This is a genomic window from Fibrella aquatilis (assembly GCF_017353255.1).
Lineage (GTDB): Bacteria > Bacteroidota > Bacteroidia > Cytophagales > Spirosomataceae > Fibrella > Fibrella aquatilis.
The window spans coordinates 230686-344529 of the sequence record NZ_JAFMYU010000001.1; the positions used below are offsets into that span (position 1 = coordinate 230686).

Annotated in this window: 111 protein-coding genes and 3 tRNA genes (2 of these 114 cut by a window edge); 62 read left to right on the forward strand and 52 right to left on the reverse strand. The window is 54.5% G+C overall.

The window, feature by feature from the left end; genetic code table 11:
- From kduI to J2I48_RS00915, 3 genes are all read right to left on the reverse strand, one after another.
- Window positions 1-431, reverse strand: the 5' portion of a protein-coding gene (kduI, locus tag J2I48_RS00905) for a 5-dehydro-4-deoxy-D-glucuronate isomerase (protein ID WP_207333495.1). It extends 400 nt beyond the left edge of the window; the window shows 431 of its 831 coding nt (coding positions 1-431); the start codon lies at window positions 429-431; its stop codon lies off the left edge, out of view.
- A gap of 156 nt (window positions 432-587) precedes the next feature.
- Window positions 588-1454 (reverse strand): alpha/beta fold hydrolase, encoded by an 867-nt coding sequence (locus J2I48_RS00910; RefSeq protein ID WP_229375700.1) that lies wholly within the window; start codon window positions 1452-1454, stop codon window positions 588-590.
- 75 nt (window positions 1455-1529) lie between these two features.
- Window positions 1530-3140, reverse strand: a complete 1611-nt coding sequence (locus J2I48_RS00915; protein ID WP_207333496.1) for an NAD(P)/FAD-dependent oxidoreductase — start codon at window positions 3138-3140, stop codon at window positions 1530-1532.
- A 79-nt stretch (window positions 3141-3219) separates the two neighbouring features.
- Between J2I48_RS00915 and J2I48_RS00920 the strand changes: the two genes are divergently transcribed.
- A complete protein-coding gene (locus J2I48_RS00920; protein WP_207333497.1) occupies window positions 3220-3789 on the forward strand; it encodes a D-sedoheptulose-7-phosphate isomerase in 570 nt (189 codons plus the stop codon).
- Between the two features lie 74 nt (window positions 3790-3863).
- Here the strand turns inward: J2I48_RS00920 and J2I48_RS00925 are convergent, their stop codons facing one another.
- From J2I48_RS00925 to yiaA, 3 genes are read right to left on the reverse strand one after another with little or no spacing between them, the layout of a single operon-like run.
- On the reverse strand, window positions 3864-4796 hold the full coding sequence (locus J2I48_RS00925) for an ROK family protein (protein ID WP_207333498.1): 933 nt from the start codon (window positions 4794-4796) through the stop codon (window positions 3864-3866).
- Between the two features lie 22 nt (window positions 4797-4818).
- Window positions 4819-5622, reverse strand: a complete 804-nt coding sequence (locus tag J2I48_RS00930; RefSeq protein WP_207333499.1) for a carboxylesterase family protein — start codon at window positions 5620-5622, stop codon at window positions 4819-4821.
- Complete coding sequence (yiaA, locus tag J2I48_RS00935) at window positions 5619-6026, reverse strand: inner membrane protein YiaA (RefSeq protein WP_207333500.1); 408 nt, start codon at window positions 6024-6026, stop codon at window positions 5619-5621. The genes J2I48_RS00930 and yiaA overlap by 4 nt, the downstream gene beginning before the upstream one ends.
- An 86-nt stretch (window positions 6027-6112) precedes the next feature.
- Between yiaA and J2I48_RS00940 the strand changes: the two genes are divergently transcribed.
- Window positions 6113-7324: an acyl-CoA dehydrogenase family protein gene (locus J2I48_RS00940; RefSeq protein ID WP_207333501.1), complete on the forward strand. Its 1212-nt coding sequence runs from the start codon at window positions 6113-6115 to the stop codon at window positions 7322-7324.
- Between the two features lie 135 nt (window positions 7325-7459).
- On the opposite strand, the gene J2I48_RS00945 is transcribed toward J2I48_RS00940, so the two are convergent.
- Both J2I48_RS00945 and J2I48_RS00950 read right to left on the reverse strand, forming a co-directional pair.
- Window positions 7460-8506: an SDR family NAD(P)-dependent oxidoreductase gene (locus tag J2I48_RS00945; protein ID WP_207333502.1), complete on the reverse strand. Its 1047-nt coding sequence runs from the start codon at window positions 8504-8506 to the stop codon at window positions 7460-7462.
- 171 nt (window positions 8507-8677) lie between these two features.
- Window positions 8678-9838, reverse strand: coding sequence for a zinc-dependent alcohol dehydrogenase (locus tag J2I48_RS00950; RefSeq protein WP_207333503.1), 1161 nt, complete (start codon window positions 9836-9838; stop codon window positions 8678-8680).
- Between the two features lie 1043 nt (window positions 9839-10881).
- Here J2I48_RS00950 and J2I48_RS00955 point away from each other — a divergent pair.
- The 3 genes from J2I48_RS00955 to J2I48_RS00965 all read left to right on the forward strand — a co-directional run bounded on the left by J2I48_RS00955 (window position 10882) and on the right by J2I48_RS00965 (window position 12658).
- A complete protein-coding gene (locus J2I48_RS00955) occupies window positions 10882-11064 on the forward strand; it encodes a type II toxin-antitoxin system HicA family toxin (RefSeq protein WP_207333504.1) in 183 nt (60 codons plus the stop codon).
- Window positions 11065-11074: 10 nt separating this feature from the next.
- Window positions 11075-11464 carry a hypothetical protein gene (locus tag J2I48_RS00960; RefSeq protein ID WP_207333505.1) on the forward strand — a complete coding sequence of 130 codons (390 nt, stop codon included), beginning with the start codon at window positions 11075-11077 and terminating at the stop codon, window positions 11462-11464.
- A gap of 303 nt (window positions 11465-11767) precedes the next feature.
- On the forward strand, window positions 11768-12658 hold the full coding sequence (locus J2I48_RS00965; RefSeq protein WP_207333506.1) for a hypothetical protein: 891 nt from the start codon (window positions 11768-11770) through the stop codon (window positions 12656-12658).
- 172 nt (window positions 12659-12830) lie between these two features.
- On the opposite strand, the gene J2I48_RS00970 is transcribed toward J2I48_RS00965, so the two are convergent.
- The 7 genes from J2I48_RS00970 to J2I48_RS01000 all read right to left on the reverse strand — a co-directional run bounded on the left by J2I48_RS00970 (window position 12831) and on the right by J2I48_RS01000 (window position 20488).
- Entirely contained in the window at window positions 12831-14663 is a 1833-nt protein-coding gene (locus tag J2I48_RS00970) for an OmpA family protein (protein WP_207333507.1), read from the reverse strand.
- Window positions 14664-14821: 158 nt separating this feature from the next.
- Entirely contained in the window at window positions 14822-15457 is a 636-nt protein-coding gene (locus tag J2I48_RS00975) for a 7-carboxy-7-deazaguanine synthase QueE (RefSeq protein ID WP_207333508.1), read from the reverse strand.
- Window positions 15458-15765: 308 nt separating this feature from the next.
- Window positions 15766-16629 (reverse strand): Rpn family recombination-promoting nuclease/putative transposase, encoded by an 864-nt coding sequence (locus tag J2I48_RS00980; protein WP_207333509.1) that lies wholly within the window; start codon window positions 16627-16629, stop codon window positions 15766-15768.
- Between the two features lie 153 nt (window positions 16630-16782).
- Complete coding sequence (locus J2I48_RS00985) at window positions 16783-17394, reverse strand: hypothetical protein (protein WP_207333510.1); 612 nt, start codon at window positions 17392-17394, stop codon at window positions 16783-16785.
- Window positions 17395-18043: 649 nt separating this feature from the next.
- Window positions 18044-18859 (reverse strand): TIGR02757 family protein, encoded by an 816-nt coding sequence (locus J2I48_RS00990; RefSeq protein ID WP_207333511.1) that lies wholly within the window; start codon window positions 18857-18859, stop codon window positions 18044-18046.
- A gap of 91 nt (window positions 18860-18950) precedes the next feature.
- Window positions 18951-19163, reverse strand: a complete 213-nt coding sequence (locus J2I48_RS00995; RefSeq protein WP_207333512.1) for a hypothetical protein — start codon at window positions 19161-19163, stop codon at window positions 18951-18953.
- Between the two features lie 110 nt (window positions 19164-19273).
- On the reverse strand, window positions 19274-20488 hold the full coding sequence (locus J2I48_RS01000) for a LysM peptidoglycan-binding domain-containing protein (RefSeq protein ID WP_207333513.1): 1215 nt from the start codon (window positions 20486-20488) through the stop codon (window positions 19274-19276).
- Window positions 20489-20580: 92 nt separating this feature from the next.
- On the opposite strand from J2I48_RS01000, the gene kdsB reads away from it, so the two are divergent.
- Window positions 20581-21324 (forward strand): 3-deoxy-manno-octulosonate cytidylyltransferase, encoded by a 744-nt coding sequence (gene kdsB, locus J2I48_RS01005; protein ID WP_207333514.1) that lies wholly within the window; start codon window positions 20581-20583, stop codon window positions 21322-21324.
- On the opposite strand, the gene J2I48_RS01010 is transcribed toward kdsB, so the two are convergent.
- Both J2I48_RS01010 and J2I48_RS01015 read right to left on the reverse strand, forming a co-directional pair.
- A complete protein-coding gene (locus J2I48_RS01010) occupies window positions 21306-22484 on the reverse strand; it encodes a methionine aminotransferase (protein ID WP_207333515.1) in 1179 nt (392 codons plus the stop codon). The two genes, kdsB and J2I48_RS01010, sit on opposite strands and share 19 nt — an antisense overlap.
- A 106-nt stretch (window positions 22485-22590) precedes the next feature.
- Window positions 22591-23253: a thiamine diphosphokinase gene (locus J2I48_RS01015; protein WP_207333516.1), complete on the reverse strand. Its 663-nt coding sequence runs from the start codon at window positions 23251-23253 to the stop codon at window positions 22591-22593.
- 118 nt (window positions 23254-23371) lie between these two features.
- On the opposite strand from J2I48_RS01015, the gene J2I48_RS01020 reads away from it, so the two are divergent.
- The 11 genes from J2I48_RS01020 (at window position 23372) to J2I48_RS01070 (ending at window position 32040) form a co-directional block, all read left to right on the forward strand.
- Window positions 23372-23839 carry an FKBP-type peptidyl-prolyl cis-trans isomerase gene (locus J2I48_RS01020; protein WP_207333517.1) on the forward strand — a complete coding sequence of 156 codons (468 nt, stop codon included), beginning with the start codon at window positions 23372-23374 and terminating at the stop codon, window positions 23837-23839.
- A gap of 218 nt (window positions 23840-24057) precedes the next feature.
- Entirely contained in the window at window positions 24058-24372 is a 315-nt protein-coding gene (locus J2I48_RS01025) for a hypothetical protein (RefSeq protein ID WP_207333518.1), read from the forward strand.
- A gap of 50 nt (window positions 24373-24422) precedes the next feature.
- The gene (locus J2I48_RS01030; RefSeq protein WP_207333519.1) at window positions 24423-24749 is read left to right on the forward strand and encodes a hypothetical protein; all 327 of its coding nucleotides are present in this window, start codon (window positions 24423-24425) and stop codon (window positions 24747-24749) included.
- 142 nt (window positions 24750-24891) lie between these two features.
- Window positions 24892-25335 (forward strand): HYC_CC_PP family protein, encoded by a 444-nt coding sequence (locus J2I48_RS01035; RefSeq protein ID WP_207333520.1) that lies wholly within the window; start codon window positions 24892-24894, stop codon window positions 25333-25335.
- Window positions 25336-25409: 74 nt separating this feature from the next.
- Window positions 25410-27632 carry a TonB-dependent receptor gene (locus J2I48_RS01040; RefSeq protein WP_207333521.1) on the forward strand — a complete coding sequence of 741 codons (2223 nt, stop codon included), beginning with the start codon at window positions 25410-25412 and terminating at the stop codon, window positions 27630-27632.
- A 5-nt stretch (window positions 27633-27637) separates the two neighbouring features.
- Window positions 27638-28201 carry a helix-turn-helix domain-containing protein gene (locus J2I48_RS01045; RefSeq protein WP_207333522.1) on the forward strand — a complete coding sequence of 188 codons (564 nt, stop codon included), beginning with the start codon at window positions 27638-27640 and terminating at the stop codon, window positions 28199-28201.
- A 71-nt stretch (window positions 28202-28272) separates the two neighbouring features.
- Window positions 28273-28902, forward strand: coding sequence for a 3-keto-disaccharide hydrolase (locus J2I48_RS01050; RefSeq protein WP_207333523.1), 630 nt, complete (start codon window positions 28273-28275; stop codon window positions 28900-28902).
- A gap of 69 nt (window positions 28903-28971) precedes the next feature.
- Complete coding sequence (locus J2I48_RS01055) at window positions 28972-29802, forward strand: heavy-metal-associated domain-containing protein (RefSeq protein WP_229375702.1); 831 nt, start codon at window positions 28972-28974, stop codon at window positions 29800-29802.
- 24 nt (window positions 29803-29826) lie between these two features.
- Window positions 29827-31230, forward strand: coding sequence for a hypothetical protein (locus J2I48_RS01060; protein WP_207333524.1), 1404 nt, complete (start codon window positions 29827-29829; stop codon window positions 31228-31230).
- A gap of 46 nt (window positions 31231-31276) precedes the next feature.
- Entirely contained in the window at window positions 31277-31633 is a 357-nt protein-coding gene (locus J2I48_RS01065; protein ID WP_207333525.1) for a four-helix bundle copper-binding protein, read from the forward strand.
- 59 nt (window positions 31634-31692) lie between these two features.
- Window positions 31693-32040 carry a heavy-metal-associated domain-containing protein gene (locus J2I48_RS01070; protein WP_207333526.1) on the forward strand — a complete coding sequence of 116 codons (348 nt, stop codon included), beginning with the start codon at window positions 31693-31695 and terminating at the stop codon, window positions 32038-32040.
- An 88-nt stretch (window positions 32041-32128) separates the two neighbouring features.
- On the opposite strand, the gene J2I48_RS01075 is transcribed toward J2I48_RS01070, so the two are convergent.
- The 6 genes from J2I48_RS01075 to J2I48_RS01100 form a co-directional block, all read right to left on the reverse strand.
- Entirely contained in the window at window positions 32129-33190 is a 1062-nt protein-coding gene (locus J2I48_RS01075) for a peptidoglycan DD-metalloendopeptidase family protein (protein WP_207333527.1), read from the reverse strand.
- Between the two features lie 102 nt (window positions 33191-33292).
- Window positions 33293-34261 (reverse strand): thioredoxin-disulfide reductase, encoded by a 969-nt coding sequence (trxB, locus tag J2I48_RS01080; RefSeq protein WP_207333528.1) that lies wholly within the window; start codon window positions 34259-34261, stop codon window positions 33293-33295.
- 173 nt (window positions 34262-34434) lie between these two features.
- On the reverse strand, window positions 34435-35106 hold the full coding sequence (locus J2I48_RS01085) for a hypothetical protein (RefSeq protein ID WP_207333529.1): 672 nt from the start codon (window positions 35104-35106) through the stop codon (window positions 34435-34437).
- 176 nt (window positions 35107-35282) lie between these two features.
- A tRNA-Arg gene (locus J2I48_RS01090) sits at window positions 35283-35356 on the reverse strand.
- A gap of 88 nt (window positions 35357-35444) precedes the next feature.
- Window positions 35445-35521, reverse strand: a tRNA-Pro gene (locus J2I48_RS01095).
- 41 nt (window positions 35522-35562) lie between these two features.
- Window positions 35563-35652, reverse strand: a tRNA-Ser gene (locus tag J2I48_RS01100).
- A 204-nt stretch (window positions 35653-35856) separates the two neighbouring features.
- Between J2I48_RS01100 and J2I48_RS01105 the strand changes: the two genes are divergently transcribed.
- From J2I48_RS01105 to cdaA, 7 genes are all read left to right on the forward strand, one after another.
- Window positions 35857-36807 (forward strand): VWA domain-containing protein, encoded by a 951-nt coding sequence (locus J2I48_RS01105; RefSeq protein ID WP_207333530.1) that lies wholly within the window; start codon window positions 35857-35859, stop codon window positions 36805-36807.
- A 44-nt stretch (window positions 36808-36851) separates the two neighbouring features.
- On the forward strand, window positions 36852-37577 hold the full coding sequence (locus J2I48_RS01110; RefSeq protein ID WP_207333531.1) for a tetratricopeptide repeat protein: 726 nt from the start codon (window positions 36852-36854) through the stop codon (window positions 37575-37577).
- Window positions 37578-37609: 32 nt separating this feature from the next.
- Window positions 37610-38800, forward strand: coding sequence for an acetyl-CoA C-acyltransferase (locus J2I48_RS01115; RefSeq protein ID WP_207333532.1), 1191 nt, complete (start codon window positions 37610-37612; stop codon window positions 38798-38800).
- Between the two features lie 110 nt (window positions 38801-38910).
- Window positions 38911-39861, forward strand: a complete 951-nt coding sequence (locus tag J2I48_RS01120) for a phosphoribosylaminoimidazolesuccinocarboxamide synthase (protein WP_207333533.1) — start codon at window positions 38911-38913, stop codon at window positions 39859-39861.
- Between the two features lie 100 nt (window positions 39862-39961).
- Window positions 39962-40381: an STAS domain-containing protein gene (locus J2I48_RS01125; protein WP_207333534.1), complete on the forward strand. Its 420-nt coding sequence runs from the start codon at window positions 39962-39964 to the stop codon at window positions 40379-40381.
- Complete coding sequence (locus J2I48_RS01130; RefSeq protein WP_229375743.1) at window positions 40356-41321, forward strand: ribonuclease Z; 966 nt, start codon at window positions 40356-40358, stop codon at window positions 41319-41321. The genes J2I48_RS01125 and J2I48_RS01130 overlap by 26 nt, the downstream gene beginning before the upstream one ends.
- Before the next feature lie 102 nt (window positions 41322-41423).
- Entirely contained in the window at window positions 41424-42227 is an 804-nt protein-coding gene (gene cdaA / locus J2I48_RS01135) for a diadenylate cyclase CdaA (protein ID WP_207333535.1), read from the forward strand.
- Window positions 42228-42334: 107 nt separating this feature from the next.
- Here the strand turns inward: cdaA and J2I48_RS01140 are convergent, their stop codons facing one another.
- The gene (locus tag J2I48_RS01140) at window positions 42335-42742 is read right to left on the reverse strand and encodes a DUF4332 domain-containing protein (RefSeq protein ID WP_207333536.1); all 408 of its coding nucleotides are present in this window, start codon (window positions 42740-42742) and stop codon (window positions 42335-42337) included.
- A gap of 341 nt (window positions 42743-43083) precedes the next feature.
- Between J2I48_RS01140 and J2I48_RS01145 the strand changes: the two genes are divergently transcribed.
- The 5 genes from J2I48_RS01145 to J2I48_RS01165 all read left to right on the forward strand — a co-directional run bounded on the left by J2I48_RS01145 (window position 43084) and on the right by J2I48_RS01165 (window position 47191).
- Window positions 43084-44103: a S1C family serine protease gene (locus J2I48_RS01145; protein ID WP_207333537.1), complete on the forward strand. Its 1020-nt coding sequence runs from the start codon at window positions 43084-43086 to the stop codon at window positions 44101-44103.
- A gap of 118 nt (window positions 44104-44221) precedes the next feature.
- Window positions 44222-45100: a glycerophosphodiester phosphodiesterase family protein gene (locus tag J2I48_RS01150; RefSeq protein ID WP_207333538.1), complete on the forward strand. Its 879-nt coding sequence runs from the start codon at window positions 44222-44224 to the stop codon at window positions 45098-45100.
- 3 nt (window positions 45101-45103) lie between these two features.
- Window positions 45104-45649, forward strand: a complete 546-nt coding sequence (locus J2I48_RS01155) for a carboxymuconolactone decarboxylase family protein (RefSeq protein WP_207333539.1) — start codon at window positions 45104-45106, stop codon at window positions 45647-45649.
- A gap of 2 nt (window positions 45650-45651) precedes the next feature.
- Window positions 45652-46455, forward strand: coding sequence for a mycofactocin-coupled SDR family oxidoreductase (locus J2I48_RS01160; protein WP_207333540.1), 804 nt, complete (start codon window positions 45652-45654; stop codon window positions 46453-46455).
- 115 nt (window positions 46456-46570) lie between these two features.
- Entirely contained in the window at window positions 46571-47191 is a 621-nt protein-coding gene (locus J2I48_RS01165; protein WP_207333541.1) for a DJ-1/PfpI family protein, read from the forward strand.
- 91 nt (window positions 47192-47282) lie between these two features.
- On the opposite strand, the gene J2I48_RS01170 is transcribed toward J2I48_RS01165, so the two are convergent.
- From J2I48_RS01170 to J2I48_RS01195, 6 genes are all read right to left on the reverse strand, one after another.
- Window positions 47283-47876, reverse strand: coding sequence for an HD domain-containing protein (locus J2I48_RS01170; RefSeq protein WP_207333542.1), 594 nt, complete (start codon window positions 47874-47876; stop codon window positions 47283-47285).
- Window positions 47833-48762, reverse strand: coding sequence for a metallophosphoesterase family protein (locus J2I48_RS01175; RefSeq protein ID WP_207333543.1), 930 nt, complete (start codon window positions 48760-48762; stop codon window positions 47833-47835). Before J2I48_RS01175 ends, J2I48_RS01170 begins: the two co-directional genes overlap by 44 nt.
- Window positions 48763-48840: 78 nt before the next feature.
- On the reverse strand, window positions 48841-50421 hold the full coding sequence (locus J2I48_RS01180; RefSeq protein ID WP_207333544.1) for a SusD/RagB family nutrient-binding outer membrane lipoprotein: 1581 nt from the start codon (window positions 50419-50421) through the stop codon (window positions 48841-48843).
- 106 nt (window positions 50422-50527) lie between these two features.
- Window positions 50528-53755, reverse strand: a complete 3228-nt coding sequence (locus J2I48_RS01185) for a SusC/RagA family TonB-linked outer membrane protein (RefSeq protein WP_207333545.1) — start codon at window positions 53753-53755, stop codon at window positions 50528-50530.
- A 126-nt stretch (window positions 53756-53881) separates the two neighbouring features.
- Window positions 53882-55201, reverse strand: a complete 1320-nt coding sequence (locus J2I48_RS01190; RefSeq protein ID WP_207333546.1) for an anthranilate synthase component I family protein — start codon at window positions 55199-55201, stop codon at window positions 53882-53884.
- Entirely contained in the window at window positions 55198-56229 is a 1032-nt protein-coding gene (locus J2I48_RS01195; RefSeq protein ID WP_207333547.1) for an NYN domain-containing protein, read from the reverse strand. Before J2I48_RS01195 ends, J2I48_RS01190 begins: the two co-directional genes overlap by 4 nt.
- 295 nt (window positions 56230-56524) lie before the next feature.
- On the opposite strand from J2I48_RS01195, the gene hisB reads away from it, so the two are divergent.
- On the forward strand, window positions 56525-57673 hold the full coding sequence (gene hisB / locus J2I48_RS01200; RefSeq protein WP_207333548.1) for a bifunctional histidinol-phosphatase/imidazoleglycerol-phosphate dehydratase HisB: 1149 nt from the start codon (window positions 56525-56527) through the stop codon (window positions 57671-57673).
- A 44-nt stretch (window positions 57674-57717) separates the two neighbouring features.
- Window positions 57718-58314 (forward strand): GrpB family protein, encoded by a 597-nt coding sequence (locus J2I48_RS01205; protein WP_207333549.1) that lies wholly within the window; start codon window positions 57718-57720, stop codon window positions 58312-58314.
- Window positions 58315-58573: 259 nt separating this feature from the next.
- On the opposite strand, the gene J2I48_RS01210 is transcribed toward J2I48_RS01205, so the two are convergent.
- Complete coding sequence (locus J2I48_RS01210; protein ID WP_207333550.1) at window positions 58574-59053, reverse strand: CHRD domain-containing protein; 480 nt, start codon at window positions 59051-59053, stop codon at window positions 58574-58576.
- A 248-nt stretch (window positions 59054-59301) separates the two neighbouring features.
- On the opposite strand from J2I48_RS01210, the gene J2I48_RS01215 reads away from it, so the two are divergent.
- The 6 genes from J2I48_RS01215 (at window position 59302) to J2I48_RS01240 (ending at window position 64685) form a co-directional block, all read left to right on the forward strand.
- Window positions 59302-60696 (forward strand): PQQ-dependent sugar dehydrogenase, encoded by a 1395-nt coding sequence (locus tag J2I48_RS01215; RefSeq protein ID WP_207333551.1) that lies wholly within the window; start codon window positions 59302-59304, stop codon window positions 60694-60696.
- Between the two features lie 245 nt (window positions 60697-60941).
- Complete coding sequence (locus J2I48_RS01220) at window positions 60942-63206, forward strand: aconitate hydratase (protein WP_207333552.1); 2265 nt, start codon at window positions 60942-60944, stop codon at window positions 63204-63206.
- A 131-nt stretch (window positions 63207-63337) separates the two neighbouring features.
- The gene (locus tag J2I48_RS01225; protein WP_207333553.1) at window positions 63338-63541 is read left to right on the forward strand and encodes a hypothetical protein; all 204 of its coding nucleotides are present in this window, start codon (window positions 63338-63340) and stop codon (window positions 63539-63541) included.
- 1 nt (window position 63542) lies between these two features.
- On the forward strand, window positions 63543-64007 hold the full coding sequence (locus J2I48_RS01230; RefSeq protein ID WP_207333554.1) for a PIN domain-containing protein: 465 nt from the start codon (window positions 63543-63545) through the stop codon (window positions 64005-64007).
- 223 nt (window positions 64008-64230) lie between these two features.
- Window positions 64231-64410, forward strand: a complete 180-nt coding sequence (locus tag J2I48_RS01235; protein ID WP_207333555.1) for a hypothetical protein — start codon at window positions 64231-64233, stop codon at window positions 64408-64410.
- Window positions 64398-64685, forward strand: a complete 288-nt coding sequence (locus tag J2I48_RS01240; RefSeq protein ID WP_207333556.1) for a type II toxin-antitoxin system RelE/ParE family toxin — start codon at window positions 64398-64400, stop codon at window positions 64683-64685. The genes J2I48_RS01235 and J2I48_RS01240 overlap by 13 nt, the downstream gene beginning before the upstream one ends.
- Before the next feature lie 69 nt (window positions 64686-64754).
- Here the strand turns inward: J2I48_RS01240 and J2I48_RS01245 are convergent, their stop codons facing one another.
- On the reverse strand, window positions 64755-65540 hold the full coding sequence (locus J2I48_RS01245) for an NIPSNAP family protein (protein WP_207333557.1): 786 nt from the start codon (window positions 65538-65540) through the stop codon (window positions 64755-64757).
- A gap of 67 nt (window positions 65541-65607) precedes the next feature.
- Here J2I48_RS01245 and J2I48_RS01250 point away from each other — a divergent pair, with 67 nt between their 5' ends.
- Complete coding sequence (locus J2I48_RS01250; protein WP_207333558.1) at window positions 65608-66312, forward strand: glucosamine-6-phosphate deaminase; 705 nt, start codon at window positions 65608-65610, stop codon at window positions 66310-66312.
- 85 nt (window positions 66313-66397) lie between these two features.
- On the opposite strand, the gene J2I48_RS01255 is transcribed toward J2I48_RS01250, so the two are convergent.
- The 3 genes from J2I48_RS01255 to J2I48_RS01265 all read right to left on the reverse strand — a co-directional run bounded on the left by J2I48_RS01255 (window position 66398) and on the right by J2I48_RS01265 (window position 69976).
- Window positions 66398-67579 carry a glycoside hydrolase family 5 protein gene (locus tag J2I48_RS01255; RefSeq protein WP_207333559.1) on the reverse strand — a complete coding sequence of 394 codons (1182 nt, stop codon included), beginning with the start codon at window positions 67577-67579 and terminating at the stop codon, window positions 66398-66400.
- Between the two features lie 84 nt (window positions 67580-67663).
- Window positions 67664-68230: a PEGA domain-containing protein gene (locus tag J2I48_RS01260; RefSeq protein WP_207333560.1), complete on the reverse strand. Its 567-nt coding sequence runs from the start codon at window positions 68228-68230 to the stop codon at window positions 67664-67666.
- Window positions 68231-68386: 156 nt separating this feature from the next.
- Complete coding sequence (locus tag J2I48_RS01265; RefSeq protein ID WP_207333561.1) at window positions 68387-69976, reverse strand: bifunctional GNAT family N-acetyltransferase/carbon-nitrogen hydrolase family protein; 1590 nt, start codon at window positions 69974-69976, stop codon at window positions 68387-68389.
- A 249-nt stretch (window positions 69977-70225) separates the two neighbouring features.
- Between J2I48_RS01265 and J2I48_RS01270 the strand changes: the two genes are divergently transcribed.
- From J2I48_RS01270 to J2I48_RS01300, 7 genes are all read left to right on the forward strand, one after another.
- Window positions 70226-70666, forward strand: a complete 441-nt coding sequence (locus J2I48_RS01270) for an OsmC family peroxiredoxin (RefSeq protein WP_207333562.1) — start codon at window positions 70226-70228, stop codon at window positions 70664-70666.
- 182 nt (window positions 70667-70848) lie between these two features.
- Window positions 70849-73614, forward strand: a complete 2766-nt coding sequence (locus tag J2I48_RS01275; protein WP_207333563.1) for a bifunctional YncE family protein/alkaline phosphatase family protein — start codon at window positions 70849-70851, stop codon at window positions 73612-73614.
- A gap of 70 nt (window positions 73615-73684) precedes the next feature.
- Window positions 73685-74968 (forward strand): DUF5690 family protein, encoded by a 1284-nt coding sequence (locus tag J2I48_RS01280; RefSeq protein ID WP_207333564.1) that lies wholly within the window; start codon window positions 73685-73687, stop codon window positions 74966-74968.
- Window positions 74943-75662, forward strand: coding sequence for an HAD family hydrolase (locus J2I48_RS01285; protein ID WP_207333565.1), 720 nt, complete (start codon window positions 74943-74945; stop codon window positions 75660-75662). Before J2I48_RS01280 ends, J2I48_RS01285 begins: the two co-directional genes overlap by 26 nt.
- 245 nt (window positions 75663-75907) lie before the next feature.
- Window positions 75908-77062, forward strand: coding sequence for a TIGR03364 family FAD-dependent oxidoreductase (locus J2I48_RS01290; RefSeq protein WP_207333566.1), 1155 nt, complete (start codon window positions 75908-75910; stop codon window positions 77060-77062).
- Between the two features lie 523 nt (window positions 77063-77585).
- A complete protein-coding gene (locus tag J2I48_RS01295; RefSeq protein ID WP_229375704.1) occupies window positions 77586-79751 on the forward strand; it encodes a DEAD/DEAH box helicase in 2166 nt (721 codons plus the stop codon).
- Window positions 79752-79872: 121 nt separating this feature from the next.
- Window positions 79873-81231, forward strand: coding sequence for an SGNH/GDSL hydrolase family protein (locus J2I48_RS01300; RefSeq protein WP_207333567.1), 1359 nt, complete (start codon window positions 79873-79875; stop codon window positions 81229-81231).
- A 98-nt stretch (window positions 81232-81329) separates the two neighbouring features.
- On the opposite strand, the gene J2I48_RS01305 is transcribed toward J2I48_RS01300, so the two are convergent.
- From J2I48_RS01305 to J2I48_RS01315, 3 genes are all read right to left on the reverse strand, one after another.
- A complete protein-coding gene (locus J2I48_RS01305) occupies window positions 81330-81716 on the reverse strand; it encodes a hypothetical protein (protein ID WP_207333568.1) in 387 nt (128 codons plus the stop codon).
- A 5-nt stretch (window positions 81717-81721) separates the two neighbouring features.
- On the reverse strand, window positions 81722-81871 hold the full coding sequence (locus J2I48_RS01310) for a DUF5989 family protein (protein WP_207333569.1): 150 nt from the start codon (window positions 81869-81871) through the stop codon (window positions 81722-81724).
- 107 nt (window positions 81872-81978) lie between these two features.
- Window positions 81979-83838: a carbamoyltransferase family protein gene (locus J2I48_RS01315; protein WP_207333570.1), complete on the reverse strand. Its 1860-nt coding sequence runs from the start codon at window positions 83836-83838 to the stop codon at window positions 81979-81981.
- Between the two features lie 419 nt (window positions 83839-84257).
- Between J2I48_RS01315 and J2I48_RS28605 the strand changes: the two genes are divergently transcribed.
- Window positions 84258-84419 carry a helix-turn-helix transcriptional regulator gene (locus J2I48_RS28605; RefSeq protein WP_207333571.1) on the forward strand — a complete coding sequence of 54 codons (162 nt, stop codon included), beginning with the start codon at window positions 84258-84260 and terminating at the stop codon, window positions 84417-84419.
- A 342-nt stretch (window positions 84420-84761) separates the two neighbouring features.
- On the opposite strand, the gene J2I48_RS01325 is transcribed toward J2I48_RS28605, so the two are convergent.
- The 5 genes from J2I48_RS01325 to J2I48_RS01345 form a co-directional block, all read right to left on the reverse strand.
- Window positions 84762-85913, reverse strand: a complete 1152-nt coding sequence (locus J2I48_RS01325; protein WP_207333572.1) for a WG repeat-containing protein — start codon at window positions 85911-85913, stop codon at window positions 84762-84764.
- A gap of 523 nt (window positions 85914-86436) precedes the next feature.
- Entirely contained in the window at window positions 86437-87597 is a 1161-nt protein-coding gene (gene dnaJ / locus J2I48_RS01330) for a molecular chaperone DnaJ (protein WP_207333573.1), read from the reverse strand.
- Window positions 87598-87706: 109 nt separating this feature from the next.
- Entirely contained in the window at window positions 87707-88303 is a 597-nt protein-coding gene (locus tag J2I48_RS01335) for a nucleotide exchange factor GrpE (protein ID WP_207333574.1), read from the reverse strand.
- A gap of 264 nt (window positions 88304-88567) precedes the next feature.
- Window positions 88568-91021, reverse strand: a complete 2454-nt coding sequence (locus J2I48_RS01340; RefSeq protein WP_207333575.1) for an outer membrane beta-barrel protein — start codon at window positions 91019-91021, stop codon at window positions 88568-88570.
- 231 nt (window positions 91022-91252) lie between these two features.
- Window positions 91253-92122, reverse strand: coding sequence for an SMP-30/gluconolactonase/LRE family protein (locus J2I48_RS01345; RefSeq protein ID WP_207333576.1), 870 nt, complete (start codon window positions 92120-92122; stop codon window positions 91253-91255).
- 248 nt (window positions 92123-92370) lie between these two features.
- On the opposite strand from J2I48_RS01345, the gene J2I48_RS01350 reads away from it, so the two are divergent.
- The 7 genes from J2I48_RS01350 to J2I48_RS01380 all read left to right on the forward strand — a co-directional run bounded on the left by J2I48_RS01350 (window position 92371) and on the right by J2I48_RS01380 (window position 98831).
- A complete protein-coding gene (locus J2I48_RS01350; RefSeq protein WP_207333577.1) occupies window positions 92371-92574 on the forward strand; it encodes a hypothetical protein in 204 nt (67 codons plus the stop codon).
- Between the two features lie 129 nt (window positions 92575-92703).
- The gene (locus J2I48_RS01355; RefSeq protein WP_207333578.1) at window positions 92704-94080 is read left to right on the forward strand and encodes an OmpA family protein; all 1377 of its coding nucleotides are present in this window, start codon (window positions 92704-92706) and stop codon (window positions 94078-94080) included.
- A 79-nt stretch (window positions 94081-94159) separates the two neighbouring features.
- A complete protein-coding gene (locus tag J2I48_RS01360; RefSeq protein ID WP_207333579.1) occupies window positions 94160-95047 on the forward strand; it encodes a S1 family peptidase in 888 nt (295 codons plus the stop codon).
- 112 nt (window positions 95048-95159) lie between these two features.
- Window positions 95160-95861 (forward strand): hypothetical protein, encoded by a 702-nt coding sequence (locus J2I48_RS01365; protein ID WP_207333580.1) that lies wholly within the window; start codon window positions 95160-95162, stop codon window positions 95859-95861.
- 46 nt (window positions 95862-95907) lie between these two features.
- The gene (locus J2I48_RS01370; RefSeq protein WP_207333581.1) at window positions 95908-96474 is read left to right on the forward strand and encodes a 1-acyl-sn-glycerol-3-phosphate acyltransferase; all 567 of its coding nucleotides are present in this window, start codon (window positions 95908-95910) and stop codon (window positions 96472-96474) included.
- 61 nt (window positions 96475-96535) lie between these two features.
- On the forward strand, window positions 96536-97219 hold the full coding sequence (locus tag J2I48_RS01375) for a hypothetical protein (protein WP_207333582.1): 684 nt from the start codon (window positions 96536-96538) through the stop codon (window positions 97217-97219).
- 19 nt (window positions 97220-97238) lie between these two features.
- On the forward strand, window positions 97239-98831 hold the full coding sequence (locus tag J2I48_RS01380) for a Na+/H+ antiporter (RefSeq protein ID WP_207333583.1): 1593 nt from the start codon (window positions 97239-97241) through the stop codon (window positions 98829-98831).
- 23 nt (window positions 98832-98854) lie between these two features.
- On the opposite strand, the gene J2I48_RS01385 is transcribed toward J2I48_RS01380, so the two are convergent.
- Together J2I48_RS01385 and J2I48_RS01390 are read right to left on the reverse strand one after the other, a co-directional pair.
- Window positions 98855-100186, reverse strand: a complete 1332-nt coding sequence (locus tag J2I48_RS01385; protein ID WP_207333759.1) for an MFS transporter — start codon at window positions 100184-100186, stop codon at window positions 98855-98857.
- Between the two features lie 150 nt (window positions 100187-100336).
- Window positions 100337-101173 carry a M12 family metallopeptidase gene (locus tag J2I48_RS01390; RefSeq protein ID WP_207333584.1) on the reverse strand — a complete coding sequence of 279 codons (837 nt, stop codon included), beginning with the start codon at window positions 101171-101173 and terminating at the stop codon, window positions 100337-100339.
- 317 nt (window positions 101174-101490) lie between these two features.
- Here J2I48_RS01390 and J2I48_RS01395 point away from each other — a divergent pair, with 317 nt between their 5' ends.
- The gene (locus tag J2I48_RS01395; protein ID WP_207333585.1) at window positions 101491-103176 is read left to right on the forward strand and encodes a fatty acid--CoA ligase; all 1686 of its coding nucleotides are present in this window, start codon (window positions 101491-101493) and stop codon (window positions 103174-103176) included.
- Window positions 103177-103282: 106 nt separating this feature from the next.
- Window positions 103283-103768: a metallophosphoesterase family protein gene (locus J2I48_RS01400; protein ID WP_207333586.1), complete on the forward strand. Its 486-nt coding sequence runs from the start codon at window positions 103283-103285 to the stop codon at window positions 103766-103768.
- A 15-nt stretch (window positions 103769-103783) separates the two neighbouring features.
- Here J2I48_RS01400 and J2I48_RS01405 read toward each other — a convergent pair whose 3' ends face one another.
- Window positions 103784-103951, reverse strand: coding sequence for a hypothetical protein (locus tag J2I48_RS01405; RefSeq protein ID WP_207333587.1), 168 nt, complete (start codon window positions 103949-103951; stop codon window positions 103784-103786).
- A 188-nt stretch (window positions 103952-104139) separates the two neighbouring features.
- Window positions 104140-104544, reverse strand: a complete 405-nt coding sequence (locus J2I48_RS01410) for a response regulator (protein WP_207333588.1) — start codon at window positions 104542-104544, stop codon at window positions 104140-104142.
- A gap of 228 nt (window positions 104545-104772) precedes the next feature.
- Between J2I48_RS01410 and J2I48_RS01415 the strand changes: the two genes are divergently transcribed.
- From J2I48_RS01415 to J2I48_RS01445, 7 genes are all read left to right on the forward strand, one after another.
- Complete coding sequence (locus J2I48_RS01415) at window positions 104773-105345, forward strand: PAS domain-containing protein (protein WP_207333589.1); 573 nt, start codon at window positions 104773-104775, stop codon at window positions 105343-105345.
- A 123-nt stretch (window positions 105346-105468) separates the two neighbouring features.
- Window positions 105469-106656, forward strand: coding sequence for a PAS domain-containing sensor histidine kinase (locus J2I48_RS01420; protein WP_207333590.1), 1188 nt, complete (start codon window positions 105469-105471; stop codon window positions 106654-106656).
- Window positions 106653-107708 carry a response regulator gene (locus J2I48_RS01425; protein ID WP_207333591.1) on the forward strand — a complete coding sequence of 352 codons (1056 nt, stop codon included), beginning with the start codon at window positions 106653-106655 and terminating at the stop codon, window positions 107706-107708. The genes J2I48_RS01420 and J2I48_RS01425 overlap by 4 nt, the downstream gene beginning before the upstream one ends.
- Window positions 107709-107827: 119 nt before the next feature.
- The gene (locus tag J2I48_RS01430; RefSeq protein WP_229375706.1) at window positions 107828-108928 is read left to right on the forward strand and encodes a fatty acid desaturase family protein; all 1101 of its coding nucleotides are present in this window, start codon (window positions 107828-107830) and stop codon (window positions 108926-108928) included.
- A 23-nt stretch (window positions 108929-108951) separates the two neighbouring features.
- Entirely contained in the window at window positions 108952-109209 is a 258-nt protein-coding gene (locus J2I48_RS01435) for a sigma-70 family RNA polymerase sigma factor (protein WP_207333592.1), read from the forward strand.
- Window positions 109210-109240: 31 nt separating this feature from the next.
- Complete coding sequence (locus J2I48_RS01440) at window positions 109241-110146, forward strand: SAM-dependent methyltransferase (RefSeq protein WP_207333593.1); 906 nt, start codon at window positions 109241-109243, stop codon at window positions 110144-110146.
- 65 nt (window positions 110147-110211) lie between these two features.
- Window positions 110212-110826, forward strand: coding sequence for a class I SAM-dependent methyltransferase (locus tag J2I48_RS01445; protein WP_207333594.1), 615 nt, complete (start codon window positions 110212-110214; stop codon window positions 110824-110826).
- A gap of 13 nt (window positions 110827-110839) precedes the next feature.
- On the opposite strand, the gene J2I48_RS01450 is transcribed toward J2I48_RS01445, so the two are convergent.
- From J2I48_RS01450 to J2I48_RS01470, 5 genes are all read right to left on the reverse strand, one after another.
- Entirely contained in the window at window positions 110840-111409 is a 570-nt protein-coding gene (locus J2I48_RS01450; RefSeq protein ID WP_207333595.1) for a hypothetical protein, read from the reverse strand.
- A gap of 222 nt (window positions 111410-111631) precedes the next feature.
- Window positions 111632-111937, reverse strand: coding sequence for a hypothetical protein (locus tag J2I48_RS01455; RefSeq protein ID WP_207333596.1), 306 nt, complete (start codon window positions 111935-111937; stop codon window positions 111632-111634).
- A gap of 142 nt (window positions 111938-112079) precedes the next feature.
- Window positions 112080-112484 (reverse strand): hypothetical protein, encoded by a 405-nt coding sequence (locus J2I48_RS01460; protein WP_207333597.1) that lies wholly within the window; start codon window positions 112482-112484, stop codon window positions 112080-112082.
- Window positions 112485-112747: 263 nt separating this feature from the next.
- On the reverse strand, window positions 112748-113185 hold the full coding sequence (locus J2I48_RS01465; RefSeq protein ID WP_207333598.1) for a peptidase associated/transthyretin-like domain-containing protein: 438 nt from the start codon (window positions 113183-113185) through the stop codon (window positions 112748-112750).
- A 461-nt stretch (window positions 113186-113646) separates the two neighbouring features.
- Window positions 113647-113844 carry the end of a hypothetical protein gene (locus tag J2I48_RS01470; protein ID WP_207333599.1) on the reverse strand. 540 nt of this gene lie beyond the right edge of the window, so 198 of the gene's 738 nt are visible here — the last part of the coding sequence; its start codon lies beyond the right edge, outside the window — the gene reads right to left on this strand; its stop codon occupies window positions 113647-113649.

Consider the following 113844-nt stretch of genomic DNA (forward strand, 5'->3'; position numbering starts at 1 on the left):
TCGCTGCTGCCTGCTTTCCGGGTAGGATAATCGGCATGGGCGGGTGCCGAGAGCAAATAAAACTGGGCGGGTTGGTCTGCATTATCGCTGCTGAAGGTGACGGTTTGACTACCACGCCCAACGTACACGCAGTCTAGCCTGTCGAGACTAACTGCCCGACCATCAACAGTTAAGGTACCCAATCCACCGATGTTGATCACACCTAGTTCGCGGCGTTCGAGGAAGAACGTGCTTTTCAGTTCGTCGTAGGTAGGTAGCTGAACGGGTTGGTTGCCGGGCATAACGCCGCCAATGATAACGCGGTCGAAGTGGCTGTAAACCAGTTGAATTGTGCCCGTCTCAAAGAGCGATTCGATCAGGAAATTGTCGCGCAGTTGGGTGGTGGTAAACTGCTTTGTTTCAGCGGGACTAACCGCATAACGTACCTGCATGTAGCCGTGATTAATGTGCGCAGGCCGGTAGCCAGTGCGTCGTGAATGGGTAGAAGAAGGTCAGCATCACCACCACAAATGATGATAGCCAACATTACGTTCAAATGCGTAACTGGCTGTTTTCTACCAGCCACCGCCTGCACAGTTTGGCGAAACCTAGCCCTTTAAAAACTGGATTAACAGGTCATTCACAGCAGCGGCTTCTTCGTGTTGCACCCAGTGGGTAGCCTTTTCGAAGAATACTAGCTGTCCGTTGTCGCAGAGGTCGATGCTGGGCTGGGCCTGCTCGCGGAGGAGAAACGCGTCCTGCGCACCCCAGATGAGCAGCGTGGGTACCGTGATGCGGTCGGAGGGGGGCAGGGGCGGGCGGTGCTGGGCAAAGGCGCGGTACCAGTGAATCATGGTGCGCAGAGCAGGTGCGCCCGATGGTCCCGGCTGCGACCAGGCCGTGCGGTAAGCGGTCAGGTCGGCTTCGGAAAAAGTGCTGGGGCGGCTGCTCTGCTTCAGGCTGCGCACCATGCTCCAGTAGTTAACCCGTTGCGCCAGCCATTCGGGCAACCACGGGATCTGGAAGAACGCCGTATACCAGCTTCTGAGCAGCTGACGAGGGCTCTTTCGCAAAAAGCGGAGCATTACAGCGTAGTGCGGCACGTTCATGCACACCAACCGACTAATGCGGTTTGGGTGGGTTGCGGCCAGCCACCAGGCCACCACCGCACCCCAGTCGTGCCCAACAACAATGGCCTTGTCGACCCCCGCCGCGTCAATCAGCCCCAGCACGTCGGCTGCGAGTTTATCAATGCTATAGTGCTGACTGCCAACGGGTTTATCACTGAGGTTATACCCCCGTTGGTCGGGTGTCCACACGCGATAACCGGCGTCGGCCAGGCCTGTTAGCTGTGCCCGCCAGCCGTACCAAAATTCTGGAAAACCGTGCAGCAAAATCACCAGCGGCCCGGTAGTCGGCCCCGCCTCCATCACATGAAGCGTGATGCCGTTTGTTTGTATGTAGGTGGAAGTCAATGGACGTTTTCGGTTAGCTGTTATAGGCGGTCCGGCGTTCCGGCCTGAAGCGCGAAGCCACCTAGTGACCCAAAATTACCCATATAGTGCCACCAGTTCATTGGCGCAGCGTTCGCCGTCCATGGCGGCGGAGACAATACCTCCGGCGTAGCCCGCGCCTTCGCCGCAGGGGAATAGCCGCCGCGTGGTGAGGTGTTCGCAGGTGTCGCGGTGGCGGGGAATGCGGACGGGCGAGGACGTACGGCTTTCGATGCCGATCAGCTGCCCGTCGTTGCTGAGGTAGCCCCGCATTTTTTGACCAAAATCGCGCAGGCCCTGCCGTAGGGGCTGGGCAATATGGTCGGGCAACACGTCCCGCATATCAACCGACAGTAGGCCCGGCTGGTAGGATGTGTCGAGCAGCGACGACGACACGCGCCCATCCACAAAATCGCTGATGCGCTGCGCCGGGGCCGTTTGCGACGGGCTACCGGCCGGGCTGGCCACGTGGCAGGCCCGTTGTTCAATGGCCTGTTGCAGCATCAGTCCGGCCAGGGGACCATGCCCGCCGTAGGGCTTCAGGTCGGCGTCGGTAATGGCCACGACCAGGCCCGAATTGGCCCATTTCGAGTCGCGCCGCGAGGGCGACATGCCGTTTACGACCAGTTCGCCGGGGGCCGTGGCCGAGGGGACAATGAACCCGCCGGGGCACATGCAAAACGAAAACACGCCCCGCTCTACGCCGCCGAATTTGGTTTGTGTCACCAGGCTGTACGAAGCTGCGGGCAGGTACTCCCCCCGGCCCAAATTGGGCGTTTGGGTGCTGTGGTGGGGGTTCAGGTGGTATTGTAGCGTGTCGATGAGCGATTGCTGGTGCTCAATCCGAACGCCCATGGCAAAGGCTTTGGCCTCGATGAGTACGTCGCGTTGGTGGAGCAACTGGAAGATGTCCCGCGCCGAGTGACCCGTGGCCAGGATCACGCCTAGGCCCGTATGTTCCTGCCCGTCGGCGGTGACCACGCCCCGGATCTGGTCGGCTTCGAGGAGGAGGTCAACCACTTTGGTGTTGAAATGCACCTCTCCGCCTGCGTTCAGGATACTGGTGCGGAGGGCTGCCACCACGGCGGGGAGTTTGTTGGTGCCGATGTGCGGGTGGGCATCCACCAGAATCTGCTCGGTAGCGCCGTGGGCCACGAAGATTTCCAAAATCCGCCGAATGTCACCGCGCTTGCTGGAGCGGGTGTAAAGCTTGCCGTCGGAGTAGGTACCTGCGCCACCTTCGCCGAAACAGTAGTTCGATTCGGGATTGACGACGTGGTCTTTGTTGATGGCCGCCAGGTCGCGCCGCCGCGCCCGCACGTCGGGGCCGCGTTCCAGCACGATAGGTTTCAGACCCAGCTCAATCAGCCGCAGCGCCGCAAACAACCCCGCCGGACCAGCGCCCACAATCACCACCGTCCGGGCGTTGGCCACGTTAGGATAGGTGAGTCCGTGCTGAATGAGTGGGGGCGGTGTTTCGCCCGCAAACACGTCGGCGTCTACGTGGACTTTGGTTTGCCGTCCCCGCGAGTCGATGGACTGGCGGCGTTTGCGCACCACTACGTCGGGGGTGTCGGGCAGGTGGAGGTGGTTGAGAACGTGGGCGCGAAAGGCCGCTTCGTCCAGGCCCTGTTCGGGCAGCAGGGTCAGCGATAGTGACTGAATCATACGGAAAAAGGGCCGGTGTTTATCCGGCAACGCAAGCGCAAATTTACCAATTTTACGCCTGAACTTCCCCTGAACGTGTATGACAAACGCCTATTTCTCCGACTACCTAACCAAACAGCAGGCCCTCTACCAGGCCATTCCCATCGACACCGTGATCCGTTGGGCGGCTATGTTGCAGCAAGCCTGGACCGACGACCGGCAGTTATTCGTCTTTGGCAACGGCGGCAGCGCTATGAACGCCTCGCACTTTGTGACGGACCTGGGCAAAAGCGCCTCAGATCGCATGGGGAAGCGGTTTCGGTGCCTGTGTTTGAATGAAAGCATCTCGTGGATAACAGCCCTGGGCAACGACTACGCCTACGAAGACGTGTATGCCGGGCAGCTTCAGAACTACGCCCGCCCCGGTGATCTGGTGCTGGCCCTAAGCGTGAGCGGGTCGTCGCCCAATGTGGTGAAAGCCGTGGCCTGGGCCAATGCACACGAGCTAACCACGCTGGCCCTGGTGGGTGGCAACGGTGGCACACTAGCCGACATCGCCACCGAGCACATTCGCCTGCCCGACACCCATTTTGGCCGTGTTGAGGATGCCCAAATGACCATCTGCCACCTGCTGTGTTATTGCTTTATTGAAATGAACGGTAAGTGGTGAGTGGTCAGTGATGAGTTTGCTGCCGCAAGCGCACTATTCTAGCGGCAGCAAACTCACCACTTACCACTCACCACTTACCGTTCATTTGCCCCCAGCATCGCCAATGCGCCTACGGGTACGGCGTCGGTGCCGAGTTGGGCCAGGCGAACGGGGGGTGGAGGCTGAAAAGCGGCCATTACGTAATGTGGAAGCACTTTCTCAACGGCCTGCCGCAAGGGTTCGCCCACCAGCGACAGGCCGCCGCCCAGCACCAGCACCTGCGGATGAAACAGGTGGACAGCGTAGGATAAGCCGAGGGCAATCACGCGGCCAACTTGGTCTATTGCCTGTTGTGCGGCGGGGTCATGGTCGGCCAGGGCGGGGGCCAGCCAACGGGCTTCACCGCCTGGTTTGGCGGCTTCGACGTATTGTCGCAGGGACGAATGTGGCGGAAGTTGCGGGATTAATTCGCGAATCTGCCGGTCAATGGCCCAGCCCGACGCGGCCTGCTCGAGCGTTTGGCCGGGCGAGTGTGCGGTGGGTGGTGTGACCCAAATATGCCCAATTTCGGCTTCTCCAGGCAAATTGCCCCGATACAGTCGCCCATCGACCACCATGCCGCCGCCTACGCCGCTGCCCAGCGTTACATAGAAAACGTGCCGAAAACCCTGTCCGGCACCGCACAGTGCCTCGCCCAACGCGGCTACGTTGGCATCATTTTCTACACATACCCGCGCAGTGCCCGTGCGTTCGCGTAGCCAACTGGCCAGGTTGACACCCGACCAGCCCGACACTTGGTGCGAGGTGATAATCTGCCCTGTTTCAGCATTAACGGGTCCACCAAAGCCAACACCAATGGCTGTTGGTGGGTTGGTCAGCTGACGTATAGTTTGGTCTATCCAGGCGAGAATGGCCGTGGCATGTGTACCTCGCTCAATGGTTTGCCCGTATCGTTGCGTAACAGCGCCTCTCGGTTCGGCCACAACGAGTTGTAGTTTGGTACCCCCAATTTCTATACCTACTTGCATGGTGGTCAGGAGCGCAAAAGTACTACTTCCGTTTTTTCTTGTTTTGGGCGAAAAACCACGGCAAAAACTGGGCTTCGGCGAAGGCATTGTCCCAGCTGTTGTGGTTCACGCCGGGGTATTCGGTATAGGTGACGTTGGCACCCAGGGCCTTTAGTTTGGCCACCATCTGGCGCGACAATTCGGGGGGTACCACGGCATCTACGGCCCCGTGAAACACCCAGAGTGGCACGCGTTGGGCGTATGTGGCGCAGGATGTGGTGTCGCCACCGCCACAGATAGGGGCCGCCGCCGCAAAGAGTTTGGGCTTACGCGCAATGGCCTCAAACGTGCCGATGCCACCCATAGACAGCCCCGTGATATAGATACGGTTCTTGTCGACGCGCTCGTCTTTTTGCAGTTGCGCAATGAGGTCGTAACAGGCCTGCATGGTCCAGGTCAGCGTGTCGGCATAGCCCGATTCAAATTCGATGGGCATCTTGGTCCGGTTAAGCCGAATGCTCGACCAGGCCATATCTTCGGGGCACTGCGGAAACACCACGAGCGCCGGAAAATTGGTGCGGTTGGCTTCGTCCAAAAATAGCTTCGACCCGTGGGTTAACTGCTTTTCATTATCGGTACCCCGTTCGCCCGAGCCGTGTAGTACCAGCACAAGCGGGTATTTGGGGGCTTTGCCCGTAACAGGCTGGTCGTAGTTTTTCGGGAATAAAATGCGGTAGGGGAGCGTATGGCCGTTTTTGGTAGCATAATCACGCTTTTCAAAGTCACCCTGCGCAGCGGCCGCAAAGCTGCTCAGGAGAAAGGCGGCAAGAACTAGGAGTCTGTTCATGGCTGGTTGGCTGCTTTCGTGACCGTCTGTGCGTCGCGGGTATTTTTTTGTACGGCAATAGCAGCAAACAGGCTGAGCATGAATGACATGCCGTAGAAACCTTTTTCGCTGGCGGTGAGGGTGGCGTTCCATAGCCCTACAATCAGCAGCAGAATGGCCAGCAGCGTAGACACCCAACTGAGACCGTAGTAGAGGTTGGTAACGGGAATGCCTTCCTGCCGGTCGCGGACGCTTTTTTGCACCGAAATAGCCGAGAACAAACCGTACATCAGGATCGTGAAATAGTAGCCTTTCTCGTTCAGGGCCATCGTAGCGTTCCAGAGACCCACGTTGTAGGCAATGGCACCAATAAGCAACGCGGCCCAGGAGGCGGCAATAAAAGCGGAAGAAGGTTGTTGGTTCATTAGAAGAGGAACAGGATTGAGGCGGTAAGGTAGGAAAAAAGTGCCCCCACTGGCAACAAGCCCCGCTAATGGACTGTTACCCCCGTATGCAAGCACAATCCACTGTCACCTCGCCCCGGATAAAGCCCGACCAGTTTGAATCGCCGGATTTTTACCAGCTAGACGATTTGCTCACCCCCGAACAGAAGCTCGTGCGGTCGGCGATGCGCGACTTTGTAAAGCGCGAAATCACGCCTATCATCGACGACCACGCCCAGCGGGCCGAGTTTCCGGAAGGCATTTTGGCCAAATTCGGGCAGATTGGGGCGTTTGGTACCACACTGCCGGTTGAGTACGGCGGCGGCGGACTGGACCAGATCAGCTACGGGCTGATGATGCAGGAGATTGAACGCGGCGACTCAGCCATGCGCTCAACGGTGTCGGTGCAAAGTTCGCTGGTGATGTACCCGATCTACGCCTTCGGCTCCGACGAGCAGAAAGCCAAATACCTGCCCAAACTGGCAAAGGGGGAGTTGGTGGGCTGTTTTGGCCTCACCGAAGCTAACCACGGGTCGAACCCCGGCGGCATGGAAACAGCCTTTATTGAACGTTCTGACTACTTTTTGCTCAACGGGTCGAAGCTCTGGATCACCAACGCCCCCATTGCCGACGTAGCCGTGGTCTGGGCCAAAAATGAGCAGGGTAAGATTCGCGGCCTCATTGTAGAGCGGGGTATGGAGGGCTTTTCAACCAACGAGATCGAGCGGAAATGGTCACTCCGTGCCAGCCGCACCGGCGAACTGACGTTTACCGACGTGAAGGTGCCGAAAGGAAACCTGTTGCCCGAAGCTGCCGGACTAAAAGCGCCGCTGCAATGCCTCGACCAGGCCCGCTACGGCATTGCCTGGGGGGCTGTAGGAGCCGCCATGGACTGTTACGAAGCCGCCCGGAAATACACCCTCGAACGCATCCAGTTCGACAAGCCGATTGCGTCGTTTCAACTGGTACAGAAGAAGTTAGCCGAAATGCTGACTGACATTACCAAGGCGCAGTTGCTCTGCTGGCGGCTGGGGATGCTAAAGAACGCAGGCACCGCCACCACCGCCCAAATCTCACTCGCCAAGCGCGACAATGTAGACATGGCCCTGCGCGTGGCCCGCACCTGCCGTCAACTCCTGGGGGGCATGGGCATCACCGGCGACTACCCCATCATGCGCCACATGATGAACCTCGAATCGGTAGTCACCTACGAAGGCACCCACGACATTCACCTGCTCATCCTGGGCGCTGAAATCACGGGTATATCGGCGTTTAAATAGAAAGGCGTTTAACGTCTAAGGTTCAAGCGGTCCGCCGCTGCGGGTCTAAAGTTGGCTTACGCAAGCATATTCTCGCGTAAGCCAACTTTAAGACCCGCAGCGGCGGACCGCTTGAACCTTAGACGTTAAATCCCGTTACCCTACCACTTCCTCCACTTTGCCTTTGGCACCGTTGTAGGCACTTTTGACGGTGTCGGCTACGGTGTCGACAAGGTCAGAATAGATGCTCTTGGCTTTGTACTGGGCCTTTTTGCCTTTGTAGTAGTACTTGGCCTTGTCGTAGTTGCTGATACCAAAATTGTTGCGCTGGCGCGACAGCAGCCACAGCCCGCCCACAACACCGATGCCCACGGCCAGGGCCACGGCGATGGTCTGCTTCTGGTTTTCTTCGGCTTCCTCCTTCGGTGTCATGTCACTACGAACGCCTGCCGCCAGCAGCGGGTCGGGCAGGATGTGGGCCATGGCTACGCGGGCCTTGTTCATCCAGCCAGCCACCACATGGTCTTTGCCACTCATCATGGCCTCATAGCCTTCCTTGGCCACGGCGGCGGGATCAGCGGTTTTGTTGGGGTCGGCACCCTTCACGTTTTCGGCACCCGCCGTTTTAAAGAAATTAGTGTTGGTTGCGCCGGGCATCAGCACCGTCACGGTCACGTCGGTGTCTTTCAATTCGTTGCGGATCGCCTCCGAAAACGACTTGATAAACGCCTTGGTAGCCCCGTAAACGGCCATTAGGGGGTTGGGGAACACCGACACCTCCGAGCCGAGCATCAGGATTTTACCCTCGTTGCGGGCTACCATGTCTTTCAAATACAGCTTGGTCAGGTGCACCAGCGCCACGGCGTTTACCTGCACCATGTCCAGTTCCCGCTGCAGGTCGGTTTCGGTGGCAAACATGCCGTACTCACCAAAGCCGGCGTCGTTCACCAGCACGTTGATCTGCTTACCGGCCGTTTCGGCATAGATCTCGTCGGGCGCTTTGGGGTCCGACAGGTCTTTGCTGATGATCGTGGTGTCGGTGCCGTACTGATTATGAAAGCTCTCGGCCAACTGCTTGAGGCCGTCTTCGTCGCGCCCTACGAGCACTAGGTTGTAGCCATCTTTGGCAAATAAACGAGTGAGTTCGCGGCCAATGCCGCTCGATGCGCCCGTGATCAGGGCCGTTTTTCCGTTGTTTTCCATAGGAGGAGAAATGGATTTTGGATTTGGGATTGGGGATCTTTTGATTTGGGATTGGGGATTGCGGATTTCGGATTGGGCTGACGCCGAGCCGCATGTGCGGTCAGTTTACGCCAAAGCAAACCCGCGCGTCAGCCCAATCCGAAATCCGCAATCCCCAATCCCAAATCAGTTTTAAAATGGTTTCAAAATCACCTTCGTGCAGTCGTCTTCTTTTTTCTTGAAAATGTCGTAGGCCCTTGAGATTTCGGTCAGGGGCAATACGTGCGAAACAATATCGTCGAGGACAACTTTACCCTGCACAACCAGGTCGAGCAGGTGGTCGATGTTCTTATGCACAAACGACTGTCCCTGCTTGATGGTGATGCCTTTGTCGAAAATTCGACCTACCGGGAAATTGTCGAACATGGCCCCGTAGACACCTACCACCGTTACGGTACCACCCCGGCGCACAGCCTGAAAACACTGTTCCAGTACGCTGACGGTGCCTTTTTCAAGGTTGATGACGGCTTTGGCTTTGTCGAGAATAGAGCGTTCGGCTTCCATGCCAACGGCATCTACGCAGAGGTCGGCCCCGCGACCGTCGGTCATGTTGCGGATGGCCTCGATCACGTCTACCTCGTGTGGGTTCAGCGTCTCTACTTTGTTCACGCGGCGCGCGCGTTCCAGCCGGTAATTGACCGGGTCGATGGCAATGACGCGACCGGCACCCTGCAACCAGGCCGATTTCTGGGCCATCAGCCCCACCGGTCCCGACCCGAAAATAGCTACCGTTTCGCCGCCCTTCAGTTCGCCCCACTCAATGGCGCTCCAGCCCGTAGGGAAAATGTCGGATAGAAACAGCACCTGCTCATCTTTCAGTTGTTCGGGCACGTGGCGCAGCCCGTAATCAGCGTAGGGCACCCGGACGTATTGCGCCTGACCGCCGTTGTAGCCGCCGTAGAGGTCGGAATAGCCGAACAGGCCGCCACCTTTTTCGGTCACTACCCCACCGTCGGGACCGTAGAACTCGGGGTTCGAGTTCTCGCAGTGCATTTCGTGGTGGTTCTGGCAAAAGAAGCACTTGCCGCAGGCAATGGTGAAGGGCACCACCACGCGGTCGCCTTTTTTCAGGTTGGTCACGTCGTGGCCCACCTCTTCCACGATGCCCATAAACTCGTGGCCGAGCACTTCATTGCGAAGCTGGGGCAGAAAACCGTCGTAGATGTGGAGGTCGGAGCCGCAAATGGCCGTTGACGTGACGCGTAGCACCACATCGCGTGACTGCTCGATTTTGGGATCATCCATCGTTTCGTACCGGATGTCGCCGACTTTGTGAAATACTGCTGCTTTCATAGATCGTTTGCGTGAGGGACTGCACCGCCGAGGCAGATACAGCCTTTAACGCCCGAAAGCAGGCATGGTTTGAAGAAACCAACTTATTCGGCTAATTTAGTAGGGTGTGGTTATGGTCAACTAACCTCATACTATATAAGGGGGGGCGAGGTCGGGACAGGCTAGATTGACTCTTACCAGTTAATCGCCGGTTCGCGTTTGGGGAAGGGCGGCGCTATCGGCGCGTCAGCCTGAACGCCATGCTTTAGCTTGGCGATAAGCCAAGGCGAAAAAATCTACGTTAATTCACTCAACTGGGGCATTACAGATGACTATCAACGTAGCTGCATTTCTGCCAACAGAGACAAACTTACCAGCAGAGACGACACCAATGGATCAGTCAAAGGGCTAAACCCTTTCCTTTACAGCTTTGCCCATGACACTCTGAAACTCTACTTTATGCACGAGGTTAGTTATCAAGTAACCGAACAATTCAACTCGATTCATGTGATCTGCATAGTACCTGATAGGAAGCAGTATGATGTGTTAGCTCGAAAAGCCGAGGTGGGCGAAGGCGTCTATCCCGTTCCCTTTGTCCGGTAAGTGGCGCAACAGGTGCTCTGCTACTCAGCAATTGTGTACGACAGGCATCACCTGAGGACACCACCATCCTGTGCCCAACACGGTTGAGGAGGAAAGTTAGCTGACCTTCTGCTTCGCTTGCGCGAGTCGTGGCAAAACCATTCAGCCCTCAGGGGGAGTTAGGGTCAAGTTAAACATTAAACCCTTGTACTTCAGTAAGTTGAAGGGATTTTTCTTGAGTGCATACGTCCCAGCAACAGACCCAACTACGGTAGACAGAACGTACCTGTGCGGCCATTTTACCTTCAGCCGACAGGACCAACTTACCTCGGACAGCGCGAATTTGCGGTGGTTCTAAGCTCCGTTTGACATGCCCAACGCACCAGCGACATAACGTGCCTGGCAAGCTCAACCGCCCGCCGACAAACCCAATTTGCCTGTTTGGCACAAAAATGCGACTTTAGCGGTTCAATCACTAAACCATGACCGTCCGAGAGGTTCTTCGCATCCTGCATGAGGATGGCTGGATGGACAAAACTCAGAAGGGAAGCCATTTGCAATTAGTCCACTCAACCAAACTTGGTAAAGTGACAGTACCGATGCACAAAGGCGATATCCCACCCGGTACACTCCATTCCATCCTTCGCCAAGCCGGTTTAAAATAACATTTGACTTATGCACCGTCTACAACTTATCATTGAAGCCGCCACCGAGAACGGCCAGCCAACGGGATTTTGGGGTCGCGTCACCTTCGAGGACAATCTGCTCATCGAACAGGCCGACACGGTGGAAGTCTTACAAGCCAACATGCGTCAGTTACTTTTCGACTTCCATGATCTGGAAGCAGTTGAGTTTGAGTTGGCTTACGATTTACACGCCTTTTTCGAGCAGTACGACTACTTGAAGATTTCCAAGATAGCCCACTTTGCGGGCATGAACCCCTCGTTGTTGCGCCACTATAAATCTCAGACCAAGTACCCATCGGCTGAGCAGGTGCAACGTATCGAAACGGCGGTGCATCAACTCGCTAGCGAGTTAAGTCAAGTCCACTTAGTAGCGGCGTAGCGACTCTGCTACTTGGCGGTTTTGGTCGACAGGAATCACCCTGCACGCACCAACTCCCTGCGTCACTTGCGGCAAAGCCATCAGCCCTCAGGTGGTACTGTGTTTAAATGCAAGAAAAAAGAAGTAATTTTTAGCCCGTCCGTAAATGTAATGACGGTTTAGCCAGAATCGGATTGAACCATAAATACAGCGCCGTATCCCTTTATCAAGATTCAAAGCCATTTGTAAAAAAGGTGTTATAAAAGCTTGATTATGTAGGCACTTTTGTGAAGCAATTAAGTAAAAACTTCTACACAGCGCAACATGAAAGAGTTTATTGACAGTGTATTAAATCGGGAGATGGCCCTACTGATTTGGATAGTCATTTTACCACTTTGGATACTTTCGTTAAACTCAGTCCGAAAATCGTTTTCAGATGTGTTGAAGGCATTTTTTGTTTGGAAGATTGTAAGCCTGTATGCCATCTTCTTCCTGTATGCTTCCTTGTTAACTTGGCTCTCATACAAAGCTGGCTTCTGGGATTTAAGTCTGCTTAAAGACACGATAGTATGGACTTTGGGGACTGCTGCAATCATGGTAGCTCGGTCAACAAAAGTAACAAATTGGGACTATTTTAGAGAGATTATAAAAGATACACTGAAGTGGACAGTTATTCTTGAATTTATTAACAGCTTTTACACATTTAGCCTGTCAGTTGAACTTGCCGTGCTGCCGGTCTTAACCTTAATAGGTTTGCTGATTGCGTATTCAGAAACTTTTAAGGACAAGCTAACCGGTGACCAACAAAAGGTAGCTCCACTGCTCAGAAATGTAACGTCGTTTATTGGTATTATGATACTAGGCTTTGTAGTTTACAAAACTGTAACGCAGACAGGTGACCTTTTAACCATTATTAATTTGAAGAGTTTCCTGCTCCCAATATTCTTTACATTGTTGTTCGTACGTTTTGTCTATTTAATAGCTTTACTTGTAAGCTATGAAAATCTTTGGGTTCGATTAAATTTCTTGATCAATCACCGCCAAGACTTAACAAACCAGTTAAAGAGAACCATTTTAAAAGAGGCTAATGTCAACATTATCAAATTGGCAAACATTTCAAAAAACATAGCAAAACCCACGCAGATTTATAACGACTTCTCTCCGGTGATGATTAATGAAATTAGCAAGGGAAAGTACAAGGGCTCCGATGAGTAGCTGATTTGCGGACTCTCGTGCGACAGGGAGCACGTCCCGTGGGAAAGCGGAACAGCCCAACCTAATGAGGGTGTAAAGGTTGACGTTCCGTTTGTTGTCTTGAGTAGTGTTATTATCCATCAATCCTCATGGGCGTTAGGTGAAGAGGGAGTTCATCACTATTGGCAGTTCCCTACAACACGCGCCACTCGATGCGGCGGTTGCGCTGGCGGGCTTCCTCGGAGGTGTTGGGCACGGCGGGGCGGGTTTTGCCGTAGCCAACGGCCTTCATGCGGGCGGGGGGCACGCCCAGTCCAGACAGGTAGGTGGCCACGGCCTGCGCCCGCCGCTTCGACAGTTCGAGGTTGGCGGCGGGGTCGCCCCGGTCGTCGGTATGGCCCGCAATCTCGATCTGGGTGGTGGGGTTCACTTTTAAAAATTCGGCCAGGCGTTCCAATTCCGTGCGCGACTTACCCGTGAGTTCATACCGGCCCGACTCGAAAAAGAGGTTGTTCAGGGTTTCTTTGCCCGCGTTGCCAAGTGGCTCCAATACCGCGTCGAGAGCCACGCCTTTGCCCATACCCGTTTCGGCCGATGTCTTGTCGGTGTAGTTGAACGAGAGACTTTTGAAGAGGTAGCCCGGCGCACTCACGTACAGGGCATAATCGCCCCCGGCGGGCAGCACGGCTACATAATTGCCCGTTTCGGCATCGGTGGCCACCCGCGAAACGGACTGGTTCGTGCGCAGGTCGATGAGGTCGATGGTGGCGGTGATGGGCTTTTTGGTGCGGGCATCGGCAATGGTGCCCTTGAGGTAATTGACCGGCTTCACCTGCTGCCGCAGCACGTCGGGCAGGTCGAAGGTGTAGATGCGCGATTTCTGCGAGAGGCCCTCTTTTTGTTCTTCAAACGAATAATAAGCCCGGTTGCCGTTGGCCGCCACAAACAGCGACGCCTGGTCTTCCGACGTGTTGATCGGATACCCCAGATTCCCCGGCTCACCCCAGCGCATGGCAGCTCCATCGACACTTAACCGGCTCATAAACAGGTCGTAACCCCCCAGGCCGAGGTGTCCTTCCGACGCGAAGAACAGCACCTGCCCATTGGCGTGTAGAAACGGCGAGGCTTCGTCAAACGCCGTATTCACGGGTGCGCCCACGTTGACGGGGTCGTTCCAATCGCCGTTCGGGGAGCGGGTGCTGCGCCAGAGGTCGCGCTTGCCGAGGCCACCGGGGCGGTCGGAAATAAAATACAGTTGCCGCCCGTCGGCCGAGAGGCTGGGCTGCGATTCGTAGTAGCGGGTATTGACCGCCGGGCCGAGGTTTTCGGGTTTCGACCAGGTGTCGCCGGTTTTTTGGCTGCTGAACAAATCGCACCCGCCGAAGCCGCCGCGCTTGCTCTGGCAGGCCGTAAACACCACCAGCCGCCCATCGGCCGAAAGGCTGGCCGTGCCTTCATTTTCCGGCGTGTTGATGTTGGTCGACAAGGGCACCGGCGTTTGCCAGCCACCTTCTGCGGTCTGGGTGGCGGTCATCAGATCTTCGTCACCGTCGGGCTTCAGCATGGTGAAGACAATGGTCTGCTCGTCGGCAGTGAGGACCGGAAAGTACTGAGAATCACCAATCTTAAGGCTCTCGGACAGGGGCTTTGGCTTTACCGACAGCGGGTGCAAGACGGCCTCCTGCCCGTAGCGAGCCGTAGCCAGCAGCCGCTGCACCTGTTTGGCTTTCGACGACTGCGGCGCGAAGTTTTTAGCAAACGTTTCCAGCAACGGAATGGCATCGGCATACCGACCCAGCTTAAGCAGAATCTGCGACGCACCCTGGTAGGCGAGGGCCAGCGCGGCGGGGTCGGCGGGGATTTTCAGGGCTGCCTGATAAGTGCTCAGGGCCAGTTCGGGCTTGCGGACAAACTCATACAACTGCCCCAGCCGGATGTTTGCCTCTACGTAGTTCGGCGCTTCTTTCACGGCCTGCTGCAAAAACGGAATCGCCTCCGCCGCCTTCCGCTCGGCAAACAACTGCATCCCCTTCGTATACAGATCAACGGCCTGTTTGGATTGGCCCCAAGAGGGAGTTAAGAATGAAGAATTAAGAATTAAGAATGCAGAAAAAAGCCGCCAAACCGAACTCCGTGACCAGCGTACATTCTTAATTCTTAATTCTTCATTCTTAATTCCAACCCCTACGGTATCTGCATGAACTTGTGTGTTTGTAACGAGACTTGCCACTGCGGATGTGCTTTTACATAGTCAACGATGCGGGGGAGCATTTCGTCTGACCGGCTCCATTCGGGTTGCAGTAACAACCGGCAGTTGGGCCGGAGGTGGGGCACAAAAGACTCGGCAAAGGCGAAGTCGGAGGCGTTGTAGATGATGACCTTAAGCTCGTCGGCTTTGGCGTAGATGGCGGGGTTAGGCTGCTTGAATTTCTTCGGCGAAAAACAGATCCAGTCCCACGACCCGGTTACGGCCTGGCACACACCTGACGTTTCTATATTGGTTTGAAAGCCAGCTGTTTGCAGAGCGTTGGTAAGCGTGGTAAGGTCGTGCATGAGTGGCTCGCCACCCGTAATTACCACCATCCGGCCGGGGTATTGCAGCGCACCCGCCACCAGTTCATCGATGGTCTGGCGGGGGTGGGCGTTCACGTCCCACGATTCTTTTACGTCGCACCAATGGCAGCCCACGTCGCAGCCGCCGAGCCGAATAAAATAGGCCGCCCGCCCCGAAAAAGCCCCTTCGCCCTGAAGCGTATAAAACGCCTCCATCACGGGCAATGATGTTGTTTCTGTTTGTTGTTGAATCTGTTCACGAAGCATACTACAAAGATACGACGAGGCTGGTGAACCGTAGAATGGCGGGGGGCTGTCTATGGCCCAGCGATTGCCGGGCAGACCAACTGATGAATGAGCAAATTCAGTGTAGAGCCAGGGTACCCAGCCTAGCCGCCACCCGGCCCACACCCTGTTAGCCCAAACGTTGGCAAACAAGCACTTTATGGACTGAGCGCCCAACGCCAAAGGGTTGATGGGGAGCGAAGAGAGCCTTTAGAGCCTTTACATACGTGGGGGCGTTGGGCTGTCAGGCGTAACCTCTCAAGCGTGCTGCCTGTCGGCGGAAACCTGACTTACAAATCGTTGGTAAGGCTTCTCTGAATTTCGAGAACGAAATCAACGGAAACGCCACTATCTTCTGCTATTTCCTCAATCGTAAGTTTTCCTCGATTCAGTGCTTTTCTCACGACTTCAGTTCTAACGTCCTCAATCTTTTTCTGCTCATTGTCAACCGCCACCGCATTGGCCGCGAGGGTCATTTCATAGACCATACGCTTTTCTGGCGACATGGCCCGTGTGTCCAACTCCCGGATAGCCGTTTCCAACCATTCCTCTGTCCAGAAAGGCGGGAACTGCGTTGGTTCTATTACCGTGTCTATGGTCTTCATCGTATAAATCAGTTTGTCCAAATCGCTCTGAACATCAGCTAACTCTTTTTGAAACTTGTCCAACTCTACCGTGATAAACGTTAACTGCTCGTCTATCAGTTCGCCGCTTTCGTTTTTCAGCGTCGCAACGTTGTGATAATCAGCGATATGTGGGAAGATACTGATTGCCAAAATACCGATGCAATAAATCTTGGGCAAGCCTTTAAACTTGTACTTGCCCTTGCGAATCAGCGTGTTAAGCCGATACAGGGCATAGAACTTCATTCTCTGAATGAACTCCGGGTACTCACCCAACTGCATTTCTACGATGAACTGAGTGCCTTTCTCATCGGTGCAAAACAGGTCGTAGATGCCGCTTCGGCTATCTTTGGTCAAGCCCTGAATCTCATTCTGTACAAACTCAACTTTCCGAATGGCTACCGGGGAATTGATAAGGGCTTGCAGAGCCTTTCGTAAAAACCGGGTGTCGGATTCATTACCGAACGTGGCTTTGAAGCCGTAATCAGAGACAAGCGGAATAAATCGTTGGTTATCATTGTACAAGTCCATACGACGAAGTTACTCAAAACATGGGCACTGTCGGCAGGGGCTACTTGCTACATGCAACAATGTCTGTTGTCACCTTGTAGGAGTTGTAAACTTATCTCAGGACGAGACAAGCCGCCCTTGCAGACATCGGGTTATATGTAATAACATATTATTCTAATAGTAAGTGATCTTACGGATTGTCGTTCCTCCATTTTTCAACTCTTCAATATGCTGAAATTTAATTAACCTCTTTGATTCGTACCAGTTACCGTACTTGTCAAATTTATAGCTATGGTATTCTCCATAGGTCTTCTTGAGACTTCCATCAGGCAGTTTACTATAGGTTTCATATAGCAATCTATTGCCTTTATGATCGTTTTTGATTTTTTTTTGCTCTCCATTACTATCTTGAGTAATTATCTCAGTCAAATTATTTTCAGATTGTTCACTATTTGAATCTACATGTCTTCTTAAATATAATTTCCCATTTTTATACACCACCACCTCAGACCTTAACCCACTTGGGGCAAATTTGTATTCAGTTCTATAATTATCTCCGTCATATTCTGATGTTTGGAGTATTAAGTAGCCTTTTGGAGAAAAATGAAGTGTGCTTGTATCCGGATCTGGCACAGTGGAATCTAAACCACTTGATATAATCAATTTTGGCCTTCCTCCTAATCTCATTTTTTGCCAATCGTTTTTTTGTTGTGCAAAACTGCTATGCCCAAAAGAGAATAAAAAAAACATGCAAAGCATATTTGATGAAAATTTTACCAAATTCATGATTATAAAATAGTTGAGGGTAAAAAATATTTAATATGCACCATGTGGTTTAACAGTATTCGTAGACGTTGATTTGCTCAACTATGTATTTGCAATACTCGCCAAAACTGAACTACAGACAACCGCTTATCTTTTCGTAACGCGCGAATTACTAGACGAGCCACATCATAAACAGCCGCTTGCCTTACGCCGGGTTACCCGTTGTCAGCCGATGTCTTTTTCTCTTTTTGAAAGCCTACCGAACGCCCGGTTGCTCAATGTCGCCCGTGACCTTTTGCAAGCTTGACTAACTCCAAAGTGCTGACTGTCAGTCGGAACGCGCTAGACTCGTTTGCCGCTTCACTAACTCCCAAGTACCTCGTGTCGGCCGAAAGCTGACCTATAAAAAAGCACTTGCTGTCGCCCGGATGCCCGATTGTCGGCAACTACTTGTTGGAAACACCCAACAAGTTAAAGTACGTCAAGTCACGGAACTACATTCTGTTAATTATCAGCTTCTTGTAGTTCTACGCTGTTCTCTAGCTACAGCCAACCATGAAAGGCAGTGGCAGGTAAGATAACGCCAGTTATATCTACAAGTGATCGTCACAGAAAGATAAAGACAATTTATAAAGTCTCATACTTGCTTGAAAATTGCTGCTTACTTTACTCACATTTCCCCCTCTACGCCCAACCCAAACAGGGCGAAGTCATAGCGGACGGGGTCGGTGGGGTCGAATTGGCGGAGGACGTTGGTGAGGGCTACGGCGGCTTTCCAGTCGGTTTTCGGGGTTTCGTCGGCTTTTAGGGGCAGGATACCCAGCTTGGCGGCTACCCGGCCTACGTGTACGTCGATGGGGATCACGAGCTGATCGGGGCGGATGCGCTGCCAAAGGCCGAAATCAACGCCCGCCTCGTCGCGTCGGACCATCCAGCGGAGAAACATGTTTAGCCGTTTGCAGCCCGAATTGCGGGCGGGCGTGGCGATGTGCTTGCGGGTGCGTTCGGGGAAAAACAGGCCTTTTTCGCCCGTGGTGTCACAAAATCGGTCGTGAAACGCTATCAGGTGGGGTTCGGTGGTGGGGCTGTCAGTGCCGCCATCGTCGGGGATGAAGGCGTCTTCCAGCGAGTGGTGGTGCGCGTAATACTGCTTCAGATAATGCAGGAAGTAGAGCGTATCGGTGGTATTGAAGGTGCGGTGCTTAAAAGCCAGAAACCGCCGTAGGTCGCTGTCTTCGTGGTAGCGGATGAAATCATAGGGTCGGCCTTCCATGAGCTGCACCAGTTCGTTGGCCTTCTGCAAAATCACCGGTCGCTGCCCCCACGCCAGCACCGCCGCCCAGAACCCCATGATTTCGATGTCCTGCAACTGCGTAAACTGATGCGGTATGCTGATAGGGTCACGCGCAATAAACGAAGGCCGATTATAGAAATCGGCCTTTTCATTAAGCAGTGTTTTTACTTGTTCCAGTTGAATGGGGGGCATTTTTTGGGAGTTTGTGGTTTTTAAGTTTGTAGTTGGTGGTTGCTATGCGTCAGCCCACTTAAACGCGAAGCAACTACAAGCCACCAACTCCTCACTTACTCCGCCCGCCGCTGGCTAGCCAGGCACCTGCCCGCGACACGCCCGACATGAGGGCCAGGATGGAGGAGATCACAAACGTGAAGACGGCAATAAACGGGTAGGCCAGTACAAACATGACGTTGAAGGCCTTGAACCCCGGCGTCGCCCGCATTTTCTCGTCCCGCTCCCGATGCCGCCGGGCCACTCGTTCTTCTTTGGATTCCATAGCAGGTTGGTCATTGGTCATTCGCTACGCTGTCATTAGGCCTATGGCCGTCATTCGGTGGTCATTCGTAGCTGGACACGACCAATGACAGCGTAGCGAATGACCAATGACTATTTTGTATAACTCACTTCGGCTCGGAAACGCTGTCCGTTGGGTGAAAGTTTCTCGAAAGCCCGCGCCGAGAGTCGAATGATGACCTGGTCGTTGATGCCCGTGTCGGGGAGTTTGCCGATTACTTTTACGTAGAGGCTTTGGTTGTTGATGTCGTTGCGCACCTGCACCAATGTACCCGTTGGGGCTGTCCTGTGGAGGGCTAAGTACTTGGTATTCGGCTCGTTACCCTCAATTACATCGGCAAAGCCGACATCGGAATGAACCCGGCCAGAACGGGTTGTGGCAGGCTCAGGGTCGGTGGTGGGTTTGGCGGGCCGGGGCGTTTCGCGCCGGGGAACGTCTGTGGCTGCTGGGGCGGGTTCTTCTTTTTTAGGCTCGGCAGCAGGCTTGGCGGGTTTGGCTTTTGGCTTGGAACCAGGAGCCAACGGAGGCTCCGGCGTCACAATGGGCTTGGCTTCCAGGCGGCTGGGCACAGGCTCGTCGGTAGGGACGGTGTTGCGGGCCGAAGCCGACTCACCACCCGATCTGCTTTTGGTGGTCACGGGTTTGGCATCAATCGGCTTGGCAGCGGCTGCTGGTGCGGCGGGTGCGACTTTGGCAGCGTTAGCATTGACGATCAGTGTCTGTCCCACCTGGATACCGTCGGCACCGAGGTGGTTCCACTCGCGGAGCTGCGCCATCGTGACACCATAACGAACGGCCAGGCTGTAGAGCGTCTGACCGGTTTGTACTACGTGGACGCCGTCGTTTTCTTTCGTGATCTTTTCTTCCCGACGTTCGTCTTTGCGTTGCCCTCTGGCGGCGGCCTTGTCGGCGGCTTCGGCTTCGGCAATGGCTTTTTCGGCCTCTTTAGCGGCTTTCGCCTTCTCTTTTTCTTCCTTCCGGATGGCCTTTTCTACGTCTTTCTGCTCCCGTTTAGACAGCGACACCTCAGGCACCGGCACGCGCAGCAATTGGTCGTAGCGTACGCCGCCGTCGCTGAGGTCGGGGTTAGCCCCTTTGATGTCTTTCACGTTGACCCCATAGCGGCGGGCCACGCCATAGAGCGTTTGCCCCTGGTCGACACGGTGGAGCACGTATTTTTTGCCGTCTTTTCGTTCAACGCCCACCGAGTCGAGGGGCACATGGGCGGCAAACAGGGCGGTGGTGCCAACAGCAAGCTGGCCCGTGAGTAGGAGGAGGGAGAGTCGTAAGGTTGAGGCGAGATTCATGGGTGTGTTGCTGTCCGGGGCCGGTGTCGATACGCCCGGTGGATGTGGGTAAAACTAACGAAAACCGGGCATCTTTGCCAAAAAACGCCTGTATGACCATTCTTGGTATAATTCCAGCCCGGTATGCCTCTACCCGCTTTCCGGCAAAAGCCCTGGCCGACATTGGTGGAAAAAGTATGATTCAGCGGGTGGTCGAGCAGGCCCGGCAGGCCCGGTCGCTCAGCCATGTGGTGGTGGCTACCGACGATGCCCGGATCCAAGACCACGTAATTTCCTTTGGGGGTGAGGTGGTCATGACCAGTTCGCATCACCAAAGCGGCACCGACCGCTGTCAGGATGCACTGCACCAACTGAGTGGCGTGTATGACTACGTAGTGAACATCCAGGGCGACGAGCCGTTTATTCAACCAACTCAGATTGACCGGCTTACGGCGGTGCTTGATGGTCGCGTTGAACTGGCCACGCTCATCAAACGCATCACTGATCCCGCCGTTCTGCAAAACCCGAATTCGCCCAAAGTGGTCATCAGCGCCACGGGCGAGGCCCTGTATTTCAGCCGACAGGCCATCCCTTATCAGCGCGATCAGCCCGTGGCCAACTGGCTGGACCATCAGCCCTACTACAAACACATTGGCCTCTATGCCTACCGCACCGACGTGCTGGCCCAGATTACCCAGTTGCCCCCGTCGGCGCTGGAACGGGCCGAGGCGCTGGAGCAACTCCGCTGGCTCGAAAATGGCTTCCGTATCCGCACTGTAGAGACCGACCTGGAGACCATCGGCATCGACACGCCGGAAGACCTCGCCGCCGCACTGGTTCAGCTGGGGAGATCGTGACTCCATTTCGTCAGGCGTGCGCCTGCCTCGCGGAGGATGTCGTCGTCTTTGGCGAAGCAAAAGCGGAGAATCTGGTGATCTGTTTTCTGATGATAAAATACCGACACCGGGATAGACGCCACCCCAATCTCGTGCGTGAGGCGCACTGCCAGGGCGGCGTCGCGTTCGGGGGTGATGGCCGCGTAGGAGACGTTCTGGAAAAAGGTGCCCTCAGACGGGGTAAACACCAACCGCGAACCGGCAATGGCTTCCAGAAAAACGTCGCGCTTTCGTTCATAAAAAGCTGATAATGACCGGTAAGGCTCCGGGTCTTTTAGGTACTCGGCCAGGGCGTATTGCATGGGCGTCGAGACGCTGAAGGTCAGAAACTGGTGGATTTTTCGGAACGCCTCGGTCAACGCTTTCGGGGCCAGGCAGTAGCCTATTTTCCAACCCGTGATGTGGAATGTCTTGCCAAACGAGCCAACCATAAACGTCCGTTCGCGTAGGACGGGGTGATGCATAAGAGAGTGGTGCACCCGCCCATCAAAGGTGATGTGTTCATAGACTTCATCGGCCACCACAAACAGGTTGTGCCTGTCTGCCAGCCGGGCCAGCTCGTTCACGTCGTCGATAGTCCAGACGCGGCCGGTGGGGTTGTGGGGCGTGTTGATCACGATCAGCCGGGTGCGGTCGGTGATTTTCGCGGCTACCTCGGCCCAGTCGATAGCATAGTGGGGCGGAGCCAGCGAGATGTACACGGGCCGACCACCCGCCAACTCAACGGCGGGCACGTAGGAGTCATAGGCGGGTTCAAACACGATCACCTCGTCGGGCGCGCTGCCGCTCGTCGGGGTTTGCACCACCGCCGTAATGGCTGCAAAAAGCGCCTCGGTAGCCCCCGACGTGACGGTTATTTCGGTGTCGGGGTCGTAGTTAACCCCGTAACAATCAATGGTTTTCTGGGCAATGGCGTCGCGTAGCATCGGCACACCAGCCATGGGGGCATACTGGTTATGATTGGCCCGCATGGCCTGGTTCACGAGGTCAAGCAGCACCGGATCGGCCCCAAAGCTGGGAAACCCCTGCGCCAGATTCAACGCCCCCACATCGGCCGCCAGCTTCGACATCACCGTAAAAATCGTGGTACCTACGTGGGGGAGCTTATTGGGAAGGAGCATGGAGAGCAGTGGTAAGTGATGAGTGGTAAGCGATGAGTTTGCTGCCGCAAGTGTACTGCTCTGGCGGCAGCAAACTCATCGCTTACCACTCATCACTTACCACCTTTTAATCATGGCATTCCATAATGAGCAGGTCGCCGGATTGGGCTTTGACGCGGACAAAGCCGTCGGTGGCGGCTTCATTGCTGCTGCTGGTACGGTAGCCAAGGGTTAACGATTCATTATACAGGTTGTAGGCAAGTCCTTCAGTTTCAACACCTTCCACCACGCCAACGGGCATGAGCGAGATGGGTGTGCCCGCCGCCAGCCACTTCTCAAACCGGCCTACCAGCGGGTACACCACCGAATAGTCGTCGATCATCGTGATCTTGATCTGGTCTTTGTAGCGCACAATGCCCGTGAGGTTATTGAGCGTATGGTCCATTCGGCGGCCCGTTGCCCAGACAATGTTAACGCCCGGAAAGCCGCGTTCGATGAGAAACTCGATGCCTTTTTCCAGGTCGGTCTTGTTCTGATCGGGGGCGTGTACCACCTCAATGGGGTACTGCGCCGACTGCACCGCCGCCACGTCGAGGTGCCGGTCGAAGTCGCCGAGGAGCACATCGGCTTTGATGCCCAGGTCCATCACGCGCCAGATGGCACTGTCAAGCACCACTACAAACGGGCTCCATTCCAGCAGTTGTCCCAGGCACTCGGCACTACAGCTTTCGCCGTTGGCAATGAGCAGGGCCGGTTCCTGCTTTTCCCTAACAATATGGTGCGACGACACAAACTCTGGTTTCTGTTTTACAGTTTGCAGTTTACTGTTTAGAAATGAAAGCGCCAACCAGTATGTTCGCGCCCTCAACTGAAAACGGGTAAACTAAAAAACTGAAAACTGATTTGTTATGCATATTACAAAGCATAAGGTGGCCGCGATCCATTACACCCTCCGCGACGAGGCCGGAAAGGTGATCGATTCGAGTGTGGGCAACGAGCCACTCTACTACCTGCACGGTGAAGGTAACCTCATTCCGGGCATGGAAGAAGGGCTGGAAGGCCGTCAGGCAGGCGATAAACTGCAACTGACCATTCCGCCCGAAAAAGGCTACGGCGTTCGCAACGACGATATGATCGAAGAAGTACCCCGCTCAGCCTTCGGTGGACAACCCGTTGAGGTAGGTATGCAGTTTAACGCTGGTCAGGGACAAATCGTAACGGTAGTGGCCGTTGGCAAAGACACCGTTACCGTCGATGCTAACCACGAATTGGCCGGACAAAACCTCAACTTCGACATCGAAGTGATGAACGTCCGCGACGCCTCTTCCGACGAAATCTCGCACGGCCACGTCCACGGCCCCGGAGGAGCGCATTAACAGTGAACAGTTCTACAGCAAGCAGTATGCAGTGAGGTTTGCGCGTCCTTGTTATCCCCACTGCATACTGCTTGCTGTAAAACTGCATACTGTAAAAAGGTCCCGTTAGATTGGATGAACAGCCTGATCGGGTAAAAAACGCGTTGTAATGGAACAACTCGTCTGGCTAGGTAGTACTGCCTGCCAGGGGTTTTTGTATGAACGAATTCACCAACGTCATGAATACGAAATGGATGTTTAGCCTTGGCCTGATGCTTATGATATCGGCAGGGGCATTGGCGCAGGATACCACCCGCGCTGCTACCCAACAAAAAGTAGACAACACCGCTGCCACCGTAGGTAGCGCCGCCGAAACCGGTACGCGGGCCGTGGGCAACGCCGCCGTTACTACCGGCCGGGCCGTAGGAAAGGCCGGTAAAGCCACGGGCAAAGCCGTTGGCAACGCCGCCAAAGCTACTGGTCGGGGCGTAACCAAAGCTGTTAAAGCCACGGGTCGTGCCATAAGCGGCGAACCCAAGCGTGATTCACTCTGAGGAAATTAATCAACTTTTTATCTCATTTACCACTAATAAACTACAACGTTATGACTAAGAAATGGCTTCTGAGCATTGGATTGGTGTTCGCTCTATCGGCAGGTGCATTTGCCCAAACTGCGGAACAAAAAGTAGACAACACGGCGGCTACCGTTGGCAACGCCGCTGAGAAAGGTACCCGGGCTACGGGCCGGGCTGCTGTGAAAACAGGTCGGGCCGTTGGTCAGGCTGGTAAAGCTACCGGCCGGGCTGTTGGCAAGGCTGGTAAGGCAACAGGTCGAGGCGTAGCGAACGCTACAAAAGCTACGGGCCGTGGGGTCACCAAGGCTGTGAAAGCCACGGGACGCGCCATCAGCGGTGAGCCTAAAAAAGACTAGCAAATGGTTGCCAATTGGGCAGTAAGCTGTATAAACAGACCTACTGCCCAATTGGCATTTTTGCCCGTCGGCAGGCTACCGTTGGAACGTCAGCGTCGCCTTTAGTTGTTTTATTCTCCAAAGGCCTTGACCTTTGTCTCCAATGAAACAGGTAGTACTTCGTTTTCTGCACGTGTTTATGGCCCTGGTCGTGCTGCTGAGCAGCATGGGTTTCGGGCTGGTAGACCATACGTGCCAGATGCGGGGCAAGCGTACCTACCTGATTCAGCAGCGTAGTAAGGCGTGCAAGGTGTGCTCATCCACCCATGAGAAGCCGCTTGCCGGACCGGTGCTTAAGCGGTCGGCCTGTTGCCAGGAAAAAGCCCGCTACGAAAAGATAGACACCGGCTCGTCGCTGAACCACGTACTGGTCAAGTTCATCAGTGTCCTCGCTGATGCCGTTGGGCCTGGCCTGTCGGCGGTGTTTGTGGCCTTCCTGGGCCTGTTTTCTGTTCACACGGTTGCCCCGCTGGGGGCTATTGCTGACCCACCCGCGCCGCCCGCCGGCCGCGCCCTGCTGGTGCTGGTCCATTCATTCCTGATTTAGCCGTAAGCGTAATCACCCGTGCCCTGTCGAGTCCGACAAGGGCTTTTCGTGCTTACCTTAATTGGTTACCAATCATGCGATTACTTCTCAGTATCAGTTGCTTACTTGTGGCAATAGCCACCAACGCCCAAACCCTGTCGGGGCGAGTACAAGCGCTCGACAAAGGCCGGATGGCCCCGTTGTTTGGTGCCAACGTCTACTGGCTGGGTCTGCTTAAACCTACCTCCACAGACATCAACGGCCAATTTGACATCGATTCTGTTGCTGCCACCAACCGGCTCATTATCAGCTACGTTGGCTACCAGACCGATACCCTCACCGTGACCGATTTCACAACGCCGGTGGTGGTAGCGCTCCAGGCTGTGCAAGAGTTGAACGCGGTGGTCGTCACAGCTGGCAACACCCAGATAGACCGGCTCAATCCCATTCAGACTGAGGTGCTTACCCAACGCACGCTGGCCAAAGCAGCCTGCTGCAACCTGTCGGAAAGTTTCGAGACCAACGCTTCAGTCAGCGTGTCCTATGCCGACGCCGTGACGGGTGCCAAACAGATTCAGTTTCTGGGTCTGGGCGGGCAGTATGTTCAAACCAACGTTGAAAACATCCCCACCATCCGGGGGCTGGCCACCACGTTCGGACTAAATTATTTGCCCGGCACCTGGATCACGAGCATCGACATCGGCAAGGGGGCCGGGTCGGTGGTGAATGGATACGAGGCCATGAGCGGACAGATTAATGTTGAACTGCAAAAGCCTGACTATAAGGCTAGTGCAGAGAAGCCCAATTTTCTTTTCAACGGCTATGCCAACAGCTTTGGGCGGCTGGAGGGAAACGTCAATTACTCGCAGCCACTCTCTGGTAAGTGGAGCATTGGCGCACTGGGCCATATCAGTACATTGCAAACCGAGATTGACCAGAACCACGACCGCTTCCGCGATCTGCCGCTCTACAACCAATACAACGGTGTGGCACGCGCCAAGTACAGTTCTGACCGTTGGATGGCGCAATTCGGCATTAAAGCGCTGTCGGAAAACCGCGATGGTGGGCAATTGAGTGGGGTAGGGGCCTACCGTTATGGATTTGCCAACCAGACCCGCCGCACCGAGCTGTTCAGCAAAACGGCCCGGCTCTATCCCGACAAACCCTACCGGGGCCTTGGCCTGATTTTAAACGCTACTTGGTTCGATCAGCAGTCGTTATTTGGGGTGCGGACCTACAGCGGCAATCAGCAAACGGTCTATGGCAACCTGATCTACCAGACCATCATTGGCAACACTAATCATACCGTGAAAACGGGCATCAGCTACCTGCTCGACTCCTACCGGGAGCGCTACGTAGCGCAGGTGCTCAACCGCGACGAGTCGGTGCCGGGAGCCTTTTTTGAGTACGCCTACGTGTATCCCGAAAAGCTGGCGCTCGTGATCGGCAATCGCCTCGATGCGCATAACCTGTATGGCCTGCAATGGACACCCCGGCTGCATGTTAAATATCACATAAACAGCGAGTTAACGGCGAGGCTGTCGGCGGGGCGGGGCTGGCGGACGCCCAATCAGCTGGCCGAAAACTATGGCTATCTGGTGTCGTCGCGGCAGGTGTTTCTGAACTACAACGTCCGCCCTGAAGTAGCCTGGACCTACACGGCGGGCCTGACCAACGAGTTTTTGCTCTTCGGAAAGAAGGCTACACTCACCCTCGATGCCAGCCGGACAGACTTCCAGAATCAGCTGATCGTGGATCCCGACCAGCCGAATCAACTGCTGTTTTATAACCTGGAGGGCGTCTCGTTTGCCAACAGCCTGCAAGCTGAACTGACGGTGGCCCCGATCAAACGCGCTGAAATAAAGCTGGCCTACCGCCTGTTCGATGCCCGCCAAAGTATGGGTGCCCCCCTGGGCGAGAGCGTACTCATGCCCCGCATGATGGTCAGTCGCGACCGGGTGCTGCTCAACGCCGCCTACGCCCTGCCCTACGACAAATGGAAGTTCGACGCGACCCTGCAATGGAACGGCCCCAAACGACTGCCCGACCAGAACGAGACGCATACGCACACCACCTATTCGGCCATGACGTGGTACTACTCGCCCTCGTTTATGAATCTTAACGCGCAGATTACCAGAAGCTTCCGTACGTTTCAGGTATACCTCGGCGGCGAAAACCTGACGGGCTTCCGGCAGGCCAACCCCATCCTAGGTGCGGCCGATCCCCTTGGTGCCAACTTCGACGCTGCCGGGCAAAACTGGGGTCCCGTGACGGGCGCAATGGTTTACGCTGGCTTTCGCTACACTCTTGAACCCTGAGCGTCATGACCGAATTACGAATAAAGAACATGGTCTGCGACCGGTGCCTGCGTACAGTACAACGCCTGCTTGAAAACCTGGGATTTACCCTGGAAACGGTGACGTTGGGCCGGGTGGTAGTAAAAAAATGGCCTGCCAACCTGAGCCGGGCGGTCGTTGACACAGCGCTAAAATCGGAAGGCTTTGCCCTGCTGGACGACCCTAAACAAATGCTTGTTGAGCAGGTTAAGGCACTGTTAGTCAACGAAGTAAATTATAAAGCTGGACGCCCGGCTCACCAAAACGTATCGGCCTACCTGAGCCAAAAACTGGGCTACGATTACACGTATCTGAGCCACCTGTTTTCGGCGACAGAGGGCACCACCATTGAGCGGTATCTGATTGCGCTGAAAGTTGAACGGGCTAAAGCGCTGCTGCAGGACGGTCAGCAAAGCATTGGCGAGATTGCGTTTGACCTGGGCTACAGCAGTGTGCCGCATTTCACGAATCAATTTAAATCGGTGACTGGACAAACGCCAGGTCAATACAAGAAAGAGCCGGTTGGTCGGCAATCGATAGATGAAGTCTGACTAGCTAACTGCTAACTACTGTTGGTACGTATCTTTTACAGTCCCATTCATTTAAACCACCCCTTACGGCCATGTCCCGACCCTATGTTGTTACGTTTATTGCCCTGCTGCTTTCCGTTGGCTTTCACCAACAGGCACGGTCCCGGCTGCTCTTCAACGGACGAACCTTTGCTGGTTGGGAAGGAGACACGATGCAGACATGGCGCATTCGTGACGGGGCTTTGGTGGGCGGATCTACGGACCGGCTTACGCCCCACAACGAGTTTTTGTGTACCACCCGTACCTACGCCAATTTCGACCTGAAACTGCAATTCAAGCTAATAGGTACGGGTTTTGTCAACGCGGGTGTGCAGTTTCGGAGCAGGCGGGCCACTAACCCTGCCTACGAAATGATCGGGTACCAGGCCGATCTGGGTAAGGGCTTCTGGGCCAGCCTCTACGACGAATCGCGGCGTAATAAGACCCTCGCGCAGGCCGACTCGATCCTGATTAGCCGAACATTACGGGCCAATGACTGGAACGACTACCGGGTTCGCTGCCAAGGTCGCCACATTCAGATTTACCTCAATGGCCAACAAACCGTAGACTACACCGAGGCAGATACCAGTCTGCCGCAGTCGGGCCTGATTGGCTTGCAGATTCATGGTGGTGGCAATGCCGAAGCGTCGTACCGAGCTATTCAACTCAGCGAGTTAAAATAGGTACATAAACCCTGTAAGTTTCGGCCTTAATTCTGTAAAATACGCCCCTGCCCGTGGCCGTACCTTTGTATGGTCGATCACCTGTATCGACTACAGCTACAGACAATCATGATTCATACGTATAAACTCGACGGTATGCATTGCGGCTCCTGCGTGGGGCGGGTGCAGGAGGCCCTGGAAGCGGTTCCCGGTGTTAAAAAAGTGGCCGTCTCTCTCGACCCGCAGGAGGCGGTGGTGAGCATGAGCGGCCATATCGACACGGCCGAACTGGACCGGGCCGTACGCAAAGCTGGTGCTTATTCCCTCACCGACGAGGTGCAGGTGATCAACACCATGGGCGGCCATAACCAGGCTAAGGCCGACGTGTTCACCGCGCCAACTGCGGCAGCTTTACCCCTGGCCAATTCTGACCTTGCCGAACCGTCGGCTACTACCTACAAACCGCTGCTGATTATTTTGGCTTTTCTGCTGGGGATAACGACCCTGGTCGAAATCCGCATGGGTACGTTCGACTGGATGCGGGCTATGAGCACGTTTATGGCAGGCTTCTTTCTGGTCTTTTCGTTTTTTAAACTGCTCGATATCAGTGGGTTTGCCAGCAGCTACCGCATGTATGACATTGTGGCGAAGGCTATGCCGGGCTACGGGTTCGTCTATCCGTTTATTGAACTGGCTTTGGGCGTGGCCTACCTGACGCAGGTCAACCCGTTGATTACAAACGTGGTGACGCTGGTTGTTATGGGTATCAGCATGGTGGGTGTGGTGCAGTCGGTGATAAACAAGCGGAAGATCCGGTGCGCCTGTTTGGGGTCGGTCTTTAATCTGCCCATGACCACCGTCACCATTGTAGAAGATGGGCTGATGATTGGCATGGCCGCCCTGATGCTGGCTATGATGTAGTTGGTTCGCATTACTCAACAATCTATGAAAAATCTATTTCTTGCCCTCTGCCTGGGCACCTTTTCTGCCTCTGCGCAGCATATGGGCCATTCGATGCCCGGCATGAACATGCCCGCTGACACGACTAAACCCATGCCAGGAATGGACCACTCAAAAATGGACCACAGCCAGATGGGTCATGGTAAAATGAACCACGACCAGATGCCTATGGGCAGTATGTCGCATACGCTGTCGCGGAATTTGCCCATGAACCGCAACGGCTCCGGTACGGCCTGGATGCCCGACCAGACGCCGATGTATGCCTACATGAAGCACGGCGATGATGGCTGGATGTACATGCTCCATTACAGCGTTTTTCTGCGACATACCCACCAAAATTTTACCAACACAGCCCGCCGTGGGTATGCGTCGCGGTTCGACGCGCCCAACTGGGCTATGGGCATGGCGCAACGCACGGTGGGCAAACGGGGGTTATTTACGGCTAAGCTGATGATGTCGCTCGACCCGCTCACGGTGACCAACGGGGGGTACCCGCTGCTGTTCCAAACCGGCGAAAGCTACAGAGGACAGCCCCTGGTAGACCGGCAACACCCGCACGATTTGTTTTCGGAACTGTCTGTTTCGTATGCCCACGCCATCAGCCGCGACATAGACGCCTATATCTACGTAGGCTACCCCGGCGAACCAGCGCTGGGTGCACCGGCGTTCATGCACCGGATTTCGTCGTTCAACATCTCCGACGCGCCACTCAGCCACCACTGGATCGACGCCACGCATATTACGTTTGGCGTGGCCACGGCGGGTTTTCGCTATAAATGGGCCAAAGTGGAGGTGTCGAGCTTTACGGGCCGCGAACCCGATGAATACCGGTATAATTTCGACAAACCCCGTTTCGATAGCTATTCGTACCGTCTCTCAGTAAATCCTTCGCCGGGACTGGCGCTACAGGTGTCGCAGGGGCTAATCAAAAGCCCGGAAGAATCAGGTGCCAACCACGGCGACGTGCGCCGAACAACCGCTTCGTTGTTGCATAGCAAAGTGCTGAGTGGGGGAGACCACTACCTGACGTCGTCGCTGATCTGGGGCAATAACAACCACGATGGTGTGAGCGAAAACGCCTACCTCGCCGAAACCAGCCTGCAACTGGGGAAACTTGCCCTGTATGGCCGCTATGAAAACGTGACCAAATCATTGGCCGAACTGGTGCTGCCCGCTGCTGGAGATGCCGAAAAAGCCCTGGTCAACGTAGATAATTTAACCCTCGGCAGCAACTGGCGATTGGTGCGCCACGCCAACACCGACCTCGTTGTTGGGGCACAGCTAACGGCCAGTATGCCCAACGGCGAACTGCGACCCATCTACGGCAACATGCCCCTGTCGGGCCAGTTATACCTGCGGCTGACCCCTGCTCTGATGGTTATGCGGTAATGCTTCTATCAGTATTTTCAGTAAAACCAATAAACCAACGTCTATTATGGAAACGATGAATCATGCCCACGGCCACGCCGACACCTGTTTCGAGTGTGCTGAAGCCTGCGAACGCTGCGTGACTGCCTGCCTGGAAATGGGCGATCAGGACAGCAAACACCACGACATGACCTTGTGCGTTAAACTCTGCCGCGACTGTGCCGATATTTGCACACTTTGTGGTCGGTTAGAAGCGCGCGGGTCGCAGTTTATGAAGCAGTACATGCAACTCTGCGCCGACGTATGTGCTGCCTGCGCTACCGAATGCGAAAAACACGCCGACCACATGGCGCACTGCAAGGCCTGCGCCGAAGCGTGCCGCCGTTGCGAGGCCGAGTGCCGCCAGATGGCGAACCAGATGTAATGCCTTACTTGTTAAACGATTAGCTTTTGGGCTTGTCGAAAACCTTAACGAATCAATTCATGAACCGAAACCTGTTTCTGAGCGGCCTGTTGGCCCTTTCGCTGGTGGGCACGTCTGTGTTTGCCGATGACAAAGACAAAGAAGTAAAAATCAAGACGTCGGCTATCTGCGAGATGTGCAAAGCCCGGATTGAGCGGAATCTGGCCTTCGAGAAAGGGGTGAAAGAAGCCAATCTCGACGTAACGACGAAGGTGGTGACGATTAAATACAACTCTGCCAAAACCGATGTGGCCAAGTTGAAAGCCAACATCACCAAAACCGGCTACGACGCCGACGAAGTAACCGCCGACCCCAAAGGCTACGACAAACTACCCAGCTGCTGCAAAAAAGGCGGTATGGGACATTGATTTTGGATTGCGGATTTTGGATTGATTGCTGACGCCAGAGTACGTTTGCTCTAGCGTCAGCAATCAATCCAAAATCCGCAATCCAGAATCAATTCACTCTCAGCTTCTGCCCGGTGTGGATGCGGGAGCGGGATGAGAGGCGGTTCTTTTCGGCTAAGGAACTGATAGACAGGCCGTAGCGGCTAGCGATTGATGATAGTGTTTCGCCGTGGCGGACTTTATGAAGTACCGTCCGTTTGAATTTTGGTTTGAACGAAAGGTCACTCGACCGGTTTCCGCCGCGGGTATAGTCCCAGACGGCGGGTGTCAGCAGGAAATGGTCAGAATTGATCGTGTTGGCGGGGAAGCTGTAAATGTTGAGCGGGTCGAAGGGGTTGCCTTCGTAGCGTGTTTCATAGTGCAGGTGGGCGCCGTAGCTGCGACCCGTGTTGCCACCGAGACCAAGCTGATCTCCCGCTTTTACTAACTGCCCCGACTCCACCAGTTGCTTCGACATGTGGCCGTAGAGGGTTTCCAGGCCATTATAGTGCCGCACCAGTACGTACCGGCCATAACCGTTGCCGTCCCAGCTGACCACCCGCACAATGCCGTCGAATGCAGCATAGACCGGATCGCCGGTTTCCAGGTCGAGGTCAACGCCCGTGTGCCGCCGCCCCCACCGAAACCCAAATTGCGACGTCATCTTCCCATCGTCGAGGGGAGCCGACCAGAAGTGATTGGCCTTGGGGTCGTAAAGCTTTAAGTCAACCACTTGATCAAACTCGCGGGGGTCAATGTTGTAGGGGTCAATATTGCGCGAATCCCACACCGAATAGTAGTCGGCAATTTTGATCCACTCGTCGCCAACCAGCACCGAATCAATCACTTCCACCACGCTGGTTTCACCCTGATCAATACTGCTGGTGTCTTCGCTCACCACCGGGTTCAACTCTTTCTTTGGCTCAAACTGGCTATTGAAACGAAGTTGGGTGGTTTCCTGCTCGAAGATGTCCTCAGCTTTCTGCTGGTTGCTCGATGGCTGATTAGAGGAGTTATTTTTAGGCGTGAACTTGGTATCGTTCTTGAATTTACCCCGTTCCTGAGCCTGTGTGGTTGCCGTTGCACCCAGGCAACCAATGGCTAACAGCCACAATATTACACGTACGTTCATGTATAGAACGAAACGAACAACAAACGCAGGCAACGGGGCTGGAGGCTTTGGTAATTGTTCCGGCCCGGATGTCTGCGTTTGGGTTTGGTTTCGTGTTTTAGGTTAACTCATCATCATATCCTGCATCTCCAGCGTGACCAGATAACGTTCGGCATCGAGCGCGGCCATGCAGCCGGTGCCAGCGGCCGTTACGGCCTGCCTATAGACGTTATCCTGCGCATCGCCACAGGCAAATACGCCGGGAATGTTGGTGTGGGTACTGCCTTTTTCGGTCAGAATATAGCCGTGATCGTCGAGGTCGAGGTAATCTTTAAACAAGCTGGTATTGGGGGTATGGCCAATGGCCACAAAGAAGCCGGTCACGTCAAGAACGCTTTCCTCACCAGTTTCCGTATGCCTGACCCGGGCACCCGTCACGCCATCGTCGCCCAGAATTTCGACCGTTTCGGTATACCACAAAATCTCGATGTTTTCTTTCGCCTGAATGCGCTGCTGCATGAAGCGTGAAGCCCGCATTTCGCCCCGGCGAACAATCATGTATACTTTGCGGCAAATATTCGACAGGTATGAGGCTTCCTCAGCGGCGGTGTCGCCCGCGCCCACAATAGCGACATCCTGGTTACGGAAAAAGAAACCGTCGCACACGGCACAGGCCGACACGCCATGACCGTTCAACCGCATTTCAGAAGGCAATCCCAGCCATTTTGCCGAGGCCCCCGTCGAAATAATAACGCTGTCGGCCGTGATTTCAAGCTCGTCATCGACCCATACGCGGTGGGGTGAGCCGGGACCCGGGTTCTCGCTGAAGGCCACTTTGGTCACCAACCCATAGCGCACGTCGGTACCAAAGCGGGTGGCCTGCCGTTCCAGGTCCTGCATCATTTGTGGCCCCTGTACACCTTCTGGATAACCCGGAAAATTGTCTACTTCGGTAGTAATAGTCAGTTGACCACCGGGCTGACCACCCTGATATAAAACGGGCTTCAGGTTGGCACGGGCGGCATAAATGGCAGCGGTATAGCCCGCCGGGCCGGAGCCAATAATCAGACAATGAACGTGTTCGGGATTCATAAGAGCGATAGTAGGTTGACTAAAAACGGTTTCAGTCAGTCGTAAACTAACAAAAGCCGTTAACTAGACAACACGTGCAAAGGTCGAAAAAATTCGCTACGAAACCAATGTACGTCGTCGATCTCACGCTGCCTGAAGACGCCCAAAACCCCGTTCTGACTTCATTTGAGCCCTTATTGCTTTTTGTCGTCGTTACCCCAAACCACGTTGAAGGTACCGTTGGTCACCACAATATCGTCGGTCTTGTCGCCCTTTTTGGTGTTGTTATGCTCGTGCGGATCGCCCTTCACAAACATGCCACCTCCGGCAGCGGTAATGGCTTTGTCTTCCAGGTTTTGCCGCAGCCCGAATCCCCCCAGGGTAGCCATGACCCGCTTCTTGTAGGTCTGCCCTTTCATGGTTCCCGAAAACGTACCTTCAATACTGGTGTCAGTCACCTTGCTAATGGTCACCGTTCCTTCATACGACTCGCCATCCTGAAAGGCGTGACCCATACCTTTGGTTTCTTCGGTATAGTCGAGCAGGGCATAAACGGCGTTAGAACGGTCTGCCGCTTCTTTATTGAACGTCTCCTTCACCGATTTGTCATTCTCGGCCAGAATCCTGTAGGTGCCGGGCTTTAATTCATTGAGGTAGAAAAAACGGAGCCATAGTTGCACGTCGGGATTTACGTTCATGCCCGCAATAGCCAGGTAGCGCATAGAGCCGGGCAGGGGTAATTTGAGGCGTTGGCCTTTAGCCTCAAAGGGTTTGCCGTTGATGGTGGCCGTGAATTTGGAAGCAGGCTGAGCCATCGCTGAAGACCCTACCAAAAGGGCCAGCGTGAGGATACGAAGCGTATGCATGGTGTTTGCGTTTTTTGGCAAACTAACCAGCTAGCCACAAGCCACTTATGCAAAATTGCGTGTCCGGTAAGCTATTGAGCGAACGGAGGAATAAGCGTTATTTTTATTGGGCAGAGGCAGTCACATCAAACGCAAAAAAGCACTCACGAAATATCGTAAGTGCTTGATAGTCTGAGTGATCCCAGTTGGATTCGAACCAACGACCGCCTTCTTAGAAGGAAGATGCTCTATCCAACTGAGCTATGGGACCAAAAAAAATGAGCTTAAAGTTTTGAGTGTAGTGTTCGACGTTTCGGGAAAAACATCAAACCTTAGACGTTAAACTTTAAACTCATTCTTGGTCGGGGTGGCAGGATTCGAACCTACGACCTCCTGCTCCCAAAGCAGGCGCGATACCGGGCTACGCTACACCCCGAAAACTCTACTAACTAAACTAAAAAACAGACGCTCAAACTGTGGCGGAGAGAGCGGGATTCGAACCCGCGGTACCCTTGCGGGTACGGCAGTTTAGCAAACTGCTGGTTTCAGCCACTCACCCATCTCTCCACTCGGCTGATAATCGCCCGTTTCCGTTTGATTAGGGTGCAAATATAGGCGACCCTACAGCACCACGCAACCTACAAGGCCATTTTTCTTTTTCATTGATCTATTTTCGCAGCAGCGTATGGTAGTCAGGGCAGGTCATTTCAGGCTCAAACCATTGGCAATGAGTTGGCTTGGCGTTCTGTGCTGTGGCTAAAAAAAGTCTGTATGAGTTGGCTATATCCGTTTTCGTTGGCCGAGTGGTGTATTGTAGGTGCTTTTGGCTTACTCTATAGCTATTATTTCGTGCGCTCGTTTCGGCTGGCGCGGCTGCTGAACGTGACGCCCTGGGCCGTGGTGCCCAAGTTTGTGCTTCGGTCAGGCGCATTGGCCATGCTACTGATTGCCCTGCTCGGCCCCTTGTTCGGCGAGGCTACCCACAGCATCTCTACCCAGGGGCGCGATGTGTTTGTGGTGCTCGACGTGTCGCGGTCAATGGATGCTGCCGACGTGCCACCCACCCGCCTGGAACGGGCAAAATATGCCGTTGGGCAACTCCTCGATTCGCTTAGTACTGACCGGTTTGGGCTTATTCTGGTGTCGGACGACGCCTTCCTGCTCTCGCCACTGACCACCGACCGCGCTGCTTTGGGGCAACTGGTCCGGGCCGTGCAGACCGAGCCTGCCGGGGGCAGCAGCCTCTGTGCTGCCCTGGAGCTGGCCCGCCAAAAACTCCTGACCGACTCCACCACGCAGGCCCATACCCAGGCGGTGGTGTTGCTTAGTGATGGCGAAAATTTTGGCCCCTGCGCCCCGGCAATGCTTTCGCAGTTCAGACAATATGGCATTGCGCTGCTGGCCGTGGGTATGGGTACCGACGCGGGCGGCCCCATTCGCGAGGGTAGCACTTACCTGAAAGATGAGCAGGGGCAGATCGCCAACACCAGTCTGAACCGCGACTGGCTGCGGACACTGGTGCGCAACACGGCTGGGCAATATTTCGACGGTACCGACGGCGTAGCTGACCAGATTGGGCTAGCTCTGCGCACGCTGCCCGGCCGTACAATCGACCAGCGCAGACTTGCCGTATCGACCAATAAATACTATTATTTTCTGGGGGTGGCACTGATCCTGATCGCCCTCGACGTGCTGATTACGGTACGGACATTCCGGCTGTAGTCTGTTTTGTCCTCGCTTGCCCTTTTTCCGTAATTTTGGGCGGTATGATGCTTGTTATTCGCCTGACCTTATATGTCCTGCTCATTCCCTTTCTGGGAAATGCGGTCGTGGGCGATAGTGTGCTGGATGGTACGTACCTGGCCAAATCGAAGCTGGGCCTAATTTCACGGCGCAACCGGGCACGCAAGCAGGCTGAGCTTGCCTATCAGCGCGGGCAGTACGACCAGGCCCTAACTCAATTCAGTACTGTGCTCGAAACGGGCGACCCGGTTACGCCGATGGAGCATCTGGCTGTGGCTCATATCTATTTCCAGCTTCACCAGTTTGTCCCGGCTGGTCATCATTATAGTCTGGTGAGTGGCGCAGTGGCGCCACCGATTCTCAGCATTGCGGCGGCGCAATTGGGGGTGCTGGCCTGTTATCGTCGCGACACCGCCACCGCCCTTTCTCAGTTTCAGCGTGCGTTGCTCAGCGACCCTGAAAACAGCGCTGCCCGCCTGAATTACGAATGGCTTAAGCCGCGTTATTCGGGCAGGAAACAAACCCCAAAGCGACCTAAAAAGGCTGCCGCCACCGCGCAGCCGGTGTCTCGGCAGGTAGATAAATCGGCGCAGCAGCAGGAAAAACTGAATCCCTTCCGGAACCTGAACATGACCGAAGAACAGGCCCGCCAACTGCTTGATGCCCTGCAAACCGACGATCTACCCTATGAACTGGCCCGTCGGCGACAGCAGCATCGGGCTACGGCGGGAACCGCTGGGCGCTGGTAAACATTCATCAATAAACAAGTAATAAGTAAATCATGCAAGAAGCCGTCATTATCGCCGCCGTGCGTACCCCTATCGGAAGTTTTGGTGGGGCATTGTCTACGCTGTCGGCCACCGATCTGGGTGCAGCGGCAATTAAGGGGGCACTAGCCAAGGCCGGTGTTGCGCCCGAACTGGTCGAAGAAGTGTATATGGGTAACGTGGTGTCGGCTAATGTGGGTCAGGCACCCGCCAAGCAGGCGGCACTCAAAGCCGGTTTGCCCGCCAATATTCCCTGCACTACTATTAACAAAGTGTGTGCATCAGGTACCAAAGCCATCATGCTGGCGGCCCAGAGCATTCAGCTCGGCCTGGCCGACGTGATTGTGGCCGGGGGCATGGAAAGCATGTCGAATGTGCCCTACTACGTTCCTAAAGCTCGGTTTGGCTATAAATACGGTAACGCCGAACTGGTCGATGGGCTTGCCAAAGATGGTTTGCTCGATGCCTATGATGAGTGCGCCATGGGGGTTTTTGCCGATGCCACCGCCGACCGCTACCAGCTAAGCCGCGAAGCGCAGGATGCCTACGCCGTGCAGTCGTATCGTCGCGCCGAAGCCGCCACGGCATCGGGGGCGTTTGGCGCAGAGATTGTGCCGGTAGAAGTGCCCGGAAAAAAAGGTGGTGCGGCATCCCGACCGGTGATTGTGTCGGACGATGAAGAGTTCAAAAACGTGTTCTACGACAAAATTCCGGCCCTGAAACCAGCGTTTACCAAAACGGGCACCGTCACGGCGGCCAACGCCTCGACCATCAACGACGGAGCAGCGGCGCTGGTGATCATGAGCGCCACAAAGGCCACCGAGTTGGGCCTGAAGCCGCTGGCCCGTATTTTGGCCTTCGCCGATGCCGAGCAGGAGCCACAATGGTTTACCACCGCCCCCACCAAAGCCGTGCCCAAAGCCCTGGAACGCGCTGGCCTGACGGCTGATCAGATTGACTTTTTCGAGATCAATGAAGCCTTTGCGGTGGTGCCGTTAGCCTTTAGCCAGGTACTGGGCGTTCCACAGGAAAAAATGAATGTGTTCGGCGGGGCGGTGTCTATCGGACACCCATTAGGGGCATCGGGTGCCCGCATCGTGACCACGCTGACGAACGTATTGCACCAAAAAAATGGCCGCTACGGCGCCGTCGGTATCTGCAACGGCGGCGGCGGGGCTTCTGCTATTGTTATTGAACGACTATGAAACTAGTGGTAAGTGGTGAGTGCTAAGTGGTGAGCTGGCTGACGCGAGAGTTAAGATGCGTCAGCCAACTCACCACTTAGCACTCACCACTTACCAGTGCCCTTTTTTCTATGCCCAACCAACCCTTCTCTTTCCCTGGACAGACCGGATTTTACCGGGGTAAAGTCCGTGATGTGTATTCATTTGCCAACCACCCGGCCGGTCCGCGCCTAGTGATGGTGGCGTCTGACCGCATCTCGGCGTTTGATGTGGTGCTGCCCCGGCCCGTGCCCCACAAAGGGCAAGTGCTGAACCAGACCGCCGCCTATTTTTTGCAGGCCACCGCCGACATTGTGCCCAACTGGCTGCTGACCGTGCCTGACCCGGCCGTGAGTGCGGGTATTCAGTGCGAACCTTATGCCGTGGAGATGGTAGTTCGGGGCTATCTGGCGGGTCATGCCTGGCGTACGTATCGTGAGGGAGGTCGGGTATTATGTGGCGTTACCCTGCCCGACGGCCTGCGCGAAAATGACCGCCTGCCCAAGCCTATCCTGACCCCCACTACCAAGGCCCACGAGGGACACGATGAAGACATTTCGCGCGATGACATTCTGGCCCGAAGCATCGTTAGTGAGGCGGATTACGTACAGCTGGAAAACTATGCATTGGCTTTATTTGCACGAGGTACCGATATGGCGGCGAAGCGGGGGCTGATTCTGGTCGATACGAAATATGAATTTGGTCGGGTAGGAGACACCATTTACCTGATCGACGAAGTACATACACCCGATTCGAGCCGTTATTTTTACACCGACGGCTATGCCGAACGGCTGGCGGCTAATCAGCCACAACGGCAATTGTCGAAAGAGTTTGTGCGGGAATGGCTAATGGCCAACGGTTTCCAGGGCAAAGACGGTCAGACGGTGCCAACGATGTCGGATGAATGGCTGACGCAGATTTCGACGCGGTACATTGAATTGTTTGAGACCGTAACGGGGCAGTCGTTTCAGCCTGCTCCTGAAGAGGACCGGGATGCGCAAATAGAGAAGGCCATTGTAGCGTACTTGCAAACAAACAACTAGCCGCGACGTTACAGAGCAGGGTCAGCGAGTCAGCGCATGGCCTGCTGCCTGTGCCCGTCTGTTAATAAAACTGAGCACCATTTGCAACAGCAGTAGACATATGGAATTTACCACTGAAAAAACCGAACGCTACGCCCTGCTGCGGCTAAGCGAAGCTGAATTTACCAATACTGTGCCCGCCGAATTTGAGGGTGCTTGCCGAAGCCTTTTCCGCGAAGGGTTTAGCCGCCTAATTGTTGACCTGGCTACGGTACACACAGTTGACGAAGCCGGGCTAATGGCCATTCGGAAAATAAACCGTCAGTGCAGCAACGAACTGGGCCTGCTGGTGTTGGTAACGAAAAATGACGAGCTGACCGATTTTCTGGAAGATGCCCGCATCACCGATTTGACCATCTTGCCCACGGTGGAAGAGGCCATCGACGCGGTATTTATGAACGAACTTGAAAACGATTTCGGCAGCGGTGCCGATGATGAATATGACGGAGAGCTGGATGAAGGATTTGAGCCAGAACGGTAACCTGTCGGCAGTTGAGCCTGTTTCCAGCATTCCCTTTGCGGTTACGATTTTGGGGTCCGGCTCGGCAACGCCCACGCTAGACCGCCACCAAACGGCCCAGTTGCTTCAATACAACAGCGATTATTTCCTAATTGACTGCGGCGAGGCCACTCAATACCGGCTCATTGAACAGCGGGCCAGGCCCAGCCGGTTGAAATATATCTTTATCAGCCACCTCCACGGTGACCACTATTTCGGGCTGATGCCCCTGCTCTCGAGCCTGAACATGGGTGGCCGTACCGAACCGCTTTACCTCTTTGGCCCCCGCGGACTGGATGAAGTAATCACGACCACGTTTCGGGTGTCGGACGGAAAATTCTTCTTTCCTCTTCATTTTCAGGCCATTGAGGTTGATAAGCCTACGCTCTTGCTCGATTTGCCGGGCCTGACGGTAGAGAGCATTCCGCTGGATCATGGCATTGCCTGCACGGGCTTTCTGTTCCGCGAAAAGCCCCACAAGCCCCGCCTCCTGCGCGAAAAACTTCCCACCGAGGTGCCTATTGAGGTGCTGAAAACGCTGAAAGAAGGGCAGGACGTGACCAACGAAACCGGCGAAATTACCTACGCCGCTGCCGACTACACCGCCCCTGGCCCGGCAGCCCGGTCGTACGCCTACTGCTCCGACACGCGCTATAACGAACGGATTCTGACTCAGATTAAGGGCATCGACCTGCTATACCACGAGGCCACTTTCCGCGACGACAACGCTGGTCGGGCGTCGGAAGTACATCACACTACTGCTCGTCAGGCAGGTACACTGGCCGAAAAGGCGAGGGTGAAACGACTGTTGATTGGCCATTTTTCGTCGCGCTACAAAACCTACGAAGGTTTTCTGGCCGAAGCGCAGGATGTATTTCCAAACACTGAACTAGCGGTGGAAGGCCACCAATTTGCGGTTTAGCCCGTAGTAGGAAGCGGGTTTTGGCTCGGTTTTGTTCGGCAGAGTGCCCCCGGCGTTGTATCTTGCCCGCCAACGAAACTTCCTTGCCTGTTGCCCCACACTATGCTCCTGATTCGCCTTGGTTTTCTAGATATCGGCTGGCTCGACGTGCTGGATATTACACTGGTAGCCATTCTGATTTACCAAATATATACCCTAGTGCGGGGCAGTGTAGCCAGCCGGGTTTTTGTGGGGTATCTTTTCGTTTACCTGTTCTATCTGGTTGTTAAAGCGCTGGGGCTGAATCTATTAACAACCATTCTGGAATATTTTATTAGCGTAGGTGCGCTGGCGCTGATCATTATTTTTCAGCAGGAAATCCGGCGATTTTTGCTGCTCATTGGCAAGTCGACCAACATTGGCAATAATCCCTGGATCAGGAAATGGCTGTTGCGGCAACCTGACCTGGTTGAGCCTACTACGCCCCTAAAGCCTATTCTGGAAGCCTGCAAAATGCTGGCGGCAGAGTTTTCGGGCGCTCTGCTGGTGATTCAGCATAACGACGACCTGACTAAGATCGCCGAATCGGGCGAGACGCTCAACGCTGATCTATCGAAGCCGCTTTTGCTGGCTATTTTCAATCAATACAGCCCACTGCACGACGGCGCGGTGCTGATTTCGGACGGACACATACGGGCGGCGCGGTGCATTTTGCCCGTTTCGGATGATGCCGAGTTGCCCGCCACAATGGGGTTCCGCCACCGGGCTGCTGTGGGCATGAGTGAAGCCACCGATGCCGCCATCATTGCCATCTCGGAAGAAACCGGTCGGCTGTCGTTAGCTCTCAACGGCGAACTGACTATTGGCCTTTCCATCCACGAACTGGAAGACCGGCTGAGCGGCTACCTAAGCAAGCCACGGGGGTAAGGGTGAACGAGTGAATGGCGAAAGAGTGAAAGAGTGTTTGCTGTAGCGCAAATCCTTGCCGCACCGGCGGACCACACTCTTTCACTCTTTCGCCATTCACTCTTTCACTAATATTCCAGCATGGCTGGCAGGCTCTTGGCCTGGTCGACAAATCCGGCTACCTGGTCGGCAGAGGGGGGGCGTTGCGTAAGCTGACGTACGCTGTTGATTTCAACAAGCTTAGCGTGCAGGTTAGCGGGTACCCGCTTCGACAATTCTTTCACGGTGTCAACGCCGGCTTCCTCCATCAAATCGCTGTATACGCGACCAATGCCTTTGATACGGGCCAAGTCGGCACGGTTGGCCAGCTCCAGGAGCATGGATGAATCAACGCCAATGGTCTCCGCCAGATCTTTGCGGCCTTTCGGCGTACGTGTTGCTTCGAGTAGGGTGTCAGAGTCGACTAAACCCTGTGCTTTGAGGAGGTTGATGAGGGCGTCGGAAATACCTTTCAGTTCGCCAAGTGTGAGGCTCATACGCTTTTTTGGATATAGGGTGAGTTTAATATAACTGGCTATTTACCAGCTTTTGAACTATAAATTAACGCATTAAGTATTTACGTCTTGTCGAATTGAGTAAAAATTTCTTTTGAACGGTAAAACTTTCTGCACTCACTTGGTCGAATAATCTGGCCCATTGGTCGAAAATAATGGGATCTGCGGCTGCAAAACGGGTTGCGTCGATTTTTTTGGACGCTAGATAGTCGTTAAATGTCATGGCGAATCGATGAGGCTGACAGGCTGTCGGCAGGGTGGCGAAAGTGACGGGTTGGTATGGCCTTTGCTGGGTGCATCTGCTACAACAAATACATCCTGTTATGACCTACTATTCGGTTAGTGGCCCCGACTTGGGGGCGACGTCTGTCAGTTCGGCAGCGCATGACGCGCCACTGCTCGACGCGTATTCTAGTACTCTGGTAAATGTAGCAAAAAAGGTTAGCCCCTCTGTGGTGCAGATCAAGGTGGTGAGTAAGCCCCAACCTCTCAACAGGCAGCGTAGGCAGCCCGACGAGGGTGGGGGCACGGGTTCCGGATTCGTGATTTCGTCAGACGGCTATATCGTTACCAACAACCACGTTGTGGCTGGTGCCGAACAAATTACCGTAGTCCTGCCCGACCGCGACGACCTGGCGGCAACGCTCATTGGCCGCGACCCGGCCACGGACATTGCCGTCCTGAAAGTGTACGCCGACGGGTTGCGGGCCATCCGTTTTGCCGATTCAAAACTAGTGCAGGTAGGGCAGATTGCTATTGCACTGGGCAATCCCTACGGGTTTCAATATTCGCTGACGGCGGGGGTAGTGAGTGCCCTGGGGCGGACGCTCCGCTCCGAATCGGGCCGGTTAATCGACGACGTGGTGCAGACCGATGCCGCCCTGAACCCCGGCAATTCGGGTGGTCCGCTGGTGAATTCGCAGGGTGAAGTCATTGGCGTTAATACAGCCGTGATCCGGCCGGCGCAAGGTATTTGCTTCGCCGTTTCGTCGAACCTGGCGAATCTGGTGGCGGGCAAGCTGATCACCGAAGGTCGCGTACGGCGGGGTTATCTGGGCATTGCTGGCCAGCTAATCAACCTCACCGAACGGATTCGTCAATACAATCAGCTTACCAACCGCACGGGCGTGATGGTGACTAATGTGGAGCCTGACGGTGTGGCTTACAATAGTGAACTGATGGCGGGTGACATCATTGTGGCCTACAACGACCGCCCCGTGGCCAGCGTCGACGACCTGCACCTGATCCTGACCGACGCAACGATTGGTACGCCCGCCCAAATAACGGTTCTGCGCAATGGCCGTAAACACAAGGTGGTGGTTACGCCGGGCGAATTGCTATGACAGTGTACAGTATGCAGTTCTACAGTATGCAGTGGGCTAGTGTGAGGAGTATCTGCCTGTATTACCCCACTGCATACTGTAGAACTGCATACTGTACACTGTATAGTACCTTTGCTCAATGAAAAACACATGGCTACTGGTGGGGCTGTTGGGTACGCTCACGACCTGTTCCCCGAAGATAAGTAAGACAACGGCGGCTGACTTTTCGGCAGAGCGATTGCGGTATAAAACGGGGCAGGTACCCCTCATTTCGGTACACCGGGGTGGGGGAGACCTGAAGGGATACCCTGAAAATTGCCTGGAGTCGTTTGCCTACTTGGCCGGACAAATTGGGCGGCCCGGTGCCCCAGCGGTGATCGAGTGCGACATTGACCTCACCCGCGATAGTGTGCTGGTGATGATGCACGACGCCACCCTGGAACGCACCACCACCGGCACGGGCAAGCTCATCGACCACACCTATGCCGAGGTCCAGCAACTTAAACTGGAAGACAATATGGGCAACCCCACCGCCTTTCGGGTGCCCACCCTAAACCAGATTCTGACCTGGGGACGCACCCACGTCTTGTTTACGCTCGACGTGAAACGCAACGTGTCTTTCGCCAGCGTGATCAATCAGGTACGGCAGACGAAGACCGAAAGCAACGTGGCCATTATCACCTACAATGCCCCCGACGCGGCTCTGGTGCATAAACTGGCCCCCGACCTGATGATTTCCGTCACGATCCGGAACCAGGCTGAGTACGACCGGCTGCACGAACTGGGTATTCCCGACAACCGGATGCTGGCGTTTGTGGGCGTGAAAGCGCCAGAGGCCAGCCTATACACATTTTTGCACGAAAAGGGCATTGCCACTATCCTGGGTACGCTGGGTAACCTCGACAAACAGGCCGCCGCCAAAGGAGACCAACTCTATACCGAATGGACCGCCGCCGGGGCCGATATGCTATCAACAGATCGCCCGCTGGAAGTAAGCCGGGTGTTACGTAAACGCTAAGCCATGCCCCGCATTGACCCCCTTCCTGAGCAAGCTGCTTCGGCCGAATTGCAAGCCGCCTGGTCGCAGCACATAGCCGACTACCCTGGCTCGCGGATTACGAACATGAAGGCCACGCTGAGCCGGTCGCCGCTGGCGTTTTCGGTCTATATGCAGTGGTACCCGCTCTACCACGCCGTCATGGGCATCATTGGCGAACGGGCCGCGTATTTGTTCGCCCACGCCATTTCCGATGCCTCCGACTGCCCGGTCTGCACCACGTTTTTCCGCAAGATCATCATCCAGCACGGCGAACAGCCCGGTGACCTGGTACTGTCTCCCGAAGAGCAGCAACTGCTCGATTTCGGCGCGGCCATTGCCCGGCAGCAGGGCGAAGTACCCGACGCTATTTACCAACCTATTCAGGCCCGCTTTTCTCCCAACGAGATCGTGGTGCTGGTCGCTTTTGCCGGGCAGATGGTGGCTACCAATCTGTTCAATAACGTGCTTGGCGTGGCTGTAGATGACTACCTGGCCCCTTATCTGCCACTTACACAACCTACTGATTAACAATGGCTTCACTAGAAAATAAAGTCGCCTTTATAACCGGCGCGGCCCACGGACAGGGTAGGGCGGTGGCCCTGGCGCTTGCCGCCGAAGGGGCGCATATTGTGGCGTTCGACGTGGCCAAAAACCTGACCTACCCCGCCTACACCTTCGGTTCAGCATCGGATCTGGACACGCTGAAACGCGACGTGGAGGCCCTCGGTGTGAAGTGTCTTGCGGTGGTTGGCGACGTGCGCGACGATACCGCCATTGTCCGGGCCGTAGCCGGTGCCGTGACGCAGTTTGGGCGGATCGACATCCTGTTCAACAACGCGGGCATCTGCGCCTACGGCCTGGCTCACGAACTGACCGAAACCGAGTGGGACGATATGCTCGACATCAATCTGAAAGGGGCCTGGCTGGTGGCCCGGCGGGTTATTCCGGTAATGATGGCGCAGCAATCGGGCGTGATTCTGAATAATTCCAGCGTGGCGGGTATGCGGGGTATGGGTCGTCTGAGTCACTATGCCGCCTCGAAATGGGGGCTGGTGGGGCTGACCAAATCGTGGGCTATCGAACTGGCCCCGCACAACATCCGGGTCAACTCGATTCATCCCACGGGTGTAAACACCCCCATGAACGACGGCCTTGCCGAGCTGGAAGGCACCACCACGCAGGCCATTGCCGAACGGTCGGCGGGGAATCTGCTGCCTGTGCCCTGGGTAGAACCGCAGGACGTGTCGGCCATGGTGCTCTACCTCGTCTCCGACGGTGCCCGCTACATCACCGGTGCCCAGTTTGTGCTGGACGCAGGGTTGTTATCAAAATGATTTACGATTTACGAGGTACGAATTACGATTTTTGCTGACGCGTCTGTTTGATCTAGCGCAATCTGACGCGTCAGCAAAAATCGTAATTCGTACCTCGTAAATCGTAAATCACATCGTGCGCAACGTAGCCATACTCCTGTTTAATGAAATTGAGGTGCTGGATTTTGCCGGGCCGTTTGAAGTGTTTGGCGTGACGGGTCGGCAGTCGAAGCAGACGCGCTTTTCTGAGCCGCCGTTTCATGTCTTCACCGTGGCCGAACGGGGGCCGATCTATGCCCGCAACGGCCTGATCGTCACGCCGACCTACACCCTCAACGACCACCCTAAGCCCGACCTGATCCTGATTCCGGGCGGGGGTAGCTACCTACCCGACGGCACCCCGGCGGGTTCGCGGCGTGAGATGAACAACCCGGTGGTGCAGAACTGGATAAAGCGCCATGCCGAAACGGCTGAGCTGGTGCTGTCGGTTTGCACGGGGTCGTTGATCTTGGCCAACACGGGCCTCTTGGACGGGCTTTCGGCCACTACCCACTACCTGGCCCTGCCCGGCATGGCTGACCAGTTTCCACAGATCAAACTCTGCCCCGACGACCGCTGGGTTGATAACGGCAAGATTATTACCTCGGCAGGTATTTCGGCGGGCATCGACATGAGCCTGTACGTAGTAGGCCGATTGCTCGGCCCCGACGTAGCCCTCGAAACAGCCCGGTACATGCAGTATGACTACTGGAAGTGAGGGATTAGAAGCAAGAAATGAGAGATAAGTCAAGCTATTATCCTACCGTTCATTTCTTACTTCTTGGCTCTCACTTCTGGCTTCTGATCCTTCATACATGCAGCACCTTCGCTACTAATGCTACGTAATGCTCCAGGCCTGGCGTGGTGTGGTTGGTGCGTTTGGCGGCTTCGTCCCAGCGGCGAACCTGAATAATCTGCTGGAAGTATGAGTTGGCTTCAAACGTTCGGGCTTCGCCGGCAGTCATGGGGCCACCCTGGTAGGTCAGCGTTTGGCGGCTGGCATCGGAGAGGTTGGCCAGGTAGGCGGGGTACTTAAACGTGAGGTACCGTTTGGCGTTGACATGCTGCCTGATGAGTTGCGTAACGGACTCCGTGAACCCCCGCTGTTCCAGCCAGACAGCCCCCAGCGTTTCGTGATCCATGCGCCCATAAACGGCCATGTAGTCGGTGGCGGTTTGGCCGGGGAGCAGGTGGCCGATGTCGTGCAAAAACGCCGCCACCACGGTAGGCAAATCGGCTCCGGCCTGCTCGGCGAGTTGCGCACATTGCAGCGCGTGTTCCTGCTGCGTTACGGGTTCGCCCACGTAATCGGCCCCGCCGCCGTGCAAAAACAAGTCGCGGATTTGTGCCGCAATGGCCTCAGGCGAAGGTCTGTTTGACGTACGTTCGTTCGTAGCTGCCATCGGTATAGAGGTCTATGAGGGCGTACCCAGCGGGGGTCTCGTGGTAGGTGTCGGTGCTCCACCAGTTGCCACTCACAGCCCCGTTGCAACAGTAGGTTACGTTGTTATATTCCACCCGATCAAGCAGGTGCATATGGCCGCTAAGGGCCAGTTTTACGTTCGGGTGCTGGTGAAATAACGCAATGAGCCGGGTGGCATCGGTATGGACCCAACTGCCCGGAATGGCCCAATGTCCACCCTTAACAGTGTTAGGATCGTAGAAAGCGCAGGCGGCCAGCAGCGGAATGTGCGAGAGCAGCAGCACGGGCGTGGTGGCCGGGATAGAAGCCAGTTCTTTCTCCAGCCAGGCAAACTGCGGGGCGTCGAGGTGGGCGGTATACCAGCTGCCGTCGGGGTTGGTTTGCACGCTGTCGAGGATAATGATGTGCCAGCCATTCCGCGCAACACTCCGGTAACGGTTGGCTAGGCCCAGCACCTCCTGCACCCAGGCCTTGCCGTAGCGGGCATCGGCTTTGGCATCGGGTAGCCCCCAGATGTCGTGGTTGCCAATGCAGTAGTCGATGGGCAAGGAACACTCGGCTTTCACCACCTGCTGCCAGGCCTGCCACTGCGCTGCCACGGCGGCTTTGTCGCGGCCCAGGGCATCCATAATCACGTCGCCGCCGTGCAGAATAAAGGCGGGTTTGTCGGCCTGATTTTGCAGGTGATGCAAACAGGCCGCCACCGCTTTCATGGGCTTGGCGTCGGGCGTAATGTGCGTATCGCCGATGTAGGCAAAGCGCACGGCCCGCTTTTTGTCCGGAGCTTTTTCTGGTGCGGCAAACGAAGCCAGCGGCAGCAGTGCCGCCGACTTCAGCAGGTCGCGGCGGGAGGTGAAGTTTTGCATAGTGAGTAGGGAGCTAAGAGCCAAGAATCAAGAGTAGTGCCGTTCGCTCTTGACTCTTGACTCTCATCTCTTGGCTCTTTATTTTAACAGCCACATGGTGGCGTTAATATCGTCATTTCCACCAAACTGACTATCGAGTGCCTGCTTCAAATTTGTGCCGTTGGTGGTGCGTTCGGTGTTGGGGTACTGCCAGCGTTTGGGTATGCGTTGCGAATTGCCCGTGCCAACGCCCGTCAGGAACGTGGGTACGCCCGTGCGCCGCTGAGTAAACCAGGCTTCTAAACCCGACCCCTGCGCGAAGGCAAGGTACTTCTGGGTCAGAATTTGCTTCAGTCCCGCCGCCGTGTTGCCCCCGTACGCCACCGTCGGTTGTGCATAGTAGGTAGTAAAGCTTACTGGCACCGAGTAGCTGTTGAACTCCTTGTAGCCCCCATCTTTCGAGAAAAACACGTCGTTGTTACCGTCTTTCAGGCCATAAAACGCCCAAGACGTTTGAATGCCTTTTTTGTACAGTTCCTCGGCCGTACCCAGCGCCGTGGCTGCTGACCACCCCCGGTTTAGCCCTTCGGCAATGGTGAAACACTGTTCGGCGTAGCCCAGCAGCACATATGGCTCGGCGGTGTACGTGCTGTAATAGCGCTTGCGGTTCTGAAACGAGTACTCTCCCTTGTTGGCCTTCGCCGACATATCGGCCAGGTCTTCGCCCGACGATGCGCCAACAAAGGCACCGAAATCGGTTGGTTTCAGACCCGCCGCCAGCTTTACCGGAGCAGGTTCAGCTACCACAAACGTACGTGGATCTTTTAAGCTGGTGAGCAGGTCCAAGTACGTGGCGGCCATGTTTTCACGGGTGGCGTTCTGCCCAAAATTATCCGGGCTGCGGCTGTATTTGTTGGTGGTGCTGTTGAACAGGTACTGCCAGTTGTCGCCCTCGTTGGTGAGCAGCGGAAACTTGGTGGGGTTGGCCAGCACCTCGGCAAAACGTGTTTTCACGGCCAGATCGGTATCAGCCTCCTTGCTGCTCAGGCTTATCAGTACCCGCAGCTTGTAGCTGTTGACCAGCTTTTGCCACTTGCGCAGATCATTGCCGTAATAAATATCGCCTGCCAGTGCATTATCGCCTTTGGCAATCAGGGCGGTTATGTCGGCGTTGGCTTCGTCGAGCCATTTCAGAATCTGTACATACACCACCTTTTGACTGTCGTATTTGGGGGCGGTATTGTCCAGGCCTTTCAAGGCGTCGGTGAGGGGCAGGTCGCCTACGCGGCGGGTCATGTCTTCGTAGAAATAAGCCCTAAAAAACTTGCCCAGCGCGGCATAGGCATTCACTTCGGGCAGGCCCACCCGGCGAGCCTCCTGCTCCATTTTTACCACATTTTTCAGCGTGGTATAGCGTAGTGGAGCCGCCGTCCAGCTATACTCGTTGGTGGCGTAGTAGTTGTAGTTGCTGGCATAGAACTGGTTCCAGCGCTGCTCGTCGTCCCAGGCGCTGCCTGTGGCATCGAACACATCGGCCAATACACCTTTTAGCACCAGCGAGGCCGGTGCGTTAACAGGCCTGTTCGGGTCTTTTTCCAGTTCATCGAACGGCTTATCGCAACCCGACAGTGTTAGTATTAATGATACTAAAAAGCTGATATACAAGTGGTTGAATTTCATAAGGCTTTTCTGTTTTCTGTTTGGAGTTTATAGTTTTCAGTTGGTCGACGCAGTCACTACTCGTACGTCAGCCAACTGAAAACTGTAAACTCTAAACAGAAAACTGTTAAAAGGTGAGGTTCAGGTTAACGCCGTAGCGGCGGGTAGTAGGGGTTTGCAAATCCGAGCTGCCATTGCCAATGAACTGGTCGAGGTCGATGTCTTTTTTCTCTGCGAAATAAAGCAGGTTGCGTCCCACCAGCGAGACCGACGCCTGCCGGATGCCCACCCGACTCAAAAATGATTGGGGCAGCGCATAGCCAATGGTTACCTCGCGCAGTTTGGCATATGTTCTCGACATCAGGTTTCCGCCACTTGGGCTGTAACGGCGGCTGATGTAGTCCTGTAAATACGTCTTGGTTTCGTTGGGTTTAAAGCTTAACTCGCCGAAATTCAGCACGTTACCGTCGGCGTCGTAGTTCAGGGCACCGTTGGCCAACTGAACGCCTTCGCCCAAATACGATTTGATTCCCTGCACATCTTGCTGCCGGGCAATGCCCATGGCCCCCTCCACGGTTTGGATGTGTCGTCCACCCCGGAACGTCTGCCGCTGAATGTAGTTGGCAATCACGCCGCCCACACGCCCGTCGAATTGAAAGCTGAAGGTGAAGTTTTTGTAGCCAAAGCGGTTGTTGATGCCCCAGGTGAAATCGGGGTTGATGTTGCCCAGGTACTGCGCCACCGGGTTGATAATCGGGCGGCCACCAGCGTCATTGACCAGTTGCCCGTCGGGGGTGCGGACAAACGTCTGGGAATAATATTTGTCTGTCCGGTCGCCTACTTTAAAGAAGGTGTTCAGCGTGTTTACGCCAGGGTAAATGTCGGTGTAGCGCTCCTGGAAAGTAGCGTAGTTGGCCACCACGTCCCAACTCAACCCGTTGGGCAATTGCAGGGCCTTGCCCGTGACCGAGATCTCCAGGCCTTTCTTCTGGGTGTTGATACCGTTGACCAGCACCGATGTATACCCCGTTGTCTGCGAGAGTGGTAGCTGAAAAATACGTGGTCCGTCGTTGCTCACGTAATAGGCTACGTCAAACGCCAGCCGATTTTTCAGCAACCGCAAGTCGAGACCAATTTCCGTCTGTGACGTCGAGTTGGGTTTGATGTCGGTGTTATTGAGCGTGTTGGTGAAATAGGCTCCCGGCTGATTGTTATACACTAGCGGTGTGCTATAGACTGCCGAGTTCTGGTAGGTCGGCCCATCGTACGACGAGGCATAGTTGTCGCCGTAGCTCAGCGGGAACGAGGACCCCGCCGTAGACCCAATGGTCGAGGCCGTCAGGGCATCTTTCACGTTGGCGTAGGAGGCCCGTAGCTTCAGGAATGAGATGAACGTGGGCAAGGTAAACAGGTCTGAAAACACCGTACTGAGAGCCACCGAGGGGTAAAAGAAGGTGTTGTTGCCCTTGGGCAGGGTCGAGAGTTTATCCACGCGGCCCGTGGTTGAGAGCGTCAGCCAGTCGCGGAAGGTGAAATCGGCGGAGTAGTAGGCCGAGTTCACGCGCATGTCGGCGGTGTAGTTGGTGAAGTAGCCGGGGTTGGCCGAGTTGGCAAAGTTGTATACGCCCGGCACGTTGAGGTAGTTGGTGGTGGCGTAGTTCGAGTTGTAATTGAACACCCGCAGGTTGCCCCCGCCAATGGCCGACACAGCCAATTGCGACCCAATTTTGTGGTTATACCGGATCAGCAGATCCGTGTTGCTGTCGAACAGGTTGCGGCGGTCTTCGCGGTAGTCACCCCGCCCTTCTTCGCGACCATAGACCGTGGCCGAATACGGAAACTTCTCGGTACGGAGCAAATTATAGGCCGATAGCTGGGTGCGCAGGGTAGCCTCTAACCCGTCGGCAATGCGGTAGCGGAGGGAGGTTTGGCCAATGATATCGGTCTTGTAATGGCCACGTAGCCACTCTTTCGACACAAACCAGGGGTTGTTGTAGCGCTGGTATTCGGCGTAGATCTGCTGTACGCCTTCTTTGCCCGGCTGCCAGTAGTTTTTCATGTCGTCGACGTTCCAGTCGGCACCACCCCAGATTACCATATTGTAGATCAGAGAGTTAGGGCCATAGTTTACGTCGGGGTAGTTGGGTGTATACTGCCGGTTTAGCTGTAAATCACCTTCGAACCGCAGCCGGTCCGTGAAGTTATAGCCTGTGGTGACCTTGAAGTTGGTGCTGTTCAACTGCGTGTTGGGCACAATGCCACGCTGGTAGGTGTGGGAGAGCGAAAACCGCAGGTCATACTTTTCGCCCGACGACGATACGGCTATGTTGTTGGTTGACAGAATGCCCGCCTGCAAAAACCGCGTCAGGTTGTCTTTACCCCGCGGGATCCAGGGCGTGGGGGTTCTTTTGCCCGTGATAGGATCAACGGGGCTGTCGTATTGGGGCAGCAACCGCCCGTCGAGGGGTGGCCCCCAGATGTCGTAGTCACCGTCGTTTTTGCCGTTGCCCTTGCCATCCACAAACTCATACACGCCGTGGTCGCCGGGGCCGTAGAGGTCCTGTACCTTGGGAATAGCCAGAAACCCATTCTCCACCATCTGGCTGGTATTGACATCGACCTGAAAGCCGCGCTTGTCTTTGCTGCCGCGTTTGGTGGTGATCAGGATGGCCCCGTTTTTACCCCGAAAACCGTACAGCGCCGACGCTGAGGCCCCTTTCAGCACCGAATAGGTGTCGATATCGTCTGGGCTGATGTTCCAGGTGTCGGAGTTGATTGGTACGCCATCCACCACAAACAGCACGTCGGTGTTGCCCCGCAGCTGAATAATGGGGCGGCGCAATAATTCCGCTGAGGTGGCAATGTTGAGACCGGCCACCTTACCCACCAGCGAGTTGATGGGGTTAGGTTCACGCGCCTTAATCACCGATGCCCCATCGACATTTTGGATGGACACCCCCACATTGCGTACGTCTTTTTTGACGCCCAGCGCTGTCACCAAAACTTCCGTGAGTTGTTGGTCATCTTCGGTCAAGCTTACATCGACAGTGTTTCTGTTATTCACTAGTACCTCCTGCCGCACAAAACCGATGAACGAAAAGGCCAGCACTGCCCTGGCATTGGTTACGGAGAGCTTGTAGGTACCGTCGGCCCCGGTGGTTGTGCCCGTGGTAGTACCTTTAATAATAACCGAAACACCCGCTAGTGGGGTCTGATCGGTGGCCGAGCGCACCGTGCCAGAAATGGCAACGGGCTGCCCCGCTGCGGGACGGCCGCACAGGCAGAGAAAGGCCACCAGGCCCATGAAGAGCCAGTGCAAAATCCGCGAAAGTAAGGTGAGTAGTGAAGTGGACATATACGGGCTATCTTGATTTTCCGCAAAGGTATGCCCATCAAATAGCCTGAATGTTAAGGCGTTATGACCTGGCTGTTATCAAATACCGGGTCTGTTCATGAGAGGTTAACAAGGAATGTACATTATTCATTGTACATTCTCTACCACCTCCCGCATCGCGGTCGCCTTCAACAAGCACTCGGCGTACTCGGTGGCGGGATCGGCATCGTGGGTGATGGCGCTGCCGACGGAGAAGCTGGCGTAATGCGTGTCGGCGTTGTAGAACAGGCTTCGGATTACCACGTTGAAGTCGAAATCACCGTCGGGGGTAATGTAGCCGATGGCCCCGGAGTAGATGCCCCGGCGAGAGGCTTCCAGCTCGTCGATGCGCTCCATGGCCCGAATTTTCGGGGCACCCGTCATGCTGCCCATCGGGAAGGCGTTGCCCAGGATATCGGCCAGCGTGGCGTCGGGCCGGGCCGTGGCCGATACCGTCGAGATCAGCTGGTGCAGTTGCTGAAACGTGTAGATGCCAAACAGTTCGTCTACCCGTACGCTGCCCACCTCTGCCGACCGCGCCAGGTCGTTGCGCACCAGGTCTACGATCATCAGGTTCTCGGCCTGTTCTTTCTCGCTGTTCCGTAATTCGTGCTTCAGGGCCTCGTCTTCCTCGGGCGAAATCCCCCGCCGGATGGTGCCTTTGATGGGCTGCGATACCAGGCGCGACCCCGTCTTTTTCAAGAACCGTTCGGGCGAGGCACCCAGCACAAAACGGCTTCCCTGCTTCAGAAACACCGAAAACGGCATCGGCGACCGGACACACAGGGCCTGGTATGCCGCCACCGGCGCGAGGGTAACCGCTTCGGCAAAAAACTCCAGACAGTAGTTCAACTCATACACGTCGCCGTCTTCGATCAACGCTCGTATATGCCTGACCACGGCCTCGTACTCGGCTTGGCTAACCCGCGCCTGCACGTTTGTGCCAGATGCACCTGTTTGTGAATAGATCAGTCCAAAATCGGTCCGAAACGGGAGGTCTGTAAATGCCTCCATCCACGCCTCCCAGGGGCCCGCATCGGGTTCATCGGTCCAGACGATCAGGCTGTTCGCGTCAAAATCAAGGATATACAGCGGCTCGAAAAACCAGCAGTCGGGGAAGCCGAGGCGGTCGGGGTGGCGGCTTTGCAGGGCCTCCAGCTGGTTTTTCAGGTCGTAGCCCAGGTAGCCCACCAGGTGGCACCGGTGCCGGGCGTGGAAGTCCGACAGCGTTTGCAGATCGGCTGTACCGGTAAACGAAACGACCCGTTTCGCGCCGACGTAGAGTCGGTTTGGAAACGGGTCGTTAGGATACGCTACGTTGTTGTTGTTTAGCAACACAACATGGTCAAAGTGGCTTTCGGCCAGTGCCAGTACACGTAGCCCCCAGTTAGCGGCGGAGGGCATTACGGTAAAGACAAATTGGTTCATGCCTGGTAATCAACCGTTTGCACGTCAATGGCGATGTCTTTGCCTTCGTTGTTTTTGCCCAGCCGGAACGACACCTCATCATCAACCTGGAAATCGTTGAAGTCGCCCGCCGTCACGCTCGTGTAGTGGAAGAACAGGTTGTTGGGTGGCCAGTTGATGAAGCCGTAGCCCGTTTTTAGGCTGCGGATGGTGCTTACGTGGCGCTCGTCGGTATTGTCGAAATCGGGCTGCCGGTCTTCGTCATCGCCTTCGCCCAAAAACTGCGGCTCAATGGGGTTGGTGTTAATAAACCCACCGTTGCCGTTTGATGGCGCGGCCGTGTTGGTGTTCTGGTAGTAGGTCCGGGGCGGCACGTCGGCGCGGGGCTGCTGTTTCACAAACAGGTCGCGGATCATGGCGTCGTTCTTTTTCAGCCGGTTGTCGATGATCTCGTGCATCGGCACAGGGTACGACACCTCTTCGAGCAGGTCCTGCGAGGTGCGCGTCACCATTTTTTCGCCTTCGTCGTTGAGGTACTCAAAATCCCAACTGAGCACCATCACGCGGGTGCCCAGGGTGTTGAGCTTCCGAATCAGGGGTACGTAATCACCGTCGGCGGTGATGAGCACCACCACGTCAAACTGCTTGTAGATGGCCAATTCATAGGTTTCCAGGGCCAGCCACACGTCGATGCCTTTTTCCTGGCGGAACCCCTGGTAGGTTTTCACGGGCAAATAGTGCGTCACTACACCTTCCGACATCAGAATATCGTCGAACAGCCGGTCGTAGAACAACTGATTACCGCGCTGGCTGGCTTCGTGGGCGTTGAGCCGACCCCGGAAGTAGTGGGCATCTACGATCTGACTCAACTGCATATCGCTGTCTTCCAGATCGGCCACCTGCGCCCGAATGAACTGGTGCAGGCCCGAAATGCTGATCCGGCTGCGGCGTTCGTGCGAGTAGTTGTAGTAGTTACTTACGTGTAGGAAATAATTACCGTCATAGAACACCCCGATACGGGTGAGTTTACTGGTTCTTTGATTTTGCATTTTCTTTTAACAATGGACGCTATGAACAAATGGACTTAATTAAAAACTATGGTGTAGTGGCTCAGGTACAGTAGTAATAAATAAGCAGTTTGGTGAAGCAATACGAAGGAGCAGGGGTATGTGTGCTTAGAAGCAATGAATGGTTCTGCCTGAATCTATACGTCTATCGGTATCAACTACTTATGCCTACGTTTCCGGTGGTAGCTTACATCCCGGACACCCGTTTTATGGGGCGAATATAGCCTAAAAACGATACAGTAGCCTTTTTTTATGCCGACGGGGCTAACTTGCAGCCATGCAACCTGTCCTGTTTATTGATCGCGACGGCACCCTGATCATCGAGCCGCAGTCCGATTTCCAGATCGATTCTCTCGAAAAGCTGAGCTTTATTCCCAACGTGCTGTCGGCGCTGCGCCACATTGCCGAAGAAACACCCTACGAACTGGTCATGGTGACTAATCAGGATGGGCTGGGCACGGCGGCCTTCCCCGAAGAAACCTTTTGGCCTGCCCACCGTAAGATGCTGGAGACCCTGGCGGGCGAAAACATCCACTTCGCCGCCGAGTTCATCGACCGCACCTTTGCCGCCGATAACGCCCCCACCCGCAAACCCGGTACGGCCATGCTGGGGCAATACCTCACCGGCCACTACGACCTGGCCAACAGCTACGTCATCGGCGACCGCCTCACCGACGTGCAACTGGCCGTCAACCTGGGGGCGAAGGCGATTCTGTTTGTGCCACCCAACGCCAACCCCGACACGCAAGCGGCTGATACACACGGCATAAGCGAGGCCATGCAACAGGCTATTGCCCTCAAAACCGACAGCTGGACCGACATCTACACCTTCCTGCGCCTGCCCGACCGCACGGCCACGGTAGAGCGGAACACCAACGAAACGAAGATTAAGATTGAGCTAAACCTCGACGGCACGGGCAAGGCCGACATGCACACCGGCCTGGGTTTCTTCGACCATATGCTCGACCAACTGGCCAAGCATTCCGGGGCCGATTTGCACATTCACGTGCAGGGCGATCTGCACATCGACGAGCACCATACCATTGAAGACACCGCCCTGGCGCTGGGTGAGGCCTACCGGCAGGCGCTGGGCAGCAAGCGGGGCATTAGCCGCTACGGGTTTCTGCTACCCATGGACGAGGCCCTGGCGCAGGTGGCCATTGACTTCTCGGGCCGTCCGTGGCTGGTGTGGAATGCCGAGTTCAAGCGCGAAAAAATCGGCGAAATGCCCACCGAAATGTTTTTCCATTTCTTCAAATCCTTCGCCGACACCGCTCAGGCCAACCTAAACATTCAGGTCACGGGCGACAACGAGCACCACAAGATCGAAGCCATTTTCAAAGCCTTCGCCAAAGCCATCAAAATGGCCGTGAAGCGCGACATCAAGGCACTGGACAGTTTGCCAAGTACGAAGGGAGTATTATAGGGGAGGGGTTTTGCACCCCAGCAACAGGAGTAACACGTCATTTTATGACCGACTCAAGTCCGAAAGATCTTTTTAAAAGCACAATGCTATTGAAAACATACACATCAAATTGGATTAAGGATTTCACGGATATAAAACTTGAAATCGAAAGTGGGCTACACGGCCTTGACTTTACTATCGAACACGTTGGAAGTACTGCCGTCCCACATCTGGATTCAAAACCGATAATAGACATCGATATTATCTATTCAAAGAATTTAGACTTTGTAAAAATAAAATCAGGACTTGAAAAAATAGGCTATTATCATAATGGGAATCAAGGAGTTGACGGTCGAGATGTATTTAAAAGAAATGGTAAACTGACAAATAAACTATTAGACACTGTAAAACATCACCTTTATGTTTGCCCAATTGACAGCGTAGCACTGGAAAGGCACATATTGACCCGAAATTTTTTAAGGAAGAATGAATGGGCAAGACTACAATATCAACAAATGAAATATGCATTAGCTGAAAAAGCTAATCAAGACAGAAAAGTATACTCTGCATTGAAAGAACTTAATGTAAATGATTTTATCGATTTAATTGTAAAAGAAGAAAAGCAAACGCACCATGTTGGGTTTGGAATTATTGGGCCTTGACGAATAGCTCATCATCGTTTGTTCAATATCAACTGATATCAATTGAACATGGTGTACTTTTTTGAGAAAAATTTGTGGGTATACGTTTTGCAAATTCCATACCTGTGTAAAACGCTGATCGTTGGTAGTTACCAATTTATGTACGTTACAAACACGATGGTGGGTTGTATAAAATTTGCAAACCCTGCCCTGTAATATGTAAACAAAATCGGGGCGATTCTAACGTGGAATTGCCCCGATTTTGTTACTACGGTGTTGGCTAGTTCTGCTTTACCAGATTACCACGAATGGCACCGTCTGGGTAGTCATTCGTGTGGATGTTGGCGTAGTAGAGACCCGCTTTCATGTTGTCTACCTGCGACTGCGACAGCGCCGTGGTGGTGCCGATAATGGGCGGAGTCAACGTGGGGAACGGTATAGCAACCGGGCCGGTACCATTCACACCCGAGGCACTCGTGGGTGGAATTTCGTGCAGATGGCCGGCTACAACGGTCGATGAAGCTGGGAAGCCACTGTAATTCAACGTGTAGCTTAGCACCCGTGTGGTGTTGTCCAGATTACCGGAAAACGTGCCGGTGGCAGGTGATGTCGTTGAGTTTGGCTTTTCATTGGCCCCGTTGAGGGTGGCGGCGAAAATAGTGTTGTTCGATGGCGTAACCACCGTGGTATTGTCGTTTTTACAGGCGAAAAAGATGGTGGTAGCCATCACGCCGAACGTGAAAATGAGTCCCTTTTTCATGGGTTGAGCAATTAAGTTGGATGAACAATAAACTATATAACCTACCGATAAACTTGGTAGATTGTTTACACCCACAACGCTATTTCGCACTATTATTGCCCTACTGCGTAGTGTAATTAGTCAGTGGTCCAGTCAGTAGGAGGGAGCATAGTTGGCGGGGCATCAGTCGCTGAGGCAGATATATTCAGCCGCTCAGCTACTTTCGTGGTAATAATCACCTGATTGTCACGCTCACCCATTTTCCACTCATGATTAAATACACCCTCGGCTTTGCCTTCGCGGCAGTGGCCGTACTGAGTACCTCGTTCATCGAAAAAAAGCCCGTCGAACAGCCCGCCCGTACCAACTACACGACCTACTGCGCCTCGTGCCACGGCGAAAAAGTAGAGGCGTTCGTAGACCGTAAGTGGAAACACGGCAACGAAAAAGCCAACCTGGTAGCCAGCATCGCCGGTGGCTACCCCGACCTGGGTATGCCCACCTGGAAGGGCGTTTTGACCGACAAGGAAATCGACGATATGGCCAACCTGATTGGGGAGAGCCTGAAAAACGTGGAGCAGTATGCCTTCGCCAATAAGCCTACGTCCAACGTATTCACCTCTGAAAATCAGAACGTTAAGCTCGATACGATAGCCGCGGGCATGGAGTCGCCCTGGGGGTTGGCGTTCTTACCCGGTGGAGATCTGCTCGTTACTGACCGTAACGGGTCAATCTACCGGGTCGACAGCAAGCACCAGAAAACAGCCGTAACGGGCGGTCCAACGGTGGTTTATGAAGGGCAGGGTGGCCTGCTCGACGTGGCGCTCCATCCCGATTTTGCTAAAAACAACTTTGTTTACTTTTCGTATTCAGCAGGCAAAACGGAAGGCGATCAGAAGCTGACTACTACGGCCGTGATGCGGGCCAAATTGACGGGCACCACGCTGAGCGATCAGAAAGTCATCTTCGAGGCCCTGCCTTACTCGAAAACGCGCCACCACTACGGATCACGGCTGGCGTTCGATAATAAAGGCTACCTGTTTGTGTCGGTAGGGGAGCGGGGTAATGAAAAAGAAAACCCGCAGGACCTAAGCCGTGATCTGGGCAAAATTCACCGGATGTATGACGATGGCCGCGTGCCCGAAGACAACCCCTTTGTGAAGACCCCCGGTGCCCGCCCCACGATCTATTCCTACGGCCACCGCAACCCGCAGGGCATGTACAAAAACCCCGTCACGGGCGAAATATGGGCCAATGAACACGGGCCACGCGGCGGCGATGAGTTGAACCTGATCAAAAAAGGGGCTAATTACGGCTGGCCCGTGATCTCGTATGGCATTAATTACGACGGCAAACCCATCACCGCCCTCAGCGCGAAAGAGGGTATGGAGCAGCCCGTGACCTACTGGATTCCGTCTATTGCTCCATCGGGTATTGCTTATGTGGATGGTACAAAATACCCCGCCTGGAAAGGTAATGTGATGGTCGGGTCGCTGCGGTTTCAGTACCTCAACCGCTGCGTGATGGAAGGCAATGAGGTGGTGAAGCAGGAGCAACTGCTGAAAAACATCGGCCGGGTCCGCAACATCAAAACCGGCCCCGACGGCTACCTCTACGTCTCCGTCGAATCGCCGGGTTTCGTGTATCGGTTGCAGCCGATGTAATAGTGGTGAGTGGTGAGTGGTGAGTGGTGAGTGATGAGCGGTCCGCCGCCGCGGTGCTGAGTTTGCTTCCGCAAGAGCAATACGCTGGCGGAAGCAAACTCAGCACCGCGGCGGCGGACCGCTCATCACTTACCACTCACCACTTATCATTCCCTTCCTTAATTTTGGGCCTGTGAACCAGCACCCGTGATGGTGGGTTGTTTTTGTAGCGAATCCTTTTTTTCACCCGTTAATAGTTTAGCAGAATGGCTTTTGATGTAGACATGATTCAGCGCGTGTACGCGAACCTCGGTGAGCGCGTTCGTGCCGCCCGGCAGGTAGTTGGTCGCCCGCTGACGTTGTCAGAGAAAATTTTATATACGCACCTCTCCGGCGGTACCGCCACGGAGTCGTTCGAGCGGGGCAAAGCTTATGTCGATTTCGCCCCTGACCGCGTAGCCATGCAGGACGCCACCGCCCAAATGGCCCTGTTGCAGTTCATGCAGGCCGGTCGCCCGAAAGTTGCTGTACCCTCAACAGTGCACTGCGATCACCTGATTCAGGCAGAAACGGGTGCCGAACATGACCTATCGACCGCCAAGAGCAAAAACAAAGAGGTCTATGATTTTCTGGCCTCGGTGTCTGATAAATACGGTATTGGTTTCTGGAAGCCCGGCGCGGGGATTATTCACCAGGTGGTGATCGAAAACTACGCCTTCCCCGGCGGTATGATGATCGGTACCGACTCGCACACGCCCAACGCGGGTGGCCTCGGTATGGTGGCCATTGGTGTGGGTGGTGCCGATGCCTGCGACGTGATGGCGGGCCTGCCCTGGGAGCTGAAAATGCCTAAACTCATTGGCGTGAAACTCACCGGCAAGCTTAGTGGCTGGGCGTCGGCCAAAGACGTGATCCTGCGTGTGGCCGGTATCCTGACCGTGAAAGGTGGTACAGGCTGCATTGTAGAATACTTCGGCGATGGTGCCGAAAGCCTCTCAGCTACCGGAAAAGGCACGATCTGCAACATGGGTGCCGAAATTGGCGCCACCACGTCGATCTTCGGATACGACGAAAAAATGGCCGACTACCTCCGCGCCACGAGCCGCGCTGAAATCGCCGACCTGGCCGACGGTGTGAAAGCCGACCTCCGTTCCGACGAGGAAGTCTACGCCGACCCCGCCACGTATTACGACCAACTGATTGAAATTGACCTCAATACGCTGGAACCCCACGTTAACGGCCCCTTCACGCCCGACCTCGCCTGGCCCCTGTCGAACTTCGCCAAAGCCGTACGCGACAACAACTGGCCCGAGAAACTGGAAGTAGGCCTGATTGGCTCATGCACTAACTCGAGCTACGAAGACATGACCCGCTCAGCCTCTATTGCCGCGCAGGCCGCTGCCAAAAACCTGAAAGCCAAAGCCGAATTTACCGTGACGCCCGGCTCGGAACTGGTGCGGTTCACCGCCGAGCGCGACGGCATCCTGCACACCTTCGAGCAGATGGGCGGCGTGGTGCTGGCCAACGCCTGCGGACCCTGCATTGGGCAGTGGGCACGGCACATGGACGACCCTACCCGCAAGAACTCGATCATCACGTCGTTCAACCGGAACTTCGCCAAGCGGAACGACGGCAACGCCAGTACCCACGCCTTTGTGGCCTCGCCTGAAATCGTGACTGCCTTCGCCATCGCCGGCGACCTGACGTTCAACCCCATGACCGACACGCTGACCAACGAAGCCGGTGAGCAGGTGAAATTCGACGAGCCACAGGGCATCGAACAACCCGTACGCGGCTATGCCGTAGATGACGCCGGTTATCAGGCCCCCGCCGAAGATGGTTCCGCCGTGCAGATTCTGGTGTCGCCCACGTCAGACCGGCTGCAACTGCTGGCCTCATTCCCGGCTTGGGAAGGCACCGACCTGAACGGCCTGAAACTGCTGATTAAGGCCAAAGGCAAATGCACCACCGACCATATTTCGATGGCCGGTCCGTGGCTGAAATACCGTGGCCACCTCGACAACATCTCGAACAACATGCTCATTGGCGCGGTGAACTTCTATACCGAGAAAACTAACTCAGTGAAGAATCAACTCACTGGCGAATACGGCGAAGTACCGGCCGTGCAGCGGGCCTACAAAGCCGCTGGCGTGGGATCTATCGTGGTGGGCGACGAGAACTACGGCGAAGGCTCATCGCGCGAGCACGCGGCTATGGAACCCCGTTTCCTGGGCGTGCGGGCCATTTTGGTGCGGTCATTTGCCCGTATCCACGAGACCAACCTGAAAAAGCAGGGTATGTTGGCCCTTACCTTCGCTAACCCGGCAGACTACGACAAGGTGCAGGAAGACGACAGCATCGACATCAAGGGCCTGACCATCTTCGCCCCTGGTCAACCCCTGACGGTGGTGCTCCACCATGCCGACGGCAGCAGCGACGAGTTCCCCGTAAATCACACCTACAACCAAGGGCAGATTGAGTGGTTCAAAGCCGGTGCCGCCCTGAATTTGATCAAGATGCAGGTGCAGTAAACGGCAGTAGACCTATAAGGTCTTCGGAGACCTTATAGGTTGAGCTACAATAAAAAATGCCCGAATTGCCGTGTGGTAGTTCGGGCGTTTTTGTTCTCTAAAGAGTTATATTTGATAAAATGCGCTTTACTATGCAAAAGCAGTCAGAACTATCAGAAAAGTCTTATTTCTTCAAGAAATTGAAGACATATACCGCCGAGGAAATCATCGCAGCAGGTGGAACTACGGCTTTCGGCAAAGTGACGCATTATGACAGAGAAGCGTTGAATCGTTTGGATGGAGAACCCCTAACTGAAGAGGAGTACCAGCAGGCTATTGAGCAATTGAGCAAGTAGCATGAACCTTCTTTTCGACACGAATATTGTGCTTGCCGTTGGACGTGCTGATTCGTCGTCCCGTCTATTAACTGCTCTCAACCCTACCAATGCACTAATTTATGTTTCGTTTGCTACAATAGCTGAAGCGCAATCCATTGCTTACCAGAATGGTTGGGGCCAGCGAAAGGCAAGTCTGATTGAAAACTTCTTTGCAGCGGTGCGTGTCATTGGCATTAGCGATTTATTACTTCCCGCTTATGTAGGAATTGACGCTTACAGTCAGCGCAATCACCCTGATTATCAATCATATCCATTCGAAACGCCCCGCAACATGGGTAAAAACGATCTGTATATCAGTGCAACTGCGTCACTGCTAAACCTCAAGTTAGTTACAACAGATCAGGATTTTGACCACTTGAATGACACATTTCTGACTCTACAAAGAATTACTCCAGAATGGCTACGCGACCGATTAAAGAGTTGATTGTTGCCGTAAACCACACCTACAACCAGGGTCAAATTGAGTGGTTCAAAGCCGGTGCCGCCCTGAATTTGATCAAGATGCAGGTGCAGTAAACGGCAGTAGACCTATAAGGTCTTCGGAGACCTTATAGGTTGAGATACAATAAAAAGCCCGAATTGCTGTATGGTGGTTCGGGCGTTTTGTTGGGCCAAACTGGTTATATTTGATTAAATCGAAACCAGTTATGACAAAAGAAGCCGTACAAAAAGTGGTCGATACCTTACCTGACGAGGTAACTATTGACGATATCGTGGAGCGCCTGATCCTCATTCAGAGTTTTGACGAAGGCCGAAAACAGTATGAAGCAGGCCAGTTTGTCACCCATGATGAGGTAGGTAAACGACTCGACAAGTGGCTCAAGTAATCTGGACATCCCGCGCCGCTGATGAAATCGTTGAAGTGGCCGAGTTCATTAGCGATTTTTCGATTAGCTATGCCAAACAGTTCGTCAAGCGCGCCTATGAGCGGACAGGTCAACTAGCTAATTTTCCTGAAATGGGTCGCTTGATTCCTGAAATAGGCAAGCCTCAATACCGCGAGTTATTAGAAGGAAACTACCGAATCATGTACGAATTACTGGACGCAGATCTGATTCTTGTCCAGCGGGTTATACATCAGGCACGTGACTTTAAACCGTAGTTAATCAAAACTACAAAAAATGCCCTGGATGCGCATCCAGGGCATTTTATATGAAAACAACGTACCTAACTAAATCTCTGAATAGGTCGCTGGGTGCAGTAGGTAAATGTCGGCGCGGAGGTAGTTGTGGGCGTATTCGGGGAGGGCGTTTAGGGACTTCCAGGCGGGGTCGGCGCTGAAGGCTTTCCAGTGGGCGTCGCGGTCGGCTTTGGTGGCAAACGAGGTCATGTACATCATGCTCGGCAGCTTGGCTCCGGCTCTTACCTGTCCGCAAAAAACGGTGTTGAACCCCAGCCGACTGAAAATGTCCAGTTCGCCGTTGTTAAACTGCGCTACTTTAGCTTCGTGCAGCTTTTCGGTGGCGGCTTCGTAGAGGCGCAGTTCATAGATACGGTCGGCGGCGGGGCCAGTGAGTTTAGGAGCCATCAGACTGGGCATCCCGGCAAAGGCCTCCATCAGCACCGATTCAAAGCCTTTGTAGGCGGGCTTGTCGAAAGCGGCGTTGATGTAATCGGCCCCGGCGGTGGCGTATTGCTTGTCTTTGGCCAGCGTCTCATTCAGGGTGGCGAACTGATCAACCGATTTAAACGGAATCAGCACGTACAGGGTTGAATCGGCCTCGGCGGGTTTGAAAACGCCTACTTTGCCAATACCGGCGCGGTGCAGGGCGGGCAGATACGCGTCTTTGAGGTAGCTATCGAGCCGGTTGCGCTGATCGCTGTTTGTCAAATGATATACCTTCAGTTGGTAATACTCGCGCTTGGGGGCAGCAGCAAAAACTTGGGTTAAGCTGAAAAGAAAAGCCGCCATCAGGGCTAGCACATACGTTGACTTGGTACTCCAGAATGTGGTCATATTGGAAAATTGGTTGTGTGGAATAACAAAGCAGCGTAGGCCCGAAACCTCATTGCCTTTACACGGTATGCAACAACGCACCTTCCCCAACCACACGGCCCTATCGCAGCATACCGCCGACTACATTGCCAACCTGATCCGCCAAAAACCCGATGCCGTGCTTTGTCTGGCCTCTGGTGATACCCCCACCGAAACGTACCGAATCTTGGCCAGTATGGTCCAGTCGGGTGATCTCGACCTGAGCCGGTGCCGGTTCATTGGTCTCGACGAGTGGGTTGGCTTTGGCCCTACCGACGTGGGTAGTTGCGGCTACCTGGTGTACCGCGACCTGTTTACCCCCGCCCAAATTCGCTCCGAACAAATCACCTATTTCGACGCTAAAGCCACTGATCTCCAGGCCGAATGCGCCCGCGTCGACGACGCCATTGCCGATTTTGGAAAGCTCGATCTGCTGCTGGTGGGCATCGGTATGAACGGCCATATCGCTCTCAACGAGCCAGGTACGCCGTTTTCACTCCGTTGCCACGTAGTGCAACTCGCCCAGTCGACTATTGATGTGGGGCAAAAATACTTTACCAAACCAACGCCGCTTTCGCAGGGCATCACCCTGGGCCTGCAACACCTGGCCGAAGCGCGCGACGTTATTTTGATGGCCTCCGGTCCCCGCAAAGCCGCCGTTGTGCAGCAGGCCCTCACCGGCCCCGTCACTGAACAGCTCCCTGCCAGCATTATGCAGACAATTGAGCAGGGGAAAGTATGGGTAAGTGAGTAGTGGTAAGTGCTAAGTTTGCTGCCGCCAGAGCAGTTACGCCTGCGGCAGCAAACTCAGCACTTACCACTACTCACTTACCACTTTCTTACAGCCCTAAGGCCGTTTTCAATGTGGTGTTGATCTGTACACCGGTGCGGGTGGTGGCGTTCTTGTAGGTAATATAGCCGAAACCTTCGTCGTACTCCCACATCGACCAGCCAATCTGGTAGGCTTCCAGAGCCTTGCGCACGTCGCCGAGGTAGGCGCAGCGGGGGGTGTTGGCTACGTAGGTTTTGTAAACGCCAAACTCGTTGCACGACACCAGCACACCGTTGGTAATAGCCCAGGTATTGATGCGTCCCAGGTCGGCCATAATTTTGGCGGCGTTCCAGTTCTCGGTGCCATAATAGAGCATCCACTGTTTGGCGGTTGCATCACCGGCCGCGTTTGCTGCCGACTGCACGTTGGTGGGTGTAGAGGGGTAGGGCAAGTTTTTGATGAACCCAAACGTTGGCGTGATCCAGTCGGCTCCCTGATGCGTAAAGACCATCGGCGAGTAATAATGAAAATTCCAGAGCACGTTTTTATTTGTTGGCGTTACGGCCAATAGTGCATCCATCGAACTCCAGTCGGGTGCGGTAGCGATGATCACATGGTTGGGCACCACCGACCGAATGGCCGAAATCAGGCTATCCTGGGCGGTTTTATACCAGGCGGGATTTGTACTGGCCATGTGGGGTTCGTTCATGACCTCGAAAAAGACCTGCGTATTGGGCTTCGCTTTGAAGTTAGTCGCGATGGCCCGCCAGTAGGCCTGCGCTTTGGGTAGAAAGGCCGGGTCGTTGGCCAGCTTCTGCTCAAAGTCACTATCGCCCGATGCATGGATAGGGTCGATGATGACGGCTAGACCAGCCGCCAGCAGACCATTCACGCCCGTATTCAGGGCCGACAACGTTGCGGGTTTCAGGAGGCTGGGCGTGGCTTCCTGAAACAACTGATTCGGGCCGATAGGGATGCGCACATGCAGAAAACCCTGCGCTTTGATCTGGGCAAACGCCGTGCTCGTAAACCGCGTGGTGAACTGCGCCGGACTAGACCCCGACCCAAACCAGTTGCTTAGGTTGATGCCTTTTTTAAGCGCGGGTATGCCGGTTGGGTACTGCGCCAGCAACGTGCCCGGTGCCCCCACCCGTGCTGATGCCTGTGGTTCGGTCTGCTGGGCGATTTCGGGTGACTGACATTGGCTCAGGAGGATAATAGCGGCCACTGAAAGAGTGAATAAACGCATAGAAAGTTGGTAGATTAAGTGCTGATTATTAGTTAGTTAACAATCAAACAAACATACGCAACTTTCGTCCTGAAAAGCCGCCGCCTAGTTGTCGCTGCTGTCCAGGATTTTCTTTTTCTCGGCCTCGTATTCCTTCTCGGTCAGCACTTTTTCATCGTAAAGCCGCTTGTTTTCGCGAAGGCGGTCAGCTTTTGATTTGGTACCGGCTGTCTGAGCAGCGGCGGGGGCCGTCAGGCTGCTCTGTGGCAGCGGCATGGCGGTGGTGGCTGGCACGACAGGCTGATCGCTGCCACTCAGGGGACGAAGTTCATAGGTGTGGTCGGGGTCGTATTTCATCGTCCAGAGAAATGGAAACAGAAAGAAAACGCCGCCTACAATGGCCCCACCGTCGGCCCGTTCGTTGCGCACCAAGGGGACTTGTACAGGCTCAAACCCCTCTTTTTCAAACCGCAGATCGGTCACGCTGCCCACAATTTTGGTATCGCTGTATTGGTAGGGCGTCACGCCTTTATACTGCCCATTGACGAACAGTTTGGCCCCGGCGGGCTGACTGTTGATGAGCGTTGAACTGGTGCAACCAGCCAACAGCATGGTGCCCGAAAGGAGCACAGGGAGGGTCTTGCCGGAGTTCCGGAAAAAAGAAGTAATCATGTTTTATACGCGTTAAGTGAACTGTCGATACACCGTTGTACGACTATATGGGTGTATAGATTACAAACGTACATAAAGGATTAGTCTATAAATCAAAAAAAGCCATTGCCAACCTGTTAAGGTTGGCAATGGCTATGACATTGAGTCTATTACGATCTACTCCGATACCACAATTAATGGTGCCACAAATTCAGGATCGTTGTCGTGCGAGGCTTTTTTGGCGGCCCGGCGCGACGTGCGTTTCATGGTAACTTCGTAAAGATCCGTGCGCCGATCTTTCAGGTTTTGCACGGAGCCATACTCGTGTAACTCCTTCAGCAACGACACATCGACATCAGCAAAAAGCACCATCTCGGTGTTGGTGGTGGCTTCGGCTTTGATGGCGTTGTTGGGAAATTGAAAATCTGACGGCGTAAACACCGCCGACTGGGCGTAGTGAATATCGGTATTGGGTACGTTGGGCAGGTTGCCCACGCAACCCGAAATGGCCACGTAACACTCATTTTCGATAGCCCGTGCCTGTGCGCAGTTCCTGACCCGGTAGTAACCGTTTTGGGTGTCGGTGAGGAACGGCACAAAAATGATCTGTGCACCCTGCGCCGCCAATGCCCGGCCCAATTCGGGGAATTCGACGTCGTAGCAAATCATCATCCCGATTTTGCCACAGTCGGTGTCGTAGGTCTTTACTTCGTAGCCACCCACCATGCCGTAGAATTTAACCTCGTTGGGAGTGATGTGAATCTTTCGGTATTCTTCAAACGACCCGTCGCGGCGGCACAAGTACGACACATTGTAGAGCTTGCCGTCGTCCATCAGCGGCATTGACCCGGCAATGATGTTGACGTTGTAGGAGATGGCAAACTCGCACATTTTTTCGCGGACCTCCTGCGTGTACTTGGCCAGTTCACGAATAGCCTGTGGTTCGGGCATGTCCTTGAATTCGGCCATGAGCGGCGTATTGAAAAACTCAGGCATGACCAGGAAATCAGCTTTATAGTCCGATACCACGTCGGTAAAGAACTCTACCTGATCGAAAAAGGCCTGTAGCGTGGGGAACGAACGCATCTGCCACTGCACCACACCCAGCCGGATGATGGAGTCGGTATGGGGCTTGCGGTTTTTTTCCGATACGTAGTAGATGTTGTTCCACTCCAGCAACGTCGCGTATTCTTTCGACTCGGTGTCGCCGGGCAGGTAGCCGCGCAGGACTTTCTTAACGTGGAAGTCGTTGGAAAGCTGAAACGTCAGCGTGGGGTCGTAAATGTCTTTTTGCTTCACCCGCGTGATGAATTCGCGGGGCGACAGCTCGTCGGCATACTTGCGGTAGTTGGGTATGCGCCCACCCGCCAGAATACCCTTCAGGTTCAGTTGCTCGCAAAGTTCCTTTCGGGCATCGTAGAGCCGCCTACCCAGGCGCAGGTCGCGGTAGTCGGGGTGTACGAACACTTCAATGCCGTAGAGCCAGTCGCCTTTTTTGGTGTGGGTATCGAAGGTGTACTCGCCGGTGATTTCCTCGAAGGTGTGGCTATCGCCAAAGTCAGCGTACTTGACCTGAATAGCCAGGGCGCAGGCCACCACTTTGTCATCGACTTCAACGCAAAACTGCCCGTCGGGGAAAATATTGACCAGTTTATCAATCAGGTTTTTCTCCCAATAGTCGCCACCGATACCGCTGTACGACTCGATCATGGCCTCTTTGAGGTCGGCGTAATCACTCTTTTTTAAATTTCTGGTTGCAATCCGCATGGGGGCGTGGTTCTCCTTCTAGTTATAGTATACAACAAACAGTAGCACGAATAGGCTTGGTTTCGCAGGCGAGAAAAGAGTTCGAAGTCCAAGGGCTAAAGTCTAAAGTTGGCTGACGCGAGCGTATTCTCGCGTCAGCCAACTTTAGACATTAGACCTTAAACCTTAGACTTTAGCCCTCTACTGAAACAATCAGCCTTGATTTGCGTGTTTCTAGTCTGGATTCATCAAACACGATTCATCTTACACATGGCACAAGCAAAACGCAGAGCATCGGCAACCTGGGAAGGGGGCTTGCAGGACGGTAAAGGTTCTCTCTCAGCAACCGGTGGTGTACTGAACAACACCCCTTTTTCATTTAAAACCCGTTTTCTAAGCGAAGATGGCAGTGCGGGCACCAACCCCGAAGAACTGATTGCTGCCGCCCACGCGGGCTGTTTTACCATGGCTACGGGTGCCACCATGGGCCAGCAAGGTATTGTTCCCACCCACCTGGAGACCAAATCGGTGCTGACCATGGATATGGACACCCTCTCAATTACGGCCATCGACCTGACCATTACGGGCACGGTGCCGGGTATTGATCAGGCCAAGTTTGAAGAAATTGCCAACGAGGCAAAGAAAAACTGTGTGATCTCACGCGCCCTGGCCCCCAGCATTGCCCTGACTGTAACGGCTACACTGGTGTAAGTACTTGATAGACGTAAAAAGCCCGCCCGGTACCGACCGTGGCGGGCTTTTTTGTGAGTGAATAAAACGTGAGCCAACCCCCCGTAACTTCTCAATTTGTTCACATCTGAACTGGCCACGAACTGTACCTTTGACGCCACATGCTGATGAGTTGGTAGTAGGCCGCTGATGGTCAGGTTATTATGAGACGTTATCTGCTGATTTTAAATTGCCTAGCTGCGGTGGCTACTGGCTTTGCTCAACAAACCACGCTGCAAGTGCCCGGCCGAAACCGGTTTTGCCAAATCGATACGGCGGGGGTGTCGGTGCTGCCCAGCGGCCGGTTTGTGACGCCCGCCGGACACACCATCCGCATCAACTCCGACCCGTTTGGCATGGCCCTCAGCCCCGACGGGCAAACGGCCTTGGTGCTGCACGACGGCGTATTTTCCGTAATCACTCAGCCCGGTTCGGCGCGACCCGTGCTCACGCGGATGCCCGCCTTCGGTCAGCCCGATTCGCAGTCGCTGCTCACGGGCGGGTCGTTTCTGGGTGTGGCTTTCAGTGCCGATGGCAAAACGGCCTACCTCAGTCAGGGCGATAAAGGCAGTGTGCTGGTGCTCGACGTGCCCACCCGGACCAAAATCAGGGAAATAAGCCTGAACGGGCCTGTTTCAGGCAAGACATACACCGACAGTTTTACGTCTGATTTAGTGGTAAATACGGCAGCAAACGAACTGCTCGTACTGGACCGCGCCAACTTCCGACTGGTGCGTATTGATTTGACTACCAATGCGTTAACTGCCTCTTTGCCAACCGGTCGGCAGCCGTTTGGGTTGCGGCTCAGCCCCGATCAGAAGCTGGCGTTTGTGGCCAACGTGGGGCAGTACAGCTACCCGCTTGTGCCCGGCGTGACGCCCACCAACCGCGACACCATGATGCTCAAATTCCCCGCCTACGGAGCGCACTCGAAAGCTTCGCGGGAAGGGGTGGAGATAGAAGGACGACACATTCCGGGCCTCGGCGACCCCAACGACGACGAAGCCATGAGCGTCTGGACTATCGACCTGGCCACAAACCGGGTGGTGGCGCGGCACAAGACGGGTGTGAAAATTGGCGAGATGATCGAGGAGGCCGAAGTAGTAGGAGGGAGCAGTCCCAACTCGATTGTGGTTGGTAAAAACCTGGCCTACGTTACCAACGCCACCAACGATAACCTCTCTATTATCGACTACCGCAGGCACCGCATTGTGGGCACCATTCCGCTGCGGCTGGCCCGGCTTGGTGCGCCGCCCGTGCTGGACAAACTGCGTGGCCTGATGCCCTTCGGACTGTGTTTGACGAAAGACGAAAAAACGCTCTACGTAGCCCTGTTGGCCTTCAACGCCGTCGCCGTTGTCGACGTGGCAACCCGCACGGTAAAGGGCCTAATCCCCACCGGCTGGGGACCAACCCGTGTGCTGCTCTCGCCCAACGAAACCACGCTCTACATTACCTCGGCGCGGGGCTACGGCGCTGGGCCAAACGGGGGCAACGGGTTTGTGGCCCCACCGCAGGGAACGTATATTGGTGATATTCAGCTGGGTACGTTTCAGTCGGTGCCAATGCCCGATGCCGTTCAACTAGCCAGTTATACCAAACAGGTCTTTGCCAACACCTACGAAACGGTGCCGGTGGTGGCCGCTCAGCCGAAAGCCGGAGCAGGGCAAGCGGTGCTGCCAATCGTACCCGGTTTGCCGTCATCGGCCATTAAATACATCGTTTACATCACCAAAGAAAACCGCACCTACGACGAGGTGCTTGGCCAACTACCCACCGGTCGCGGCGACAGTACACTGGCGCGTTTTGGCCTGGGGGCCACGGTGCGCGGCAAGAAAGACACGGTCTATCTGACCAACGCCAACGTGATGCCCAACCACAATCGCATTGCGAGCCAATTTGCGTTTTCCGACAATTTCTACTGCGATTCTGATGCCAGTATCCACGGCCATCATTGGATGATGGGCACTATTCCCAACGAGTGGGTAGAGGCCAATGCAGCCTCAGCGGGCACGTTCAAGGCATTTTCGGCGGCTCCGGGACGGCGGTTTCCGAAAACGACGGGGGCCATTGACCCCGAAGATTACAACGAGCGGGGCGGTATCTGGGAAGCGCTGGAACGGAAGCGCATTCGGTTCTACAATTTCGGTCAGGCTAACGAATATGCCGGGTCGTTTGAGGAGCCCCACAACACCCCCTTCGGCACGGCGCACCCCGTCTCGTTCCCCATGCCCGACGCCGCGTTTCGGAACACCTCGCGCAACTACGCGGGCTACAACACCAGCATTCCCGACCAGTTTCGACTAGATCAGTTCACGACCGAATTCACCAAAAAGTGGCTGGGCAAGAAACCACAGGCGCTACCCCAATTGCTTACGGTCATGATCCCCAACGACCACGGAGCCAGCCCCCGACCCTCGTTTGGGTATCCCTACCTACAGAGCTATATGGCTGATAATGACCTCGCTGTAGGGCGGATGCTGCATTTTTTGAGCCGGACGCCCTACTGGAAAAACATGCTGGTGGTCATCACCGAAGACGACCCGCAGGGCGGTGTTGACCACGTAGACGCCCATCGGTCGTTGCTGATGCTGGCGGGGCCGTATGTGAAGCGCGGCTACGTCTCGCACACCCACGCTAACTTCGGCTCTATCCTGAAAGTGATCTACAACCTGCTGGGCGTTCCCTACGTCAACCACTACGACCTCACGGCCTCACTCCCGCAGGATTTTTTCACCGATAAACCCGACTTCACCCCCTACGATGCTGTTCTGCCCGATGCCCGCGTCTTCAACCCCCAGAAAGCCCTAGACTACTACAAAAAAACCTTCGACTGGCCCGCCATCCAGCGCGGCCCGCTCATGGGCGACGTCCCCAAAATGGATGACCCCCGCCAACAACGCGCCGAGCATTACCGGCAGAAGGAGTAAGGGCAATGTATCACGGACTGAAGTCCGTGATACATTGCATACTGCATACTGTCCTTAACTGCATACTGAAATGAAGCTCCTCCGCCACCCCGCTGTCTTTGTCCTTTTCGGAGCTACGGCTGCGTTCTGTACGTACACCTGCATGTATGCCTTTCGGAAGGGCATCACGGCTGTCACGTTCGAGGGGATGGCCTATGCAGGGCTGAGTTACAAGACGTGGCTCATTATGGCGCAGGTGTTGGGCTATGCCTTGTCTAAACGGATGGGTGTCAAGGTGGTATCGGAAGTATCGGCGGGGCGGCGGGCTATGTATGTGCTGGCGTTTGTGGCGGCGGCGGAGGTGGCCCTGCTGGGCTTTGCGCTCGTGCCCGCCCCGTGGAATATTCCGTTTTTGCTGCTCAACGGCCTGCCGCTGGGCATGGTCTACGGCGTGGTGCTGGGCTTTCTGGAAGGCCGCCGACAGACCGATGCACTCGTGGCGGGGCTGACGGCTTCGTTTATTTTCGCGTCGGGCTTCGTGAAAACCGTAGCGCTCACCATCAAGGCCGACTGGGGTGTGTCGGAGTTTTGGCTGCCGTTCGTAACGGGTGCGTTGTTTGTTGGGCCGTTGCTGCTGTCTGTTTTTGCCCTGTCGAGCCTGCCACCACCCACCGAACAGGACCGGGCGCAGCGCACCAGCCGTCCACCTATGATGCAGGCCGACCGGCGGGCATTTATCCGGTATTTCAACCCCGGCCTGGCCCTGCTCATTGCGGCTTACGTGCTGCTGACCGCCTTCCGCGATTTCCGAGACAATTTTGGCCCCGAAATACTGAAGAGCGTAGGCAACCTGTCGCCCGCGCTGTTCACCAAAACCGAAGCCTGGGTTGCGGTGGTGCTGCTGGTGCTGATGTCGCTGCTGACGCTGGTCCGCGACCACTGGCAGGCGTTCCGGCTCATCAACGCGGTCATGATGCTGGCCATGATTACGCTGGTTGTGAGTACCTACGCCTTCGACCAAGGCTGGCTGTCGGCAGGCAACTGGTACCTCGCGCTGGGCATTGGCCTCTATGCCGCCTACGTACCGCTGAACGGCCTGTACTTCGAGCGGCTGGTGGCGGCGTTTCGGTACCCCAGCACGGTGGGTTTTGTGGTCACGCTGGCCGATTATTATGGCTATCTGGGCAGCGTGGGCATCTTATTGTACAAAAACTTCGGTCAGTCAGATCTGAGCTACCTCGATTTTTTGCGCTACGGTGCCTACGCCCTGGCGGGCTGCTTTGTGCTGCTGATGAGCGCGTCGTACCGGTCGATGGCCGGGCGTTATGCTGAACAAACTCCTACACGTTATGCTACCTCAACTGGTGATTTTTGACATGGCCGGGACCACCGTCACCGACCAACACGAAGTGGAACAGTGCTTTGCGCAGGCCGCCGCTGAGTCGGGCCTGCGGGCCACCCCCGAACGGATTCTGGCGGTGCAGGGCATGGCCAAACGCTATGTGTTCGACCTGCTCTGGCGTGAGCAACTGGGTACCGATCTGGCCGAACTTGATGCACGGGTAGACGAGTCGTATACCCTGTTCAAAACCATTCTGGAACACCACTACGAAACCCAGCCCGTAACACCTACCGAGGGGTGCCTGGCTACGTTTGCCTGGCTCAGCGAACAGGGTGTTCCTATTGCGCTCACTACTGGTTTTTACCGTACCGTAACCAACCTGATTTTGAATCGTCTCGACTGGCATGTTGATCCAAATGGCCATTATGTGGCTGATGATCAGATGGTTGTTCAGATTAGTATCGCCTCTGACGAAGTGCCCAACGGTCGCCCCGCCCCCGACATGATCCGGCTGGCGATGCAACAGTTGGGCATCACTGACCCCAAACAGGTAGTGAACATTGGCGACACCCCGTCTGATTTGTTATCGGCTCAGGCAGCGGGCGTTGGCCTGAATCTGGGCCTCACCAACGGCACCCACTCGGAAGCACAACTGCGTGATTATCCGCATGATGCGCTGCTGGGATCACTGGCCGAATTGCCGGGTCTACTGAGCAGCAGGGGGTAGTGGGGGGGGGAGTTTGTGGTTTGTGGTTTGTAGTTGCTTCGCGCAATGGTTGGCTTCGCGCTACGTGCCCCTCGACTGCGCTCGGGGTGACAACGAACTTGACTCAAGCTAGGATACTTGCTTATTGTCCTGTCACCCCGAGCGCAGTCGAGGGGCCACGCGTCAGCCCACTACAGCGCGAAGCAACTACAAACCCCACCCCCCCAACTTTCCAGACATACGACTTACCCACTTACGACTACTCTATGTACGACCTAATCATTGTTGGTGCGGGCATTTTGGGTGCTACGCACGCCTATCACGCCGCGCAACGGGGCCTGAAAGTGCTCTTGCTGGAAAAAGACAATCACCCTGTAAGCTCGACGGTGCGGAATTTTGGGCAGATCGTGCCGTCGGGAATGGCGGGACGGTGGTTTGAGTATGGCCGGCGGACGCTGGAACTGTACCGGCAGTGGCAGGCCGAAACGGATCTGTCGCTCCGCCAAAACGGCTCTATTTATGTGGCCTCTGATGACGACGAGTGGCAGCTGGCTAACGAACTATTCGACCGGCGACGGGCCGAGAACTACCCCTGCGAACTGCTCACGGCGACGCAGACCCTGGCCAAATACCCCACGCTCCGGCCCGATTACATCCGCGGTGCGCTCTGGTTTCCTGATGAGATGAGCGCCGAACCCGATCAATTTATTCACCGATTCATCGACTTCATTGTGCGCAAACACGGCGTCACCTACCGACCCAACGCGGCGGTGGTGGATTGCCTATCGAACTACGGCGGGGCCATCGTGACGCTGGCCGGTGGCGAACGCCTGTCGGCAAGCCGCGTGCTGATTTGCGGTGGGTACGAATTTCGGTTGTTGTATCCCGATGTATTCGCCAATAGTGGTCTGGTTGTGAGTAAGTTACAGATGCTGCAAACGGTGCCTATGCCTGCTGTTTCGTTGCCAGGAAACATCCTCACCGGCCTTACCATCCGCCGGTACGAATCCTTCACCGAATGCCCGTCCTTTGCCAGTATTCAGACCCCGCCACACCTTGCTGAGCTAAAGAAATGGGGTGTCCATATCCTTTTTAAACAAGCCACCGACGGCTCTATCATCATCGGCGACAGCCACGAATATGCCTCTGCTGCCCGAATTGATGACCTGGGTTACGACACCAAAGACGCCCTGAATCACCTGATGCTGACCGAAGCCCGCCGCATCGTGCAGTTTCCCGTCGACCATATTGCCCGCACCTGGGCCGGGTACTACGCCCAAACCGCATCGGCGGACCGCGCCAACGAGATTTTCGAGCATGACGTAGACGATTACATCCGCATCGTCACCGGCATCGGCGGCAAAGGCATGTCGTCCGGCGCGGGGTATGCCGAGGCGTCGTTGGGGGCGTGGATGGGGTAATAGTGGTGAGTGATAAGCGATGAGTGGTGAGTTTGCTTCCGCCAGCGTACCTGCTCTGGCGGAAGCAAACTCACCACTCATCGCTTATCACTCACCACTATTACCCCTCGCTTAGAAAAATACAAAATCTTCGGCCCCACACTTGCTTTTTTGGAAATATATTCTTACTTTTGCACCAGAATTTCAAGCGGCATCCGCACGCTATACTCTGTTCTAAGCGACTATCTCAGTCGCACTCGTTTCTCAATGTGGTCTACAGAGCCAGCACGGATGTACAAAAGACAGTATGGTCTGTGGGCGATGGGTCTCCGAAAGGACGAGGGTCAACTACGCTGTGCTAAAGCGAGTCAAAAATTCATCTGGAAATTGGTTGGGGCGGTCCGTTGGGGCGTCGGCAGTGGGCGAATGATCGCCGCTGCGACAAAGAATGTCTGGGTTGGTGCTTAGCAGGTTCCTGCACACTACGCTGTCTGCTTGACGAAATTCCGCCGTATGCGGATGTCATTCAATACAAGTTTTATTTATGAATTCGGACAACAATCAGCCCGAAATTGACGGCATGGCCGATCAGATCAACGTGCAGGACATGGCCGCACAAACCGACACCGACGAGGCTCCCGTAGCCAAGAAGCCAAAAGCTAAAAAAGCCAAGGCCGAACAACCCGCTGAGTCAACCAACCTTAATGACGAACAGCCTGTAACAGAGGCTATTGACGCCAATCAAACCGTTTCAGAAGCGATGCCAGAAACCGCTCCCGTTGCCAAAGAGAAAGACGTTGTTATTAAAGATACCATCACCGTTCAGCCCGATGCCAACCAGCGCACCTTTGCTGACCTGAACCTGTCGCCCGATATCCTGGCTGCGGTAACGGAGATGGGTTTCACCACGCCATCGCCCATTCAGGCCGAAGCCATTCCGCCCATCCTGGCCGGACGTGACGTGATCGGACAGGCGCAGACGGGCACGGGTAAGACCGCCGCGTTTGGTATTCCCGCCCTCGAACTCGTTGACCCCAACGACCGCAGCGTGCAGGTACTCATCCTGTGCCCCACGCGTGAACTGGCCGTGCAGGTAACGGAAGAGCTGCGCAAGCTGAGCAAATTCAAGCGCGGCATCTACATCGAAACCATCTACGGTGGCGACTCGATTGACCGCCAGATTCGGTCGTTGAAGAAAGGGGTACACATTGTGGTTGGTACGCCGGGCCGCGTGATGGACCACATGGAGCGCAACACGTTGAAGCTCGACAACGCCAAAATGATTATCCTCGATGAGGCCGACGAAATGCTCGATATGGGCTTCCGCGAAGACATCGAAAACATCCTCGGCGATTTCCCTGCCGAACGCCAGACGGTACTGTTCTCGGCCACCATGTCGAAGCCTATTCTCTCGATCACGCAGCGGTTCCAGCAGGACCCCGTGCTGGTGAAGGTGGTGAAGAAAGAACTGACCGCCGTAAACATCGAGCAGGTGTACTTCGAAATCAAGCCCCGCGCTAAAACCGAAGTAATGTGCCGCCTCATTGACCTCTACGACCTGAAACTGATGCTTGTGTTCTGTAATACGAAGCGGAAAGTGGAAGAGATCGTAGAAGACATGATGATCCGGGGCTACGCCGCCGAAGGCCTCCACGGCGATCTGCGGCAGCAGCAGCGGAATAACGTGATGAGCAAGTTCCGGGCCGGTACCACCACCATTCTGGTGGCTACCGACGTGGCCGCCCGTGGTATCGACGTCGATAATGTAGACGCCGTTATCAACTACGACATCCCCCTCGACGAAGAATATTATGTACACCGCATTGGCCGGACGGGCCGTGCCGGTAAGTCGGGCCGGGCGTTCTCGTTCGTGAGCCGCGACGAGAAATTCCGCTTCCGCGATATCCAGAACTACACTAAAGTTCGGGTAGAAAAGGGCGTTATTCCGTCGTTTGAAGATATTGTGGGTATCCGCAAAGCCCGTTTCATCGAGCAACTGAGCGTAGATATCAAGGAAAGCAAAGACCTGCACCTGTATGGCGATATGCTGACCCAACTGCAACACGAAGGCTTCTCGACCGACCAGATCGTGTCGGCCCTGATGAAGCGGAGCATGGGTATTGAGAAAAACGAATTCTCGGATCAGGATCTCAACGCTGAAGACCGTCGCAACAGTAAGTTTGACGATCGTCGCGGTGGCGAATCGCGTGGTGGTGATCGTTTTGGCGGTGACCGGGGCGGACGTTTTGACGATCGCCGTGGCGGAGATCGCTTTGGTGGTGACCGGGGCGGACGTTTCGAAGATCGTCGTGGTGGTGACCGAGGTGGCCGCTTTGAGGATCGTGGTCCTCGCCCCGCTGGCCGGTTCGAAGACCGTGGCCCCCGCCCCGGTGGCGACCGGTTTGCTGGTCCCCGCGAAGGTGGTAAGCCCTATTTTGGTAAAGACAACGACCGTCCGGTACGGGAGCGTGAAGCCAACATGACGCGCCTTAGCGTGAGCATCGGCCGTAAAGATTACGTCCGCCCGGGCGACCTGGTGGGTGCCATTGCGGGCGAGTCGGGCATTCCCGGCAGCAGCATTGGCAGCATCGATATCTTCGACAGCCACACGTTTGTGGACGTACCAACCGATGTAGCCAACCGCGTGGTAGCCTCAATGGACGGTAACAACATCAAAGGCCGCCGGGTAAGCGTGGAGATCACTCGCTAAGAGGCAGTCATTCCTGATTTTTAAAAAGTACCTCTGGCTAGTCTGGGGGTACTTTTTTTGTATGGGGGAGGGGCTGGTCTTATCTTCGGTCCTGCTTTACCACCTGGCTGACCACCCATTCATGAAATCTGTATTACGCGTTGTCGGGCTTGTCGGCCTTCTTTTAGGGCTGGTCTACGCCACCTGTCGCTTTCTCGACACATCAGCTGACGGAAAAGCTGACGGCCTCATCAAAGGAATAGCCTATGTAAATGGGCTGTGGCTGATAGTCATCTGGTGGGTCATCATCACCGTGCTGACCCTGGGCTTCCGGTCGAAGAGCAATCTGATTAAGTCGATTGCGTTTTATACCACGTCGGCGTTGGGAACGCTGCTTTTTCTGGAAGGCATCTGCTGGCTGCTGGTCTCATTGGGCATACCTGCCGGGGTAGGCATTACCAACCACCGCCTCTACATTCCCCCAAATATCGACGACCCGATCACCTACGCGGGCGACGTAAGCCTTTTTGCGGGACGCTGGCGGCTGCCCAATAGGCGTGAGCAGGTAGTTAACTGTTCGGGTGATACGTTGCGTCGTTATGCCAATGAATTAGGGGCTGCCGATGACCCACTAACAATGGATTCCACCAACAGGGTGATCGTGCTGGGCGACTCCTACATGGAGGGCTACATGGTAAACCCCGCCGACCGGATGTCAACGCTGTTATCGAAAATGACTGGCCACCGGCATCTAAATTTTGCCATCAACGGCACGTCGCCCATTAATTATTGGCAAACGTACCGACAGTTCAAAGACCGCGTTGCCCACAAAGCTGTGCTGGTGGGGCTGCTCCCGGCTAATGATTTCGAGGATTATACGGGTGAAAAGGTCCACGCACAAGTCGATTTTCCCATCTACCGACCCTACTGGACGGCCGACGGGAAGCTGGCCTATTCGCTGGCCAACATCCGGCAGTCTATTGCTGCCGTGGGCCGGACACGGGCCAGCTTGCTTCAAACCGTTGATTCTGTTTACCAGACCCTTACCTGGAAACAAAAGGCTCGTGTGCATTTTGTCGAGCATTCGTACCTGGCTCAGACATTGCTGAAACTGGTACAAAACAAGGCGCAGGTAGACCCAAAGTGGACTCGTTACGCTCAGTTTACCGAGAATGACTGGGCCATTGTGCAACGTAGCCTTGACCAGCTGGTAAAGGACGCTGCCGGTAAGCAAATCGTCTTTGTGTCATTACCTATCATGCTGGACGTAAAGGCATTACAAGCCGGTGCTGACAATAAGTTCGACCGGCAGCTGCGCCAGTTTTGCCAGCAGCGGGGCGTTGGCTTCATCTCACTCGTACCCCACGCCCTGGCCTACCAAGGCAACCTAGCCGACCTCTACGTCCCCTGCGATGGCCATTGGACCGCCAAAGGCGAAGCCTGGGCCACCGAATGTCTGTTGAAAGAGGCCGCGTATTTGAAAGCAGTGGGAAGGGAGTGATGAGTGGTAAGTGATGAACGATGAGTTTGCTGCCGCCAGAGCAGGTACGCTGGCGGCAGCAAACTCATCGTTCATCACTTACCACTCATCACTCCCTTCTACCACACATTCTCCAAATCCGCCGCGTTGTATTGGTGCGACCGGTCTTTGAAGAGGGTGGTTAGCCCCTTACCGTTGCGGCGGTTGAGCATGTTTTTGTTGCGCAACCGGTAGAGCAGGGCTACAGGCATCAGGAACACGAAAAAGATGACCGTCAGCAACACGCGGGTGTTGATGAACCCCAGCACTTCGGCGATTTTGAACCAACCCCATGCGATGAACCGGCTAAAGTAGGGGATGACAAACAGTAGCGCGATCAGGCCAAAAGCGGCGTAGAGGTAGCCGATATAGTGGTTTTTGGTGAAGATATGCAGGGCCAGCAGGCCCGCTGCAATGGCCACGTTGGCTTTCCAGACATCGATTTCGGGAATTGCTTTTGGTGCCATCAGCGCTAGAACAGGGTATAGATAAACGGAGCCAGCGCCGAGCCACCGCCAAGCACGATCAGGATACCCAACAAGAGTAGGATGATGATAACGGGGGCCAGCCACCATTTTTTGCGCTGTTTCATGAAGCGCAGGATGTCAGTGAGAAATTCCATAGTGAAGTTAATTTAGTAGATGGTCATTGGACATTAGACATTAGACATTGGTCTTATCCAGCCGACCCGTCGGACCGTACCAATGACTAATGACCAATGTCCAATGATTAATCCAGTACAAATTCTTCTTTCCAGTTGTCGGTGTCTTGCCAGGCAGGTTGTTGCCGTTTGTCGAAAAGAAAGTTGCCCACCACGAGGTAATCCATTTCGGTGCGCATGAAGCAGCGGTAGGCATCGTCGGCGGTGCAGACAATGGGTTCACCGCGCACGTTGAAGCTGGTATTCACGACTACATCATAGCCCGTTTTCTGCCCGAAGGCTTCAATCAGGGCATAGTAACGCGGGTTGGTCTCCTTGTGCACCGTCTGTATCCGCGCCGAAAAGTCGATGTGCGTGATGGCGGGCATATCCGACCGTTCGTAATAGAGCTTGTCGCGTAACGAAAGCGCATGGTAGTTGTTGGGCAGGGTCCGCCGCCGGTCTTTGGCTACGGGGTGCACTAGCAACATGTAGGGTGATGGCCCTTCGTAATCGAAATAATCGCTTACCCGTTCGGCCAGTACCGAGGGGGCAAAGGGCCGGAACGACTCGCGGTATTTGATTTTCAGGTTTAACTTCTTCTGCATGTCCTCGCTGCGGGGGTCGCCCAGTATGCTTCGTCCGCCCAGCGCCCGCGGACCAAACTCCATGCGTCCCTGCACCCAGCCCACCACGTTGTTATCGGCCAAGATACCCGCTACGGTGCTCGAAAGAGCTTCGTTAGACAGGTACGTGGCCACGGCGTGGTATTTGCGAATCACGCGCTCGGTGTCGGCGTCGGTGATTTCGGGGCCGAGGTACGACCCTTGCAGCGCATCGAGCGAGGGAGCCACCTGACGGGGTTGCTTGAAATAAATGTGGTAGGCCGCCAGCGCCGCGCCGAGGCTCCCGCCCGCATCACCGGCTGCCGGCTGAATGAATACGTTCCTGAATACGCCTGACGCCTGCAACTTCCCGTTCGACACGCAGTTGAGCGCCACGCCCCCCGCCAGACAGATGGCATCGGCCCCGGTGAGGCGTTTAGCTTCCTGCGCCATGCGCAGGACCACCTCTTCCGTGACGCGCTGAATGGCCAGTCCCAGGTTGCAGTGGGCATCGGTCAGTTCGTCTTCGGGCTGCCGTTGCTTTATGCCAAACAGGGCCTCCCACTTGTCGGCATTGACCATTTTTAGGCCCGTGGCGTAATCGAAATAATCCTGATCGAGCCAGATGGAGCCGTCGTCCTTGAGCGAAATGAGCGTGGTCAGAATCTTCTGCACGTACTCGTCCACGATGGGGGCGGTGGGGTTGCCGTAGGGAGCCAGGCCCATAAGCTTATACTCGCCAGAGTTGACCCGGAAGCCCAGAAAATACGTGAACGCCGAATAGAGCAGACCCAGCGAATGCGGAAAATGCAGCTCTTTCAGAATGGTAATGTGGCTGCCTTCGCCCAGACAGATCGACGCCGTGGCCCATTCGCCCACCCCGTCGAGGGTCAGAATCGCCGCCCGTTCGTAGGGCGAGGGGTAGAATGCACTCGCCGCGTGGGAGAGGTGATGTTCGGGAAACAGCAGCTTAACGGTCTTCGCACCATCGCTGTCTATTTCAGCTAATTCACTGCGGATGAGGCGCTTCAAAAAAATCTTTTCCTTGATCCAGACCGGCATGGCGGTCATAAACGAGCGCAGACCTTTTGGCACAAAGCCGTAATAGGTCTCCAGCAGCCGTTCGAATTTAAGGAGGGGTTTGTCGTAGAAAACAACCGCGTCGATATCGGCGAGGCGAAGCCCGGCATAGTCGAGGCAATACTGAACGGCCTGTTTGGGGAATCCGGGGTCGTGTTTTTTGCGGGTAAAACGCTCTTCCTGCGCCGCTGCGACCACTTGCCCGTTGATCACGAGGGCTGCCGCCGAGTCGTGGTAAAAGGCCGAAATGCCAAGTATGTTCATGCGCAAAGAAACAGGTGTACGGTAAGTGGAGCAGTGTAGGCCCGTACAAAAGTACAATCGAATAGCCTTTCCCCCGCCTTCAGCGATGCATACGGTAGTAGATTATAGCTAATCGGGTTGATTGCTAGTGGCTCACACAACCTAACATATGCCCTACCATGAGCTAGGCGGACGGCGGAGCTACTGGCGCGTCAGCCTGAACGCCATGCTTCAGCTTGGCGCTGGGCGGTGTATCTTCTTATATATTAGCGACTTTAGTCGCGGATGAGGCGGTGCTAAGTCATTTCCGGCTGCGACTAAAGTCGCAAAGAGGGGAGGAGACGTACCCACCCAGCGCCGGGCTAAAGCCACGGCGTTCAGGCTGACGCGCCACTAGCTCCCCCCTCCACCACGCCGACGAATTGACGGCACGAAACAGTATGCAGAAGCAATTCGCCGGGCAACTAGACGTGAGCACTACGTTCGTATCTAAGCTTATCCGTGGCAAAAAAAGCGTGTCAGTAGCGATGGCTTTGATGTTGGAGGAAGCCCTACAAATAGATTTTTCGTTTTGGTTCAACGCTCAGCGAAATTATATCTGAGACATAGTTTACTACAAAGCCAAACGCAAATTGAACCGCCTAAACGTGCTAAAGCCAAAACAAAAGAAATTATTGAAAGCGATAACTTCTTAACCGGCTATGCTCTGCGTTTTATAGAAATTGTAAGAGCAATATTTTCGCCTAACAACTCCAAGGGCTGATGAGCACATCACCCAAGACAGGAAACGCGACGTACCCACGTGCTTTTTCACCCTTGGATCGTTGGGTGCAGTCACAAAGCACTCAATCACTTTCCTGTCGAACGAGGCGCACCCAAGCGAAGCTAATCACAAACGCGCACACTATGGTAATACATATGATTGAAAGAAAACCTTACTAGCATTAATCACAAGGGAAGAGACACTTGCCTTGCTCTGTAATAAAAAAGCTTTTCCCGTTGGCTCTTCTCACGTAACCCATACCGTTCGAAAACTTTCTAACACTTTCATAAATGAAGGGGATTGCAATTTTTCCTGAAGTATCAATATAACCTCTCATTTCTCCTTTAATAGCGCAGATTAATCCACTAGATACTCCGACTGGGATTATTTTGAAATTTAAAGGCAAATGTTTTCCCTTTAAGTCAAGTAATCCATACTTCTCCCCTTTCATGCATATGGCTTGTCCTTCACTATAAGGCCAGATCATATCATAATCAAATGGAACAAGAGTCTTACCTGTAGTATCAATTATGCCATACTTCTTTTTATAAACCAGAGAGCAAAATCCTTCAGAAAAATCGAATCCAGATTCGTAGATTAAAGGTATTTTCAATTTGCCACTTTTATCAATAAAACCAAATTTTAGTATATTTGATCTGTTTGCAGTGTCTTCAATTGAAACCTGAGCTAACCCATTTTTAAAGTCTCCAGTGCTGTGATAACGTCCATAATCCTTTGAAATTATTTCGCCCTTTACATTGATAATACTCTGATTGCCATTAAATTCTGTTACTTGCGCTACACCATCACTAAAATTATTTACGCTAATATATTTTAACTCTATAGCTTCTTTGCCAGTAGTGTCAACATACCCCCACCTTCCATTTTTCCTAACCGGAGCTAATCTATCTTTAGAGAAAATACCAGCATCGTCATACTTACATTGTATTGCAAGTTTTCCTTTCTTATTGATAAAACCATATTGATTTTTAAAATGGTAAATCGCGAATCCATTTTTAAAATCCTGCACAAAGCGCATTGTTGGTTTTATTACTACTCTTCCTTGTCTGTCTATAAATCCATACTTATTTCCAAAATCGAATTTACATAGATGATCGCTAAAGTCAGACGCACCCAATCGAATATCGCTAAACACTACTTTAAGAGTATCCTTTTCACTACGCAAGTTACTCTCTAAATTTTTAAATTTACTTTCCTCATCGCTAGATGGAGTGATAGCGATTGCAGATCGTAAATCTTTGGTTGAGTCCGTTCTTTTCTGAGCAAGCGAGCCTGTATAGCAAAAGACAAGAAGCATGTAAAAAAATCTCATGGAAGCAGTTGTTATTTATTTGAATACCAAACATAATGAATTATAAGCTAACAGAAGGCGGACGTATACTGTTGCCCATAAGCTGGGCGTGTTGAACGAAGTTAAGAACCATAGCAAATGCATGCTGTCCATAGTGGCCGCAACCTGTCGCAAGAGGGAAGGAGCCGCCGCTAGGTGCGTCCTGCCGAGCGAAGTTGACCCTGTCGCCCGTACGTGAGCACTTAAGGAAGAATTTTCTCAACGTGCTGAATCACAAGTACTTAAGCTTGGACATGGCCTAACAAGTTTATGCACGTTAAGTCGCGGAATTACAGTATATTGATAATCAGCCTGTTTTAATTCCGCGCAAGTATTGTGATGTACTTTAGCCCTATGATTGGTAAACAAATGAATACGTTAATCTAAAGAATTCAAATTTTGTAGCAAAGATTTGATTGAGAGTCAATTTTAAATAAAGCTATACGCAAAACGAGGTGCTGTCTTAAACCAAGACAGCACCTCGTTTGTATTGATAACCAGCTGCTTATCCATGAAAAAAGTCTTTCATCTTCTCGAAGAAGCCTTTGTCGCTTTTGTTGGGCTTGGGCTGGAAGTTGGGGGAGCTGCGGAGCTTTTCCAGGATCGAACGCTCTTCCGCGCTGACCGTTTTTGGGGTCCAGACGTTGACGTGGATGAGCTGATCGCCGCGGCCATAGCCGTTTAGCTCTTTGATGCCCTTGCCTTTCAGGCGCAGGATCTTCCCGCTCTGCGTACCCGGTTCCAGCGTGATGCGGGCGCGACCGTCAATCGTCGGCACCTCTACGCTCGTGCCCAGGGCGGCATCCACGAAGTTGACGTAGAGATCGAACACCACGTTGGTGCCGTCGCGCTTGAGGTCCTGATCTTCTTCCTCTTCTACTACAATGAGCAGATCACCCGCCACGCCACCACGTGGGGGCACGTTGCCGCGACCACCCACCGACAGTTGGATGCCCTCGGCCACGCCAGCAGGAATCTTGATCGGGATCACGTCTTCCTGCAACACCCGGCCTTCGCCGTGGCACACGTCGCAACGGTCGGTCACGATCTTGCCTTCGCCGTTGCAGGTGGTGCAGGTGGCCGTCGAGACCATCTGACCCAGCATGGTGTTGACCACCTTGCGGGTCTGGCCGCTGCCCTGACAGGTTTGGCAGGTCTGCACGGCGGTGCCGTTTTTCGAGCCGTTGCCACCGCAGGTTTGGCAAGCCACGTGGCGCTTTACCTTGATTTTCTTCTCAACGCCGTTGGCAATCTCCTGCAAATCGAGTTTCAGCTTAATGCGCAGGTCGGAGCCGCGGCGTACGCGTTGCCGCTGACCACCGCCGCCACCACCCCCGAAGAATGAGCCGAAGGGTGATTGATCGCCAAAAATGTCGCCAAACTGACTGAAAATATCGTCCATCGACGGGCCACCGGCACCATAACCGCCAGCAGCCCCACCCATACCGGCATGACCATACTGGTCGTAGCGGGCCTTTTTCTGGTCGTCGCTCAGTACGTCATAGGCTTCGGCGGCTTCCTTGAATTTATCCTCGGCGGTGGGGTCGTCGGGGTTTTTATCCGGGTGGTACTTGATCGCCATCTTCCGGTACGCCTTCTTGATGTCGTCCGGTGAGGCGCCCTTGTCAACCCCCAGCACTTCGTAATAATCGCGTTTGTTTGCCATTAAATTAGGAGTGATGAGTGATGAGCGGTAAGTGATGAGTTTGCTTACGCCAGCGTATTGCTGTTGCGTAAGCAAACTCATCACTTACCGCTCATCACTCATCACTCATTTATGCTCCTATAATCACCTTTGCGTAGCGGATCACTTTGTCGTTGAGGAGGTAGCCTTTTTCGATTTCGTCGATCACCTTGCCTTTCATGTCATCGGTTGGGGCGGGGAATTGCGTCACTGACTCGTGAAGGTCGGCGTTGAACACCTCGCCTTTGCTGGTCATCGGTTTCAAGCCTTTTGCCTCCAGCGTTTTGGCCAACTTGCTATAAATCAGCTGAATACCTTCCAGGGCCGCGTTCACGTCTTTGGCGTTGGCCAGCGACGGCATCGCCCGCTCGAAATCATCGACTACGGGCAGCAGAGCCAATAGCAGGCTTTCGTTGGCGTTGGTGATCAGGTCTAGTTTTTCCTTAGCCGTACGCCGACGGAAGTTCTCGAAGTCGGCGTAGAGGCGCAGGTATTTATCCTTCAACACCGCCAGTTCAGAACCCACCGGCTCGGTTGGTTCGGCTTCCGTGGCTTCGTCGGCGGGCGTAGTTTGCTCCGCGTCGTCGGTCACGCCACCGTTGATGGTCTCGGCGGTTTCAGTATCGATGTTTTCGGTTGAGTTGTCAGTTGCCGACGGCTGATCGTCGATGAAGTCTTTATTTTCCATACCTACAGGTCGTATTGTTCCTTAATTCGGGTTGCATTCCTACGCGCAAAACAAGTACCAAATTGTTTCTGACTGACAAGATGACAGCTTGGCGTGAACACAAAAAAGCCGTCCCTCAATGCGGAGACGGCTTTTCGCCTAACCTAAACAAAAGGATTTAAAGGGAGTGGTAAGTGCTGAGTGGTAAGTGCTGAGTTTGCTTCCGCCCGCGTCCGGGCTACGCGGGCGGAAGCAAACTCAGCACTTACCACTCAGCACTTACCACTAATTCCCTCCCTTCATCCGTGACTTCAGCTCATCCGCGCCGGTGTCGCGTTGGCGGGCGCCTTTTACGTTTTGGTTGCCGAAGCGGTAGGTGAACGAGGCCCGGATTACGCGGCTTTGCCAGAATGATTTTACCTGAAAGTCGATGTCCTGGAACTGCGCCTTACCCCTGAAATAGTTCGTCCAGAAGAGGTCGTTCATGTTCAGGCTGAAGCGCCCTTTTTTGTCCCACACCTGCTTTTGAATACCCAATGAAAGTGCTCCCTGAGGGCGCATTTGGTAGAAACCATACACCCCCGCGCCATTGTAATAGCCCGACACTTCGAGTGTCATGGTCTTGCTGAGCGTGAAATTCTGGCTAGTGTAGGCGTTCCAGGATGTCTGTTGAAGGGTCAGTAACTCGTTGTTATAGAACGTTTTATATTGGTTGTAGAACGCTGATACGTTGGTTTGCATGGTCCACCATTTGGTCACGGGCAGGGGAAAGCTGAGCGTCAGGCTGAGGTTATCCTGGTGGTCGATGTTCTCGCTCGTGACAAAGGTCTTATTCTCGGCGGCAATCTGCCGGGGCACCTCGTCGATAATGGCGTCGGAGATGCGGCTATAGGCCAGCGTGGTGATGAACGCCTGCTTATAGGTGTGCGTGAGCTGGAACGAATTGGTAAACTGCGGCCGCAGGTTGGGGTTACCCTGCTGGTAGGTGAAGGGGTCGAGGAAGAAAATGAACGGGTTGAGGTTCTGATAGTTAGGCCGGTCGATGCGGCGGCTGTAGTTGAACGACAAGGCGTTGCTCGAGTCGAGTTGCTGGGTGATGAACAGGCTCGGAAACAGGTTGGTGTAGTTGCGGCTCCGCACGTCGCCCAGCGTGACCGAGTTGCCCACCGAGTTGGTGTGTTCTAGGCGCAGGCCCGTCTGTAGCTGCGTTTTCTTGCCTAGCGGGCGACTATAGTTGATGTAAGCCGCCGAGATGTTTTCCGTGTAAATAAATCGGTTCGAGCGGGTTAAGTCAACGGCCCAAGCGTCGGTTTTGGTTTCAAACGTCAGGTTATTGTCCGACTCTACGCGGCTGGCTTTCAGGCCCGTTTCCCATTTGCCCTTGCCCATGGGATAGGCGTAATCTACCTTACCAACCAGAATCTGAATGGCCGACGGCATACCGTTCCGCACCGAATCCGGGCGACCCGACACGGCTCCGTCGGGTGTAAAGAACTGCGTACCCAGCACATTCCGCGACTGTCCATCGTAGGTCACGTAGTCCACGTCGGCGCTCAGTTCGTGGCCTTTGTCGTTGAAAAGGTGCTTGGCATTGAGGTTGTAATTCAGGTTGGTTAGGTTGGCTTTGATGGTGTTGCCGGTGGTGAAACGGCGCGTTACGGTCAGTTGCTCGTTTAGAATATCGGCGTTGCTGATGCCGCTCGGCTGGCTTTCGTTTTCCACAAAACCGCTTACCAGGGCACCCAGGGTTGTTTTTTTGGAAACAGACCAGTCGATACCCGCTTTGAAATTGTGGCTCAGGCTCTGGCTGATTCGCGCCGACCGCTGATCGAAGTACGTGACCTGCCCGTTGTAGGGAATACGGCGGTAGATGTCGTTGCGATTGAAATTGTTGTAGTTGCCGTAGCTGTAGTTGCCAAACAGATTCACCTGCCCCACGCGGTGGTTTAGGGTCAGCGACGAGGTCATGCGCCCCCGGCCGTTGGGTTGCAGCGCCTGACCAGCCCCCACCGTCACGGTGCCGTTGGTGCCAAAGTTTTTGTTTTTCTTGAACCGGATATTGATAATGCCGGAGTTGCCCGCCGCGTCGTATTTGGCCGATGGGTTGGTGATGACCTCAATCTTCTCGACGTTGTCCGACGGCGTGTTGCGCAGCAGGTTCATCAACTCCTGCGTAGACAGGTACGACCGCTTGCCGTCTATTTCGACAATCACGCCACCCTTACCCCGCACTTTGATGGCCTCGTTCTGCTGATCGACGGTGACGCCGGGGGCTTTCTCGAGCACTTCCAGCAGCGTATTCCCCGCCGACACCACGCTATTTTCTACGTTGACTACCGTGCGGTCTACCTGCTGTTCGATGAATGGCTTGCGGGCGGTCACGGTCAGTTCAGCCAGCTTTTTTGTTTCCTCGGCCAGTTGAATAGGGGGGAGTTGAACGGTTTGATGGACTTCGTCAATGACAATGAGGTCGCTGTAGGCCTTGGCATAGCCCACTTGCTGCGCCGAGATCCGGTACGTCCCCATAGCCACCCGCTCGAAGGCATACGCCCCGGCTGCGTCGGCTACCGCGCCTTTCACCAGGCTTGAATCAGTCGATTTTATTAGCATCAATGTGCTGAATTCCAACGGTTTGCCTGCTGTTTGTACAACATTGCCACTGATAGCGCCGATTGTTTGCGCCGACAGGCTAGGCACGATAAACAGGTAGAAGACGAGGGCCAGGTAAATGAATTTCATAAGGTTGATCTGAACGAATGGATGTGCTTTCGCTGATTAATGGAATAAAAATACAGTACTGTGTACTGCATAGTACCTGATCTTACACGAGCGGTTGTCAGGCTCGGTTTAACGGTTTGCACTACTAACTGTATGGATGCAGTCGGCCTGGCTTGGGTTGCATGGTATGAAAAAAGCGCACCCAGATTAGGCACGCTTTACCAGAATAGGCAGGGGAGGGGCTATTAGGCGTTAGTCTACTTTATAAGCCACTATTGTATTACCAAAAAACGTAGGCACCAGCAGTAGCTTTTTGCCCCGGATGTAGGTGATGTCGGCTGCGCTGACCTTGGCCGGGCGGGTATCGAGCAGTTGCTGCTTGGTGCCGTCTTTTTCCACGAAAAACACCTGTCCGTTCCAGTCAGAGACGAAATAGCCTTTTTTGCCATCGTTTATGATACCGTCGGTAGCGGCCATACCGTCGGCGATGGTGGTGATGGCCTGCGTGCCTACGTTTATGGAGCGGAGCGCACCAATTTTGGTGCTGCCAACGAGGAGGTTGTCATTATCTATCGCCAGCAGCCCGTTCGGTTTGTTTAGTTGTTCACCATGTAGCCAGACGGTCCAGGCACCGTCTTTGAGGCGGTAAATCTTGTCGAAGCGGCTATCCGACACGTAGACAGTGCCGTTGGGGCTGACGGCGACATCGTTGAGAAACGAATTTTTCGGATCCACGGCATCATACGTTTTCTCTACCTGCCCCGTTTCGGCGTTGAGTTCCAGCAGCCGGTAGACGTCTGTCACGTAGAGTTTACCCCGGTGAACGGCCATGCCTTTGGGCGCGTTGAGGCCCGTTGCCCAGTTTAGTTTGCGCAGGGTGCCGTCGAGGTTGAGTTGCGAAATGAAGCCATTGCCGTCCAGTGCATCAGATTTTCCCTCAATATTCGCTACAAAAAGTACGTCTTGTGCGGCATCATACAGCACCGATTCGGGCACGCGCAGGGTGGTATCGGACTCCCAGAGCTTGGTCAGCCGTTTGGGTTTTGGTTTAGCCGTGGCGGCAGAGCAGCTTAGACAGATACCCAGCAACAGGGTAGTAACTGAAACGAAAGGAGCAGTCATCGGGTAGTTTTTGGCAAAGCAACAACCGCCCAACCGGCCCTGCAACCCCTACGATAGGTTGACCTTTTTTATGGCTAAAAAATGGCCTCGTTTTTGCAAATGAGCTACATAGGGTCGAACCAATATAGGACCCCTTGACCAGACGTTATCGACAGGCGTATTAAATTTTTCTTAGATTCATCTCAATCAGAAACAATCTCATAATGAACGGGTTAAATCCCTGCCAATCTGATCAAATCAAGCCAGCTATGTATTCTTCTTCCTACCCGACGGCTATTTCAGCCTGCCTTAAAGAAAGCACCCGCGACTTGGTCCGGCTGCAACAACGTTATGACCCATCTGACGAATTATTATGGGCATTTTTCAACGCACGCGTCCTGATGAATGAGCCTATCGCCGTCGATGATTTCGTTCAGCAAGCCTACGCGGGTAGTGAAAGAGTGAAAGAGTGAAAGAGTGTAAGAGTGTACTCCTGCGCCATCCACTCTTTCGCACTTTCACTCTTTCGCTCTTTCACCACCCGACGAACATTCCAAGCTGCCCTGGGGTTGATATGCCAGATTCACCACACGAGATGATTTATGGCGCTCAACTTACTTACCTACATCAAATCGCAGTTTACGGCTTCGGTTATTGACCAGCTTGGCGAACGGCTGGGCGAAACGCCCGCGCACACCTCGGCTGCTGTAGCGGCTATTATTCCTACCGTGCTGGGCACGCTGGCCAAGCGCACCCAGTCGGTGTCTGACGCCGATGGCATCGTCGATGTCTTACGGTCGGGCACGTATAGCAAGGAAGCCACTCCCTTCGATATTAGTCAGGTGACCGATACGGCCGCCGAAACCCAGACCGCCGTCTCGTCGGGCGATGCGTTTGTGCATCAGTTGTTTCCTAACCAACTCGATCAGGTGGCTGAGCAGATTGCCCGGTTCAGCGGTATAAACCGGGTGTCGGCACATACACTGATCGACCTGGTGGGGTCGGTGCTAAAAGGGATGCTGGGGCGGCAAACGCTCGAAAATGGCCTCACCGGCCTCAATCTGCACACCATCGTGGCTGGTCAGGTCGACGAGATCCGGGCGGGTATGCCTGCCGGGCTGGCTTCGCTGGGAACGTTGCTGGGGTTCGACAAGCTGCCCGGCTCGGCTTCGGATAAAGAGGCGCAGAGTGTGACCAATTTCATGAGCACCCCCACCAACCCCGATTTGCCCAAAAGTCCGCTGGTGGAGCGCGAACACGAAAACACCAACTGGCTTCGGTGGGCGCTCATTGCCGTGGGGGCACTCATCCTGTTCCTGATTGTGCAGAAATGCCGCGAACCGGAGTCAAGCACCGAGGGCGTTTTCACCGACACCACGGCCCGATCGGAGCCAGCCAGCCAGGAGGACTCAGCCACCCGACGGAAAAACATCGAGCAATCGAACGGGTCAACGCAGGATACGGCGCGGGGTCCGTTCAAAACCACCGTGGGTACCGGTAGCGGCATGGTGGGCGATACCACCGCGGGCACTACCAAGCAGGTGGAACTACCCGGCGGCCGGAAGCTGAACGTGCTGGAGAACTCGTTCAACGCGAACCTGGCCGGGTTCATGGCGGGTAAATCGCGCCCGGTGCCGCGTACGTTCACGTTTGAAAACCTAATGTTCGACACCAATTCGGCCCGGATCACGAAAGAATCGCAGCCCAACGTCAACGACCTGATCGAGATCATGAAGGCTTACCCCACGTTGCAGATTAATATTCAGGGCCATACCGACAATACGGGTGATGCCGCCGTTAACAAAAAACTGTCGCTGGAGCGGGCCAATGCCGTGAAAGACGCCCTAACCGCTGCCGGTATCTCGGCCACCCGCGTCACGTCACAGGGCTACGGTGCCGAAAAACCCACCGCCACCAACGACACCGCCGAAGGCCGCCAGAAAAACCGACGCATCGATGTGGTGGTAGCGAAGTTGTAGGTTGAGTCGATAGTCAGTAGTCGACTGCCGACTATTGACTATCGACTTCCTATCTTGCACGGCCAATTAGCGCCTTTCTATGTTTGTCAATGCCATCGACCGCGTCGATCCGTTTACCCGTCCTATCCACTCTATTTTACGGCTGTTTGGCCATAATGAAATTGTACCCGGTTCAGCCACGCTTTTTTTTGTCAATGAGCAGGCCTGTGCCGTTACCTGCAAGCACGTAGCCGAGCTAATTGCCCAGTCAGATGCCATTTTCCGGCATTATAACACCTTCCGGGCCGAATTGAGGCAGTTTCAGCGCGACCGTAATTACGCCACGATTCAGAAAAAGCTGGAAGAAAAATACCAGTTTAAGTCTGAAACGGTCATCCGCCTGCGGAACATGTTTATGAACTGCGTTGATCAGTTTTCGGAACTGAAAATAGACCTGCACCCCACCCAGGACCTGGCCATTCTACGGTTTATTGGCTATAATAAACTACTCTACAAAAGCCACGCCGTATTCCTGCGCGATAGCAGCCGCGTGCGCCCGGGCCGGACCCTCTGCCGGCTGGGCTACCCCTTCCCCGAATTCACCAACTACCTCTACAACGCCAAAACCGACGACATCGAATGGACCGTGGGCGGGCGCGAAACCACTCCTAAATTTCCCATCGACGGCATCGTAACGCGCTTACTGTCAGATAATGGCGCCGACGTGACGGGTATCGAGATGAGTACCCCCGGCCTGCGCGGCCAAAGCGGTGGCCCACTGTTCGACACCAACGGCGTGGTGTATGGGATGCAAACCGAAACCCGCCACCTGCACCTGGGCTTCGACATTGAAGACCGGCAGGTGCTGGTGAATGGCCGCAAAGCCCGCGTCTCGAACTACCCGTTTCTCAACGTTGGGGCCTGCGTACACGTCGACGTGATCAAGCGATTCCTGGCCGACAATGGCGTGAATTACTTCGAGGAATAGGCGTTACTTACAGAAATCGTCCATTCACACCACCAAACGTTGGTGCTTACATACATTGGCAGGCGGGCAGTTTAAGGCTACGCTACTTTGGTTCCGTTAATAAGAACGAGCCATGAAGCCAGCACACCAACGTACCGTATTGCGTGTTTTAGGAATGTTAAGTATTCTACTGCCCGCTGTGCTCGTGGCGGGCACGGCAGCCCTTGACCATTGCACCGTTGTGCTGGCTTCGGTAAGTCATTACTACTACACGAGCATGAACCCCCTGTTTGTGGGCCTACTCTACGCAACAGGCTTGTTTTTGTTTCTCTACAAAGGTGATACCACCGCCCAAACGGCTACTACCCGGTTTGCTGCCGTCTGCGTGGTGGCCGTGGCCCTGCTGCCCACCTCCAACGATATTTATGGCTGTAGCACCCGTGCATACCAGCCTAACGCGCTGGGTGAGGAACTGCACAAGGCGTTTGCGGCCTTTTTTCTGTTAGCGATGTCGGTGCTGTTTTGTTTGTTTGCGCGGGAGAATGGCAGCCGTGACCGTCAGGCAAGATTCCGCAACCAAATCTATTATACCTGCGCTGCTACCATCGGCATCCTGGTGTTCACCATTGTGGCCCTGTCGAAACCCGATTGGTATGGGGGCGAAATCAGGCAGCGTTTGGTCGACTGGACCACCGCTTACAAGCCCGTTTTTTGGCTGGAATGGCCTGCTTTCGTGGCCCTGGGCACGTCGTGGCTCATCAAAGGAGAATGGTTACTGGCCAACAGACCCACGTATCAGCAGCAACCAGTACTGACTGACGTGGAATTTGCTTAACGTTGCTTCATGGCCATCTACCAACTCCAAAACCTGACATACTACCATGCTGAGTGCCCTCACCCGTTGGCTATTTAAGGTATGGGGCTGGCAGGTTGTAGGCCCCGTGCCCACCGTGCCGAAAGCCATCTGGGTAGAAGCGCCCCACACCACCAACTGGGATTTTCTGGTTGGCCTGGGCGTTCGGCCAACCATCCGGCTTTGGATTCATTATTTCGCTAAAAGCTCGCTGTTCACCTGGTATGCGGGCTGGCTATTTCGGGTGCTGGGCGGCATACCTGTCTACCGCGATAAATCGCATAACCTGGTCGATGCTATGGCAAAGGTTTTCGAACAGCATGACCAACTGCACATCTGCATTGCGCCCGAAGGCACCCGGAGCAACGTACAGACCCTGAAGACGGGCTTCTACCACATTGCCCGCAAAGCCGACGTGCCGCTGATTCTGGTCAGTTTCAACTGGCATCGTCGCCGGGTTGTACTGAGCGAACCGCTTTACCTCACGGGCAACTATGCCGCCGATATGCTGCCTTTCTACACGTTTTTCTCGCAGGTAAGCGACGTCAAAAAGGCCTGGCTTAGTCACTGGGAAGAAACGGGCGAGATCCGCTGATGCAGGCCAACCGGTTCTGGGCGGATGTTCATTATCTTAGCTGCACTAGATACCGCCCCTCATGAAACGCGCACTGCTACTACTGCCCACTCTGCTGTCGGCCACGCTCACGTATGGTCAAATGTCGATGAACTCGTCGGGTTCCTACGCCACGCTGACCATCATCGACCCCTACCAGAATAACTATGTCGGCGTGGAAGGGTCGCCTTATATTCCTGAAAAAGGATTTGCCCCCACACTGGTGAAAACTCAGAATACCAGGCAGTTACAGCCGCTTAAAGCGCGGTTTAATACGCAGCTAGGGCAGCTCGAATACCTCGACGGGCAGCGGGTGCAACGGCTCACTACCCCCGCCACCGAATTCCAACTGGTAGCCAGCGCTGGCGATACGCTGGTGTTTCGGAATGGGTATTCCGGCAAGGGTGAGATTACGCCCATCACATTTTGCCATGTGCTCTACGACGGCAAGAAATCAACCCTGCTGGCCTACCTGACCGGGACTATCAAAAAAGATGAAGACCCCATGAGCAACGACTTTGGCAAAAAGCAGTTTGTGCAGCGAAAGCAAACATACTTGCTGATTGCTAACGAGTTACAGGCCGTAACGCCCACTAAATCGTCGTTGCTGGGTGCTTTCCCCGCCGATCAGCGCGAGGTGGTGGCGCAGGTAATTAACCGCTATGGCAGTAAGCTAAAATCTTGGACCGACGTGACGGCTGTACTACGGGCCTACGACGGTCAGTAGGCATTTTACTTACTCAACCATGCGTGAAACGGTATTTTTAGGGTTGGCACTGCTGGTCATGATGGCGCTGCTGGCTTCGCTGGCTCAGCGCCTGCGTATTCCCACGCCTATTTTTCTGGTGTTAGGCGGGATCGTTATCAGTTTGTTGCCGGGTGTGCCCCACCTCAGCATCGACCCTGACCTCATCTTCCTGGTCTTTCTGCCACCGCTGCTCTACGAAGCAGCCTGGTTTATGTCGTGGCGGGAACTCTGGCGCTGGCGGCGCATTGTGCTCGTGCTGGCCTTTGGACTGGTTGTCCTCACGGCAACCGCCGTGGCCTACACCGCCCAGTGGCTTATTCCGGGCTTCACGCTGGTGCTTGGGTTTGTGCTGGGCGGCATTATTTCACCTCCCGACGCTGTGGCGGCTACCTCTGTGCTTCGAAACGTGAACGTGCCCAAAAGCACGCTAAGTATTTTGGAAGGGGAAAGCCTTATCAACGATGCCGCCAGCCTGATTGTACTCCGGTTTGCCCTGGCCAGCGTAGCCACCGGCACGGTAATCTGGAAGCAGGTCGCCGTTTCGTTTGTGACCGTTACCGGGCTGGGGGCAGTGGTTGGGCTGGCCATTGCGGGTGTCTTTTATGTCATTCACCGCTGGGTGCCCCTCCAGCCGCGTATCAGTATTTTACTGACCTTTCTAACGCCCTACCTAATGTATCTCGCGGCCGAAGAACTTCATTATTCGGGTGTCATTGCCGTAGTTAGCGGGGGGCTCTTCCTGTCGAACCACAGTCACCGGCTGTTGCAGCATACCGAACGGGTGCAGGGATCGGCTATGTGGGGTACCATTATTTTCATCATCAATGGCTTGGTGTTCGTGCTCATTGGCCTGGAATTGCCGGTGATTCTGGATGGGCTGAATGAGTACTCCTTACCCGCCGCCATTGGCTACGGGTTGGCTATTTCGACGGTGGTGATTCTGGTGCGACTGGGGTTTACGCTACTGTCGGCACCGTTTACGCGGCTGGTGGGGCGGTATATCCCCGTGGCCGTCCGGAATGTGGGCTGGCGGGGACCGGTGGTGGTTGGCTGGGCGGGTATGCGGGGCGTAGTATCGCTGGCCGCTGCGTTTTCAGTACCCCTTACGTTGGCCAGTGGTGAGGCCTTTCCGCACCGGTCACTGCTGTTGTTTATTACCTTCATTGTTATCCTGATGACCCTGGTGGTACAGGGCTTAACTCTGCCGCTGGTTGTGCGGCTGGTACATCCCGAAGAGCCAATTGATCGCCTACCCGAGAAACAGCAGGAGGCAGCCATTGTCCGGAAACTGCACGAAGTGGCCATGCACGAATTTACCCGGCACTATGCTGACCAACTGACTGGCAACCCCCTGCTGGCGGGCCTGAAAAACCGACTGGAAAGTGGCCATCTTGTCAACGAGCTAACGGCATCGACTACAGCAGACGACTTGCTGGACAACTACCAGGCTGCATTGGTCAGGCTGAATCAGGCAAAACGGAACGAACTAATGCGTCTGCACCGGGAGGCCGATTTTGATCAGGACATTTTGCGAAAAATAGAAGCACAACTGGACCTGGAAGAGGAGAAAGTTGATCCGCTTAGTCGCTAATTGACGAACTGATTCGTGTCGAATCAGGTGAGCCGGATACCAAACAGATCTTTAGATCGGGTGTAGATGTAGCCTACTACCAGCAGTGTGACCACCCCACCCGCCACCACCGAGGGGATAGTGCCCAGCAAACTCGCCGCCACGCCCGACTCGAACGCGCCTATTTCGTTAGATGAACTGACAAAGATGCCGTTTACGGCCGCCACACGTCCGCGCAGGTGGTCGGGCGGCAGGAGCTGCATAATGGTCTGCCGGATAATGACGCTCACACTATCGAACGCCCCCGTCAGGGCAAGCATGGCCAGAGACAGGTAGAAGTTAGTAGAGACGGCAAAGACCAACGTGGCCACGCCGAAGCCCGCCACCGCAAGCAGCATGTTGCGCCAGGCGTTTACCGTGGGCGGAAATTTGGCCAGCGCCAGCATGGTCACCACGGCCCCCACCGACGGCGCAGCCCGCAAAAAGCCCAGCACCACGGCGGGTGGCACAATCAGCTGTCCGTTGCTAAGGACGGGGGCAATACCCAAAAACGACCACCCCGCCGCATCGACGCGCAGGATGTCTTCGGCGAAGATGGGCAGGATGGCTACCACGCCGCCAAACAGTACCGAAAACAAGTCGAGCGAGATGGCGTAAAGCACAATCCGATTGCCAAACACAAACGCAAATCCTTCACGCAGGCTGGCCCACAAGCCCAAACTGGCAGATGCTGAGTTGGGTAGCGTTGGCGCTGTTTGCCGTTTGATGAGCGAAAGAAACACAAAGCAGACCAGATACAGGCCAATTACTACCAATAGCGTATTGTCGAAGCCGAGGGCAGCGTAGAGAAAACCGGCCACGCCCGGCCCGGCAATGGCCCCCGCCTGCCAGAACGAACTACTCCAGGTGGCCGAGTTGGCGTAGAGTTCACGAGGTACTAGAAAGGGTTTCAACGACGAACTGGCGGGCGAATAAAACCCCCGCGCCGTGCCAATGAGCATGAGTACGCCATAAATCACCACCAGCCGCGCAGCCTGCGACAACTGCCCCACCACCGACGGCCGGAATGCCAGATACAACACCACCGACCCTAACATGATCACCAGCAGGCTGATTTGCAGAATCCGTTTTTTATCGCGCCGGTCGGCGAGGTGGCCACCGAACAGCGAAAGCAAGATGAACGGAATGGCTTCGGCCAAACCAATCAGGCCCAGGGCCAGGGGGTCGTGGGTGAGCTTGTAGAGTTCATAGCCCACCACCACTTCCTGGATCAGCAGCGTGGCCGTGATGAGAAACGAGTTCAGCACGTAATACCGAAAATCGGGCACTCGCAGGGCCGCATAGGCATCGTGAGGTGGGGGTACGGGTGTTGTCATACAAAAAAACAACCCCGAAACCAGGGCGTTGGGTTCGGGGCCATTACTGAGTTTAAAGTTCAATGTCTAACGTTTAAAGTTGGCTCACGCTAGCGTTGTACTCTGGCGTAAGCCAACTTCAAACGGTGAACTCTACACGTTAAACTCCCTTTAAGGATACATCGTCTGCACGGTGGCAATGTCTAGCGGAGAGAGGCCGTCGCGCTGAAAGGGGAACGTAGAGCCGTCTTTCTTGGTAATCGTCGGCTGGCCGTTGGCCGAGAAAGCGTAGGAGCCATAGAGCATGATCGAGCCGAAATCCAGCCCGCCTGCCTGATCGAATCCATCGCGACCCATCTGCGTATAGGTTTGGAATTCAGACTCATAGCCGCTGGCAATATTGGCCTGATTGATAGTCAGGTAGGTATCGCGGTCGGCACGGCTGTGTTCGTGGTATAGCCCTACCGTATGACCGATTTCGTGGATGATATTGCCCGTTGTGCAGCCGAGACCCATCATGATAAACTGCTGACCACCCACCCGGCCGATGCTCGATGAACACCCACCGCCATTGTCGCGGAAGGTGACGTAGGAATATTGCGTGGTGCGTTCCACAAACCGAATACCCGTGTTGGCAATCCAGTGGTTCATGGCGTTGGTGATGCGCTCAGGGCTTGGTATGTTTGGGTCTATAGTGTAATAAACAATTTTACCCGTCCAGCGAAGGCTTTTTAGCGTACGTCCTGCACCATTCGTGGCGTGGTTAGGGTCGGTCAGGTCGTCGGGCGAAAGAATGATGTCGCCCTGGAAGATAGGCGTACCGTTGATCTCCTGGTAGGTAACAGGCGTACCCCGGAAGGTGCCTGTTTTCTGAACGCCAACCTGGTTAGGGAAGGCCTGCTCAGTGTTGTCGGCCTGCGGATGGGCCATGTCGTTGCTGTCGGTAGCGCAGCTGAAAATGGTGCAGGCACCAATGATACTGGTCAGAAGTAGTGTGTAAACTTTCATAGCGTATGTTGAGTTGGATAAGCATTTATTTGCTGAGTTTGCTTTTACAAACTGCGGACCAGGAGCCGAAAAGATCAGTAGACTTACTACAAAAAATAGTTGTATAAGCATATATGCATATAGTTTTTTCGGGTAAATACTTACTAAACTGTAAGGCTCGTTTTATACAATTAAGTTAGTCCGTTTTTTTGGCCGACTTTTTTCTACATACCCAGTTATATTGTGGGTATCGTGCTCCCCAATCGTTGAAAATAGCCGTAGTTTCGCCCATAAGTATATTTCCTAATCCCGTCATCCAGCCTAAAAAGACCCTCCCAATGGCTACCCGAATTATTCCCCGCGCCGCAACGGCCCACGAGCCGCCCATGCTCATCAAAAGCCTTTTGATGCAATCGAACCGGTATGAACCCAACCGGGAAATTGTCTACCGCGACCTGTTCCGAATGAATTATGTCACCTTCAACGAGCGGGTACGGCGGCTGGCCAACGTGCTTACGGAGGCTGGTGTGCAGGCTGGCGATACCGTAGCCGTAATGGACTGGGACAGTCACCGCTACCTCGAATCGTTTTTTGCCATTCCTTGCCTGGGGGCCGTTTTGCACACGATCAACGTGCGGTTATCGCCGTTTCAGATTCTCTATACCATGAATCATGCGGCCGACAAAGTGGTGTTGGTGCATGAAGATTTCCTCCCCCTGCTCGACGGTATCCGGTCGCAACTGACCACCGTCGAGACCATTATTGTGCTGACCGATAAGGTATATACGGAGGCTGGCAAGGCTACGTTTACCGCGCCTGATAACACCCACGGTGAATACGAAGCCCTGCTGGCCGATGCCGCTGTGGATTACGACTTCCCGGACTTCGACGAAAACTCGATTGCCACCACCTTCTATACCACCGGCACCACGGGCCACCCCAAAGGGGTTTATTTTTCGCACCGGCAGTTGTTCATGCACACCATGGGTCTCTGCACATTTGTGTGTGGTTATCAGGCTGTTGCGTTCCAGTCGAACGTAGACGTGTACATGCCGATCACGCCCATGTTCCACGTGCACGCCTGGGGCTTTCCGTTTTTAGCTACCATGCTGTCGGCCAAACAGGTATATCCGGGACGGTATGAACCGGAGGTGCTGCTGAAGCTGATTCTGACCGAAGGCGTCACGTTTTCGCACTGTGTACCAACTATTCTAAATATGCTTGTCAGCAGCCCGGCAGCGGTGCAGTTCCGCGAACAACTGAGCCGCTGGAAGGTCATCATCGGCGGGTCGGCCTTGACCAAGGGGCTGGCTACGGCGGCCCTGAACATGGGTATTCGGGTGTATCAGGGCTATGGTATGTCCGAAACGGCCCCCATCATGTCGGTGTCGTACCTTAACGATCAGGAGCGCGAACTCGATACCGACGGCAAAGTACATCTGCTCACGCAGGCGGGCCGGATTGCGCCGTTTGTCGAGATGCGCCTCATGGACGAAGCCGGTCATTTTATGCCCCACGACGGCGAGGCTGTGGGTGAGGTGGTGGCGCGTGGCCCCTGGATGACGCAGGGCTACTGGCTGGAACCCGAACGTAGCGACGAACTCTGGCGCGGCGGCTGGCTCCATACCGGCGACGTAGCGAGCATAACGCCCGACAACTGGGTGCATATTGCCGACCGTACCAAAGACGTGATCAAAACCGGGGGCGAGTGGGTATCATCGCTGGAAATCGAAGACCTGCTATCGCAGGTAGAAGGCGTTGCCGAAGTGGCCGTTATTGGCCTGCCCGACGAAAAATGGGGTGAACGCCCCCACGCCGTTATCGTGCCTAAGCCCGATTATGTGGGCAAAATCACCCCCGAATCGGTCAAGGCGGGTTTGCAGGAAAAAGTAAACCGGGGCGAACTAAACAAATGGTATGTGCCTGACCGGGTGCTGTTTGTGAGCGAAATCCCCAAAACCAGCGTCGGTAAACTGGACAAAAAACGCATCCGTTCGGAAATGAAGGAGACAATTTTGGGATAAGAACGGAAGTTTAATGTTTAACGTCTAATGTTTAAAGTTGGCTGACACGTGAGCAATCTCGCGTCAGCCAACTTTAAACATTAGACGTTAAACATTAAACTAGTTTATGCGCATCGGCCTGCTCTCAGACACCCACAGCTACCTCGACCCGGCTATTTTTAGGCACTTCGCCGACTGCGATGAAATCTGGCACGCGGGCGACGTAGGGCTGGATACCGTGGCCACGCAACTAGCTCAATTTAAGCCGCTTCGCATCGTGAGCGGCAACATCGATGACCCGCAGGCGTACCCCGAAAACCTGCGTTTCGAGGTGGGTGGGGTGCGGGTATGGATGACCCACATTGGCGGAAAACCCCCGCGCTACAACCCCACGGTGCGGCCCGAACTGATGGCCAATCCGCCCGACTTGTTTGTTTGCGGGCATTCGCACATTCTGCAAGTCATGCGCGACCCTACCCGCAAACAGTTACTGTTTATTAATCCCGGTGCGGCCGGGAAAACTGGTTTTCACATCATGCGAACCTGCCTGCGCTTCACACTCCACGAAGGGAAGGTAAGCGACATGCAAGCTATTGAATTGGGCAAACGGTAAGGCCGAACCCCCCGATTAGCCCCGCACACTTTCGCCAAAAGGAGCACCCGTGCGGGCAAACGCCCGAAAAGCCGACTCGTTGTTGGCAATGAACATGTGTACAGACGAACTTAGATTCGTCCAAAATGAAGTTGTTGGCTGTTGAGCATAGACCGACTTGAAATTCGTGCGAATGGTTTGCATTCAGATGGTAGTTAGTTGACAATAAGGCCGGTAGCTCTGAGAGCGGTGTGGCCCGTTACCAACTACAGAACAAGATTGTACTTTAAAATGATTCGTACTTACTGGAATAGTACAACTTGTTCATCGGTCAGCTATCCGTTTACTGGCAGAATACCACAGATTCTTTCTTGGGTCTAACCATTTAACGGCTACGTATCGAGGAAACAGATCCGGATTGCTTCGCCAATAGTATTCAGGGCGGCGTAGGTCGATGGTTTTTTTATGTAGGCGTTGATGCCGTTGCGATACGCTTCCCGAACAAGCTCGGGCTCGGCACTTGTCGAGATAATGATAGCCGGGATATGCTGTAACGTCTTGTCGGCACGGATGGCCTGCAAGGCTTCCAGCCCGGTCATCAGGGGCATATTCATGTCCAGTACAACGAGTTTAATTTCTTCGGCTGCATCCTGTCGTTGTAGTAACTGGATAAGTTCCTGACCATTTTCGGCCTCAATGATGGTTGCCTGGCAACCCGATTCTGTAATTGCCTTTCGCATGAACATACGATCATCGTCATCATCGTCGGCCAGGTAAATGACTTTGTTATAGTACATAAGTAGTTGGTATGGTACAAAAGAGGGGGTTAACAAAGCTAGCCGGGTAGTTACCCTCAATACTATGACGGTCATCAACCGAAAGTATGATGATTGTCGTGTTTGGGCAGGCCGCCCGAAAAACTGAATGGAGGCTGGGTGGTTATCATCAATTTTTCTTTTTTTTGCAGTTAGAGTGCCAGCGTCATCAGCCCAACGGCCTGCCAACGTATCTGGTTAATTTCCTACATGACCCAACCCATTCCGCCGACCAACCCACCCGCCGACCCTGAATTGTTTCCTTATAATTGGCTGATATCCACATCAGTATGGGGCGTAATCACCGCTGCCCCCGTGGGTATCTGTTTACTGTCGGCACAGCGGGCAGCTACGCCTCACAGCCCCGGCCGTGTATCGGATACCGGCACGATTGCCGATTTTCAATATGTGTTTCTCAACCCGGTTCAGGAGGCCATGATAAAGCTCGCGGCCGACGACGTGGTAGGGCAACCCCTTACCATGATCAGCCCCGACGTGGATGCGTCGGGTGTGCTGGATCGATTGCGGCAGGTGGCAGACACCGGCCAGCCGACTGCGCATACCGAAGCGTATCACCTCGATGGTATTGCCGGTTTGTTTCATCAGGTCTATCTGAAATCGGGCGATGGGGTACTGGTCCTGACGCAGGACGTGTCGTATCAACCGCTGTCGGTGGCCGAGCAGCAGCAGCAGGTAGACTTGTTAACTGCCATTCATAGTCGCACTTCCGTTGCCAGTATCCGGGCTAGGCTCATCAGCCTGATGAGTGGGCAGCTTTCCTGACAGCATCTTAAGCGGGCCGAGCTACCGGAGGAAGGTCATATAGGTAGGTGACGGGGGTCATTGCATGGATTTTTAGGAACAAACACCTTTGTGCCTGTTCAACTGCTGCCAGTCACCCGAATCATGCCATCGAACCCCACAGACTTACCCGACGATGCCGCCCCCGCCTATGGCATACACCAACGCGAGCCACTGCATCAGTCGCAGGAAGCCCATCTGTTGCGCATTTTCAGGCATACGTCAGTGGCCATCGGCATATTACAGGGGCCCAACTTTGTGGTTGAGTTGACCAACCCGGCCATGTGCGCGCTCTGGGGCCGTACCGAAGCGCAGTTGCTGGGGCAGCCCATCTTTTCGGTACTGCCTGAAGCCTCCAAGCAAGGTTTTGAAGAATTGCTGACGGAGGTACTCCAAACGGGTATGCCCTTTGTAGGTACAGAAATGCCCGTTACCCTCAACCGCTATGGCTACCTGGAGACAGTGATCTTCGATCTGGTATATGAACCCTTTCCCGATGCCGACGGCCGGGTAAACCGCATTATTGTAACGGCCAACGATGTTACCAGCCGGATCAAAACCCGCGAACAGGCCGACAAACTGCTGGCTCAGGAACGCGAACTGCACGAACTGAAGTCGAATTTTGTCACGATGGCGTCGCATGAATTTCGCACGCCCATGGGCACCATCCTGTCGTCGGCGTCGCTGATTGGGCGCTACAACGGGACCGACGATGGCGAAAAACGCGAACGGCACGTGCAACGCATCAAAGCGGCGGTGCACGGACTGACCGACCTGCTCAACGATTTTCTGTCGCTGGGGCAGATGGAGCAGGAAACCATGCACGGCCAACCCCAGCCGCTGGTACTACAGGCCTTCTGCGACGAGATCCTGGACGACATGCAGGGTATGATGAAGACCGGTCAACATTTTGTTTATCAGCAGCTTACCGACCAGAAGATCATTGGTGTCGACGGGTCAATGCTGCGTAACATCCTGATCAATCTACTGGTCAATGCCAGCAAATATTCGTCGGAAGGGAAAATTATTGAGTTGACCACCGCCATAGAAGGTAACCTCTTGCTGGTGACGGTTCGGGACGAAGGCATTGGTATACCCGACTCTGACAAAGAGAAACTGTTTATCAATTTCTTCCGCGCCCGCAACGCCATTCATGTGCAGGGAACGGGTTTGGGACTCTATATCGTTAAGCGATACGTTGACCTGCTGGGTGGCACCATTTCGTTTACCAGTCAGCTCGATTCGGGCACTACCTTCACCGTCCAGCTTCCCATCTACCCCGTTGTGGCATGAATACCATTTTGGTCATTGAAGACAACCCAGAGATGCGGGCCAACATCACCGAGATCCTCCAGTTGGCTCCCTACCAGGTCATCCAAGCCGCCAATGGCAAGCAAGGCGTGGCCCTGGCCCGCCAACAGCGCCCCGACCTGATTCTCTGCGACGTGATGATGCCCGAACTAGACGGCTACGGCGTGTTGCATATCGTGAGCAAAGACCCCGACCTGGCTGGGGTGCCGTTTATTTTTCTGACCGCCAAAGCCGAGTCGGCTGATTTTCGGTTTGGCATGAACCTCGGTGCCGACGATTACCTGACCAAACCCTTCGACGACGTGGCCCTGCTCAACGCCGTTGAGTTGCGGCTGCGAAAAGGCAAGCAACACCAGCCGGCACACTCGTCTGATTCGGGTCATCTGCTGAGCCTGATGCAGGCCGTGCGGCATATCGACGATGCCAGGGAGCGCCTCTGCGAAAGCTACCCCACCAACCTGCACAAAAAAAAGCAGACCCTGTTTATGGCCGGTAGCCTGCCCGTGTCGTTGTACTTCATCAAGCGGGGCAAGGTGAAGCTCTTCACAAGCGACGAATCGGGCAATAACTACATCACGGCCCTCTATGGCGAAGGCGACTTTGTGGGTTATCTGCCGCTCCTGGCCAGCACCCCCTACACCGAATCGGCCGAGGTGCTCGACGATTCGGAGGTGTGCAGCATTCCGCAGGCCGATTTTCTGGCCCTGATCTACTATAACAAGGAGGTCGCCAGTGAATTTATTCAGATACTGGCTCAGGACGTAGCCGAAAGCCGAAACCGCCTGCTGAAACTGGCTTATCAGTCGGTGCGCAAACGCACGGCCGAAGCCCTCCTGATGGTGCAACGCAAATTTTACCCCGACAAACCGCCCATGATGACCCTCTCGCGCGAGAACTGGTCGCACCTGGTGGGGGCTTCTACCGAAACGGTAATCCGCACCCTCAGCGATTTTAGGGCCGAGGGACTAATCGAGATCACAGGCAGCCAGATCAACCTGCTCGATATGGACAGATTGGGCCGACTGAAGCATTGATTAACTGACCACCGTCAGCCCGTTGTATGACGACCGTCAGTAGCGCGGCTGATGGGAATTAAGGCGGCCGGGACAAATATCATGGCGCTTGGCTAGGCCGGAAAAGACCTTTGTGGTCTATGGTAGACGCACGTTCACTGACCAGATCGGTCAAATTTACAAACCCTCAACGGTCACTTTTCTTTGCCACCGCCCGTCAGCGGGTTGATGCCTACTTTGCCCGGCGGGGGGTGTCGCCCCATGCCAACGGAGCTATGTGGGGTAAAACGGTATTTTTCCTGACGGCTTACGCCGCCATTTATGCTTTGATTATCAGTAACTTACTGAGCATCTGGCCAATGTTTGGCCTGGCTATCATGCTCGGCTTTTTTGCTGCATTTGTGGGCTTCAACGTTTCACACGATGCCATCCACGGCGCTTTTTCGGGGCAGGGCTGGGTGAATCGGTTGTTGAGCAACACCTTTAACCTGGTGGGGGCTAATCCTTATTTGTGGAAGACAACCCACAACGTGGTACACCACACCTACACCAATATTCCCGGTCATGACGAAGATATTGAGGTGGCCCCCGGCCTGGTGCGGCTGGATGCCGACGAGCCTCATCGCCCCTGGCAGCGTTTTCAACATGTCTACGCCTTCCTGCTTTACGGGTTGGCGTCGCTGTCATGGGTACTACGGAAAGATTATCTGAAATTCTTCAAGAAAAAGATTGGTCAGCACGACAACACAAACCACCCCCGCAGTGAATACGTGAAGCTGTTTCTTTACAAAGGCATCTACTACGTGGCCTTTCTGGCCCTACCCATGCTGGTTCTGACTGTTGCCTGGTGGCAGGTGCTGCTTGGGTTCCTGGCTATGCACCTGGCCGAAGGACTGGTTATTGGCCTGGTGTTTCAACTGGCCCACGTAGTAGAGGGAACGTCGTTTCCGGTGCCCACGCAGACGGGTACGATAGAAGAAGCCTGGGCGGTGCATCAGCTGCAGACCACGGCCAATTTTGCACCCCAAAGCCAGTTGGCCACGTTCTTTTGTGGGGGACTGAACCGCCAGATCGAGCATCACCTCTTTCCGCAGGTATGCCATATCCACTACCCGGCCATTGCCCAGATTGTGAAAGAGACGGCACTGGAATTTAAACTACCTTACCTGGAGAATCCCAGCTTTCTGTCGGCCCTAACGTCGCATTACCGGCTGCTGAAACAACTGGGGCAACCAGTATAGCCTGCCTATACCACACATAGAAGATGACCAGTACGGCAGAACAGGAATTTACGGTCTTTTACCGAGCCTACGCCGCCAGTTTATGGGGAATGATCCTGCACGCAGACATGGCCCCCAAACAGTCGGAACTCATTTTAATCAACACTCTGACCAGGGCCTGGCAACAGCGGGGCCAGCCTCCACTACCGGACCAGCCTATGTTGAGCTGGTTGCTGGGGCTGGCCCAGGAAGAAGGCCTGCCAACTGCGCCGCTGCTACCAGCAGTCAGGCGCGTTAGCTAATCGGGTCGGGGCAACATTAACTCGGTTAACTATGGCCTCACAGCAAGACTTAGATTTCACCTACTCAACCATCGACCAGGTATTCCGGCTCAGCATTGGAGAGACCGGCGACTACAGTGGCGCTATGTACAACGGCGATTTTTCGCTCACACTGGAACAAGCTCAAGCGCAGAAACACCAATTTATTGCCGACAGCCTGCGTATTCGTCCCGGCTCGAAAGTGCTCGACATGGGCTGTGGTTGGGGGCCTTTTCTCACCTACATAAAGCACCAGCGGGGGGCCATTGGCCGGGGGGTAACGCTGTCGCAGGAGCAGGCGGAAGCCTGCCGGAACAACGGCCTCACTGTCGATGTGAAAGACTGTCGGCTTATCACGCCCGACGACTACGGCACCTTCGACGCCATCACCTGCATTGGGGGGATGGAACATTTCTGCTCTATTGAACAGTGGCAGGCTGGCGAGCAGGATAGCATCTACGCCAATTTCTTCAAAAACCTAGGCGACTTACTGCCCACCGGTGGCCGTTTCTACATGCAGAGCATGGTGTTTGGCGAACAGCTGCCCCCCTTCGACAGCATCAGCCTCCAGGCCGACCCCGATTCAGACGCCTATTACATGGCGTTAATGATTGCCCAGTTTCCCGGTTCCTGGCTACCCTATGGTCCCGCTCACATTGGTCACTGCGCCAGGCCCTATTTCAAACTCGTCTCCATCAGCAGTGGCCGGCTGGATTATATCGAAACCATCGGGCAGTGGCGCAGGCGGTTCCGGGCGTTCAATGCCCGGAAATATGCCATCTACGTCTCGCTCTTGCCCCGACTGCTCACCAATCCAGCCTTTCGGGGGTTGATCAGTGTTTTTCGCAAAAGCCCTAACCGGGTGTGTTTCGAGCGAAAAATAATGGAACACTACCGCCTGGTTTTTGAAAAGGTATAGCTCTGTGAGCCATTTGCCATCGCCGGTCGTTGTCTGGTACATACCCCTGCTGACCAACCGTGCCGATGTCATTTGATTTCATTGCCCCCGTGTATGACCGGCTGGCCCGGCTGGTGTTTGGCCGTGCGCTACGCACTGCCCATGCCTGGTGCGTAGCGCGCATACCGGCGGGAGGTCGGGTGTTGGTGCTGGGCGGCGGAACGGGGCACTTTCTGCCCCAACTGCTGGCCCGGAAGCCCGCCCGAATCGTTTACGTCGAAGCCTCGGTGGCCATGCTCAGGCAGGCGCAGGCGCGGCTGTCTGCCCAACCCGACAACCTGCTGTTTCACCACGGCACCGAAGCCACCCTGCCCACCGAGGCCCCCTTTGACCTGATCCTGCTGCCCTTTATTCTCGACCTGTACCCCGAATCCAGGTTGTCAGGGCAGTTTTTGCCCCGCCTGCGGTCGCTACTGACCCCTGGTGGGGCGTTGCTGATCTGCGATTTCGACCAGCCCCAAAGCCGGTGGCAACGCGCACAACTCTGGCTGATGATCTGGTTTTTTCGGGCGGTGGCTCAGATCGAGATAACCCAGCTACCCAATTGGCCCGTGATCATCCAACAGGCCGGTTTCGTAGAAATCGAACGGGCCTACCTCCGCAACGGGCAAATACGTATGGGTGTCTATGAAAACCGCTAAGTTGCGAAGTGATTTACCACCAACAGTCAGCATTCACTGAACAAGCCGAGTTATTGGGCAACAGCCATGTGATGTTTGCATTTTCACCGTCAAAACATAGAGCACTGTAATGGGATTTGTCGAAAGGGTGGCTGTTGCTTTTGAACACATACAGTTTTTCAAATCCTCTCAACTCTGCACCTTTTATAAATTGAAGGGTGTCCAGCTTAATGGCCAAGTCTTTAAACCTTGTTTTGTCTTTGTAGCCCGATGGATTAATGTAATAAATGTGCTTGTTAATTAGAACACCTACCATGTTAGCCGGGCAGCCTGTGCACATATTATTATAACTCTCTACCAGGATAAGAGTATCTAATCTTTTCTTGACTTGTATATTATATTTTTGAGCTATTGATCTCAAAAGATATTTGCGGACTGCACGTTGCCGTTGAATTGTCCAATTAAATCTTTCCTTGTACGTTGGACTTATACTTTTCAGCAGACTACGATTAATTGTCCGTTCGGCATTTCTGATTGGGTTATAATTGCAACTGGCTACCCCTAGCAAAAACCCTAGCAGCATTACAGAAACTGACGTGTACATATGAAAGGTGCTAGTGGGTAAACTATCCCAAGTTAGGTATATGGGCGGTAGGTTATATCTTCCGCAGGTACGAACTGTAGCTATAAGCATCTACTTGCGTAAGAGAGGCGACAAGATAGCAATCCTTCCTACCCTCATCCGTATTGAGTACCAGGCACAGTATGGCCGTGTCCTAAAGTAATTCCTGTCTCGCGTAACCGTCGCCCTGCGGAGCTAGTTGAATCAATGGTACATAAATAGTAAGCTACCGCACAAAGCGCATAATGCTTGAACTGTAACCGAAACAACAAACACACGGAGTGGTTGATTGATGTCAGCTTTCTTGGTGAGCAAAACCATCAATAAGCTCACAAAAGCTATACCTAATGAGAAAATAGCGCCGAGCAGTGTAAAACCGATGAAGCGTCCTAACCACAGAAATAGTGGCCCTTTCTCAATTAGCAGCTTTCGTAAAGACTCTTCAGATCCGAGGAAAAAGAAGGCAGCCCAGAAGCCAATCAAGAGGCCATTGACTGAAATCGCCAGCATATACAGGCCATTATGAAGGACGTCTGCGTATTTACTTATCACCTTATTTCATCTGCTGGTGTTGCCGTAAGTTAAGCTAAGCGAAGGTACGTACCCTTGACCTTAGCTTTGGTAACATAGCAACTAGTGTAGATCGTTCTTACTACTTTTTGACTGGATAAGCCGGAACTGCTTCTGTTGCTGAATAACCAAACTTCATTTTGTAATCTTCACCAGGCATTCTAATCGAGTGCTTTTCTTTTACAGTTAGTGTTTTCACTACCACTGTCGAATAGGCGCTAGCGCCCGTCTCTTTATCTCGAACAAAGACGATGTATTCTGCTCCCTGAGCTGGCACCAGCAAAACCTCTGACGCATTATTGGGCGGCACGGCACCTGGCGTAGTCAGCCCCCAGGCGTAACTGTATTGACCAGATCCTCCAGTCACATTAGCCTGAATAAGTTGCTTGCCAGTAGCAGCATCACCAGTGACCTCGGTAGTGACCTTCACTTGAGCCAATAAAGTAGTTGAGCTGATTAAGCCCACCAGAACGAGCAGGGTACGCATTGAGTAGTTCATCGTGTAACGCGTTTAGAAAAGTAAAGATGTAAAAGGGAAATTTTTCTGTTGTATAACCTCGATACGTAAAATATCCGCCTACATGGCCGGTTCGCCTAACTCATCCAAAGGATAATGAGCACATCGGCCAAGCCCGGAACCGCGACACACTCATTGACTTTTCCACCCATGGATCGTTGGATGCAGTTGCGCAGCACTCCGAGAGGAAGCTGTCGACGGAAACAAAGAACCGCCGAACTGCGGAGCTATGTCTAATCACTAACAAAGACATATTCCACGCAAGATTCGCGCCGCTTAAACGCGCCTTGTGCATAGGCTGCTCTATGTGTAGCTGTTAAGGTTTTGAACCGCTTGTACCGGGCTTTATTTATTGCCTTCAGCGTCATAAAATCATAGGTTGAAGCGAGTAGCAATACCACCTCTGCTTTATCACAGCCCACTGGTATATCCACATTGTTTTGATCTAGGCCAACCATGTTGAATAAGACCCGGGTTCGGGTGAGGGGTAGGCTAATCTGAAAAGAGCCATCAAGGCCACTAACACCAAGTTGAGTGCTGTCTAAGCTGAAAATCATCACGCCCGGCAAGGCTTGTAACTCTTCATCAATTACTTTGCCCGTTACTACTCGTGACTGACCAAAGGCCGAGAAGTAGCCAATACAGAGAACCCAAGTAAAAAGCTGTTTCATAGTGAGGGGGTATATTGCTCAAATGTAGCAAATCACCACAGGTTGCTTCCGCCATAAGATAAGACTGTTGAAGGTCAGAGAGGTGACTGCCAGATCCCATCTGTCGAACGGAACTAGGCATGTCAGCCGGAGATAGTAGCCACTGCAAATGTGCTTTGTCGGACGTAGCCGCAAGCTAACGGACAGAGGTAGGAGCCGCCACAAATACGCATTGTCAACTGTCGCCGGTGCGTTGGCCCGCCGCAGAATTCTCAAGATTGGGTAAGCAACCGGTTATAAATCAAGGGCTTGGCCAAACAAGTTAAGCTACGTCATACTACGAAATAGTAAATGGTTGATTGCCAGTAAGATGGCATTAAATCCATTGCTAGTTGATGTGGATATAAGCAGGTGATCATACGTCACCTATATCTCAACAAGGATATGCAACGGGCAAGTGCATATGGGCCACTGGTAAGGCGCTATATTTTCTCCAGCGCCTGGTAGACTTCGGTCAGGGGGCTGATGTCGAACCAGACGCCGGTGCCGATGCTTAGAAAATGACCGTCGCGTTTGGGGGGCTTGGCCAGGCCGTCTTCGGGGTTGTAGTCATAGGCAAAGACGTTGGCCATCAGAGGGTTGAGTGCTTCCCAGGGCATGGTTTTACGCTTCTCCTGCCG

Bases quoted from the DNA above. Each gene is read 5' to 3' on its own strand.
- J2I48_RS00915 (WP_207333496.1), bottom strand. From the start codon at position 3,140: ATGATTCAGTCACTATCGCTGACCCTGCTGCCCGAACAGGGCCTGGAC.
- J2I48_RS00920 (WP_207333497.1), top strand. From the start codon at position 3,220: ATGACAAACGCCTATTTCTCCGACTACCTAACCAAACAGCAGGCCCTC.
- J2I48_RS00925 (WP_207333498.1), bottom strand. From the start codon at position 4,796: ATGCAAGTAGGTATAGAAATTGGGGGTACCAAACTACAACTCGTTGTG.
- J2I48_RS00930 (WP_207333499.1), bottom strand. From the start codon at position 5,622: ATGAACAGACTCCTAGTTCTTGCCGCCTTTCTCCTGAGCAGCTTTGCG.
- yiaA (WP_207333500.1), bottom strand. From the start codon at position 6,026: ATGAACCAACAACCTTCTTCCGCTTTTATTGCCGCCTCCTGGGCCGCG.
- J2I48_RS00940 (WP_207333501.1), top strand. From the start codon at position 6,113: ATGCAAGCACAATCCACTGTCACCTCGCCCCGGATAAAGCCCGACCAG.
- J2I48_RS00945 (WP_207333502.1), bottom strand. From the start codon at position 8,506: ATGGAAAACAACGGAAAAACGGCCCTGATCACGGGCGCATCGAGCGGC.
- J2I48_RS00950 (WP_207333503.1), bottom strand. From the start codon at position 9,838: ATGAAAGCAGCAGTATTTCACAAAGTCGGCGACATCCGGTACGAAACG.
- J2I48_RS00955 (WP_207333504.1), top strand. From the start codon at position 10,882: ATGACCGTCCGAGAGGTTCTTCGCATCCTGCATGAGGATGGCTGGATG.
- J2I48_RS00960 (WP_207333505.1), top strand. From the start codon at position 11,075: ATGCACCGTCTACAACTTATCATTGAAGCCGCCACCGAGAACGGCCAG.
- J2I48_RS00965 (WP_207333506.1), top strand. From the start codon at position 11,768: ATGAAAGAGTTTATTGACAGTGTATTAAATCGGGAGATGGCCCTACTG.
- J2I48_RS00970 (WP_207333507.1), bottom strand. From the start codon at position 14,663: ATGCAGTTGTTTGCCGAGCGGAAGGCGGCGGAGGCGATTCCGTTTTTG.
- J2I48_RS00975 (WP_207333508.1), bottom strand. From the start codon at position 15,457: ATGCTTCGTGAACAGATTCAACAACAAACAGAAACAACATCATTGCCC.
- J2I48_RS00980 (WP_207333509.1), bottom strand. From the start codon at position 16,629: ATGGACTTGTACAATGATAACCAACGATTTATTCCGCTTGTCTCTGAT.
- J2I48_RS00985 (WP_207333510.1), bottom strand. From the start codon at position 17,394: ATGAATTTGGTAAAATTTTCATCAAATATGCTTTGCATGTTTTTTTTA.
- J2I48_RS00990 (WP_207333511.1), bottom strand. From the start codon at position 18,859: ATGCCCCCCATTCAACTGGAACAAGTAAAAACACTGCTTAATGAAAAG.
- J2I48_RS00995 (WP_207333512.1), bottom strand. From the start codon at position 19,163: ATGGAATCCAAAGAAGAACGAGTGGCCCGGCGGCATCGGGAGCGGGAC.
- J2I48_RS01000 (WP_207333513.1), bottom strand. From the start codon at position 20,488: ATGAATCTCGCCTCAACCTTACGACTCTCCCTCCTCCTACTCACGGGC.
- kdsB (WP_207333514.1), top strand. From the start codon at position 20,581: ATGACCATTCTTGGTATAATTCCAGCCCGGTATGCCTCTACCCGCTTT.
- J2I48_RS01010 (WP_207333515.1), bottom strand. From the start codon at position 22,484: ATGCTCCTTCCCAATAAGCTCCCCCACGTAGGTACCACGATTTTTACG.
- J2I48_RS01020 (WP_207333517.1), top strand. From the start codon at position 23,372: ATGCATATTACAAAGCATAAGGTGGCCGCGATCCATTACACCCTCCGC.
- J2I48_RS01025 (WP_207333518.1), top strand. From the start codon at position 24,058: ATGAATACGAAATGGATGTTTAGCCTTGGCCTGATGCTTATGATATCG.
- J2I48_RS01030 (WP_207333519.1), top strand. From the start codon at position 24,423: ATGACTAAGAAATGGCTTCTGAGCATTGGATTGGTGTTCGCTCTATCG.
- J2I48_RS01035 (WP_207333520.1), top strand. From the start codon at position 24,892: ATGAAACAGGTAGTACTTCGTTTTCTGCACGTGTTTATGGCCCTGGTC.
- J2I48_RS01040 (WP_207333521.1), top strand. From the start codon at position 25,410: ATGCGATTACTTCTCAGTATCAGTTGCTTACTTGTGGCAATAGCCACC.
- J2I48_RS01045 (WP_207333522.1), top strand. From the start codon at position 27,638: ATGACCGAATTACGAATAAAGAACATGGTCTGCGACCGGTGCCTGCGT.
- J2I48_RS01050 (WP_207333523.1), top strand. From the start codon at position 28,273: ATGTCCCGACCCTATGTTGTTACGTTTATTGCCCTGCTGCTTTCCGTT.
- J2I48_RS01055 (WP_229375702.1), top strand. From the start codon at position 28,972: ATGGTCGATCACCTGTATCGACTACAGCTACAGACAATCATGATTCAT.
- J2I48_RS01060 (WP_207333524.1), top strand. From the start codon at position 29,827: ATGAAAAATCTATTTCTTGCCCTCTGCCTGGGCACCTTTTCTGCCTCT.
- J2I48_RS01065 (WP_207333525.1), top strand. From the start codon at position 31,277: ATGGAAACGATGAATCATGCCCACGGCCACGCCGACACCTGTTTCGAG.
- J2I48_RS01070 (WP_207333526.1), top strand. From the start codon at position 31,693: ATGAACCGAAACCTGTTTCTGAGCGGCCTGTTGGCCCTTTCGCTGGTG.
- J2I48_RS01075 (WP_207333527.1), bottom strand. From the start codon at position 33,190: ATGAACGTACGTGTAATATTGTGGCTGTTAGCCATTGGTTGCCTGGGT.
- trxB (WP_207333528.1), bottom strand. From the start codon at position 34,261: ATGAATCCCGAACACGTTCATTGTCTGATTATTGGCTCCGGCCCGGCG.
- J2I48_RS01085 (WP_207333529.1), bottom strand. From the start codon at position 35,106: ATGCATACGCTTCGTATCCTCACGCTGGCCCTTTTGGTAGGGTCTTCA.
- J2I48_RS01105 (WP_207333530.1), top strand. From the start codon at position 35,857: ATGAGTTGGCTATATCCGTTTTCGTTGGCCGAGTGGTGTATTGTAGGT.
- J2I48_RS01110 (WP_207333531.1), top strand. From the start codon at position 36,852: ATGATGCTTGTTATTCGCCTGACCTTATATGTCCTGCTCATTCCCTTT.
- J2I48_RS01115 (WP_207333532.1), top strand. From the start codon at position 37,610: ATGCAAGAAGCCGTCATTATCGCCGCCGTGCGTACCCCTATCGGAAGT.
- J2I48_RS01120 (WP_207333533.1), top strand. From the start codon at position 38,911: ATGCCCAACCAACCCTTCTCTTTCCCTGGACAGACCGGATTTTACCGG.
- J2I48_RS01125 (WP_207333534.1), top strand. From the start codon at position 39,962: ATGGAATTTACCACTGAAAAAACCGAACGCTACGCCCTGCTGCGGCTA.
- J2I48_RS01130 (WP_229375743.1), top strand. From the start codon at position 40,356: ATGAAGGATTTGAGCCAGAACGGTAACCTGTCGGCAGTTGAGCCTGTT.
- cdaA (WP_207333535.1), top strand. From the start codon at position 41,424: ATGCTCCTGATTCGCCTTGGTTTTCTAGATATCGGCTGGCTCGACGTG.
- J2I48_RS01140 (WP_207333536.1), bottom strand. From the start codon at position 42,742: ATGAGCCTCACACTTGGCGAACTGAAAGGTATTTCCGACGCCCTCATC.
- J2I48_RS01145 (WP_207333537.1), top strand. From the start codon at position 43,084: ATGACCTACTATTCGGTTAGTGGCCCCGACTTGGGGGCGACGTCTGTC.
- J2I48_RS01150 (WP_207333538.1), top strand. From the start codon at position 44,222: ATGAAAAACACATGGCTACTGGTGGGGCTGTTGGGTACGCTCACGACC.
- J2I48_RS01155 (WP_207333539.1), top strand. From the start codon at position 45,104: ATGCCCCGCATTGACCCCCTTCCTGAGCAAGCTGCTTCGGCCGAATTG.
- J2I48_RS01160 (WP_207333540.1), top strand. From the start codon at position 45,652: ATGGCTTCACTAGAAAATAAAGTCGCCTTTATAACCGGCGCGGCCCAC.
- J2I48_RS01170 (WP_207333542.1), bottom strand. From the start codon at position 47,876: ATGGCAGCTACGAACGAACGTACGTCAAACAGACCTTCGCCTGAGGCC.
- J2I48_RS01175 (WP_207333543.1), bottom strand. From the start codon at position 48,762: ATGCAAAACTTCACCTCCCGCCGCGACCTGCTGAAGTCGGCGGCACTG.
- J2I48_RS01180 (WP_207333544.1), bottom strand. From the start codon at position 50,421: ATGAAATTCAACCACTTGTATATCAGCTTTTTAGTATCATTAATACTA.
- J2I48_RS01185 (WP_207333545.1), bottom strand. From the start codon at position 53,755: ATGTCCACTTCACTACTCACCTTACTTTCGCGGATTTTGCACTGGCTC.
- J2I48_RS01190 (WP_207333546.1), bottom strand. From the start codon at position 55,201: ATGAACCAATTTGTCTTTACCGTAATGCCCTCCGCCGCTAACTGGGGG.
- J2I48_RS01195 (WP_207333547.1), bottom strand. From the start codon at position 56,229: ATGCAAAATCAAAGAACCAGTAAACTCACCCGTATCGGGGTGTTCTAT.
- hisB (WP_207333548.1), top strand. From the start codon at position 56,525: ATGCAACCTGTCCTGTTTATTGATCGCGACGGCACCCTGATCATCGAG.
- J2I48_RS01205 (WP_207333549.1), top strand. From the start codon at position 57,718: ATGACCGACTCAAGTCCGAAAGATCTTTTTAAAAGCACAATGCTATTG.
- J2I48_RS01210 (WP_207333550.1), bottom strand. From the start codon at position 59,053: ATGAAAAAGGGACTCATTTTCACGTTCGGCGTGATGGCTACCACCATC.
- J2I48_RS01215 (WP_207333551.1), top strand. From the start codon at position 59,302: ATGATTAAATACACCCTCGGCTTTGCCTTCGCGGCAGTGGCCGTACTG.
- J2I48_RS01220 (WP_207333552.1), top strand. From the start codon at position 60,942: ATGGCTTTTGATGTAGACATGATTCAGCGCGTGTACGCGAACCTCGGT.
- J2I48_RS01225 (WP_207333553.1), top strand. From the start codon at position 63,338: ATGCAAAAGCAGTCAGAACTATCAGAAAAGTCTTATTTCTTCAAGAAA.
- J2I48_RS01230 (WP_207333554.1), top strand. From the start codon at position 63,543: ATGAACCTTCTTTTCGACACGAATATTGTGCTTGCCGTTGGACGTGCT.
- J2I48_RS01235 (WP_207333555.1), top strand. From the start codon at position 64,231: ATGACAAAAGAAGCCGTACAAAAAGTGGTCGATACCTTACCTGACGAG.
- J2I48_RS01245 (WP_207333557.1), bottom strand. From the start codon at position 65,540: ATGACCACATTCTGGAGTACCAAGTCAACGTATGTGCTAGCCCTGATG.
- J2I48_RS01250 (WP_207333558.1), top strand. From the start codon at position 65,608: ATGCAACAACGCACCTTCCCCAACCACACGGCCCTATCGCAGCATACC.
- J2I48_RS01255 (WP_207333559.1), bottom strand. From the start codon at position 67,579: ATGCGTTTATTCACTCTTTCAGTGGCCGCTATTATCCTCCTGAGCCAA.
- J2I48_RS01260 (WP_207333560.1), bottom strand. From the start codon at position 68,230: ATGATTACTTCTTTTTTCCGGAACTCCGGCAAGACCCTCCCTGTGCTC.
- J2I48_RS01265 (WP_207333561.1), bottom strand. From the start codon at position 69,976: ATGCGGATTGCAACCAGAAATTTAAAAAAGAGTGATTACGCCGACCTC.
- J2I48_RS01270 (WP_207333562.1), top strand. From the start codon at position 70,226: ATGGCACAAGCAAAACGCAGAGCATCGGCAACCTGGGAAGGGGGCTTG.
- J2I48_RS01275 (WP_207333563.1), top strand. From the start codon at position 70,849: ATGAGACGTTATCTGCTGATTTTAAATTGCCTAGCTGCGGTGGCTACT.
- J2I48_RS01280 (WP_207333564.1), top strand. From the start codon at position 73,685: ATGAAGCTCCTCCGCCACCCCGCTGTCTTTGTCCTTTTCGGAGCTACG.
- J2I48_RS01285 (WP_207333565.1), top strand. From the start codon at position 74,943: ATGCTACCTCAACTGGTGATTTTTGACATGGCCGGGACCACCGTCACC.
- J2I48_RS01290 (WP_207333566.1), top strand. From the start codon at position 75,908: ATGTACGACCTAATCATTGTTGGTGCGGGCATTTTGGGTGCTACGCAC.
- J2I48_RS01295 (WP_229375704.1), top strand. From the start codon at position 77,586: ATGAATTCGGACAACAATCAGCCCGAAATTGACGGCATGGCCGATCAG.
- J2I48_RS01300 (WP_207333567.1), top strand. From the start codon at position 79,873: ATGAAATCTGTATTACGCGTTGTCGGGCTTGTCGGCCTTCTTTTAGGG.
- J2I48_RS01305 (WP_207333568.1), bottom strand. From the start codon at position 81,716: ATGGCACCAAAAGCAATTCCCGAAATCGATGTCTGGAAAGCCAACGTG.
- J2I48_RS01310 (WP_207333569.1), bottom strand. From the start codon at position 81,871: ATGGAATTTCTCACTGACATCCTGCGCTTCATGAAACAGCGCAAAAAA.
- J2I48_RS01315 (WP_207333570.1), bottom strand. From the start codon at position 83,838: ATGAACATACTTGGCATTTCGGCCTTTTACCACGACTCGGCGGCAGCC.
- J2I48_RS28605 (WP_207333571.1), top strand. From the start codon at position 84,258: ATGCAGAAGCAATTCGCCGGGCAACTAGACGTGAGCACTACGTTCGTA.
- J2I48_RS01325 (WP_207333572.1), bottom strand. From the start codon at position 85,913: ATGAGATTTTTTTACATGCTTCTTGTCTTTTGCTATACAGGCTCGCTT.
- dnaJ (WP_207333573.1), bottom strand. From the start codon at position 87,597: ATGGCAAACAAACGCGATTATTACGAAGTGCTGGGGGTTGACAAGGGC.
- J2I48_RS01335 (WP_207333574.1), bottom strand. From the start codon at position 88,303: ATGGAAAATAAAGACTTCATCGACGATCAGCCGTCGGCAACTGACAAC.
- J2I48_RS01340 (WP_207333575.1), bottom strand. From the start codon at position 91,021: ATGAAATTCATTTACCTGGCCCTCGTCTTCTACCTGTTTATCGTGCCT.
- J2I48_RS01345 (WP_207333576.1), bottom strand. From the start codon at position 92,122: ATGACTGCTCCTTTCGTTTCAGTTACTACCCTGTTGCTGGGTATCTGT.
- J2I48_RS01350 (WP_207333577.1), top strand. From the start codon at position 92,371: ATGTATTCTTCTTCCTACCCGACGGCTATTTCAGCCTGCCTTAAAGAA.
- J2I48_RS01355 (WP_207333578.1), top strand. From the start codon at position 92,704: ATGGCGCTCAACTTACTTACCTACATCAAATCGCAGTTTACGGCTTCG.
- J2I48_RS01360 (WP_207333579.1), top strand. From the start codon at position 94,160: ATGTTTGTCAATGCCATCGACCGCGTCGATCCGTTTACCCGTCCTATC.
- J2I48_RS01365 (WP_207333580.1), top strand. From the start codon at position 95,160: ATGAAGCCAGCACACCAACGTACCGTATTGCGTGTTTTAGGAATGTTA.
- J2I48_RS01370 (WP_207333581.1), top strand. From the start codon at position 95,908: ATGCTGAGTGCCCTCACCCGTTGGCTATTTAAGGTATGGGGCTGGCAG.
- J2I48_RS01375 (WP_207333582.1), top strand. From the start codon at position 96,536: ATGAAACGCGCACTGCTACTACTGCCCACTCTGCTGTCGGCCACGCTC.
- J2I48_RS01380 (WP_207333583.1), top strand. From the start codon at position 97,239: ATGCGTGAAACGGTATTTTTAGGGTTGGCACTGCTGGTCATGATGGCG.
- J2I48_RS01385 (WP_207333759.1), bottom strand. From the start codon at position 100,186: ATGACAACACCCGTACCCCCACCTCACGATGCCTATGCGGCCCTGCGA.
- J2I48_RS01390 (WP_207333584.1), bottom strand. From the start codon at position 101,173: ATGAAAGTTTACACACTACTTCTGACCAGTATCATTGGTGCCTGCACC.
- J2I48_RS01395 (WP_207333585.1), top strand. From the start codon at position 101,491: ATGGCTACCCGAATTATTCCCCGCGCCGCAACGGCCCACGAGCCGCCC.
- J2I48_RS01400 (WP_207333586.1), top strand. From the start codon at position 103,283: ATGCGCATCGGCCTGCTCTCAGACACCCACAGCTACCTCGACCCGGCT.
- J2I48_RS01405 (WP_207333587.1), bottom strand. From the start codon at position 103,951: ATGCAAACCATTCGCACGAATTTCAAGTCGGTCTATGCTCAACAGCCA.
- J2I48_RS01410 (WP_207333588.1), bottom strand. From the start codon at position 104,544: ATGTACTATAACAAAGTCATTTACCTGGCCGACGATGATGACGATGAT.
- J2I48_RS01415 (WP_207333589.1), top strand. From the start codon at position 104,773: ATGACCCAACCCATTCCGCCGACCAACCCACCCGCCGACCCTGAATTG.
- J2I48_RS01420 (WP_207333590.1), top strand. From the start codon at position 105,469: ATGCCATCGAACCCCACAGACTTACCCGACGATGCCGCCCCCGCCTAT.
- J2I48_RS01425 (WP_207333591.1), top strand. From the start codon at position 106,653: ATGAATACCATTTTGGTCATTGAAGACAACCCAGAGATGCGGGCCAAC.
- J2I48_RS01430 (WP_229375706.1), top strand. From the start codon at position 107,828: ATGGTAGACGCACGTTCACTGACCAGATCGGTCAAATTTACAAACCCT.
- J2I48_RS01435 (WP_207333592.1), top strand. From the start codon at position 108,952: ATGACCAGTACGGCAGAACAGGAATTTACGGTCTTTTACCGAGCCTAC.
- J2I48_RS01440 (WP_207333593.1), top strand. From the start codon at position 109,241: ATGGCCTCACAGCAAGACTTAGATTTCACCTACTCAACCATCGACCAG.
- J2I48_RS01445 (WP_207333594.1), top strand. From the start codon at position 110,212: ATGTCATTTGATTTCATTGCCCCCGTGTATGACCGGCTGGCCCGGCTG.
- J2I48_RS01450 (WP_207333595.1), bottom strand. From the start codon at position 111,409: ATGTACACGTCAGTTTCTGTAATGCTGCTAGGGTTTTTGCTAGGGGTA.
- J2I48_RS01455 (WP_207333596.1), bottom strand. From the start codon at position 111,937: ATGCTGGCGATTTCAGTCAATGGCCTCTTGATTGGCTTCTGGGCTGCC.
- J2I48_RS01460 (WP_207333597.1), bottom strand. From the start codon at position 112,484: ATGCGTACCCTGCTCGTTCTGGTGGGCTTAATCAGCTCAACTACTTTA.
- J2I48_RS01465 (WP_207333598.1), bottom strand. From the start codon at position 113,185: ATGAAACAGCTTTTTACTTGGGTTCTCTGTATTGGCTACTTCTCGGCC.